The organism is Leisingera sp. G5_S3_59_S7 (assembly GCF_054968485.1).
In genome coordinates this window covers 168,954-272,823 of sequence record NZ_JBQKUH010000001.1, presented here as the reverse complement: position 1 = coordinate 272,823, position 103,870 = coordinate 168,954, and the positions used below count along the sequence as shown (strand labels likewise).

Annotated in this window: 95 protein-coding genes and 2 tRNA genes (1 of these 97 running past the window's edge); 42 read left to right on the top strand and 55 right to left on the bottom strand. The window is 63.6% G+C overall.

The window, feature by feature from the left end; all coding sequences use genetic code 11:
* Nucleotides 1–44 precede the first annotated feature (44 nt).
* The gene (locus ACTRWG_RS01275; RefSeq protein ID WP_027237747.1) at nucleotides 45–506 is read right to left on the bottom strand and encodes a peroxiredoxin; all 462 of its coding nucleotides are present in this window, start codon (nucleotides 504–506) and stop codon (nucleotides 45–47) included.
* Between the two features lie 50 nt (nucleotides 507–556).
* On the opposite strand from ACTRWG_RS01275, the gene ACTRWG_RS01270 reads away from it, so the two are divergent.
* The 4 genes from ACTRWG_RS01270 to ACTRWG_RS01255 all read left to right on the top strand — a co-directional run bounded on the left by ACTRWG_RS01270 (nucleotide 557) and on the right by ACTRWG_RS01255 (nucleotide 7,329).
* Complete coding sequence (locus ACTRWG_RS01270) at nucleotides 557–4,024, top strand: YhdP family protein (protein ID WP_027237746.1); 3,468 nt, start codon at nucleotides 557–559, stop codon at nucleotides 4,022–4,024.
* A gap of 60 nt (nucleotides 4,025–4,084) precedes the next feature.
* Nucleotides 4,085–5,149, top strand: coding sequence for a tRNA preQ1(34) S-adenosylmethionine ribosyltransferase-isomerase QueA (gene queA, locus ACTRWG_RS01265; RefSeq protein WP_027237745.1), 1,065 nt, complete (start codon nucleotides 4,085–4,087; stop codon nucleotides 5,147–5,149).
* A gap of 188 nt (nucleotides 5,150–5,337) precedes the next feature.
* Entirely contained in the window at nucleotides 5,338–6,612 is a 1,275-nt protein-coding gene (locus ACTRWG_RS01260; RefSeq protein ID WP_027237744.1) for an MFS transporter, read from the top strand.
* A 138-nt stretch (nucleotides 6,613–6,750) separates the two neighbouring features.
* Nucleotides 6,751–7,329: a DUF924 family protein gene (locus tag ACTRWG_RS01255; protein ID WP_027237743.1), complete on the top strand. Its 579-nt coding sequence runs from the start codon at nucleotides 6,751–6,753 to the stop codon at nucleotides 7,327–7,329.
* Between the two features lie 40 nt (nucleotides 7,330–7,369).
* On the opposite strand, the gene ACTRWG_RS01250 is transcribed toward ACTRWG_RS01255, so the two are convergent.
* Nucleotides 7,370–7,783 (bottom strand): hypothetical protein, encoded by a 414-nt coding sequence (locus ACTRWG_RS01250; protein ID WP_027237742.1) that lies wholly within the window; start codon nucleotides 7,781–7,783, stop codon nucleotides 7,370–7,372.
* Between the two features lie 194 nt (nucleotides 7,784–7,977).
* Between ACTRWG_RS01250 and lpdA the strand changes: the two genes are divergently transcribed.
* The 3 genes from lpdA to uvrA all read left to right on the top strand — a co-directional run bounded on the left by lpdA (nucleotide 7,978) and on the right by uvrA (nucleotide 13,744).
* Entirely contained in the window at nucleotides 7,978–9,372 is a 1,395-nt protein-coding gene (gene lpdA / locus ACTRWG_RS01245; protein WP_027237741.1) for a dihydrolipoyl dehydrogenase, read from the top strand.
* 105 nt (nucleotides 9,373–9,477) lie between these two features.
* A complete protein-coding gene (locus tag ACTRWG_RS01240; protein ID WP_036797566.1) occupies nucleotides 9,478–10,647 on the top strand; it encodes an MFS transporter in 1,170 nt (389 codons plus the stop codon).
* A 238-nt stretch (nucleotides 10,648–10,885) separates the two neighbouring features.
* Entirely contained in the window at nucleotides 10,886–13,744 is a 2,859-nt protein-coding gene (gene uvrA / locus ACTRWG_RS01235; protein WP_027237739.1) for an excinuclease ABC subunit UvrA, read from the top strand.
* Nucleotides 13,745–13,834: 90 nt separating this feature from the next.
* On the opposite strand, the gene ACTRWG_RS01230 is transcribed toward uvrA, so the two are convergent.
* On the bottom strand, nucleotides 13,835–14,269 hold the full coding sequence (locus ACTRWG_RS01230; protein ID WP_027237738.1) for a hypothetical protein: 435 nt from the start codon (nucleotides 14,267–14,269) through the stop codon (nucleotides 13,835–13,837).
* Between the two features lie 122 nt (nucleotides 14,270–14,391).
* Between ACTRWG_RS01230 and ACTRWG_RS01225 the strand changes: the two genes are divergently transcribed.
* Nucleotides 14,392–15,186, top strand: coding sequence for a helix-turn-helix domain-containing protein (locus ACTRWG_RS01225; RefSeq protein ID WP_027237737.1), 795 nt, complete (start codon nucleotides 14,392–14,394; stop codon nucleotides 15,184–15,186).
* Here ACTRWG_RS01225 and ACTRWG_RS01220 read toward each other — a convergent pair.
* The 5 genes from ACTRWG_RS01220 to ACTRWG_RS01200 all read right to left on the bottom strand — a co-directional run bounded on the left by ACTRWG_RS01220 (nucleotide 15,183) and on the right by ACTRWG_RS01200 (nucleotide 20,541).
* Entirely contained in the window at nucleotides 15,183–15,530 is a 348-nt protein-coding gene (locus tag ACTRWG_RS01220) for an excinuclease ABC subunit A (RefSeq protein WP_245597401.1), read from the bottom strand. The genes ACTRWG_RS01225 and ACTRWG_RS01220 overlap by 4 nt on opposite strands.
* A gap of 98 nt (nucleotides 15,531–15,628) precedes the next feature.
* Nucleotides 15,629–17,203 carry a choice-of-anchor L domain-containing protein gene (locus ACTRWG_RS01215; RefSeq protein ID WP_462828849.1) on the bottom strand — a complete coding sequence of 525 codons (1,575 nt, stop codon included), beginning with the start codon at nucleotides 17,201–17,203 and terminating at the stop codon, nucleotides 15,629–15,631.
* Nucleotides 17,204–17,431: 228 nt separating this feature from the next.
* Nucleotides 17,432–18,307 (bottom strand): 3-hydroxyisobutyrate dehydrogenase, encoded by an 876-nt coding sequence (gene mmsB / locus ACTRWG_RS01210; RefSeq protein ID WP_027237735.1) that lies wholly within the window; start codon nucleotides 18,305–18,307, stop codon nucleotides 17,432–17,434.
* Nucleotides 18,304–19,350: an enoyl-CoA hydratase/isomerase family protein gene (locus tag ACTRWG_RS01205; protein ID WP_462828848.1), complete on the bottom strand. Its 1,047-nt coding sequence runs from the start codon at nucleotides 19,348–19,350 to the stop codon at nucleotides 18,304–18,306. The genes mmsB and ACTRWG_RS01205 overlap by 4 nt, the downstream gene beginning before the upstream one ends.
* Before the next feature lie 51 nt (nucleotides 19,351–19,401).
* Nucleotides 19,402–20,541 (bottom strand): acyl-CoA dehydrogenase family protein, encoded by a 1,140-nt coding sequence (locus ACTRWG_RS01200; protein WP_027237733.1) that lies wholly within the window; start codon nucleotides 20,539–20,541, stop codon nucleotides 19,402–19,404.
* A gap of 232 nt (nucleotides 20,542–20,773) precedes the next feature.
* On the opposite strand from ACTRWG_RS01200, the gene ACTRWG_RS01195 reads away from it, so the two are divergent.
* The gene (locus ACTRWG_RS01195) at nucleotides 20,774–22,603 is read left to right on the top strand and encodes an O-linked N-acetylglucosamine transferase, SPINDLY family protein (RefSeq protein ID WP_027237732.1); all 1,830 of its coding nucleotides are present in this window, start codon (nucleotides 20,774–20,776) and stop codon (nucleotides 22,601–22,603) included.
* 87 nt (nucleotides 22,604–22,690) lie between these two features.
* On the opposite strand, the gene ACTRWG_RS01190 is transcribed toward ACTRWG_RS01195, so the two are convergent.
* The 3 genes from ACTRWG_RS01190 to ACTRWG_RS01180 all read right to left on the bottom strand — a co-directional run bounded on the left by ACTRWG_RS01190 (nucleotide 22,691) and on the right by ACTRWG_RS01180 (nucleotide 25,062).
* Nucleotides 22,691–23,293 (bottom strand): L,D-transpeptidase, encoded by a 603-nt coding sequence (locus ACTRWG_RS01190; protein WP_027237731.1) that lies wholly within the window; start codon nucleotides 23,291–23,293, stop codon nucleotides 22,691–22,693.
* Between the two features lie 148 nt (nucleotides 23,294–23,441).
* A complete protein-coding gene (locus ACTRWG_RS01185) occupies nucleotides 23,442–24,476 on the bottom strand; it encodes a fatty acid desaturase (protein WP_027237730.1) in 1,035 nt (344 codons plus the stop codon).
* 169 nt (nucleotides 24,477–24,645) lie between these two features.
* A complete protein-coding gene (locus ACTRWG_RS01180; RefSeq protein WP_154667827.1) occupies nucleotides 24,646–25,062 on the bottom strand; it encodes a hypothetical protein in 417 nt (138 codons plus the stop codon).
* A 149-nt stretch (nucleotides 25,063–25,211) separates the two neighbouring features.
* On the opposite strand from ACTRWG_RS01180, the gene ACTRWG_RS01175 reads away from it, so the two are divergent.
* A complete protein-coding gene (locus ACTRWG_RS01175) occupies nucleotides 25,212–26,849 on the top strand; it encodes a winged helix-turn-helix domain-containing protein (RefSeq protein WP_027237728.1) in 1,638 nt (545 codons plus the stop codon).
* 64 nt (nucleotides 26,850–26,913) lie between these two features.
* Here ACTRWG_RS01175 and ACTRWG_RS01170 read toward each other — a convergent pair whose 3' ends face one another.
* A complete protein-coding gene (locus tag ACTRWG_RS01170; RefSeq protein ID WP_027237727.1) occupies nucleotides 26,914–28,413 on the bottom strand; it encodes a CoA-acylating methylmalonate-semialdehyde dehydrogenase in 1,500 nt (499 codons plus the stop codon).
* Between the two features lie 137 nt (nucleotides 28,414–28,550).
* Between ACTRWG_RS01170 and ACTRWG_RS01165 the strand changes: the two genes are divergently transcribed.
* From ACTRWG_RS01165 to coaD, 3 genes are all read left to right on the top strand, one after another.
* Nucleotides 28,551–29,447 carry a LysR family transcriptional regulator gene (locus ACTRWG_RS01165; protein ID WP_027237726.1) on the top strand — a complete coding sequence of 299 codons (897 nt, stop codon included), beginning with the start codon at nucleotides 28,551–28,553 and terminating at the stop codon, nucleotides 29,445–29,447.
* Nucleotides 29,448–29,502: 55 nt separating this feature from the next.
* Entirely contained in the window at nucleotides 29,503–29,937 is a 435-nt protein-coding gene (locus ACTRWG_RS01160) for a CBS domain-containing protein (protein WP_027237725.1), read from the top strand.
* Nucleotides 29,938–30,057: 120 nt separating this feature from the next.
* Nucleotides 30,058–30,558, top strand: a complete 501-nt coding sequence (coaD, locus tag ACTRWG_RS01155) for a pantetheine-phosphate adenylyltransferase (protein ID WP_462828847.1) — start codon at nucleotides 30,058–30,060, stop codon at nucleotides 30,556–30,558.
* A gap of 142 nt (nucleotides 30,559–30,700) precedes the next feature.
* Here the strand turns inward: coaD and ACTRWG_RS01150 are convergent, their stop codons facing one another.
* The gene (locus tag ACTRWG_RS01150) at nucleotides 30,701–30,844 is read right to left on the bottom strand and encodes a hypothetical protein (protein WP_027237723.1); all 144 of its coding nucleotides are present in this window, start codon (nucleotides 30,842–30,844) and stop codon (nucleotides 30,701–30,703) included.
* 75 nt (nucleotides 30,845–30,919) lie between these two features.
* Complete coding sequence (gap, locus tag ACTRWG_RS01145; protein WP_027237722.1) at nucleotides 30,920–31,921, bottom strand: type I glyceraldehyde-3-phosphate dehydrogenase; 1,002 nt, start codon at nucleotides 31,919–31,921, stop codon at nucleotides 30,920–30,922.
* A gap of 246 nt (nucleotides 31,922–32,167) precedes the next feature.
* On the opposite strand from gap, the gene ACTRWG_RS01140 reads away from it, so the two are divergent.
* On the top strand, nucleotides 32,168–33,142 hold the full coding sequence (locus tag ACTRWG_RS01140) for a DUF808 domain-containing protein (RefSeq protein WP_027237721.1): 975 nt from the start codon (nucleotides 32,168–32,170) through the stop codon (nucleotides 33,140–33,142).
* Between the two features lie 13 nt (nucleotides 33,143–33,155).
* Nucleotides 33,156–33,788, top strand: a complete 633-nt coding sequence (locus tag ACTRWG_RS01135) for a DUF3885 domain-containing protein (protein ID WP_161631103.1) — start codon at nucleotides 33,156–33,158, stop codon at nucleotides 33,786–33,788.
* Nucleotides 33,789–33,873: 85 nt separating this feature from the next.
* Here the strand turns inward: ACTRWG_RS01135 and tkt are convergent, their stop codons facing one another.
* Nucleotides 33,874–35,895 (bottom strand): transketolase, encoded by a 2,022-nt coding sequence (tkt, locus tag ACTRWG_RS01130; RefSeq protein ID WP_027237718.1) that lies wholly within the window; start codon nucleotides 35,893–35,895, stop codon nucleotides 33,874–33,876.
* Nucleotides 35,896–36,139: 244 nt separating this feature from the next.
* On the opposite strand from tkt, the gene ACTRWG_RS01125 reads away from it, so the two are divergent.
* The gene (locus ACTRWG_RS01125; RefSeq protein WP_027237717.1) at nucleotides 36,140–36,976 is read left to right on the top strand and encodes a coiled-coil domain-containing protein; all 837 of its coding nucleotides are present in this window, start codon (nucleotides 36,140–36,142) and stop codon (nucleotides 36,974–36,976) included.
* Entirely contained in the window at nucleotides 36,976–37,371 is a 396-nt protein-coding gene (locus ACTRWG_RS01120) for a cell division protein ZapA (RefSeq protein WP_027237716.1), read from the top strand. The genes ACTRWG_RS01125 and ACTRWG_RS01120 overlap by 1 nt, the downstream gene beginning before the upstream one ends.
* Nucleotides 37,372–37,452: 81 nt before the next feature.
* Here the strand turns inward: ACTRWG_RS01120 and grxD are convergent, their stop codons facing one another.
* The 6 genes from grxD to ACTRWG_RS01090 all read right to left on the bottom strand — a co-directional run bounded on the left by grxD (nucleotide 37,453) and on the right by ACTRWG_RS01090 (nucleotide 42,786).
* Nucleotides 37,453–37,815 carry a Grx4 family monothiol glutaredoxin gene (gene grxD / locus ACTRWG_RS01115; protein ID WP_027237715.1) on the bottom strand — a complete coding sequence of 121 codons (363 nt, stop codon included), beginning with the start codon at nucleotides 37,813–37,815 and terminating at the stop codon, nucleotides 37,453–37,455.
* Nucleotides 37,816–37,922: 107 nt separating this feature from the next.
* Nucleotides 37,923–38,156 carry a hypothetical protein gene (locus ACTRWG_RS01110; protein ID WP_027237714.1) on the bottom strand — a complete coding sequence of 78 codons (234 nt, stop codon included), beginning with the start codon at nucleotides 38,154–38,156 and terminating at the stop codon, nucleotides 37,923–37,925.
* A gap of 5 nt (nucleotides 38,157–38,161) precedes the next feature.
* Entirely contained in the window at nucleotides 38,162–38,398 is a 237-nt protein-coding gene (locus ACTRWG_RS01105) for a BolA family protein (protein ID WP_027237713.1), read from the bottom strand.
* Between the two features lie 65 nt (nucleotides 38,399–38,463).
* Nucleotides 38,464–38,982, bottom strand: a complete 519-nt coding sequence (locus tag ACTRWG_RS01100) for a hypothetical protein (protein ID WP_036797562.1) — start codon at nucleotides 38,980–38,982, stop codon at nucleotides 38,464–38,466.
* Between the two features lie 91 nt (nucleotides 38,983–39,073).
* On the bottom strand, nucleotides 39,074–41,239 hold the full coding sequence (gene purL / locus ACTRWG_RS01095; RefSeq protein ID WP_462828844.1) for a phosphoribosylformylglycinamidine synthase subunit PurL: 2,166 nt from the start codon (nucleotides 41,237–41,239) through the stop codon (nucleotides 39,074–39,076).
* A 641-nt stretch (nucleotides 41,240–41,880) separates the two neighbouring features.
* On the bottom strand, nucleotides 41,881–42,786 hold the full coding sequence (locus ACTRWG_RS01090; RefSeq protein WP_027237711.1) for a LysR family transcriptional regulator: 906 nt from the start codon (nucleotides 42,784–42,786) through the stop codon (nucleotides 41,881–41,883).
* Nucleotides 42,787–42,955: 169 nt separating this feature from the next.
* On the opposite strand from ACTRWG_RS01090, the gene ACTRWG_RS01085 reads away from it, so the two are divergent.
* The 10 genes from ACTRWG_RS01085 to ACTRWG_RS01040 all read left to right on the top strand — a co-directional run bounded on the left by ACTRWG_RS01085 (nucleotide 42,956) and on the right by ACTRWG_RS01040 (nucleotide 54,772).
* Nucleotides 42,956–46,375: an indolepyruvate ferredoxin oxidoreductase family protein gene (locus ACTRWG_RS01085; protein ID WP_462828843.1), complete on the top strand. Its 3,420-nt coding sequence runs from the start codon at nucleotides 42,956–42,958 to the stop codon at nucleotides 46,373–46,375.
* Nucleotides 46,376–46,658: 283 nt separating this feature from the next.
* Nucleotides 46,659–47,537: a lysophospholipid acyltransferase family protein gene (locus ACTRWG_RS01080; RefSeq protein WP_027237709.1), complete on the top strand. Its 879-nt coding sequence runs from the start codon at nucleotides 46,659–46,661 to the stop codon at nucleotides 47,535–47,537.
* Between the two features lie 9 nt (nucleotides 47,538–47,546).
* A complete protein-coding gene (murI, locus tag ACTRWG_RS01075) occupies nucleotides 47,547–48,356 on the top strand; it encodes a glutamate racemase (protein WP_027237708.1) in 810 nt (269 codons plus the stop codon).
* Between the two features lie 113 nt (nucleotides 48,357–48,469).
* Nucleotides 48,470–49,498, top strand: a complete 1,029-nt coding sequence (argC, locus tag ACTRWG_RS01070) for an N-acetyl-gamma-glutamyl-phosphate reductase (RefSeq protein WP_027237707.1) — start codon at nucleotides 48,470–48,472, stop codon at nucleotides 49,496–49,498.
* Between the two features lie 38 nt (nucleotides 49,499–49,536).
* Nucleotides 49,537–49,980 carry a cytochrome c maturation protein CcmE gene (ccmE, locus tag ACTRWG_RS01065; RefSeq protein WP_259959187.1) on the top strand — a complete coding sequence of 148 codons (444 nt, stop codon included), beginning with the start codon at nucleotides 49,537–49,539 and terminating at the stop codon, nucleotides 49,978–49,980.
* Nucleotides 49,981–50,160: 180 nt separating this feature from the next.
* The gene (locus tag ACTRWG_RS01060) at nucleotides 50,161–50,772 is read left to right on the top strand and encodes a holin-associated N-acetylmuramidase (protein ID WP_462828840.1); all 612 of its coding nucleotides are present in this window, start codon (nucleotides 50,161–50,163) and stop codon (nucleotides 50,770–50,772) included.
* Complete coding sequence (locus tag ACTRWG_RS01055; protein WP_462828839.1) at nucleotides 50,763–51,338, top strand: holin family protein; 576 nt, start codon at nucleotides 50,763–50,765, stop codon at nucleotides 51,336–51,338. Before ACTRWG_RS01060 ends, ACTRWG_RS01055 begins: the two co-directional genes overlap by 10 nt.
* Before the next feature lie 110 nt (nucleotides 51,339–51,448).
* Complete coding sequence (locus ACTRWG_RS01050; RefSeq protein ID WP_259972467.1) at nucleotides 51,449–53,413, top strand: heme lyase CcmF/NrfE family subunit; 1,965 nt, start codon at nucleotides 51,449–51,451, stop codon at nucleotides 53,411–53,413.
* A complete protein-coding gene (locus ACTRWG_RS01045) occupies nucleotides 53,410–53,892 on the top strand; it encodes a cytochrome c-type biogenesis protein (protein WP_027237702.1) in 483 nt (160 codons plus the stop codon). Before ACTRWG_RS01050 ends, ACTRWG_RS01045 begins: the two co-directional genes overlap by 4 nt.
* Nucleotides 53,893–53,995: 103 nt before the next feature.
* Nucleotides 53,996–54,772 (top strand): enoyl-CoA hydratase-related protein, encoded by a 777-nt coding sequence (locus tag ACTRWG_RS01040; RefSeq protein ID WP_027237701.1) that lies wholly within the window; start codon nucleotides 53,996–53,998, stop codon nucleotides 54,770–54,772.
* Nucleotides 54,773–54,801: 29 nt separating this feature from the next.
* Here the strand turns inward: ACTRWG_RS01040 and ACTRWG_RS01035 are convergent, their stop codons facing one another.
* The 3 genes from ACTRWG_RS01035 to gltX form a co-directional block, all read right to left on the bottom strand.
* Nucleotides 54,802–55,677: a calcium-binding protein gene (locus tag ACTRWG_RS01035; RefSeq protein WP_462828838.1), complete on the bottom strand. Its 876-nt coding sequence runs from the start codon at nucleotides 55,675–55,677 to the stop codon at nucleotides 54,802–54,804.
* 306 nt (nucleotides 55,678–55,983) lie between these two features.
* Nucleotides 55,984–57,279 (bottom strand): citrate synthase, encoded by a 1,296-nt coding sequence (locus ACTRWG_RS01030; protein ID WP_027237699.1) that lies wholly within the window; start codon nucleotides 57,277–57,279, stop codon nucleotides 55,984–55,986.
* 126 nt (nucleotides 57,280–57,405) lie between these two features.
* Complete coding sequence (gene gltX, locus ACTRWG_RS01025) at nucleotides 57,406–58,806, bottom strand: glutamate--tRNA ligase (RefSeq protein WP_462828837.1); 1,401 nt, start codon at nucleotides 58,804–58,806, stop codon at nucleotides 57,406–57,408.
* 79 nt (nucleotides 58,807–58,885) lie between these two features.
* Here gltX and ACTRWG_RS01020 point away from each other — a divergent pair, with 79 nt between their 5' ends.
* Nucleotides 58,886–60,958 carry a ComEC/Rec2 family competence protein gene (locus tag ACTRWG_RS01020; RefSeq protein WP_462828836.1) on the top strand — a complete coding sequence of 691 codons (2,073 nt, stop codon included), beginning with the start codon at nucleotides 58,886–58,888 and terminating at the stop codon, nucleotides 60,956–60,958.
* On the opposite strand, the gene lexA is transcribed toward ACTRWG_RS01020, so the two are convergent.
* The 7 genes from lexA to ACTRWG_RS00985 all read right to left on the bottom strand — a co-directional run bounded on the left by lexA (nucleotide 60,952) and on the right by ACTRWG_RS00985 (nucleotide 66,540).
* Nucleotides 60,952–61,656 (bottom strand): transcriptional repressor LexA, encoded by a 705-nt coding sequence (lexA, locus tag ACTRWG_RS01015; RefSeq protein WP_259969449.1) that lies wholly within the window; start codon nucleotides 61,654–61,656, stop codon nucleotides 60,952–60,954. The two genes, ACTRWG_RS01020 and lexA, sit on opposite strands and share 7 nt — an antisense overlap.
* A 153-nt stretch (nucleotides 61,657–61,809) precedes the next feature.
* Nucleotides 61,810–62,982 (bottom strand): molybdopterin molybdotransferase MoeA, encoded by a 1,173-nt coding sequence (locus tag ACTRWG_RS01010; RefSeq protein WP_462828835.1) that lies wholly within the window; start codon nucleotides 62,980–62,982, stop codon nucleotides 61,810–61,812.
* Entirely contained in the window at nucleotides 62,983–63,453 is a 471-nt protein-coding gene (gene moaC / locus ACTRWG_RS01005) for a cyclic pyranopterin monophosphate synthase MoaC (RefSeq protein WP_027237694.1), read from the bottom strand. It lies immediately after the preceding gene.
* 12 nt (nucleotides 63,454–63,465) lie between these two features.
* Entirely contained in the window at nucleotides 63,466–64,278 is an 813-nt protein-coding gene (trpC, locus tag ACTRWG_RS01000; protein WP_027237693.1) for an indole-3-glycerol phosphate synthase TrpC, read from the bottom strand.
* A gap of 14 nt (nucleotides 64,279–64,292) precedes the next feature.
* Nucleotides 64,293–64,946, bottom strand: a complete 654-nt coding sequence (locus ACTRWG_RS00995) for a uracil-DNA glycosylase (RefSeq protein ID WP_027237692.1) — start codon at nucleotides 64,944–64,946, stop codon at nucleotides 64,293–64,295.
* Complete coding sequence (gene trpD, locus ACTRWG_RS00990) at nucleotides 64,943–65,962, bottom strand: anthranilate phosphoribosyltransferase (protein ID WP_027237691.1); 1,020 nt, start codon at nucleotides 65,960–65,962, stop codon at nucleotides 64,943–64,945. Before trpD ends, ACTRWG_RS00995 begins: the two co-directional genes overlap by 4 nt.
* Nucleotides 65,959–66,540 (bottom strand): anthranilate synthase component II, encoded by a 582-nt coding sequence (locus ACTRWG_RS00985; RefSeq protein WP_027237690.1) that lies wholly within the window; start codon nucleotides 66,538–66,540, stop codon nucleotides 65,959–65,961. The genes trpD and ACTRWG_RS00985 overlap by 4 nt, the downstream gene beginning before the upstream one ends.
* A gap of 191 nt (nucleotides 66,541–66,731) precedes the next feature.
* Here ACTRWG_RS00985 and ACTRWG_RS00980 point away from each other — a divergent pair, with 191 nt between their 5' ends.
* A complete protein-coding gene (locus tag ACTRWG_RS00980) occupies nucleotides 66,732–68,324 on the top strand; it encodes a divergent polysaccharide deacteylase family protein (RefSeq protein ID WP_027237689.1) in 1,593 nt (530 codons plus the stop codon).
* 70 nt (nucleotides 68,325–68,394) lie between these two features.
* Here the strand turns inward: ACTRWG_RS00980 and trpE are convergent, their stop codons facing one another.
* The 5 genes from trpE to fabI form a co-directional block, all read right to left on the bottom strand.
* Entirely contained in the window at nucleotides 68,395–69,906 is a 1,512-nt protein-coding gene (gene trpE, locus ACTRWG_RS00975; protein ID WP_027237688.1) for an anthranilate synthase component I, read from the bottom strand.
* Between the two features lie 15 nt (nucleotides 69,907–69,921).
* Nucleotides 69,922–71,763: a peptidyl-prolyl cis-trans isomerase gene (locus tag ACTRWG_RS00970; protein WP_027237687.1), complete on the bottom strand. Its 1,842-nt coding sequence runs from the start codon at nucleotides 71,761–71,763 to the stop codon at nucleotides 69,922–69,924.
* Nucleotides 71,764–71,881: 118 nt separating this feature from the next.
* Complete coding sequence (locus tag ACTRWG_RS00965) at nucleotides 71,882–73,057, bottom strand: aminotransferase (protein ID WP_027237686.1); 1,176 nt, start codon at nucleotides 73,055–73,057, stop codon at nucleotides 71,882–71,884.
* A gap of 167 nt (nucleotides 73,058–73,224) precedes the next feature.
* Nucleotides 73,225–73,728 carry a xanthine phosphoribosyltransferase gene (gene gpt / locus ACTRWG_RS00960; protein WP_027237685.1) on the bottom strand — a complete coding sequence of 168 codons (504 nt, stop codon included), beginning with the start codon at nucleotides 73,726–73,728 and terminating at the stop codon, nucleotides 73,225–73,227.
* A 70-nt stretch (nucleotides 73,729–73,798) separates the two neighbouring features.
* Nucleotides 73,799–74,602, bottom strand: a complete 804-nt coding sequence (gene fabI, locus ACTRWG_RS00955) for an enoyl-ACP reductase FabI (protein WP_027237684.1) — start codon at nucleotides 74,600–74,602, stop codon at nucleotides 73,799–73,801.
* 134 nt (nucleotides 74,603–74,736) lie between these two features.
* Here fabI and pdxH point away from each other — a divergent pair, with 134 nt between their 5' ends.
* From pdxH to ACTRWG_RS00930, 5 genes are all read left to right on the top strand, one after another.
* Entirely contained in the window at nucleotides 74,737–75,342 is a 606-nt protein-coding gene (pdxH, locus tag ACTRWG_RS00950) for a pyridoxamine 5'-phosphate oxidase (protein ID WP_027237683.1), read from the top strand.
* A 133-nt stretch (nucleotides 75,343–75,475) separates the two neighbouring features.
* Nucleotides 75,476–76,015 carry a cold-shock protein gene (locus ACTRWG_RS00945; protein WP_462828834.1) on the top strand — a complete coding sequence of 180 codons (540 nt, stop codon included), beginning with the start codon at nucleotides 75,476–75,478 and terminating at the stop codon, nucleotides 76,013–76,015.
* Between the two features lie 4 nt (nucleotides 76,016–76,019).
* The gene (locus ACTRWG_RS00940) at nucleotides 76,020–76,496 is read left to right on the top strand and encodes a DUF192 domain-containing protein (protein ID WP_036797559.1); all 477 of its coding nucleotides are present in this window, start codon (nucleotides 76,020–76,022) and stop codon (nucleotides 76,494–76,496) included.
* A 43-nt stretch (nucleotides 76,497–76,539) separates the two neighbouring features.
* A tRNA-Pro gene (locus ACTRWG_RS00935) sits at nucleotides 76,540–76,616 on the top strand.
* Nucleotides 76,617–77,340: 724 nt separating this feature from the next.
* The gene (locus ACTRWG_RS00930; protein WP_027237680.1) at nucleotides 77,341–80,985 is read left to right on the top strand and encodes a vitamin B12-dependent ribonucleotide reductase; all 3,645 of its coding nucleotides are present in this window, start codon (nucleotides 77,341–77,343) and stop codon (nucleotides 80,983–80,985) included.
* Nucleotides 80,986–81,314: 329 nt separating this feature from the next.
* Here ACTRWG_RS00930 and ACTRWG_RS00925 read toward each other — a convergent pair whose 3' ends face one another.
* Both ACTRWG_RS00925 and ACTRWG_RS00920 read right to left on the bottom strand, forming a co-directional pair.
* On the bottom strand, nucleotides 81,315–82,178 hold the full coding sequence (locus tag ACTRWG_RS00925; protein WP_027237679.1) for an acyl-CoA thioesterase: 864 nt from the start codon (nucleotides 82,176–82,178) through the stop codon (nucleotides 81,315–81,317).
* 69 nt (nucleotides 82,179–82,247) lie between these two features.
* Nucleotides 82,248–83,459, bottom strand: a complete 1,212-nt coding sequence (locus ACTRWG_RS00920; RefSeq protein WP_027237678.1) for a serine hydrolase domain-containing protein — start codon at nucleotides 83,457–83,459, stop codon at nucleotides 82,248–82,250.
* Between the two features lie 274 nt (nucleotides 83,460–83,733).
* Between ACTRWG_RS00920 and aroQ the strand changes: the two genes are divergently transcribed.
* Entirely contained in the window at nucleotides 83,734–84,183 is a 450-nt protein-coding gene (gene aroQ / locus ACTRWG_RS00915; protein ID WP_027237677.1) for a type II 3-dehydroquinate dehydratase, read from the top strand.
* On the top strand, nucleotides 84,180–84,935 hold the full coding sequence (locus tag ACTRWG_RS00910; protein WP_027237676.1) for an autoinducer binding domain-containing protein: 756 nt from the start codon (nucleotides 84,180–84,182) through the stop codon (nucleotides 84,933–84,935). Before aroQ ends, ACTRWG_RS00910 begins: the two co-directional genes overlap by 4 nt.
* A 469-nt stretch (nucleotides 84,936–85,404) precedes the next feature.
* Here ACTRWG_RS00910 and tsf read toward each other — a convergent pair whose 3' ends face one another.
* From tsf to ACTRWG_RS00885, 5 genes are all read right to left on the bottom strand, one after another.
* Nucleotides 85,405–86,280, bottom strand: coding sequence for a translation elongation factor Ts (gene tsf / locus ACTRWG_RS00905; protein ID WP_027237675.1), 876 nt, complete (start codon nucleotides 86,278–86,280; stop codon nucleotides 85,405–85,407).
* Between the two features lie 78 nt (nucleotides 86,281–86,358).
* Nucleotides 86,359–87,132 carry a 30S ribosomal protein S2 gene (gene rpsB / locus ACTRWG_RS00900; RefSeq protein WP_027237674.1) on the bottom strand — a complete coding sequence of 258 codons (774 nt, stop codon included), beginning with the start codon at nucleotides 87,130–87,132 and terminating at the stop codon, nucleotides 86,359–86,361.
* A gap of 187 nt (nucleotides 87,133–87,319) precedes the next feature.
* A complete protein-coding gene (olsA, locus tag ACTRWG_RS00895) occupies nucleotides 87,320–88,150 on the bottom strand; it encodes a lyso-ornithine lipid O-acyltransferase (RefSeq protein WP_027237673.1) in 831 nt (276 codons plus the stop codon).
* Nucleotides 88,147–88,908, bottom strand: a complete 762-nt coding sequence (gene olsB, locus ACTRWG_RS00890) for an L-ornithine N(alpha)-acyltransferase (protein ID WP_027237672.1) — start codon at nucleotides 88,906–88,908, stop codon at nucleotides 88,147–88,149. Before olsB ends, olsA begins: the two co-directional genes overlap by 4 nt.
* Before the next feature lie 106 nt (nucleotides 88,909–89,014).
* Nucleotides 89,015–89,197, bottom strand: coding sequence for a DUF3553 domain-containing protein (locus ACTRWG_RS00885; protein ID WP_027237671.1), 183 nt, complete (start codon nucleotides 89,195–89,197; stop codon nucleotides 89,015–89,017).
* A gap of 34 nt (nucleotides 89,198–89,231) precedes the next feature.
* On the opposite strand from ACTRWG_RS00885, the gene ACTRWG_RS00880 reads away from it, so the two are divergent.
* Nucleotides 89,232–89,828: a histidine phosphotransferase family protein gene (locus ACTRWG_RS00880; RefSeq protein ID WP_027237670.1), complete on the top strand. Its 597-nt coding sequence runs from the start codon at nucleotides 89,232–89,234 to the stop codon at nucleotides 89,826–89,828.
* 62 nt (nucleotides 89,829–89,890) lie between these two features.
* Here the strand turns inward: ACTRWG_RS00880 and ACTRWG_RS00875 are convergent, their stop codons facing one another.
* From ACTRWG_RS00875 to ACTRWG_RS00845, 7 genes are all read right to left on the bottom strand, one after another.
* Nucleotides 89,891–91,156 (bottom strand): glutamate-5-semialdehyde dehydrogenase, encoded by a 1,266-nt coding sequence (locus ACTRWG_RS00875; protein ID WP_027237669.1) that lies wholly within the window; start codon nucleotides 91,154–91,156, stop codon nucleotides 89,891–89,893.
* Nucleotides 91,157–91,231: 75 nt separating this feature from the next.
* Nucleotides 91,232–92,338, bottom strand: coding sequence for a glutamate 5-kinase (gene proB, locus ACTRWG_RS00870; RefSeq protein WP_027237668.1), 1,107 nt, complete (start codon nucleotides 92,336–92,338; stop codon nucleotides 91,232–91,234).
* Complete coding sequence (obgE, locus tag ACTRWG_RS00865) at nucleotides 92,326–93,360, bottom strand: GTPase ObgE (RefSeq protein WP_027237667.1); 1,035 nt, start codon at nucleotides 93,358–93,360, stop codon at nucleotides 92,326–92,328. Before obgE ends, proB begins: the two co-directional genes overlap by 13 nt.
* A gap of 121 nt (nucleotides 93,361–93,481) precedes the next feature.
* Nucleotides 93,482–94,018 (bottom strand): GNAT family N-acetyltransferase, encoded by a 537-nt coding sequence (locus ACTRWG_RS00860; RefSeq protein WP_027237666.1) that lies wholly within the window; start codon nucleotides 94,016–94,018, stop codon nucleotides 93,482–93,484.
* A gap of 284 nt (nucleotides 94,019–94,302) precedes the next feature.
* Complete coding sequence (gene rpmA, locus ACTRWG_RS00855) at nucleotides 94,303–94,572, bottom strand: 50S ribosomal protein L27 (RefSeq protein WP_027237665.1); 270 nt, start codon at nucleotides 94,570–94,572, stop codon at nucleotides 94,303–94,305.
* An 11-nt stretch (nucleotides 94,573–94,583) separates the two neighbouring features.
* A complete protein-coding gene (gene rplU, locus ACTRWG_RS00850) occupies nucleotides 94,584–95,138 on the bottom strand; it encodes a 50S ribosomal protein L21 (RefSeq protein ID WP_027237664.1) in 555 nt (184 codons plus the stop codon).
* Between the two features lie 202 nt (nucleotides 95,139–95,340).
* Complete coding sequence (locus ACTRWG_RS00845; protein ID WP_027237663.1) at nucleotides 95,341–96,192, bottom strand: DUF2059 domain-containing protein; 852 nt, start codon at nucleotides 96,190–96,192, stop codon at nucleotides 95,341–95,343.
* A gap of 119 nt (nucleotides 96,193–96,311) precedes the next feature.
* Between ACTRWG_RS00845 and ACTRWG_RS00840 the strand changes: the two genes are divergently transcribed.
* A tRNA-Ser gene (locus ACTRWG_RS00840) sits at nucleotides 96,312–96,401 on the top strand.
* A 205-nt stretch (nucleotides 96,402–96,606) separates the two neighbouring features.
* Here ACTRWG_RS00840 and ACTRWG_RS00835 read toward each other — a convergent pair.
* Genes ACTRWG_RS00835 through ACTRWG_RS00825 form a run of 3 tightly spaced genes read right to left on the bottom strand, consistent with a single transcriptional unit; the run spans nucleotide 96,607 to nucleotide 98,928 of the window.
* Nucleotides 96,607–97,668, bottom strand: coding sequence for a methyltetrahydrofolate cobalamin methyltransferase (locus tag ACTRWG_RS00835; protein WP_027237662.1), 1,062 nt, complete (start codon nucleotides 97,666–97,668; stop codon nucleotides 96,607–96,609).
* Between the two features lie 9 nt (nucleotides 97,669–97,677).
* Entirely contained in the window at nucleotides 97,678–98,604 is a 927-nt protein-coding gene (locus tag ACTRWG_RS00830; protein WP_027237661.1) for a methylenetetrahydrofolate reductase, read from the bottom strand.
* A gap of 27 nt (nucleotides 98,605–98,631) precedes the next feature.
* Entirely contained in the window at nucleotides 98,632–98,928 is a 297-nt protein-coding gene (locus tag ACTRWG_RS00825) for a virulence factor (RefSeq protein WP_027237660.1), read from the bottom strand.
* Nucleotides 98,929–99,212: 284 nt separating this feature from the next.
* Here ACTRWG_RS00825 and ACTRWG_RS00820 point away from each other — a divergent pair, with 284 nt between their 5' ends.
* Genes ACTRWG_RS00820 through ACTRWG_RS00810 form a run of 3 tightly spaced genes read left to right on the top strand, consistent with a single transcriptional unit; the run spans nucleotide 99,213 to nucleotide 101,504 of the window.
* Complete coding sequence (locus tag ACTRWG_RS00820; protein ID WP_027237659.1) at nucleotides 99,213–100,325, top strand: Ppx/GppA phosphatase family protein; 1,113 nt, start codon at nucleotides 99,213–99,215, stop codon at nucleotides 100,323–100,325.
* 29 nt (nucleotides 100,326–100,354) lie between these two features.
* Nucleotides 100,355–100,735 (top strand): hypothetical protein, encoded by a 381-nt coding sequence (locus ACTRWG_RS00815; RefSeq protein WP_027237658.1) that lies wholly within the window; start codon nucleotides 100,355–100,357, stop codon nucleotides 100,733–100,735.
* Nucleotides 100,736–100,787: 52 nt separating this feature from the next.
* Nucleotides 100,788–101,504 (top strand): RlmE family RNA methyltransferase, encoded by a 717-nt coding sequence (locus ACTRWG_RS00810; RefSeq protein WP_027237657.1) that lies wholly within the window; start codon nucleotides 100,788–100,790, stop codon nucleotides 101,502–101,504.
* A gap of 6 nt (nucleotides 101,505–101,510) precedes the next feature.
* Here the strand turns inward: ACTRWG_RS00810 and ACTRWG_RS00805 are convergent, their stop codons facing one another.
* Nucleotides 101,511–101,699, bottom strand: coding sequence for a hypothetical protein (locus ACTRWG_RS00805; RefSeq protein ID WP_027237656.1), 189 nt, complete (start codon nucleotides 101,697–101,699; stop codon nucleotides 101,511–101,513).
* Nucleotides 101,700–101,828: 129 nt separating this feature from the next.
* Nucleotides 101,829–102,695, bottom strand: a complete 867-nt coding sequence (locus ACTRWG_RS00800) for a YihY/virulence factor BrkB family protein (RefSeq protein WP_027237655.1) — start codon at nucleotides 102,693–102,695, stop codon at nucleotides 101,829–101,831.
* 146 nt (nucleotides 102,696–102,841) lie between these two features.
* Here ACTRWG_RS00800 and cls point away from each other — a divergent pair, with 146 nt between their 5' ends.
* Nucleotides 102,842–103,870 carry the 5' portion of a cardiolipin synthase gene (gene cls, locus ACTRWG_RS00795; RefSeq protein WP_027237654.1) on the top strand. 387 nt of this gene lie beyond the right edge of the window, so 1,029 of the gene's 1,416 nt are visible here — the first part of the coding sequence; it begins with the start codon at nucleotides 102,842–102,844; the stop codon falls past the right edge of the window.

The following is a 103,870-nucleotide window of genomic DNA, read 5'->3' as shown; positions in this document are numbered from 1 at the left end:
AACTGGCGGGAGCCCCCCCGCCGTGCCTTCAGCGCCGCCACGCCTCAAAGCGCGCGGACGGCTTCCAGCACCTCGGCGGCGTGGCCGTCGACCTTGACCTTGCGCCAGACCCGCGCGATGCGGCCTTCGGCGTCGATCAGGAAGGTTGAGCGTTCGATCCCCCAGAACTTCTTGCCGTACATGCTCTTTTCTTTCCAGACGCCGTAATCTTCGCACACCGTGCCCTCCGCATCGGACAGAAGCGGCGTTGTCAGCCCGTGTTTGTCGGTGAATTTGTCGTGCTTGGCGACGGTATCCTTGGAGATCCCGAAAACCTGCGCCCCGGCGTCGGCAAAGGCCTGCAAAGCCTCTGAAAAGGCGATGGATTCTTTGGTGCAGCCGGGAGTATCATCACGGGGATAGAAGAACAGCACCACGGGCGCGCCCTTGAGGCTGGACAAAGTGACCTCTCCGCCGCCGCTGCGGGGCAGGGTAAAGGAAGGGGCGGGATCTGAAACGTCGGGCATCGGCCTGTCTCCGGTAATTTGCGCAACTTATTGCGCGGCAACCATAACCCATGAGCAGCAAAGGGAAAGCTGAGATCAAACAAGCCGGCGAGAATAACGGCGCTGCGGCCGAGGCCGTGCCTGTGCGCGGGCCCGTGCCCGGCCCGGAGGCCAGCGTTGCGGCACCGGTGCGGCGGCGCTGGCGCTGGCGGCTGCTGCGCGGTGCTGTCTGGCTGCTTGCATTGCTGAGCTTCCTGGGTGCTGGCGCGATCTATTTCGGCCTTGGCACCCGGCTGGATGCGCCGGAGTGGCTGCGCCAGCGGGTGGAGACCCGGATCGAGCGGCACCTGAACGGGTTGCAGATCGACTTCGGCGCCATCCATGTGGTTGTGAACAAGGGCTGGCGGCCGCGGGTCAGCCTCAAGGACGTGGTGCTGCGCCACCCGGACGGCGCGGTGTTTGCCCAGCTGGCAGATGCCCAAGCGAGCCTGGCGATGCGGCCGCTGCTGCGCGGCCAGGTCCAGCCCAAGCAAATCTCGCTCAGCGGTCTGTTCGCAGTCTTGCGGCGCAATCAGGATGGAACGCTGGCGCTGAGTTTTGCCAGCGGCGGACTGCCAACCCGGCAGGCGGGCAATTTGGTGGAGCTGATCAAGCAATGGGACAGCCAGCTGGACAAGCCCGTTCTGGCGGCACTGCGGGGGGTCGAGACCAGCGAGCTGACGCTGTCTTATACCGATGACCGCCTGGGCCGCGCCTGGACCCTGGACGGCGGCCGGGTCCGGCTGCAGAAGAGCGGCAGCGCGGTGTCGGCCTCGGCGGTGTTTTCCGTGCTGAGCGGACGCGGCGACGTGGGCTCGGTCGAGGCCAGTTATACCTCGGAGATCGGCAGCCCGGAGGCGGAATTCGGGGTTCTTGTCTCGGAGATCGCTAGTGAGGACATCGCCCTGCAAAGCCCGGCGCTTGGCTGGCTGGGGGTCCTGCGGGCGCCGATTTCCGGCTCCCTGCGCGGCGGTGTGCGCCGCGACGGCACGCTGGAGCCGGTGCAGGCCAGCCTGCGGATCGGCGAGGGGGTGATCCAGCCGGAGGCGCAGACCCGGCCGGTGCCGATCACCGGGGCGCGCAGCTATTTCACCTATGACCCGGCGGCGCAGAAGCTGGAATTCGCCGAGCTGAGTGTGCAGAGCGGCTGGGGCTCCGGGGTGATGCAGGGGCAGGCCAGCCTGGCGGGGATCCAGAACGGGCAGCTGACCGGGCTGACCGGCCAGCTGCGCTTTGCCGATCTGGAGCTGAACCCGCGCCGCCTGTTCGAGACGCCGGTGAAATTCCCGGCGGTGGATGCGGATTTCGATCTGCGGCTGAAACCCTTCCGTCTGCGGCTGGGCGAGATGCTGGTGCGCGACGGCGGCAGCCGGATCCATTTCGACGGTGTGATCGGGGCCGGGCCCGAAGGCTGGGATTATGACTTGAACGGGCGGGTCGATCAGGTCGGGGTCGAGCGGGTCAAGCAGCTGTGGCCGGAGGCGCTGGCGTCCAAGCCGCGCGCCTGGGTGCGGGAGAACCTGCATGCGGGGCTGGTGCGCGATGTGGGCTTCCACATGCGCGGGCGCGGCAGCGGCAAGCCGTTCGTCAGCCTGGATCTGGCCTTTGAACAGGCCGAGGTGCTGTTTCAGAAGTTCATGCCGCCGGTGCGGCAGGCGGCGGGCCAGCTTAGCCTTTACGGCAACCGCTTTGTGGTCACCGCGTCCCAGGGGGTGGTCACGGCGGACCAGGGCGGTGACGTGGATGTTACAGGAACCTCCTTCATCATCCCGGACACCACAGTGCGCGACGGCACCCCCGGCATTGCCCGGATTGCTGCGCGCGGTTCGGTGACTGCGGCGCTGTCGCTGCTGAACCGCGAGCCGCTTGAGATCATGGACAAGGCGTCGCTGCCGGTCGATCTGGCCGAGGGGCAGGTGGAGGCCGCGGGCACGCTGTCGCTGCCGCTGCGCAAAGGCGTGCAGCCGGAAGAGATCCTCTATCACTACAGCGGTGAGGCGCGGGCGGTGGAGACCAGCAAGCTGGTGCCGGGTCATACCGCTGTGGCGCCGCTGCTGAAGATCGAAGGCAACCAGGGTGAGGTGCGCATCAGCGGCAGCGGCAGCCTGTCGGGTGTGCCGCTGACCGTCAGCTGGGGGCAGAAGATCGGCAAGGACGCCCCCCGCGACAGCCGGGCCGAGGGCACCATCGAACTGTCGGCAGAGGCCGTGTCCGCCTTTAACCTGGGCCTGCCGCGCGGGTCCGTCTTCGGCCAAGGGCAGGGCCGTTACACGGTGGATCTGCAGCCCGGCGCGCCGCCGCGGCTGCAGCTGGACTCGGACCTTGCCGGGGTCGGCCTGAGGATTGCGGAGATCGGCTGGCGCAAGAGCATGGCGGCGGCAGGCAAGCTGTCGCTGTCGGCAGAGCTGGCGCAGACCGCGACGGTGGAGCGGCTGGAACTGCAGGCGCCCGGGCTGGCGGCCACCGGCCGGGTCACAACGCGCGAGGGCGGCGGGCTGGATCAGGCGGTGTTTTCCTCTGCGCGGGTGGGCAATTGGTTTCAGGGCGCGGTGACCTTCCGCGGGCGCGGCAGCGCACCGCCAGCGATTGAGGTCACCGGCGGCAGGCTGGACCTGAACCGCTCGCCGTTCTCGGAAAGCTCCGGCAGCGGCGGCGGCGGCAGCAGCGGCGGAGGGTCGGTTCCGATCTCCTTGCGTTTGCAGAATTTGCAGGTCACGGACAGCATCGGGCTGCAAAGCTTTCAGGGCCGGTTTTCGACCCAGGGCGGCATGAATGGGGAGTTCACCGCCCGCCTGAACGGGCAGACGCCCGTGGCAGGCACCGTGGTGCCGCAGAACAACGGCACCGCGGCGCGCATCCGCGCCAATGATGCCGGCGGCGTGTTCCGGTCTGCCGGGGTGTTCGAGCATGGCCGCGGCGGCAGTTTCGACATGACGCTGGTCCCGGCAGAGAGGCCGGGCGAATACGACGGGCGGGTCAGCGTGCGCAACATCCGGGTGCGCAATGCGCCGTCGATGGCGGCGATTCTGAACGCGATCAGCCTGGTCGGGCTGCTGGACGAGATGACCGGCCAGGGCATCCTGTTCACCAGCATGGACGGGCGGTTCCGGCTGGGCGGTTCGCATCTGATTCTGCACCAGAGCAGCGCGGTCGGGCCGTCGATGGGGCTGTCGCTGGACGGCAACTTTGATCTGAACAGCAGCCGCCTGAACATGCGCGGGGTGATCTCGCCGGTGTATCTGCTTAACGCTATCGGGCGGGTGCTGTCGCCCCGGGACGGCGAGGGGCTGTTCGGCTTCACCTTCACCCTGCGCGGCACCGCGGATGATCCCTCGGTGTCGGTCAACCCGCTGGCCGGGCTGGCGCCGGGGTTCCTGCGTGAGATCTTCCGCGGTCCTCCGCCGAAGGTGCCGGGGGACGACAGGGCCTTCTCCGTTGACGGGGAGCTTCTGGAGGAAGGTGAAGAGCAAGTCCAAACCCCGCTTGGGGCCAACAAGTAAACTGGCTGGGGGCGAAAATCGCCATAGATTTTCCCTGCAGCACATCCTATAGCGCGCGCCATGAAACTCAGCGATTTCGACTTTGACCTGCCCGACGATCTGATTGCCACCCGGCCTGCCAGTCCGCGCAGCTCTGCCCGGCTGCTGGTGGCTGAGGGCGGAACCCTGCATGACGGGCGGGTGACCGACCTGGTCAATTGGCTGCAGCCCGGCGACCGGCTGGTGCTGAACGACACCAGGGTGATCCCGGCACGCCTCAGCGGGCAGCGCCACCGCGACAGCGCGCAGGGGCCGGTATCGGCGAAAATCGAGGCCACCCTGCTGGAGCCGCGCGCCGACGGCAGCTGGGCGGCGCTGCTGAGGCCACTGAAAAAGATCCGTGAAGGCGAGGAGATCGTCTTCTCTGAGGATCTGAGCGCGACGCTGGAAGCCATCGAGGACGGCCAGGGGCAGTTGCGCTTTAACCTCAGCGGCACTGATTTCGACGCGGCACTGGCAGAGGCCGGCGCGATGCCGCTGCCGCCCTATATCGCGGCCAAGCGGGCCGCGGATGAGCAGGACAAGACCGACTATCAGACCGTGTGGGCCAGGAATTCGGGCGCGGTTGCGGCGCCGACAGCCTCCTTGCATTTCGATGAACCGCTGCTGGCGGCGCTGCAGGCGCGCGGGGTGGATATATCCTATGTCACCCTGCATGTGGGCGCGGGCACCTTCCTGCCGGTCAAGGTGGAGGATGTGACCACCCACCGGATGCACGCGGAATGGGGCAAGGTGGGCGCAGAGGTTGCGGCGGACATTGCTGCGACCAAGGCGGCGGGCGGCCGGGTGATTCCGGTCGGCACCACGGCACTGCGGCTGATCGAAAGCGCCGCCAAGGACGGGCAGATCCACCCTTGGGAAGGCGACACCGACATCTTTATCTACCCCGGGTTCGAGTTCCAGGTGGCGGATGCGCTGATGACCAATTTCCACCTGCCGAAATCGACCCTGCTGATGCTGGTTTCCGCCCTGATGGGGCAGGAGGAGATCCGGCGCATCTACGATCATGCGGTCAGCAGCGGCTACCGGTTCTTTTCTTATGGCGATGCGTCGCTTTTGATCCCGGCGAAGACGGATACACCTTAGAAAAGCGGCGCGAATCCAGAGACAAGCGCCGCAACCATGGCCCCTGATCGCGAAAGCCCGGTCATGAAACTGAAATCAGAATCAGCGACACCGGCCACGCGAGCCTTGATCGCCCGGACATAACAATCAAATGTGATGGCAGCCCGTCCCCTGTGGAGGGCTGCTTTGCTTTCAAAGGAGGCATGGAAATGCTGCAGGTGCTGTCGAGCGCGTGGGCGCTGCTGTTGGGGGTTTGCTTGCTGATGGTGGGCAACGGCCTGCAGGGCACCATGCTGGGGGTGCGGGGCGATCTGGAGGGGTTCTCCTCCTTCGAGATGTCCCTGGTGATGGCGGCCTATTTCGTCGGCTTCCTGGGCGGCTCGCGGCTGGCGCCGGAGATGATCCGCCGGGTTGGCCACGTGCGCGTCTTTGCTGCGCTGGCGTCGTTCATCTCGGCGGTGATGATCCTGTACCCGCTGCTGCCCAACACCATCGCCTGGGCGCTGGGGCGAATGATCATCGGCTTCTGCTTCTCCGGCGTGTATGTGACCGCGGAAAGCTGGCTGAACAACGCCGCCGACAACACCAACCGCGGCAAGGCGCTGTCGCTGTACATGATCGTGCAGATGATCGGCATCATCACCGCGCAGGGCCTGATCCAGATCGGTGACCCGGGCGGTTATGAGGCGTTCATCATCGCCTCGATCCTGGTTTCGATTTCCTTTGCGCCGATTCTGCTGTCGATCCAGCCGACCCCGGCCTTTGACACCACCAAGCCAATGACGCTGAAAGAGCTGATGAAGATCTCGCCGCTGGGCTGCGTGGGCATGTTCCTGCTGGGCGGTGTCTTCTCGGCGCAGTTCGGGATGAGCGCGGTGTACGGCTCTGCCGCAGGCATGAGCCTGACCCAGCTGTCGGTCTTTATCGCGACTTTCTATGTCGGCGCGACGGTGCTGCAGTATCCGCTGGGCTGGATTTCCGACCGGATGGACCGCCGGGTGCTGATCCTGTTTGTCTCGCTGATTGGCGGCGCCGCGGCTGTGGCGGGCTTCCTGCTGGGCGGCGATTTCAAGATGCTGCTGGTGGCGGCCTTCTTTATCGGCGGCCTTTCGAACCCGCTTTACTCGCTGCTGATCGCCTATACCAACGACTACCTGGAGCATGACGACATGGCGGCAGCGTCGGGCGGGCTGGTGTTCATCAACGGGCTGGGCGCAATTGCCGGCCCGGTGATCACCGGCTGGCTGATGGGGGACGCGGTGTTCGGGCCTCCGGGCTTTTTCACCTTCATCGCTGCGCTGATGTTCGTGATGGCGGCCTATGCGCTCTACCGCGCGACCCAGCGCGCCTCGATCCCGGTCGAGGAGACCGGTAGCTACGCCGCGATGTCGCCGACCGCAACGCCGGTGGCGGTGGAGTTTGCCCAGGAATACGCCATTGATACCGAGCTTGAGGAGCAGGAAACCGCCGCTGCGGAGAACTGATTGCGCTAACCAGCCGTTTTCGTGAGGATTATTTCACTCGCAGGTCTTGCCTGTCGCAATTTGTGACCCAAGGTTACTTGTAATGGCAACGTAAAATGGCCTGAAATCAGGGTCAGGAAAAACTTGGAGTTAAGACCGATGGCTGGTCCCGAAGAGATACTTGAATTCTGGCTCGACGAGGTCGGGGAGAAGGGATGGTATCTGCAGGATGATGCGCTGGATCAAGAGATCCGCACGAAGTTCCAGAAAACCTGGCAGGAGGCTTGCGAGGGCAGGTTCTCCTTCTGGCTGACCTACCCCAGCGGGACGCTGGCGTACATCATCCTGATGGACCAGTTCCCGCGCAACATGTTCCGCGGCGAGGGCAAGGCGTTTGCCTCCGACCAGGCGGCGCTGTCGGCGGCCAAGGTCGCGATCAACAAGAAGTGGGACATGAAGATCGACGAGCCGGCGCGGCAGTTCTTCTATCTGCCGCTGATGCATTCAGAGAACCTGTGCGACCAGGAACGCTGCATCCGGCTGATGATGGAGCGGATGCCGCAGACCGGCACCAGCAACCTGCTGCACGCCCGCGCCCATCGCGAAGTGATCCGCCAGTTCGGCCGCTTCCCCTACCGCAATGAGGCGCTGCACCGCGCCAGCACCGGGCCGGAGCTCGACTATGTTATGGCGGGCGGCTACGGCGAGACCGTGCGGCAGGTGCAAGCGGCCGGCTGAGCCGCTACGCTAGGCAAGCTTACTCAGATGCGCTGCGCTTCTAACCCGGAGGCGCAGCGTTTTTCTGTCCGCTGCAGCGGAGCAGGCCGGTCAAGCGGGCGGCAAACTCCGCCGCCCCTGCGCGGGCTGCCCCTGCCGCGGCCTGCTGGGGCAGATCCCGCATTTCGGATAGGCTCGCCTGCAGCTGGTCCAGGCGTTCCTCCAAAGGGGCAAGGCGGGTTGGAGACACGGTGGCTGTCCCGTTCTGAACGGCAGCGCGAAGACTGGCAATCTCCCCCTGCAGCCCGGTTACGGCGGTGTGCAGCGGTTCAACGCGGCTGGTGATCTCTGCCGCATTGGCGGTGACGGCAGAGGCAGCCGCCATCAGCTTCCACCCCAGGAACAGGCAGAGCGCCAGCAGGATCAGGGTGGCGTTCAGAAGGGCCTTGGCAAGATCCGCGACAGTTCGTGTCATATTCTTCCGCTCCCGGCTGTGGATTGCAGCGCCTGTTTCAGCTTATGCTGGCCCGGAACCAGCCTCGCTGCCAAGCGGAAACCTGCCGCAGTTCGCAGGGCCGCAATGCCGCAGCAGAGGATGATTGCAGTGCAGAAAGAAATAGTTTAACGGTAAACTAGTTTTATTGATCCTGTTCAAGGCGAGGGGACAGCATGGCCGCACAATCCTATGACGTGATCGTAATCGGCGCCGGGCCGGGGGGCTATGTTGCCGCCATCCGCGCAGCGCAGCTGGGGCTGAAGACCTGCGTGGTCGAGCGCGAGCATCTGGGCGGTATCTGCCTGAACTGGGGCTGCATCCCGACCAAGGCGCTGCTGCGCTCCTCCGAGGTGTTCCACCTGATGGAGCGGGCCAAGGATTTCGGCCTGAAGGCTGAAAACATCGGCTATGACCTGGATGCGGTGGTGAAACGCTCACGCGGGGTGGCAAAACAGCTGTCGTCTGGAATTGGCCACCTGATGAAGAAGAACAAGATTGACGTGGTGATGGGCGAGGCGTCCATTCCGGCCAAGGGCAAGGTCTCGGTGAAAACCGAAAAGGGCACGCAGGATCTGACCGCCAAGCACATCGTGCTGGCCACCGGCGCCCGCGCCCGTGAACTGCCGGGGCTGGAGGCGGACGGCGATCTGGTCTGGACCTATAAGCACGCGCTGGATCCGGTGCGGATGCCGAAGAAGCTGCTGGTCATCGGCTCCGGCGCGATCGGCATCGAATTTGCCAGCTTCTACAACACCCTGGGCGCTGAAACCACGGTGGTTGAGGTGATGGACCGGGTGCTGCCGGTGGAAGACGCGGAAATCTCTGCCTTTGCCAAGAAGTCCTTTGTCAAACAGGGCATGAAGATCATGGAAAAAGCCATGGTCAAGAAGCTGGACAAGGGCAAGGGCAAGGTGACCGCCCATATCGAGGTTGGCGGCAAGGTAGAGAAGCATGACTTTGACACCGTGATTTCTGCCGTGGGCATCGTAGGCAATGTCGAAGGCCTGGGGCTGGAAGAACTGGGCGTCAAGGTGGACCGGACCCATGTGGTGACCGACGAGTACTGCCGCACCGGTGTTGATGGCCTTTACGCCATTGGCGATATCGCCGGCGCGCCCTGGCTAGCGCATAAGGCATCGCACGAGGGCGTCATGGTGGCGGAGCTGATCGCGGGCAAGCACGCGCATCCGGTCAAGCCGGAAAGCATCGCGGGCTGCACCTACTGCCAGCCGCAGGTCGCCTCTGTCGGGTATACCGAGGCGAAGGCGAAGGAGCTGGGCTATGACATCAAGGTCGGCCGCTTCCCCTTCATCGGCAATGGCAAGGCGATTGCGCTGGGAGAGGCCGAGGGCATGGTGAAGACCATCTTTGACGCCAAGACCGGCGAGCTGCTGGGCGCGCATATGGTCGGCGCTGAGGTGACCGAACTGATCCAGGGCTATGTGGTCGGCCGCCAGCTGGAGACCACCGAGGAAGACCTGATGAACACCGTCTTCCCGCATCCGACGCTGAGCGAGATGATGCATGAATCGGTGCTCGACGCCTTTGACCGGGTGATCCACATCTGACGCAGCATTCCCGCGCCGCAGCTCTTGCCGCGGCCGGGATTAGCGGGCAGGACAGGGAAAGCAGGCACTGCGCGTGCCTGCTTTTGCTATTTGAGGGCAGATAATTTGACGGATGGCGGAGATTCCCGCTGGGGGCTGATCCTGGCGGTTTGGGCCGCGGGGCTGGGGGCCGCCGCGCAATACGGCAAGATTTCGGTGATCTTCGGCCGCATGGGCGAACTGTATCCGCAGGCGGGCACCGCGCTGAGCTTTTCGGTGTCGCTGGTGGGCACGCTGGGCATCCTGCTGGGGGCGGTGGCAGGCCTGTATGCGGCCGCCTTTGGCTACCGGCGCACGCTGGTCTGGGCGCTGTGGGCCGGGGCGGCGGTGTCTGCGCTGCAGGCGCTGCATCTGCCGTTCGGGCTGTTCCTGGCCACAAGGGTGGCTGAGGGGCTGTCGCATCTGGGCATTGTGGTCGCGGGCCCGGTTCTGATTGCGCAGCTGAGCTCTGACCGCGGCCGGGGGCTGGCGATGACCCTGTGGAGCACTTTTTTTGCCGTGGCCTTTACCCTGCTGGCCTGGGGCGGCCTGCCGCTGGTGCGGGCCTGGGGGCTGCTGGCGCTGTTTGGCGCCCATGCGGCGGTGATGGCGGGGCTGGCGGTGCTGCTGGGTTTTGCCTTGCGCGCTGTTCCGGTGCCTGAGCGGGCGCCTTTGCCGCGGCTGGCGGACCTGCCGGGGCAGCATCTGCCCATCTACCGCTCCCCTTGGATATCGGCGCCGGCTGCGGGCTGGCTGTTTTACACCTGCTGCTTTGTGGCGGTGCTGACGGTGATCCCGCCCTACATCGCGGAAGAGGCGCGCGGGTTTGTCCTGGGAATGATGCCGCTGGCCAGCATCGCGGTGTCGATGACCCTGGGCGTTTACCTGCTGCGGTTTTTGCCGGCGGTGCGGCTGGCGCAGCTGGGGTTCCTGGCCTGCGCCGCAGCGGCGCTGTGGCTGTGGGCCGTGCCCGGCGCGCCGCTGGCCTGTATCGCCATGGCCGGGGCGATGGGGCTGGTGCAGGGCGGCTCATTCGCGGCGGTGCCGCAGCTGAACGCCACCGCCGCGTCGCGGGCGCAGGCCAGCGGGGCAATGGCGCAGACGGGCAATCTGGGCAACACCATCGGCACGCCGCTGATGGTGGTGTCGCTGTCGGCGGCGGGGTTCAGCGGCATGATGGCGGCGCTGCTGGTGCTGTTTCTGGGCGGTGCCGCGGTGCATCTGCTGCTGGCGGCCCGGCGCCGCGTTATGGCCTGACAGCAAGGGCTCCGGCCCGCCGCCGGCCCCCTGCGGGGTCCGCCGCCCGTTGGGCGTGCCGGATTCCGGGAAATCCGGAGCGGGAAACGCGGTTGGCCCGGCTGCTGCCAGCTGCTGTCAGCAAACTTCCACCTGTTCGTGATATGTTCTTTATGGGGGCTTGGCGTTTCCAATCGCATTCCCTATCTGTAGGGCTGGCGTCCGCCAAGGGTTCGGCGGACGCGTCTACGGGGGCATTATGGCTGAGCTGAAATCCATCGAAGTGCGCGGCGCGCGCGAGCATAATCTGAAGAGCATCGACGTGGATATCCCGCGCGATGAGCTGGTGGTGATCACCGGCCTTTCGGGCTCGGGCAAGTCCAGCCTCGCGTTTGACACCATCTATGCCGAGGGCCAGCGCCGGTACGTCGAGTCGCTGAGTGCTTATGCGCGCCAGTTCCTCGACATGATGGAAAAGCCGGATGTGGACCACATCAGCGGCCTGAGCCCGGCGATTTCGATTGAGCAGAAGACGACGTCTAAAAACCCGCGCTCCACCGTGGGCACGGTGACGGAAATCTATGACTACCTGCGTCTGCTGTTTGCCCGCGCGGGCACGCCCTATTCGCCGGCCACCGGGCTGCCGATCGAGGCGCAGCAGGTGCAGGACATGGTCGACCGGATCATGGAGATGGAGGAGGGCACCCGCGGCTATCTGCTGGCGCCGATCGTCCGTGACCGCAAGGGTGAGTACAGGAAGGAATTCCTGGAGCTGCGCAAGCAGGGCTTCCAGCGGGTGAAGGTCGACGGGGAGTTCTATGAACTGGACGAGCCGCCAACGCTGGACAAGAAGTTCCGCCATGACATCGACGTGGTGGTGGACCGGCTGGTGGTGCGCGAAGGCATGGAGACGCGTCTGGCGGACTCCCTTCGCACCGCGCTGGACCTGGCCGACGGCATCGCCATTCTGGAGACCGCGCCCAAGGAGGGCGATCCGGAGCGGATCACCTTCAGCGAAAATTTTGCCTGCCCGGTCAGCGGCTTCACCATCCCGGAGATCGAGCCGCGGCTGTTCTCCTTTAACGCGCCGTTTGGCGCCTGTCCGAAATGCGACGGCCTTGGCGTCGAGCTGTTCTTTGACGAGCGTCTTGTGGTGCCTGACCAGTCCCTGAAGGTCTATGACGGCGCGCTGGCGCCCTGGCGCAAGGGAAAATCGCCGTATTTCCTGCAGACCATCGAGGCGATTGCCCGGCATTTCCAGTTCGACAAGAACACCGCGTGGAAGGACCTGCCCGAGAAGGTGCAGAAGGTGTTCCTGTACGGCTCCGGCGAGGAGGAAATCCTGTTCCGCTATGATGAGGGCGGCCGGGTTTACCAGGTGGAGCGGACGTTCGAGGGCGTGATTCCGAATATGGAGCGCCGCTACCGCGAGACCGACTCCAACTGGATCCGCGAAGAGTTCGAGCGCTATCAGAACAACCGGCCCTGCCACCACTGCGACGGCTACCGGCTGCGGGATGAGGCGCTGGCGGTGAAGATCGCCGGTGTCCATGTGGGGCAGGTGGTGCAGAAGTCTATCCGCGAGGCGCTGGCCTGGATCGAGGATGTGCCGAACCATCTGAGCCAGCAGAAGCAGGAAATTGCGCGGGCCATTGTCAAGGAGATCCGCGAGCGGCTGGGATTCCTGAACAATGTCGGGCTGGAGTACCTGACCCTGAGCCGTAATTCCGGCACGCTGTCCGGCGGTGAGAGCCAGCGGATCCGGCTGGCGTCGCAGATCGGCTCCGGCCTGACGGGCGTCTTGTACGTGCTGGATGAGCCCTCCATCGGCCTGCACCAGCGCGACAATGACCGGCTGATCGGCACGCTGAAGAATCTGCGCGACCAGGGCAACACGGTGATCGTGGTGGAGCATGACGAGGACATGATCAGGCAATCGGATTACGTGTTCGACATCGGCCCCGGCGCCGGGGTGCATGGCGGCGAGGTGGTGAGCCACGGCACGCCGCAGCAGATTGCCTCCGACGCGGGTTCGGTCACCGGTCAGTATCTGGCAGGCACGCGGGAGATCGCGGTGCCGGGCAAGCGGCGCAAGGGCAACAAGAAGAAGGTCAAGGTGGTGAAGGCCACCGGCAACAACCTGAAAGAGGTGACGGCGGAGTTCCCGCTGGGCAAGTTCGTGTGCGTCACCGGCGTGTCGGGCGGCGGCAAGTCGACGCTGACCATTGAGACGCTGTTCAAGACCGCCTCCATGCGCCTCAATGGCGCGCGCCAGACGCCTGCACCCTGCGAGAGCATTAAGGGGCTGGAGCATCTGGACAAGGTGATCGACATTGACCAGCGCCCGATTGGCCGGACGCCCCGGTCGAACCCGGCCACCTATACCGGTGCCTTCACCCCGATCCGCGACTGGTTCGCGGGTTTGCCGGAGGCCAAGACGCGCGGATACAAACCGGGTCGGTTCTCCTTCAATGTGAAGGGCGGGCGCTGCGAGGCGTGTCAGGGCGATGGTGTGATCAAGATCGAGATGCACTTTCTGCCGGACGTCTATGTCACCTGCGAGACCTGCAAGGGCGCGCGCTATAACCGTGAGACGCTGGAGATCAAGTTCAAGGGCAAGAGCATTGCCGACGTGCTGGATATGACGGTAGAGGACGCGCAGGAGTTCTTCCAGGCGGTGCCGGCGATCCGCGACAAGATGGACGCGCTGATGCGGGTGGGCCTTGGCTATATCAAGGTTGGCCAGCAGGCGACGACGCTGTCAGGCGGCGAGGCGCAGCGGGTGAAGCTGTCAAAGGAGTTGTCGAAACGCTCGACGGGCCGGACGCTGTATATTCTGGATGAGCCGACCACCGGCCTGCATTTCGAGGATGTGAAGAAGCTCCTGGAAGTGCTGCACGAGCTGGTGGAGCAGGGCAATTCGGTGGTGGTGATTGAGCACAATCTGGATGTGATCAAGACCGCCGACTGGATCATCGACATCGGTCCTGAGGGAGGCGACGGCGGCGGCGAGATCGTTGCAGCCGGAACGCCGGAGGCTGTGGCGGATGAGCCGCGCAGCCACACCGGGCGCTATCTGAAAGACATACTGGCGGCGCGGAAAGTGGCGGCGGAGTAGGGTGAGGGGCGCTGCCCCTCTTGGCCTTTGGCCAATTCACCCCGGAGTATTTCTGCAAAGGTGAACAGGGGGCGTTGGCGCCCCCTTTTCTTATGCCGTTCGGGCGGCGGCGGGGCGGGTCAGCAGCAGCGGCACCAGAAACAGGGCCAGGAAGGCTGAGTTCATCACAACGTTGAACCAGGCGCCTGCGGCAAGGGAGCCGAGACTGTCAGGCACGTACCAGGCCAGCAGCGCAGGGATCAGCAGGCCGCGGCCCAGAACGGGATCGGTGCTGTAGACATGCTTTGTCACCAGATAGATCAGGACGCAGAAACCGCACAGCAGGCCGCCGCTGATGGCGGTCATCAGGGAGGCCGGGCCGGGTTGCAGCCGCTGTCCGCCGTCCAGCGGCAGGAAGGCCAGATCCAGAAAGAATCCGAGGGCTTGTGAAAGCGGTGTGGCCAGCGCCAGCACCATGGCGAGGCCGAAGGCGGCAGAGAGCACCGAAACGGTCTTGAGCATGCGGATTGCGGCGGCGTGTGTCATGGGATGCTCCTGTATTGTGTCCGCTGCAGGATGCCGCGCGAACCGGACGCAAAACAATTACCTGGGAGGTAAGTGTTATCCGGCGCGGAGGCGTCTATGCTGCGCAAAAACGGAGGCAGACGATGGCGGAAGGCTTTGGCGCGGTTCTGAAGAAGTGGCGCGGGCTGCGGCGGATGAGTCAGATGGAGCTGGCGCTGCAGGCCGGCGTCTCGGCGCGGCATTTGTCATTTCTGGAAAGCGGCCGTTCACGTCCCAGCCGCGGCATGGTGCTGCGCCTCAGCGATGAGTTGCAGATGCCGGGCGGGGCGCGCAACCAGCTGCTGACGGCAGCCGGGCTGGCGCCGGCCCATGTGAGCCGGGACCTGAACGATGCGGAACTGGCGCCGCTGTGGCAGGCGGCGGAGCAGATGCTGGCGGCGCACGCGCCCTATCCGGCGATGATGATCGACCGGCACTGGCGGCTGCTGGATCTGAACCGGGCAGCCGCGGCGATGCTGGGCAGTGCCGGGATCAGCAAAGGCAGCAGCCTGCTCGACGCGCTGCTGGGCAATGCGGCGCTGCGGGCGGCGCTGGACAATCTGGAAGAGGTTGAGCGGCACAGCCTGGCGCGGCTGCGGACCGAACTGGCGCATTTCGGCGCTGATCCGGTGCTGGAACAGGCGGTGGCGCGGCTGCAGGCCAATGTTGCAGCTTCGGAGGCTTTGCGGCAGGGGCTGCTGCCCGCGGTGATTCCGGCGCGTTACCGGATGGGCGGGCAGGTGCTGTCGTTCTTTTCCACCATCACGCAATTCGGCGGCACCGGGGATCTGGCGATGTCTGAACTGCGCATTGAAATGCTGTTCCCCGCCGACGGGGCCACCCGGGAGGTGCTGGAGGCGATGGCCGGGCAGGGTGCTGCAGACAGCGCCGGCGGCTAGTTGTCCAGCACAGCCTCAGCGCCGATCAGGCGCAGCACCTTGTGGGTTTCCCGGTTGACCTGATACACATAGCCGCCCGCCTGAACATAGCTGCCATAGGGATCCGGCGCCCAGCCGCCGGGCTGGCCGATCCAGATATAGTCTTCCAGAATATGATCGCCGCGGCGGTAGAACTTCTTGGCCTGGGACGGAGGAACGCAATGCGCGGCTTTCCTGTCCAGCCCGGGCGGGCATTGGAATCCGGCCTGGTCCGGTTCGTCGTATCCACTGCCGGCCGCCAGCGGTATCGCCAGCGCGCAGGCCGCGGCAAGAACGGTGAAGGGAACAATGTGACGGCGTACCATTTACAGCGGGTCCTTTCTTCGCTGCCCCTCACATAACCGCCTGTCCGGCAAATCCAAGGGAGCGGAGAAAGGGGCGGCGGCAGGCCGCCAGTTGCCGGTTACGCAGCGGCAATAACCCGCGCTTCGTAGCTGCGCAGGGACAGCCGGGCGGCATTTCCGCAGCCGCGGCCGGTTTCTGCGCAAAGGTCCGGGAACAAGTCGCGGATTTCCGCTTGCGTTCCGGCGTCGAAGCCGACCGCGGTTTCCGGGCCGGGCTGATAGCTTTCGCTGAGAGCACCGTTGGCCCAGAGAATCTGGTGGCTGCCGAACAGCAGGTGGTAGTACTCCGCCTCTTCCAGCTCAAGCGCCGGGCGGACGGTCCTGTCGTTGACCAGGTCCTTGGCCTTGACCAGCACTTCGGTTTCCCCGAACAGCAGTTCTGCCATCGCGCCGGACACCACCATCCGGTGCTGCGGCGAGACATAGAGGTCGCGGTCATTGCCGCAGCTGTCCGGGGCAAAGCGGATCGGGGCCGTGTCCGGTGTGCAGGCGGTGCGGCGGCTGCCGGTCCATAGCAGCACCTGGGGGCCGTTGTCGCAGGTCAGGACCTCCATGCCGGGGCGCAGGTCCTCAACCGCGATTTCGCCGCCCGGCACCCGGATAATGGTGCCGCGCAGGAAGCATGGCACGGTCTGATTGATCTCCACCAGGCCGGTGTCGGAATTGCCCTCGCCGTTATCGGCGGTGTAGTTGAAATAGACGGTTTCCAGGTCGCCGTCGGTGACCACGGTAAGGGTGCCATCGGCGTTCAGGGTGATCTGCTGCCCGGTGGTCAGCGTGACGGTGTCGCCGGCAGCGACCTGCTGGTCGTTGATATGGGTGATGCTCAGCGTGCCGCCGGCGGCGGTGCTGTCGTTTTCCAGGACATCAATCACCCTGGTTTTGCCGATGGCGATGTCTTCCTGATCATCTTGGGCAACAACGGCTGTCTGCACCGAACCGCCTGCAATCAGCAGGTTGGTGTCATAGGCAACGTCGGAGGTGTCCGCGACGCCGATTTTCAAGGTGTTGACTTCACCCGCATTCACCGGTGCGACAAACGTCAGCGTGATGGTGAAGCCGTCCATCTCGGTGTTGAAATTGTCGCCGGTGTTGTCGACGTAGATGTTTTCGGTGCCATCGTTGATATTGCCGATCGAGGCGGTGCCGTCTCCGATGGAGACCTGTGCCTCGACCCCGTTCACCCAGACGCCGACCACGTCGTTGTACTGGGAGTTCACGAACTCCGGGTATTCCTCGGAGGACAGCACAAAGTCGATGGTCAGCGTGTCGCCGTCGGGAACGAATTCGAACTCGAGTATGGAGGCGTCATAGGTCTGAGTGCCTGCCAGCGTGTTGAAGTCCGCATCCCCGTCCACACCGCTGGTGTTGGTGGTGGTATCGGCCCGCTGGTTGGTGTTGGTGGTGCCGTCGCTGTTTGTGAAGTCGCGGGCGTAGCCGGTTGACAGGATCACACCGGAATCCGCAGGGGCCACGCCCGGGGTTGTGGTATCGGCGCCGGAATAGATGCCCGAGGACAGCGCATCGCCGCTGTAAGTGGCGGTGGTCACTGTGACGCCGTCGCCAAAGATTTCCTCTGCCATCTGCTGAGCGGTGGCGTTTGTGTCGACGTTCAGTTCCGTTGCGGTGGCCATGTCGTGCAGCCTGCCTCCGGGTGTGCAAGGTTTTACGGTTGCTTACCGGAATGGTGGAGAAGTTGGACAGAACTGTGGCAGCGCGGCGTCTAAAACCGGATGTTTAATAAAACTTTACGTGTGATTGCTGGCGGGGGCAGTCGGATGAATAGCAAAGGCCGGCCCTGTGCGGGGCCGGCCTTTGGCGGTGCTGACGCTGCCGGATCCGAAAAGAACCGGCCGGGCGTGTCAGCCCTCGCGGCCGCGCTTTTCAAAACGGGGCAGCATGGCGGAGAAATCCATGCCTTTTCCATCTTCCTCCTCGACGAACTTCTTGTAGAGCGCCATCGCCAGTTCGCCCATCGGCGTGTCGGCATCAGCGCTTTCGGCGGCCTGCTGGCTGAGGCCCAGATCCTTGAGCATCAGTTCCGCTGCAAAGCCCGGCTGGTAGTTGTTGTCGGCGGGCGACTGCGGGCCAACGCCGGGGGCCGGGCAATAGGCGTTCATGGTCCAGCTGTAGCCGGAGGAGGTGGAGACCACATCGAACATCTTCTGCCGGTCGAGACCCAGCTTGTCAGCCAGGGCAAAGGCCTCGCAGGTGGCGATCATGGTGACGCCCAGGATCATGTTGTTGCAGATCTTGGCGGCCTGGCCCGCGCCGGCCTCGCCGCAATGCACGGCCTTCTGGCCCATGATGTCAAAGAGAGGTTCCGCCGCCGCAAACGCCTCAGCCGAGCCGCCGGCCATGAAGGTCAGCGTGCCGCCTGCGGCGCCGCCGATGCCGCCGGAGACCGGCGCGTCGACGAACATCAGGCCCGCATCCGCAGCCTGTTCCGCCACGGCGCGGGCGGAGTCCACATCGACGGTGGAGCAGTCGATGAAAGCCGCACCCTTGGTCATGGCCGGGATCACCTCAGCCGCGACCAGGCGCAGGATGGCGCCGTTGGGCAGCATGGTAATGACGGCATCGGCGCCTGCCGCGGCCTCGGGGCCGGAGGCCGCCATGGTCACGCCCTCGATGCTGACATCGGCCATGTCAAATCCGGTGACCTCATGGCCCGCCTTGGCCAGGTTGGCGGCCATCGGGCCGCCCATGTTGCCAAGTCCGATAAATCCGATCTTCATGCGAGTTCCTCCTCAAATGTCAGCGCATCCGCGCCGAGCGGCGCCAGCATGTCCTCGACCGCAGACGCGGGGACCGCCTGGCCGGCAAATTGCCACTGCGGATTGCGGTCCTTGTCAATGATCTGGGCCCGGATGCCCTCGAGGAAATCGCCTTTTTCCATCGCGCGGTAGGTAAAGCGGTATTCCAGGTCCAGCGCGCGGCGGATCGCGGGGCCATCGGCGCGCAAGCGGCGCAGCATCTCCAGCGTGCAGGCCATTGACAGCGGCGAGTTGCGGTTCAGCGACTTCAGCGCAGCGACGGAAAAATCGCTTTCCTCCGCCTGCAGGCTTTGCAGGATGGCCTCAAGGCTGTCCTTGCCGAAGTGTCTGGCAGTGTCCTCGCGGACCGCGCGCAGCTTGCCTTCGGGGGCGGGCTGGGCGGCATCCTCGACCAGCTTGGCACTGCCGGTTTCTTCCAGCGCGGCAATCAGCGCGGGCCATTGGTCCTGCGGAATGAAACAGTCGGCAAAACCTGCGAGGATGGCGTCATCCGCGCCCATCCGCGCCGCCGTCATGCCGAGGTATTCACCCAGGTGATCCGGTGCCAGCGTCAGCATCAGCGAGCCGCCCACGTCCGGCACCAGACCGATGCCGACCTCTGGCATGGCGATCTGGCTGCTTTCGCCGACCACCCGGTGGGTGCCGTGGCAGCCGATGCCAACGCCGCCGCCCATGGTGAAGCCCTGCATGAAGCTGATCACCGGCTTCTTGTATTCAAAGATCCGCGCGTTCAGGCGGTACTCATCCCGCCAGAAGGTGCGGCCATAGCTGTAGTCGCCCTTGGTGCCGGTGTCATAGAGCTCGGCAATATCGCCGCCGGCGCAGAAGGCCTTGTCGCCCTCGGCGTCGATCACCACCAGTTTGACGCTGTCATCATTGGCCCAGTCGCGCATGGCGGCGTCGATTGCCATGCACATGTCATAGCTCATCGCATTCAGCGCCTTGGGGCGGGTGAAGGTGATGCGGCCGGCGTGGCCGGACTTGCGGATATGGATATCACTCATCGGGCGTGCTCCGTCAGTATGTCTTGCCGCGGGCAATGTGCTGATTGCAGGTTACTCTGCAATCAGCTGGCGCGCGACGATCAGGCGCATGATTTCGTTGGTGCCTTCCAGAATCTGGTGGACACGCAGGTCGCGCACGATCTTCTCCACCCCGTAGTCGGCAAGATAGCCGTAACCGCCGTGCAACTGCAGGCAGCCGTTGGCGACGTCAAACGCAGTGTCGGTGACCATCAGCTTGGCCATGGCGCAGAACTTGGTGGCGTCATGGGCGCCGTTGTCCAGTTTCCACGCCGCCTGGCGCAGGAAGGTGCGGGCGGCCTGCAGGCGGGTTTCATATTCCGCCAGCCGGAACTGCAGCGCCTGGAACTGGTTGATGGATTTGCCAAAGGCCTTGCGCTCGGACATGTACTGCACGGTTTGATCCAGCGCCGCCTGGGCACCGCCCAGAGCGCCGGCTGAAATGTTCAGACGGCCGCCGTCGAGGCCGGCCATGGCATAGGAGAAGCCTTTGCCTTCCTCGCCGATCAGGTTGTCCGCGGGGATCGCGCAATCGTCGAACTGCACCTGCGAGGTGGGCTGCGCCTTCCAGCCCATCTTGTCCTCCAGCGCGCCGAAAGACAGGCCCGGGTTGCCGTCCTCGACCACCACGGTGGAAATGCCCTTGGGGCCGTCCTCGCCGGTGCGGCACATCACGACATAGGCGTCGGAGTAGGAGCCGCCGGAGATGAACGCCTTGGTCCCGTTCAGCGTGTAGCCTTCATTGGTGCGCTCGGCGCGGGTTTTCAGCGCCGCCGCATCGGAGCCGGAGCCCGGTTCGGTCAGGCAGTAGGAGAAGATCTTCTCCATCGAGCACAGGCTGGGCAGCCATTTCTGCTTGGTCTCTTCCGAGCCGAACTTGTCGATCATGCCACCGCACATGTTGTGGATCGACAGGAAGGAGCCGACGGCAGGGTCGGCCATCGCCAGCGCTTCGAACACCAGGGTGGCGTCAAGCCGGCTGAGGCCGGAGCCGCCGTATTCCTCGGAGACATAGAGCCCGCCAAAGCCCAATTCCGCCAGCTGCGGCCACAGCGATTTGGGGATGGTGCCGTCTTTTTCCCACTGGCGGGCGTGCGGCGCGATGTTTTCCTGGCCAAAGGCTTGGGCCATGTCGAAGATGGCTTGCTGTTCCTCTGTGAGTGCGAAATCCATGTTCGGCTCCTCCCGTGGCGCAATGAATTGAACAGTTGTTTATTTAATAACGGGCGGCGGACGCTGAGGCAAGCTGCGCAAATGCAAAGCCGCCGTGCAGCAATGCCGCAGGGCGGCGCGGGCACGGAGCCTGCCCGGTGAGGAAAAAATTAACAAACTTCGCGGAAACTCTGTCCCAAACAGATCACTCGCAGGTGAATCCTGCAGAGGCATTCCAAAAGGAGCAAACGCAGTGGCGAACTCTCAGGCGCAGCATTTTCTGGCATCCTCGGGACCCGAAAATCCGGACCGCTCGAAACAGGAATTTGCCGGCGCGGTCAGCAGCAACGGCCGCGCCGATTTTGCGATGGCGATGCGGCACGGGATGATCAAGCAATCTAACGGCACGCCGCAGGAGCAGGCCGTGGCGTTGCACGCAAAGGCCCGCAAGCTGGCGTTGAAACGTCAATTCAGCGATGCCGAATACCTTTTGCGCCAAGCGCTGAAGCTGGATGACAAGAACCGGATGATTTATGCCTCGCTCGGCGAAGTGCTGGAAATGATGAACCGCCCTGAAAAGGCGATCCTGGCCCATATTGATGCGCTGCGGCTGGATCCCTCTAACTCCAAATGCCTGTCTTACATCGGAACTTACCTGATGCGGCTGAACCAGGATGAAGAGGCGATCAACTATTTCGATGCTGCGGTGAAATTCGATCCGAACAATGCGACGGCGCTGGCCAGGCTTGTCTACCTGCGCCGCCGGATCTGCGATTGGACAGATCTGGGGAACCGGGAGAAGCGGGTTCAGGTGTTCCGCAAGACGGATGTCGGCATTGACCCGTTTGCCTTCTTGTCGATGGTTGATGATCCAGGACTGCAAATGAAGTTCTCGGTCAAGGCTGCGGAACTTGCCAAAGTAGATACTTCCGGGATCGAATTCGAACGTCCGCGGGCGGAAGGCCGCAAGATCCGGCTGGGGTATTTCTCAAACGACTTCTTCGACCACGCCACCATGTACCTGATCGGGCGGCAGCTGGAACTGCATGACCGCGACCGGTTTGAAATCTATATCTACGACTACGGCGAGGTGAATAACCATGAAGGCCGCCTGCGGGCGGAAAATGCCGCGGATGTCTATAAGCAAGTGGCAAGTCTGGAAAACGACGAAATCGCTGCCGTCGCGCGTGAGGATGGCCTGGATATTGCCATTGACCTCAAGGGCTATACCAAGGGCAACCGGGTGAACATCTTCAACGACCGTCTGGCGCCGGTGCATGTGACATATCTGGGGTATCCGGGGACGACCGGGGTGGACCAAATGGACTACATGATCGCCGATCCCGTCACTATCCCCGGAAAGCTGCGCAAGTACTACACGGAAAAAATTCTTTACATGCCGGACTGCTATCAGCCCAACGATGATCAGCGCGCTGCCGCGGACACTGTTCCGTCGCGGGCTGAAGTGGGGCTGCCCGAGGACGCCTTTGTTTTCTGTTCCTTCAACAGCCCTTACAAGGTGTCCCCGGACGAATTCGACGTCTGGATGAAATTGCTGGACCGCGTTCCGGACAGCGTGCTGTGGTTCTATGCACCCCGGGACAAGACCTGCGAGTACATCCTGAAGGAAGCTAAGAAACGCGGCATCGGGCCGGAGCGCATCGTTTTTGCGGGATTTGCGGGTCAGAAAGAGCATCTTGCCCGCCTGCAGCTGGCGGATGTATTCCTTGATACCTTTGCGGTGAATGCGCACACCACCGCCAGTGACGCGCTTTGGGCGGGAGTGCCGGTTGTCACCAAGACCGGCAAGCAATTCGCCGCGCGGGTGGCGACCAGCCTGGTGCATTGCGCCGGGGTGCCTGAACTTGCGGCCGCTACACCGCAGCAATACCAGGCGCTGGCGCTTAAACTGGCGCGCGATCCGGAGTATCTGGCCGCCATCAAGGCGCGCATTAAAGAGGGGATCGCCCAAGGCCCGCTGTATGACACGGAAAAATTCACCCGCAACTTCGAGGCGCTGATGGAGAAAGCGGTGCAGCGTTACAACGCGGGCCTGAAACCCGACCACCTTAGTCTCGCCTGAAGCCGCTGCTGCCGGGAAATGCAAAGGGAGCGCCGTAAGGACGGCGCTCCCTCTTTCTTTTTCGGCTTTGTCGGGTTGCGGCCTGGATTACAGCAGCCGGACCTGCGTGCCGACCTGCACCAGCTCGTACAGTTCCTCAACGTGCTGGTTATAGAGACCGATGCAGCCGGAGGAGCTTTGGCGGCCGATCTTGCGGGTGTCGTGGGTGCCGTGCACCAGGTAGGCAGGCCAGTCCAGATACATCGCACGGGTGCCCAGCGGGTTGCCCGGGGCGCCGCCTTCGACGCGCGCCGGCAGCGTGGGGTCACGCTCGCGCATCGACTGGGTCGGGGTCCAGCTGGGGTTTTCCGCCTTGCGCACAATCTTGGAGTAACCGCGCTTGGTCAGCTCTTCGGTCATCGGCACAGAGGAGGGGAACAGGCGGTAGGTTTCGCCGTCCGGGCCCCAGTAATGCAGCGCCCGGGAGCTGATGTCGGCCAGCAGGCAGCCCTTGCCCAGCGTGTCGAAATGATCCTGCCAGTTCTGCTGCGAGAAGGCGGAGACATTGCGCTGCACCGGAACCTCTTCACGGATGGCCGGCTCGTTCTGCGGGAAGGCGTCGGTCGATTGCGCGCGCAGGATGGCGGGGGTGGCCAGGGTGACGCCCAGGCCCATCAGGGTGGCGCGGCGGGTGATACGGGGTTTTGTCATTGTTTCCTCTACCGTGCTGCTCAAAAACTCCGGCGAAGATAATCACCGGCACGGGAATTTCCAGAGGTGTCAAAGCGCTGCGGCAGCGCCTCACGGGTTTGTGTAGCCCCGGGCGGCAATTTTCTGCCGCCCGCAGCGGGTCAGGGCGTCAGGCGTAAAGCCGGCGGGCCTGGGCAAAGGACAGCAGCCGGCAGCTGTCTTCGTCCCACAGGTGCAGCCGGGCGTTGGCCAGGCTTTCGCGGATGGTCATCCGGTTGCCCTCGGCGAGTTCAGCGTGGTCGCGCAGAACCTCGGTCAGGCGGTAGAACGGGATCCGGCTGTAGAGATGGTGCACGTGGTGGATGCCGATATTGGCGCTGAGCCATTGCAGCACCGGCGGCAGCACATAATGCGAGCTGCCGTGCAGGGCGGCATCATGCAGCTGCCAGTCCTCGTCGTGGGTCCATTGCGTGGTTTCGAACTGATGCTGCACATAGAACAGCCACAGGCCGGCTGTTGCCGCAATCAGAGTGGCGGGCAGGAAGATCAGCAAGAGCGGCATCAGCCCGCCGAAATACCAGATCAGCCCCAGCGCCGCGAGGATCGCTGCATTGGTGCCCATGGCGCTGATCCAGTAGCGGGCCTGGCCGGTCAGGCCGTAGGGGATGCGGTTCTGCAGGAAGAACAGGTATCCGGGGCCGATGCCGAACAGGGTCACCGGGTGGCGGTAGAGCCGGTAGACCAGCCGCTCCCAGCGGCTTGCGGCGCGGTATTCCGCCACGGTCATCGTGTGAATGTCGCCCATACCGCGTTTGCCCAGGTTGCCGTGGGTGCTGTGGTGGATCGAATGGGTGCGGCGCCAGACGTCATAGGGCGTCAGGGTCAGCACCCCGATGACACGGCCCACCCAGTCGCTCAGATGGCGGTTGGTGAAAAAGGAGCCGTGGCCGCAGTCGTGCTGGATAGTGAACAGGCGCAGCAGGAAGGCGGCGATACAGACGGACAGAACAAGCGTCAGCCAGTAGCTGACCGACAGCGACCACCAGGCCAGGGCCCAGAGCAGCAGGAACGGCACAACCGTCACCGCCAGTTCGAAGGCGCTGCGCAGGTGGTCCGGTTCGCGGTATTGGGCCAGGATCTTAACCCAGTCGCGGGCGGTTCTTGCAGCCGCCTGCGGCTGGATGGGGTCGGGTGTCTTGCTCATGCGCCTGCCGTCTGTTTGTCCGTTGCTGACCGGATAGACGACTTACGTCGCGGAACAAGCAAAAACGGGCCGGAACCCCTATTTTCACGGCATTTTGTGGCGTCAGGGCCGGATTGCCGTCATTTTGAGGCGCCGCGCAACAGTCTCCCGCGCGATCAGGCCTGCCGGTTCACAGCCCCCGCGCGTCCTCTGCCGCCAGGATTTCGAAGGAGGCCTTGCCCTCGGCGCTGTATTTACGGACCGTGCCGCCGGTGCGGACCAAGGTCAGGCAGCGGTAGCGCCCGCCGTCCTTGGGCATCGAGACGCAGATCTGGTTGCCATCGGTGATGGCATAGGCGCCGGCCCCGGACCAGCCGCCGCCCTGCAGCTCCCCGAACAGCTGGTTGCCGGCGTCATAGTAGAAGCGGAAGGTCTTGCTGCCGGCCCTTGCGGTGACAGCCTTGCCGACCAACAGCTCTGCGATCTCGTCACTGCTTAGCGCGCTGCCGCCGCTGTTCAGTGCTGCCTGAAGCTCGGTTTCGGCCGTGGCGGCGCCGGCCAGGGCTGCGGCTGCGGCGGCTGCAATCATCAAAGTTCGGGCTGTCATAGTGTCCTCCCCCCGTTGGGATCTGGTGTCTGAGACGGTGCGTGTCTGCCGTTCCAGCCTGGAGGGGCGCTGCTGTATAAGCTTGATAACCGGATGACTTTTTCTGATTTTTAGATGACAATCGCGGTCTGGAGGGGCTTTGGACCGCGATGTACAGGTTTAATGAGTTCGAGTTCGACCCAGCCGGTGCCGGACTGCGCAAGCGGGGAAGGCCGATTGCGCTGGAGCCGCAGGCGCTGCAGCTGCTGGAGGTCTTGATCCGCAACCGGGCGCGGGTTGTCAGCAAGGATGAACTGATCGCAGACGTCTGGCAGGGGCGGGCGATCACCGATGCCGCGCTCAACACCCGGATCCGCTCGGTGCGGCGCGCATTGGGGGATGACGGCGCCCGGCAGCGCTATGTCAAAACATTTCCCAAACGCGGCTACCGCTTTGTTGCCGATGTGAAGAGTTGTATGCCGCCTGCCGCCGCCAGGGGCCGTAAGCGCCCGGGGCTGGCGGCTGCGTTTGCGGCCATGGCTGTTCTGCTGGTTGCGGCCTTGTTCTGGCTGTGGCCAGCGCAGAATTCCGCTATCGATTCAAGGCCTTCGCTCGCGGTTCTTCGGTTTGAAATCCTGGACGGGCAGGGCGTGGAGCCGTATTTCGCCGACGGTCTGACCGAGGATCTGACAACCCATCTTGCCCGGTTCAGGGAATTGTTCGTGATTTCAGCGGCGACAATGCGGTCTTACCCGGATGATCCGGCGGCCCAGCTGCGGGCCGCGCGCGATCTGGGGGTTTCTCATGCGCTGCGCGGCAGTGTCCGCCGGGACGAGGGACGGATACGGATCACGGCAGAGCTGGCCAGCCTGCCGGAGGGGCGCACTGTCTGGTCCGAACAATTCGAGCGGGAGCCGGCCGGGGTATTTGCCATCCAGGATGAGATCACCCGCGCCATCGCAGGCCGGCTGTTGCCGGAGATCGTGCTGTCGCAGGCAGCGGCGCTGACCGCCCGGCCGACGGATGATCCGGGGGCCTGGGATCTGTTCCTGCGGGGCCGGTTTCAGCAGGGCATCCTGACTGCCGAGGCGCAAACGGAGGCGGTGCGGCTGGCGCGGCTGGCTGCAGCCGAGGATCCGGGCTTTGCCGCTGCCCGCAGCCTCGAAGCGCGGGCGCTGGGAACGCTGTTCTTCCACGGCTGGGCGGCGGAGGGGCGCGCGGTGCTGGATCAGGCGATTGCTGCCGCGCAGGCCGCGATCCGCCTGGACGGCAGCGACCCGCAGGCCCATGCAGCGCTTGGCTATATCTACCGGTTCACAGGCGAGGCTGAGCCCGCAATCGCCAATCTGGAGCGCGCGGCGGAGCTTAACCCCAATGACGCCCGTATCCGGCTGGAGCTGGCTCACACGCTGGACTGGTTCCGCCTGCAAGAGCGCGCGCTGCCTGAGATCGAAATGGCAATCCGGCTCAGCCCGCGCGATCCGCTGCTGCATGCGATGTATTTCTATAAGGGCCATATCCTGTTCCACCTCGGGCGCTACGAAGAAGCGCTGGAGGCCGCGCGGCAGATGCGGGCGGTGGCAAAAGGCCCGGTGTGGCAGGTCTATGCCCAGCTGCTGCGGGCGGCCAATCTCGCGCGTTTGGAGCGCAGCCAAGAGGCGCAGGCGGCGGTCGAGGCGGCACTGGCGATCAATCCGAAGCTGTCGGTCGCAGCGATGCGCAAGCAATTCGAGGGCAGCAAGAACCATCCGGAGAACCGCCGGATCTGGCTGGAAAGCTTGCAGACGGCGGGACTGCCGGTGGAGTGAACGGTGGCGGAAGACGAAAAAGGCCCCGGGATTTCCGGGGCCTTTACTGTTCAGGGGCAGGAGGTTAGTCCATTGCCTTGAAGTTGAACTCGCCGCCTTCCTTGATGCCCGAGGGCCAGCGGGAGGTCACGGTTTTGGTGCGGGTGTAGAACTTGAAGCTGTCCGGGCCGTGCTGGTTCAGGTCGCCGAACATCGACTTCTTCCAGCCGCCGAAGGTGTGGTAGGCCAGCGGCACCGGGATCGGCACGTTGATGCCCACCATGCCGATGTTCACACGAGAGGCAAAGTCGCGCGCGGTGTCACCGTCGCGGGTGAAGATCGCAGTGCCGTTGCCGTACTCGTGATCCATCGCCAGCTTCAACGCTTCCTCGTAAGTGCTCGCACGCACAGTGGAAAGCACCGGGCCGAAGATTTCCTGCTTGTAGATGTCCATGTCGGGGGTGACGTGGTCGAACAGGTGGGCGCCGACAAAGAAGCCGTCTTCGTAGCCCTGCAGTTTGAAGTCGCGGTTGTCGACCACCAGCTTGGCGCCCTGATCGACACCGGACTGGATCAGGCCCAGGATGCGGTCCTTGGCAGCCGCGGTCACGACCGGGCCCAGGTCAACATCGTCGCCTGCAGTGTAGGGGCCGACTTTCAGCTTTTCGATGCGCGGGATCAGCTTCTCGATCAGCTTGTCGGCGGTTTCCTCGCCGACCGGAACCGCAACCGAGATTGCCATGCAGCGTTCGCCTGCCGCGCCGAAGCCTGCGCCGACCAGCGCGTCAGCGGCCTGGTCCAGATCGGCGTCGGGCATCACGATCATGTGGTTCTTGGCGCCGCCGAAGCACTGGGCGCGCTTGCCGTTGGCGGTGGCGCGGGAATAGATGTACTGCGCAATCGGGGTGGACCCCACAAAGGACACGCCCTGGATGATTTCGCTGTCCAGAATGGTGTCAACCGCCTCGCGGTCGCCGTTCACCACCTGGAACACGCCTTCGGGCAGACCGGCCTCGACGAACAGTTCCGCCAGCATCAGCGGCACGGAGGGGTCGCGTTCGGAGGGTTTCAGCACCACGGCGTTGCCGCAGGCCAGCGCCGGGCCGACGTGCCACAGCGGCATCATGGCCGGGAAGTTGAACGGCATGATCGAGCCGACAACGCCCAGCGGCTGGCGCATGGAGTACATGTCGATGCCGGGGCCTGCGCTGTCGGTGAATTCACCCTTCAGCATCTGCGGCGCGCCGACGCAGTATTCGATCACTTCCAGGCCGCGCTGCAGGTCGCCCTTGGCGTCCGGAATGGTCTTGCCGTGCTCGCGGCTCAGCGCCTCGGCCAGCTTGTCCATGTCGCGGTTCATCAGGCCAACCATCGCCATCATCACGCGGGCGCGCTTCTGCGGGTTGGTGGCGCCCCAGGCGGGCTGCGCCGCCGCGGCTTTTTCGATGGCATCGGTGGTTTCGTCAGCGCTTGCCATCGGGCATTTGTACTGCACTTCACCGGTTGCCGGGTTGAAGACATCGTCAAAGCGGCCCGAGGTGCCGGAGACGATCTTGCCGTTGATAAAGTGGCCGAGTTCTTGCATCGGATCCTCCTCTGTTCATGTTGCCCTCATCGTAGGCTTGCAAAAAACATCGGAAAAGGGGAAACATTTCAAAGAGGCTTTGCAGGAACGCAAAAGGTTAACGCAGCGTTAACAGGAGAACGGAGGACCCGGGGCCAATGGATCCGCAGTGGGATGATATGAAAGTGTTTTTGGCAGTGGCACGGGAGGCAAGCCTGTCGGGCGCCGGCCGTATCCTCAAGATGGACCCTGCCACCGTCGGCCGACGCATCGCCCGGTTCGAGGCCGCCTTGGAGACCCCGCTGTTCGTGAAATCGCCGCAGGGCTATGCGCTCAGCGCCGCCGGCGACCGGCTGCTGGTCCATGCGGAAGCGGCCGAGCAGGCGATGCGGGCCGGCACCGAGGCGCTGAGCGGGCCGAGCGACACAATGTCCGGCCAGATCCGCATCGGCGCGCCTGATGGCGCCGCCAATTACCTTCTGCCGCAGGTCTGCGCGCAGATATCAGAGGAAAATCCGGACCTGGACATTCAGATCGTGGCCCTGCCGCGGGTCATCAACCTCAGCCGCCGCGAGGCGGATATGGCGGTGACTGTCAGCGCCCCGACCGCGGGCAAGCTGCTGGTGCAGAAGATCTGCGACTACCGGCTGCATCTGGTGGCCTCGCGCCATTACCTGAAGGAGCATACGCCGATCGAAAAGCTGGAGGACCTGAAGGGCCACAAGATGATCGGCTATATTCCGGACATGATCTTCGACAAGGAACTGGATTACCTGAACGACATCGGGGTGGAGCGGGTGGCGCTGGCCTCCAATTCGGTTTCCGTGCAGATCAAGATGGCGGCGCAGGGAACGGCGGTCTGCGTGGCGCATGACTTCAGCCTGCCAGCCCACCGGATGCTGCGCAAAATCCTGACCGACAAGGTGAGCCTGACCCGCAGCTTCCATTTGGTGCGCCACCAGGGCGACCAGCGCAGCGAGCGGCTGAACCGGTTTGCCCAGGCCTTGTCCAAGGGCATCCGCGACGAGGTGGCCCGGCTGGAATCCTTGACTTGAAGCTGCGTTGCGGCAAACCTTGCTGTAACGCAATAATATTTCGGAGGTTTGCCGTATGCTTGTTCAGGTCATTTTGAAATCCAAAGCCAGCACCGGCGTCGTGACAGTGAAGCCGGACGCAAGCGTGGCCGAGGCGGCAAAAGTGATGTCGGACAACCGGTTCGGCACCGTGGTGGTTTCCGCGGATGGCGAAACGCCGGAGGGCATCCTGTCAGAGCGCGACATTGTGCGGGAGCTGTCGAAAGAAGGCGCCAGCTGCCTGGATCAGCCGGTCAGCGGCTATATGACGCGCGAGCTGGTGACCTGCACCACCCAGTCCAATGTGGGCGAGCTGCTGCAGCAGATGACAGAGGGGCGGTTCCGCCACATGCCGGTGGTCGAGGACGGAAAACTTGTGGGAATCGTGACTCTTGGCGATGCGGTGAAGGCGCAGCTGGCGCAGGTGGCGATGGAGAAGGACGCGCTGCAGGACATGATCATGGGGCACTGAGCCGCAGGCGGGCATTGGGGGCCTTGCCGCGGGCGGGGTGTCCGTATTTCTGCCCCCTTGCATTGCCAGCCGCAAATGTGTTTGCGTGCGCAGAAATTCTGACAAGGCAGGAGGCCGCCCATGCGTGTAGGTCTGTATCCCGGCACCTTCGACCCGATCACCATCGGGCACATCGACATCATCCGACGCGCCAGCGCCCTGGTGGACAAGCTGGTCATCGGCGTGGCGATCAACCGCGACAAAGGCCCGCTATTCGGTCTGGAGGAGCGGGTTGGCATGATCGAAGCGGAATGCGCCAAGCTCAGCGAAGAGACCGGCACCGAGATCGTCGCGCATCCGTTTGAGAACCTCCTGATCGACTGCGCCCGCGACGTCGGCGCCCAGATCATCGTGCGCGGCCTGCGGGCGGTGGCCGATTTCGAGTATGAATTCCAGATGGTCGGCATGAACCGGGCGCTCGACAGCTCGATCGAGACGGTGTTCTTGATGGCCGAGGCACGGCATCAGGCGATTGCCTCCAAGCTGGTCAAGGAAATCGCCCGGCTGGACGGCGACGTGTCCAAGTTCGTCAGCCCGCTGGTCAACGAAAAGCTGCTGGAGCGTCTGGGCAAGACCGCCTGACCCCGGTCCCAGTATAAGATACAGGCAAAGCCGGGCTGACGCCCGGCTTTGTGCGTTCGGCGGCGCGCTGCGCGCGGGCAGCGGCTGGCGCCGCCGCCAAGTGAAAACAAGGGGTCTGAAGCTGCGGCGGCGGTAAGGCGGCTCAGCGCCAGAAGGCGACCCAGTCGATCAGGGCAAACAGTTTCTTGCCCAGGAAGATCATGTGCTGATCCCCGAACAGGGCGATATCAATAACGGCGGCGGCGATCAGGATCAGCCCCAGGGAAATGGCAATCCGGTTGGTCATGAAAGCTCCGCCGCAAAGGAAAACGCCCGCCCAGATAACCTGAGCGGGCGTGAATTCTCAAGGGTCCAGGGACGTTTAGCCCAGTTTGCCCATCGCGACGGCGACGTCGGCCATGCGCACCGAGAAGCCCCACTCGTTGTCATACCAGGCCAGGACGCGCACCATGCGGTCCTCGACCACGCGGGTCTGGTCCGGCGCGAAGATCGAGCTTTCCGGGGTGTGGTTGAAGTCGGTGGAGACCAGCGGCGCCGGCTCAAAGCCCAGAACGCCCTTCATCGGGCCCTCAGCCGCTTCCTTGACTGCGGCGTTGATCTGCTCTGCGGTCACGTCGCGGCCGGCGCGGAAGGTCAGGTCCACGGCGGAGACATTCGGGGTCGGCACGCGGATGGCGGAGCCGTCCAGACGGCCTTTCAGGTTCGGCAGCACTTCACCCAGCGCTTTTGCGGCGCCGGTCGAGGTCGGGATCATCGACATGGCGGCAGCGCGGGCGCGGTACAGGTCCTTGTGGCGGCGGTCCAGGGTCGGCTGGTCGCCGGTGTAGGCGTGGATGGTGGTCATGATGCCATGCTCGATGCCGAACGCCTCGTCCAGGACCTTGGCCAGCGGCGCCAGGCAGTTGGTGGTGCAGGAGCCGTTGGAGATCATTTTGTCGCCGGCTTCCAGCTGGTCGTCGTTGACGCCGAACACGATGGTTTTGTCGACGTTCTTGCCGGGGGCGGACAGCAGCACTTTCTTTGCCCCGCGCTCCAGGTGCGCCTTGGCCTTTTCGCCGTCGTTGAACTTGCCGGTGCACTCCAGAACGACGTCGCAGCCGTCCCAGTCCAGCTCACCCATGTCGTAGGTGGAGAACATCTGCATGTCGCCGCGGCCCAGGTTCATGGTGCCGTCGCCGATGGTCACTTCACCCGGGAAACGTCCATGCACGGAGTCGTATTTGATCAGATGCGCTGCGGTTTCCAGCGGGCCGGTGGCGTTCACCTTGATCACTTCGATGTCGTCGCGGCCCGAAGCGGCGATGTGCGACAGGGTGCAGCGGCCGATGCGGCCAAAACCGTTGATCCCGACTTTGATGGTCATGAGTTACGTCTCCAAGCGAGCAAAAACCTTTGGCCGCCATATAGACCGGGGCGGATGTGGTCTAAAGGGGTAAAAGCGTCATTAAATGAAACTGTTAGCGCAAAATCATGATGGTGGCGGTAACGGTTTGAGCCGGTGGCGTTAACGGAAAATTGCTGCGCGATGGCGGTGGCGCTAACGCTTGTGCCGCGCGGCGGAAGCAGGCAGATTGCCTGTCAAAGACGGATAGGATTTGAGGGATTTGGCATGAGCGGTTTGCTGGCACTTTTGGATGACGTGGCGGGGATCGCCAAGGTGGCGGCGGCCTCGGTCGATGATGTGGCGGCGGCGGCTGGCAAGGCCGGCGCCAAGACCGCGGGGGTGATCATCGACGACGCGGCGGTGACGCCCAAGTACCTGCAGGGGTTTGCGCCTGCGCGCGAGCTGCCGATCATCTGGCGCATCACACGCGGCTCTTTGTTCAACAAGCTGATCCTGCTGCTGCCGGTGGCGATGCTGCTGGCGAATTTCGCACCCTGGGCAATCACGCCCCTGCTGATGCTCGGGGGCTCCTATTTGTGTTTCGAGGGGGCAGAGAAGATCTTTCACGTGCTGTTCCCCCATGCCAGCCATGCCATCGACGAGGACATGAGCATCAAGGATCCCGGCCACCTGGAAGAGCAGAAGATCAAGGGCGCGATCAAGACAGATTTCATCCTATCGGCGGAGATCATGACCATCGCGCTGGCCGCGATCGAGGCGCCGACGGTCTGGATGCAGGCGGCGACGCTGGCAGTGGTGGCAATCGGCGTGACGCTGGCGGTCTACGGCTCTGTCGCGCTGATCGTGAAGATGGATGACGTGGGGCTGTTCCTGGCGCAGAACGCGCTGACCACACCGGGCCGGGGCCTGGGGCGCGGGCTGGTGAAATTCATGCCGGTGCTGATGAAGATCCTGTCGGTGGTCGGCACCGCGGCGATGCTGTGGGTGGGCGGCTCCATCATCATCCACGGGCTGGAAGTGCTGGGCTTTGGCTGGCTGGGCCATCTGATCCACGACTGGGCCTATGCCGTGGGCCATGCGGTGCCGGAGGGCTGGACCGGCGCTGTGGAATGGGCTGCCAAGGCGGCGATGGACGGGGTGTTCGGCCTGGCGTGGGGGCTCGTGCTGATCCCGCTGGCGACCAAGGTGATCGGGCCGCTTTTGGGGATTTTGAAGAAGAAACAATCGGGACATCAATAAGGAGATGCGTCTCTTGACTGACGTTTTAGATCCCGTCGAACATTCGTTTAACTGTCCTGAATTCCCGCATGATGTATTCTATCAGTTCGAGTATGCGCTGAGATTTGAACTTGGCGGTGAAGGCGTTTCCACGGCGCGTCCGGTCAAACGGTTTATTCAGGCTTTTGACCGTGGGAAATCTGTCGCTGCGGAGCTGTTCGATGGAAGCCAAGCCGTATGGATGCTTACGTCGGATTATTGCGGCGCGGAACCACGCAGGAAACGGTTGAAACCGTACAAGTGTTGCGGTCTGAAACGCAAAGATTTCCAGTATCTCGGCGCGATTTCGCAAAGGGAAAACCCGCATGTTGATGATGAGGATGGGGAAGTTTTCAGGCATTGGGATGCGGTGGAACTTGCAGATCAAGCGCAGTTGAACGAATTACTGTGGCTTTCTCTTGGGGCGGAACTGGGAATTCAACCTGCAAGCTCCTCAAACATTTACTTCGTCGATTTTTCGAGGGGGCTTGTCCTTCATCCATATGACGATCGCGGTATGGATGTGGCTGCAGTGTGTAAAGAAGATCTGTCTTCCTTGTATTACGCTCGCAGGGACTGGTTGCTTGAATACAATATGGAAAGGATGCAGGCCCTATTCGAGGTCTGATATTCTGAACGGTCGGCGGCTTTGTGCCCCGTAAAAAAGGGGCACCCGCTTGGGTGCCCCTTTGTTGTTCTTCTGCCAGCTGTGCTCAGCCCAGCAGCTCTTTCACTTTCGCCACCGTGCCCTCAGCGGTGATGCCGAAGCGCTCGAACAGCTCGCCTGCCGGTGCGGAGGCACCGAAGCGGTCCATGCCGACGAAACCGGCTTTCTTCTCTTGGCCGCGCTCGCCCAGCAGCCAGCGGTCCCAGCCGCCGGCGCGGACAGCGGCCTCGATGCCGACGCGGACCGGGCCTGCAGGCAGGACCTTGCGGCGGTAGGCTTCGTCCTGCTCGGCAAACAGCTCCATGCAGGGCATGGAGACGACGCGGGTGCCGATGCCCTCGGCTTCCAGCTTGGCCTTTGCTTCCATCGCGACGGCAACCTCGGAGCCGGTGGCGATCAGGATCACCTGGCGCTTGTTCTCGGCCTCAGCCAAAACGTAGGCGCCTTTTTCCACCATGTTGGTCAGCTTGTGCTCAGTCCGCACGGTGGGCAGGTTCTGACGGGTCAGGGCCAGCACCGAAGGAGTTTCCTTGGCAGTGATGGCGATTTCCCAGGCTTCAGCGGTCTCAACAGTGTCGGCCGGGCGGAACACATAGGTGTTCGGCGTCGCGCGGCAGATTGCCAGGTGTTCCACCGGCTGGTGGGTCGGGCCGTCCTCGCCGACGCCGATCGAGTCGTGGGTCATTACGAACACGGTCGGGATCTTCGACAGCGCGGCCAGGCGCATCGCCGGGCGGGCATAGTCGGTGAAACAGAAGAAGGTGCCGCCGTAGGGGCGCATGCCGCCGTGCAGGGCCATGCCGTTCATCGCCGCGGCCATGCCGTGCTCGCGGATGCCCCAGTAGACGTAGCGGCCCTTGCGGTTGTCGGTGTCGAACACACCCAGGTCGCCGGTCTTGGTGTTGTTGGAGCCGGTGAGGTCAGCGGAGCCGCCCACGGTTTCCGGCATCAAGGGGTTGATCACGGCCAACGCCATTTCCGAGGATTTGCGGGTGGCAACCTTGGGCTGCTCTTCGCTCACCTGCTTTTTCAGCGCCTTGATGGCGGCGGACAGCTTCTTGGGCGCGTCCAGCGCATAGGCGCGGTTGAACCGGTCCTGCTTCTGCTGCGACAGCTCGGCAAAGCGGGCTTCCCAGGCTTCGCGCTCAGTCTTGCCGCGGGCGCCGATTTCCTCCCACTGGGACTTGATGTCAGCGGGAACCTCGAACGGGCCGCCGGTCCAGCCATAGGCGTCCTTGGCCGCTTGCAGCTGCTCGGGATCGGTCAGTGCGCCGTGGCCTTTGGAGGTGTCCTGCGCGGCGTGGCCCAGGGCGATGTGGGTCTTGCAGGCGATCATCGACGGTTTCTTGGACTTCTTGGCCGCCTCGATCGCTTCGTCGATGGCCTTGGGGTCGTGGCCGTCGATTTCCAGCACCTGCCAGCCCGACGCCTTGAAGCGCTGCACCTGGTTGGTGCGGTCGGACAGTTCGACGGTGCCGTCGATGGTGATGTTGTTGTTGTCCCAGAACACGATCAGCTTGCCCAGGGAATGGCGGCCGGCCAGGCCGATGGCCTCCTGGCTGATGCCTTCCATCAGGCAGCCGTCGCCGGCGATCACATAGGTGTGGTGATCCACGACCTTCTTGCCGTAGTGGGCGCGCTGCATTTCCTCTGCCATGGCAAAGCCGACAGCGTTGGAGATGCCCTGGCCCAGCGGGCCGGTGGTCACTTCGACGGCATCAACCAGAAAGTTCTCCGGGTGGCCCGCGGTGATCGCGCCCATCTGGCGGAAGTTCTTGATCTGATCCAAGGTGACCTGCTTGTCGCCGGCCAGATATAGCAGCGCATAGATCAGCATCGAGCCGTGGCCCGCCGACAGGATGAACCGGTCGCGGTCCGGCCAGGACGGGTTGGATGCATCAAATTTGAGGTGCTTTTCGAACAGCACGGTCGCCACATCGGCCATGCCGATAGGCATACCGGTGTGGCCGGAGTTGGCGGCGGCGACGGCGTCCAGAGCCAGCGCGCGGATCGCGGCGGCCTTGTTCCAATGCTCGGGATTGGCGGTGCGCAGGGCTGTCAGGTCCACTGGGATTGTTCCTTTGGCGTTACAGGCAATTGCTGCGCTCAATAACAGCGATGCCGCAAAGATCAAGCACGGTTGCGCGCATGTCTGCTGGCCTGCGCGAAGTTGGCGCGGCAAGTGGTTGAAAGACAAGGGGGGGTGTTTTATCCCTGATAGGGAATAACTGGCCCCATGTCAGCGGCACCTGCGCGATTCGCGCATGCGCCGGAAAAAAGATTGGACTGATGTGGACGGGTGAGGGACAGGCATGAACCAGATTGAAGAATTGCAAGGCCGCATCCAGGCCGCGCTGGAGCGCATCAGTGCAGGCACCGCAGCGCTGCAGGAGGCCCGGGCGGCGGATCAGGTGAAGGCAGCGGAAGCCGCGGCCGCAGCTGCCCAGGCAGCCGAAGAGGCCGCCGCGAGTGCCGCAAATGCGGCGCTGGAGCAGGCTCTTGACGAAGAGAAAACCGCCAACGCCCAGCTGGAAGAGCGGGTGAAGGTGCTGCACGCCCGTTTGCAGGAGGCTGAAAGCAAGGCGCCTTCAGACGGCGGTGATATGGCGGCCATGCAGGCGGAACTGCAGCTGCTGCGCAACGAGGCGGGCGACCCGGCCGAGAAAGAAGCGCTGCGGGCAGAGGTTGCGCGCCTCAAAAGCCAGTTGGAGGCTGCGGCCAACACGGCCGCCAGCGAGAAGGAAACGCTGGAGGACCAGCTGGCCGAAGCCCAGGCCGCCAACGACAGCCTGAAGGCCCGCCTGGAAGAGACTGGCGCCTCTGCCGGGCAGGCAGCGGCGGAGCCGTCCGCGGCGCCGGACATGAGCGCGGAAATCGACCGCCAGAACGAGGCCCTGCTGCGGCTGGATGCCGAGCTGCAGCAGCTGCGGCGGGCGAATGAGGAGCTGCGCGCGTCGAACGCGGCGCTGCGCGAGGCCAACGCCCAGGGCCTGGGCGATGCCGGGCTGATCAACGCCTCGATGGAGGCTGAAATCGAAGGCCTGCGCGCGGCCCAGGCCAGCGACCAGGCCCAGGTCAACGCGGTGCTGGCCAAGCTGGAACCGCTGCTGGCCACGGCCCGCAACCTGCCCGAAGGAGAGGAAGTCTGATGCCTGAAGTGACCATTCATATCGGCGGCCGCGGCTTTGAGGTCTCCTGCCAGGAGGGCGAGGAAAGCTATCTGCACTCTGCCGCCAAGATGCTGGACGACGAGGCTCAGGTGCTGTCCGACCAGATCGGCCGGATGCCCGAGGCGCGGATGCTGTTGATGGCCGGTCTGATGCTGGCCGACAAAACCGCCGCGGTCGAGGACCGGATCAAGGAGGTTGAGGCGGAGCTGGCTGAGCGCACGCAAGAGCTGGAAGCGCTGAAAAACGCCCCCGCGCCGGAGCCCGAGCGGGTCGAGATCCCGGTGGTGCCGCCGCAGGTGAACGAAAGCCTGGCCGAACTGGCCGCCCGCACCGAGGCGCTGGCCCAGCAGATCGAAGAACAGGCGGCAGGCTGAGGGCTTTGCTTCAACCCGTTGCAGGATAAGGAAAAGGCGCCGCGTGGGCGCCTTTTTTAATGCCGCGGATTGTGCCTGTAATCAGGCGTTGGCTTCGCGGATCTTGTCGGCGGCTTCCTTGTTGAAGGAAATGCCGTTGTCCTCAAACAGGGTGTCCAGCTCCGACGACAGGGCCATCTCGGTGATGATGTCGCAGCCGCCGACGAACTCACCCTTCACGTACAGCTGCGGGATGGTCGGCCAGTCGGAATATTCCTTGATGCCCGAGCGGATGTCCTCATCCGCCAGCACGTTCACGTCGGTGTAGTCCACGCCGATGTAGTTCAGCACCGCCGCCACGCGCGAGGAGAAGCCGCACTGCGGCATTTCCTTGGTGCCTTTCATGAACAGTACAACGTCGCTGGCTTTGACGGTTTCGTCGATGCGGGTTTTTACGTCGGTCATTTAGTGATTTCCTTTCGGCTGCTGCGCCGTTTGCGTTGGCCGTCATATAGGCAGTTTCGCGGGTTTTGCCAATCCGCCCGGTGAAGCGCGCCCCGAGCGGGTCAACGCTATTTCAACTTGTTCTTGGGAACGAAAAAGCGGGCGTATTCCTGCGGGTCTTTCGGGACCTTCCAAGTGCGAACGGACCCGCCGCCCATGCCCGACTGATAATCGGATCGCAGGGTGTGATAGTCCGGGTCTGTATCGTCCTCCTCCAGCGGGCGGCGGCGCTGGGAGACGACCGCAACAACGGCGGTCATCACCACAATGCCGAGCACCAGGATGGAGGCGAACAGCGACATGGAGCTTACTCCGGTGCCTTGGTGGTCAGCGCCAGGGCGTGCAGCTCGCCGTCGGGGCCGTCCATCTTGCCTTTCAGCGCGGCATAAACGGCGCGCTGCTGCTGCACGCGGTTCTTGCCGCGGAAGCTTTCGTCGACGACCATCGCCGACATGTGAACGCCATCGGTGCCGCCAACCTGGATTTCGGCATCCGGGAAAGCTTCGCGCAGCAGTTCTTCGATTTCGTGGGCTTGCATGGGCATCCGGAGAAGTCCTTTGTCTTGTTTGGTAAAAATGTAGGGGCGCGCCGGGGGCTGTGCAAGCAGGATTAGCAGCCGTCCCGGGCAAAGGGGGCGACGCTTTCGACAAAGTCCGGCAGGCTGGCCAGCGCCTCCTGAACGCTGTCCTCCTCGAAGTCCCAGACCGACGCGGGGTTTTCCGGGCACAGCGCCTGGGTCAAAGCGGCGCAGCGGGCGCTGAGGTCCTCCGGCAGCGGCAGCGCGGCGGCCTCCTGCAGCACCAGAAGCGCCTCATGGATCGGGCGCAGCACCCGTAGGGCGCGGGTCATATGCGGCAGCAGGTCGGGGTCATCCCGCCAGGTTTCGCCATCAAACAGGCCTTGTGTCACCCGCTGGCCCGCGCCGGCGCAGGAATAGGCGACGCAGCCGCCAAATCCGCATTTTTCCAGATCGGCGTGAATTTTGCAGCGGAAATCGGGGGCGAGGTTGGGACAGGGCGTGTCCGCGTCCTTCAGAAGGCCAAAATCCTCATGCGCCTCAAACGGATAGGCCACGCAGCACAGGCCCGCGCAGCGGCTGCAATCCTCTGTCAGCTCAGGAAGGGTCATGGAACGGGTCCCGGGGTCAAAGGAAAAGGCGGGACGGCTGTGCCATCCCGCCTTTTGTATTTTAGCGCGCGCCGCCCGGCGGGGCGAGCGATCAGGCGACAGCAGCGGCAAAGCTGGAGCGGAAGACCTCCGTCAGCTCGGCCAGCGGCGCCTCGGAACCGCCGATCCGCACCAAGTCGCCGCCGAACTTGCCAACGGTGGTGACGGTGACACCGGCCTGGCCCGCCGCCAGCATCAGCGCCTCGGCCTGGTCGAAGTTGCAGGCGATCAGATAGCGCGCCTGGTCCTCGCCGAACACGGTCTGGGTGTCGCCTGCGTCGATCTGCACGCCGACTCCGGCCTCTTGGGCCATCTCGAACGCCGCCAGTGCCAGGCCGCCGTCGCCGAGGTCGGTGCAGGCCTTGATCAGCTCGCGGTTGGCGCGGATGAACTCACCGTTGCGCTTCTCCGCCTCCAGATCCACCGCCGGGGCATCGCCGTCCTCGCGGTTGAAGACTTCGGCCAGCAGCGCCGACTGGCCCAGATGGCCCACGGTTTCACCCACCAGCAGGGCAACATGGCCTTCGCGGGCCTCGCCGGTGATCGGCTCTTCGCCGGCCGCAATCAGGCCCACGGCGCCAATGGTCGGGGTCGGCAGGATGCCCTTGCCGTCGGTTTCGTTATACAGCGACACGTTGCCGGACACGATCGGCATGTCGAGCGCTGCAACCGCTTCGCCGATGCCCTTGATGGCGCCGACGAACTGGCCCATGATCTCCGGCTTTTCGGGGTTGCCGAAGTTCAGGTTGTCGGTGGTTGCCAGCGGCTTGGCGCCCACAGCGGTCAGATTGCGGTAGGCCTCGGCCACTGCCTGCTTGCCGCCCTCGAACGGGTTTGCCTTGACGTAGCGCGGGGTCACGTCGGAGGTGAAGGCCAGTTTCTTGTCCGTGCCATGCACCCGGACGATGCCGGAGCCAGCGCCCGGACGGCGCTGGGTGTCGCCCATCACGGTGGTGTCGTACTGCTCATAGACCCACTGCTTGCCCGCATAGTTCGGCGAGGACAGCAGCGCCTTGAGGCCGTCGATCGGGTCGATGGTCGGCACATCCGCGTCGGTCAGCGGTTCGGCTGCCGGGGTTTCCTGCCACGGGCGGTCGTATTCCGGCGCGGTGGAGGACAGCTTGGACAGCACCAGATCGGCTTTCACTTCTCCGTTGTGCATGATCAGGAAGCGGTCTTCGGCAATGGTCTCGCCGACGATGGCAAAGTCCAGATCCCATTTCTCGAACACCGCGCGCGCCTCGGCTTCCAGCTCCGGCTTCAGCACCATCAGCATCCGCTCCTGGGATTCCGACAGCATCATCTCGTAGGCGGTCATGTTCTCTTCGCGCTGCGGGACCTTTTCCAGGTCCAGGCGCACGCCCAGCTTGCCCTTGTCGCCCATTTCCACGGCAGAGCAGGTGAGGCCCGCGGCACCCATGTCCTGAATCGAAATCACTGCGCCGGTCTGCATCAGCTCCAGCGTGGCTTCCATCAGGCGTTTTTCGGTGAAGGGGTCGCCGACCTGAACGGTGGGGCGCTTTTCCTCGATGGTGTCGTCAAACTCTGCCGACGCCATGGTAGCGCCGCCAACGCCGTCGCGGCCGGTTTTGGCGCCCAAGTACACAACCGGCATGCCAACGCCCGAGGCGGCGGAATAGAAGATCGAGTCGGTGCGCGCCAGGCCTGCGGCAAAGGCATTCACCAGGCAGTTGCCGTTATAGGCGGGGTGAAACCGGACCTCGCCGCCAACGCAAGGCACGCCAAAGCAGTTGCCGTAGCCGCCGATGCCCTCAACCACGCCGTTGACCAGCTGGCGGGTCTTGTGGTGGGACGGCTCGCCAAACGACAGCGAGTTCATCGAGGCAATGGGGCGGGCGCCCATGGTGAAGACGTCACGCAAAATGCCGCCAACCCCGGTTGCCGCGCCCTGGTAGGGCTCGATGTAGGAGGGGTGGTTGTGGCTTTCCATTTTGAAAACAACGGCATCGCCGTCGCCGATGTCCACGATGCCCGCGTTTTCGCCGGGGCCGCAGATCACCTGCGGGCCGTCGGTCGGCAGGGTGCGCAGCCATTTCTTGGAGGATTTATAGGAGCAGTGCTCGTTCCACATCGCCGAGAAAATGCCCAGCTCGGTGAAGGTCGGCTCCCGCCCGATGATTTCGAGGATCAGATCGTATTCCTCGGGCTTCAGCCCGTGATTGGCAATCAATTCAGGCGTGATGGCGGGTTCCTGCATCCGTAAACGTCCCCAATGGCTGCGATTGCGCGCCTTTTAGGGCAAGGAGGGGCGCGGGGGAAGTGGAATTAAGCGAATCCCCGCCAGATGCCGCAGGAGGCGTCTTTGCGCCGCAGCGGGCCCGCTGCCGCACCTGGCCGCCGCTGGCGGCGGTGCGGGCTTTTGCAAGCGGCGGAAATTGCGGCTGAGGGCAGGCAAACTGCTGAAAATACAAGCATTGCGAAAGCAGGCGGTACAAAAGAATATTTTACACAGGCGTCTTTTCCCGCTCCGGTGCTAAGCAGCAGAGGCAGGCCGCGGCCCGTGCCGGACAGGCGCAGCTGCAGTCAAAAGCCGAAGGGGTGGCGTTTGCAGCGGCTGAAGAGTGCTTGAATGTCAGTGGCTTGCACGCAAAAAAAAGGCCGAGCACTAAGCTCGGCCGAAGTCCAACAGGGAGGTATGAAGGAGGGCGTTGCCGCCGCCTTCATGAGGATCATTTAGGGCTCCGGGCCTGCCCCTTCAAGGGGATTAACAACAATTGGGTGTCAATGCTGCTATGCGGTTTTTGCATGGCTGAGGCGGCGGTGCTTGGACCGTCAATCCGGAAACCGGTCAGCCGGCCGTCAAGCAGCCAGAACGCCCTGCTCCGGTGGCGGCCAGGATTACAGCTTGCCCAGCGCTTTCATGTGTTTGCGGTGTTCCATGATCTCGGACTGCACAAAGTCGCGGAAGGCGCCAACCCGCTGCGAATGGCGCAGTTCTTCGGGGTAGGCGAGGTAGACCGGAACCTCGTTCTGGTCCTCGTCCGGCAGCACCTCGACCAGCCGCGGGAATTCTTCTGTCACATAGTCGGGCAGAATGCCGATGCCCAGATTGTGCAGCACCCCCTGCAACACGCCGAAATAGTTGTTGACGGTCAGCAGGGATGCCGGATCCAGCGCCATCAGCTTCTTGCCCAGAACAGCGGCTGAGCCCACCTGGGCCGAGCGCTGGTTCTGGCAGATCAGCCGGTGCTGGGAAATGTCGGCGGATGTTTCCAGGTTGCCGTGCTTATCCAGATACTCCGGCGTCGCATACAGCCCCATGCGCACGGTCATCAGCCGTTTGCGCACCAGATCAGCCTGGCTGGGCTCCTTCATGCGGATTGCCACATCGGCCTCGCGCATGGGCAGGTCCAGCACCCGTTCCTCCAGCATCAGGTCGACCTTGAGGTTGGGGTACTGCTCATACAGCTTGGTCAGACGCGGCGCCAGCCACAGGGTCCCGAACCCCACGGTGGTGGTGACGCGCAATTCGCCGAACACCTCCTCCTCGCTGTCGCGGATGCGGGCAGAGGCAGCCTCAAGCCGCGCCGACATGGATTGGGTGGCGTCAAACAGCAGCTCACCCTGTTCGGTGAGAATCAGCCCGCGCGCATGCCGGTGAAACAGAGTGGCGTTCAGGCTCTCTTCCAGCGCGCGGATCTGGCGGCTGACCGCCGATTGCGACAGGTTCAGCTTGTCGCCGGCATGGGTCAGGCTGCCCGCATCCGCCACCGCGTGAAATATTCTGAGCTTGTCCCAATCCATATCTGTTACTTTCTGTGCGTATGGGGCCGACTGTATGAAATCTTAGTTATGTATCAGTTTCCATGACGCAAGCGAGCGAAATGTAAAAAAAAGCGGCTATTCAGGTCAGCAATTATGACCTATTCTGCGCGTCAGAATGTGCAAGCTAATCCCGGTTGAGGAGGCCACGATGAGCACGCAAAAGATCTCACTCAATGATAAATACGATCTGACCAAATCGCCGGTTCTGCTGAACGGCACTCAGGCGCTGGTGCGGCTGATGCTGATGCAGAAGCAGCGCGACACGGCGGCCGGCCTGAACACGGCCGGTCTGGTCACCGGCTACCGCGGCTCGCCGCTGGGCGCGGTGGACCTTCAGATGAGCCGCGCGGAAAAGCACCTGAAGGCGGCGGATGTCACCTTTCAATACGGCCTGAACGAGGACCTGGCGGTGACCGCCCTGTGGGGCGCGCAGCAGGCCGAGGTGCGCGGCGAAGGCAAGTACGACGGCGTCTTCGGCCTGTGGTACGGCAAGGGCCCGGGCGTTGACCGCTCCGGCGACGCGCTGCGCCATGCCAATATGGCGGGCACCTCCAAACACGGCGGCGTGCTGCTGGCGATGGGCGATGACCATACCGGCGAAAGCTCCACCGTGCTGCACCAGTCGGAATGGTCTCTGCTCGATTGCTACCTGCCGATCGTCAGCCCCGCGGGCGTGCAGGAGATCCTGGACTACGGCATCTACGGTTATGCGCTCAGCCGCTTCTCGGGCCTGTGGGTTGGTCTCAAGACCATGAAGGACACCATCGAGGTGACCTCGGTCGTCGACGCCCGCCCCGACCGGATGCAGCTGGTGACGCCGAAGTTCGACATGCCCGCCGACGGGCTGAACATCCGCCTGGACGACGACCGGTTCCGGCAGGAAAACCGCATCATCGACTACAAACGCTTTGCGGCAGAGGCGTTCAGCCATGCCAACAAGATGGACAAGCGCGTCTGGGGCAAGCCGGGCGCCAAGATCGGTTTTGTCGCGGCAGGCAAGAACTGGCTCGACCTGGTGCATGCGCTGAAGCTCTTGAACATCGACGAAAACATGGCCGACCGTCTGGGCATCACCACCTACAAGGTGGGCCAGACCTGGCCGATGGACATGAAGGGCTTCAACGACTGGGCCGAAGGGCTGGACCTGATCGTTGTGGTCGAGGAAAAGCGCAAGCTGATCGAGATCCAGATCAAGGAAGCGATCTTTGACAACCGCCAGGGCCGCCGCGTCTATGGCTGGTACAAGGGCGGCGCCGGCACCATGCACCGGGACGAGCTGTTCCCGACCCGCTATGCGCTGGACCCGATCATGATCGCCGAAAAGCTGGGCAACATCCTGATCGAAGAGGGCCGCGACACCGAGGCGCTCCGTGCCGGGCTGGACAGCCTGGCTGAGGCCCGCCGCGCCGACAACGCCGAGGAAATCGCAACCCGTCTGCCTTATTTCTGCTCCGGCTGCCCGCACAACAGCTCCACCAAGCTGCCCGACGGCTCCCGCGCCTATGCGGGCATCGGCTGCCACTTCATGGTGCAGTGGATGGACCGCGAGACCACCGGTTTCACCCATATGGGCGGCGAGGGCGTCAACTGGGTCGGCGAGGCGCCCTTCTCCAAGCGCAAGCATGTGTTCCAGAACCTGGGCGACGGCACCTATAACCACTCCGGCGTGCAGGCGATCCGTGCCGCGCTCGCCGAGGGCACCAACATCACCTACAAGATCCTCTACAACGACGCGGTAGCGATGACCGGCGGCCAGCAGGCCGAGGGCGGCCTCACCGCACAGCAGATCGCGCATGAGCTGAAGGCGATGGGCGTCAAGACCATTGCGGTGGTCTATGACGAGAAGGAGGATGTGGACGCCTCCCTGTTCCCGGCCGGGATGCGGATGCACGAACGCGCCGAGATGATGAAGATCCAGCGCGAGTTCGAGCAGATCGAGGGCGTGTCCGCCATCATCTACATCCAGACCTGCGCCGCCGAGAAGCGCCGCCGCCGCAAGCGGGGCCAGTTCCCGGATCCGGACCAGCGGGTGTTCATCAACTCCGACGTCTGCGAAGGCTGCGGCGATTGCGGCGTGCAGTCCAACTGCGTCTCCATCGTGCCCAAGGACACCGAACTGGGCCGCAAACGCGCCATCGACCAATCGTCGTGCAACAAGGATTTCTCCTGCGTCAACGGCTTCTGCCCGTCCTTCGTAACCGTCGAAGGTGCCAAGATCCGGAAGGAGGCCACCGCCGACATCGACCTGCCGCATCTGCCCAAGCCCGAACTGCCGGCAATCGACGGTACCCATAACGTGGTGATCACCGGCGTCGGCGGCACCGGCGTGGTGACCATCGGCGCGGTGCTGGCGCAGGCGGCCCAGATCGACGGCAAGGGCGCCGGGCTGATGGAAATGGCCGGTCTCGCCCAGAAGGGCGGCGCGGTGCATATCCACTGCCGGATTGCCAACAACCCCGAAGATATCTCTGCCATCCGCGTCGCCACCGGCGAAGCCCATGCGCTGATCGGCGGCGACCTGGTGGTGAGTGCCGGCGCCAAGACCCTGGGCCTGACCACCTCCGGTCAGACCGGCGCGGTGGTGAACAGCCACGAGATCATCACCGGTGATTTCACCCGCAACACTGAGTTCGCCATACCAACCGACCGGCTGGAGGTGGCGCTGCAGGCGCGCCTGCGCGAGCGGCTGGACCTGTTCGACGCCTCCGAGCTGGCGCGCGTAACCATGGGCGACTCGATCTTCTCCAACATGATGGTGTTCGGCGGCGCCTGGCAGAAGGGGCTGGTGCCCGTCAGCCATGAGGCAATCGAACAGGCGATCGAGATGAACGGCGCCGCGGTGGAGCGCAACAAGCGCGCCTTCGACATCGGCCGCTGGGCGGTGCTGCACCCGGAAGACGCCGCACGGCTGATCCAGCCCAAGGTGGTGAAAAAGCCCAAGACGCTGGACGTGAAAATCGCCTTCCGTGCCGATCACCTGGTGGCCTATCAGGGCAAGGGCCTGGCCAAGCGCTATGCCAAGCTCTTGGACGGCATCAGTGACCCCGCGCTCAAGGAGGCGGTGGCAAAGGGCTATCACAAGCTGTTGTCCTACAAGGACGAATACGAAGTGGCCCGCCTGCTGCTGGACAGCCGCGCCAAGGCGGAGGCGGAGTTCGAGGGCGACCTTAAGCTGTCCTACCACCTGGCGCCGCCGATGCTGGGCGGCACCGACCCGAACGGCCGCCCGCAAAAGCGCAAGTTCGGCGCGGGCATGGAGCGCGGGTTCCGCATTCTGGCGAAGCTCAAATCCTTGCGCGGCACACCGCTCGACATCTTCGGCTATACCGAAGAGCGCAAGATGGAGCGGGCGCTGATCAAGCAGTATGAGGCCGACATGCAGGAGTGGCTGCCAAAAGCCGCGCCTGAGATCCTGGAGCCGCTGATCGCGCTGGCCGAGCTTCCGCTGCAGATCCGCGGCTTCGGCCCGGTGAAACTGGCGAACGAGCAAAAGGCTGCCAAACGCCGCGAGGAACTGCTGGCCGCTCTGCGCCAGGGAGGCACGACCGTCAAACAGGCGGCTGAGTAACGCCGGACACCACGGGGCAGGGCGGGGCGCTCCCGCCCGCTCCGGACCATCCTCGGGATGGCCCCTCCCGGTTGGGCCCGGCGCCGCGCTGACGCGCGGCGCTGTCGCGCAGGCCCCGAATCCGGGCGCCAGGCAGCCTGATCCTGGTTGGAAATCCCTTACGGTCCGCGGCAGCGCCCCTGATGCGGGCTGCTGCGAACCGTCACAGCGCTGTTACGCTCCCATTGCATACTGCGCTCCCGGCCATATCTGACCGGTGATACCTGACGGAGAGCCAAAAACGATGCACGCGCGCCGCCATACCGCCCGCGATATTTCCTATGCCCATTCCGCTGCCACCCGCCCGGGCCGGGCGGTGATCCGACTGCTGGAGAATTCGACCGGACGGCTGGCATTGATCCGCCGGGCCGCGGGGTACGAACAGGAGGTGGCGGCGGGCCGCAGCTTCTGGTCGGTGATGGCTGAACGCTATGGGCTGTCGCTGGACGTGGCGGGCGGATCGCTGGCGGACATCCCCAAGGACAAGCCAGTCATCCTGATCGCGAACCACCCTTACGGCATCCTCGACGGGCTGATGATGGGGCATATTCTGGCGGAAACCCGCGGCGATTTCCGCATCCTCGCCAACCACGTGTTCCGCAAGGCCGAAGACCTGAACAAGGTGATATTGCCGGTGGATTTTGCCGGGACCAAAGACGCCCTGCGCACCAATCTGGCGACCCGCAAGGCGGCGCTGGACTATCTGGGGCAGGGCGGCGCCATCGGCATCTTTCCTGGCGGAACGGTCTCCACCGCGGCACACCCCCTGGGGCACCCGATGGACCCCGGCTGGCGCGGCTTTACCGCCCGGATGATTGCCAAATCCGACGCTGTGGTCGTGCCGGTGTTTTTCGACGGCCGCACCTCGCGCCTGTTCCAGATTGCCAGCCACCTGCACGCCACCCTGCGCATGGGGCTCTTGATCCAGGAGTTCCGCAAGCGGGTCGATACCCCGGTCCGGGTGGTGATCGGCGAGCCCATCGGCCGCGGCACGTTGGCGCCGCTGGCCAAAGACGCAAAAGCAATGATGGATTTCCTGCGCAAAGCGACGTATGACCTGTCTCCGGTACCGCTCAAATCCTATGCGCATGGGTTTGAGTTCGAGGAGAAACACCGCGCGTGAGAAAACGGAATGGCTGTAGGCATCTTTGATTCGGGCCTGGGCGGGCTGACTGTCCTGAACGCTGCGCAGCAACGGCTGCCGGACGTGAATTTCCTCTATTACGGCGACAATGCCCGCGCCCCCTATGGTGTGCGCGATGCCGAGGATGTCTATCAGCTGACCAAATCCGCGGTGCAGGACATGTGGGACAAGGGCTGTGACCTGGTGATCCTGGCCTGCAACACCGCCTCTGCCGCCGCGCTGCGCCGGATGCAGGAGGGCGGGTTGCCCAAGGGCAAGCGGGTGCTGGGCGTCTTTGTGCCGCTGATCGAAGCGCTGACTGAGCGGCAATGGGGCGACAATTCTCCGCCGCGCGAGGTTGCGGTGCAGCATGTGGCGCTGTTCGCGACCCCGGCGACCGTTGCCAGCCGCGCCTTTCAGCGTGAACTGGCGTTCCGCGCCATCGGCGTCGACGTGGAGGCGCAGGCCTGCGGCGGCGTCGTGGACGCGATCGAGGACGGCGACATGATCCTCGCCGAAGCCCTGGTGCGCAGCCATGTGGACGCGCTGAAGCGCAAGATGCCGCACCCGCAGGCCGCGATCCTCGGCTGCACGCATTATCCGCTGATGGAAAAAACCTTTCAGGATGCGCTGGGACCGGAGGTTAAGGTGTTCAGCCAGGGCAGCCTGGTGGCGGACAGCCTGGCGGATTACCTGCAGCGGCATCCCGACATGTACGGCAACGGCGCAGGCGGCTTTTTCACCACCGGAAACCCGGGCCGCGTCAGCGACCGCGCGACCCAGTTTCTCCGACGGGAAATCACCTTTCAGGCGGCCTGAGCGCATCCGCCCGGAACCTTGTTCCAGGTCAAAGAGCGCGGGCGCAAATCCTCCTATTTCTCTCCGCAGATGGCTGCGGAACCGGCATATCACATTGAAAGACGAGGTCTGACATGACCCACAAAGTGGCTATCCTTGGCGCGTCCGGCTATACCGGCGCCGAACTGGTGCGGTTGATCGCCCAGCACCCGAACATCGAGATCGCGGCCCTGTCCGCCGACCGCAAGGCCGGCATGACCATGGCGGAAGTGTTCCCGCACCTGCGCCATATGGAACTGCCGGTGCTGTGCAAGATTGGCGAGATTGATTTCTCCGGCATCGACCTCTGCTTCTGCGCGCTGCCGCATAAGACCAGCCAGGAAGTGATCGCAGCCCTGCCCAAGACCCTGAAAATCGTCGATCTGTCGGCGGATTTCCGGCTGCGCGACCCGGCGGAATACGAGAAGTGGTACGGCAACCCCCACGCCGCGCTGGAGCAGCAGGAAGAGGCGGTTTACGGCCTCACCGAGTTCTACCGGGACGAGATCAAATCCGCGCGTCTGGTGGCCGGCACGGGCTGTAACGCCGCCACCGGCCAGTTTGCCCTGCGGCCCCTGATCGAGGCAGGCGTCATCGATCTGGACGAGATCATCCTGGACCTGAAATGCGCGGTCTCCGGCGCCGGCCGGTCGCTCAAGGAAAACCTTCTGCATGCAGAGCTGAGCGAGGGCTACCACGCCTATGCCATCGGCGGCACCCACCGGCACCTGGGCGAGTTCGACCAGGAGTTCAGCAAGATCGCAGGCCGCCCGGTGAAAGTGCAGTTCACCCCGCATCTGCTGCCGGTGAACCGCGGCATCCTCGCGACCGTCTATGTGAAGGGCGACGCGCAGGCGATTCATGATACCTTTGCCAAGGCTTACGCCGGTGAGCCTTTCATCGAGCTGCTGCCGTTTGGCGAGGCGCCCTCGACCCATCACGTGCGCGGCTCCAACTTCTGCCATATCGGCGTTGCGCAGGACCGGATCGGCGGCCGCGCCATCGTCTTTGCGGCACTGGATAACCTGACAAAAGGAAGCAGCGGCCAGGCCTTGCAGAACGCAAACCTGATGTTAGGTGAGAACGAGACCGAAGGGCTGATGATGGCGCCGCTGTTCCCCTGAACCGGGGCGGCGCTGTTCGGGCCTGAATAGAGGACACCATGAAGAACCTGAAGAAACAGCGCCGGATCCAGGTCATCGCGGTTGCCGCGGTGGCCCTGATCGTGGCAACCGCCCTGATCGGCTATGCCATGCGGGACGGCATCAACTATTTCCGCTCGCCCAGCCAGGTGATGGAGGAGCCGCCGAAGCCGACCGAAGTATTCCGCATCGGCGGGCTGGTGGCGGAAGGCTCGCTGCAGCGCGGCCAGGGCGAAACCGTGCGCTTTGCGGTGACCGATGGCGGTGCGACCGTGAACGTCGCCTACACCGGCGTTCTGCCCGACCTGTTTGAAGAGAACCAGGGCATGGTCGGCACCGGACGTTACGTGAACGGCGTCTTTGAAGCCTCTGAAATCCTGGCAAAACATGACGAGACTTACATGCCCAAGGAAGTCATGGACGCGCTGAAGGAGCAGGGCGTCTATCAGGAACCCGGAACCTGATCCTCAATCGGTTTTGACAAAATGGCCCCGCAGGACTGCCGTCCTGCGGGGCTTTTTGCTTCAGGGCTCACCAGCAAACAGAACCTCTTCCCATGGGTGTTGCGCAGCCGGCGCGCGGTGGTGTCAGAAGGTTTTAGCGCCTTTGCGGCATCCTGACCCGGTTGGAAGTGGTGAGGTGACATGCAGAGCGTTCAGGAAATAGCACAACAGATCGTGGCGCGCGAAGGCGGGTTTGTGAATGATCCGGATGATCCCGGCGGCGCCACCAAACACGGCGTGACCATCGGCACGCTGCGGCGGCTGGGGCTGGATCTGACCGGAGATGGCGCCGTGAGTGTTCAGGACGTGAAGGCCGTGAGCCAGGCGCAGGCGGTGGAGATCTTCATCCGCCATTATTTCGAGGCACCGCGGATCGCCAGCCTGCCGCCCTGTCTGCAGGCGTCGGTGTTTGACATGTATGTGAACGCGGGCAGCAACGCGGTGCGCATTCTGCAGCGGCTGCTGCGCGACATGGGCTATGCCGTGGCGGTTGATGGCACCATCGGCCCGCAGACCGCAGGCGCGGCGGCGCAGGCGGCGGAGGTCGGTGCGGAAACCTTGCGCGACGCCTACGGGGTGGCGCGCCGCAACTATTACTTCCGCCTGGCGGACCGGCGTCCGGCCAGCCGCAAATACGCGCGCACCCGTTCTGGCGGCAAGGGCGGCTGGATCACCCGGGCTGAGGAGTTCATCTCGCCCGCCTACCGCCTCAGCCAGCAGGAGTTTCAGCGGAGGACGGCGGCATGGGGCTGATCGCGGATGTGTTTGGATTGGTTTTTGGACGGCAGAGCAATGCCTTGCGGGAAACGCTTGAAGTCTTTCGCGAAAACGCTGAGGCCGGCGCCGCCCGCGCGCACGATATGCAAAGCGCTGCACTCAGCCAGCTGGCGGCGGAGTTTCAGTATGGCGGCAAAAGCCGGTTTGACCGGTTCATGGACGGGGTGAACCGTCTGCCGCGCCCCTTGCTGGCGCTTGGGACTCTTGCACTGATAGGCGCATCTCTTAGCGATCCGGTCTGGTTTGCTGCAAGAATGCAAGGGCTGGCGCTGGTGCCGGAGCCGCTGTGGTGGCTTTTGGGGGTCATTGTCTCTTTCTATTTCGGCGCCCGCCATCAGGTGAAAAGCCAGGAATTCCAGCAGGGGCTGGCCGCCAGCATGACGCGGGTGCCCGAGGTGGCGGAAAACATCGCCGCGCTGGAGCGGCTCAGGGCGGATGCCCCTGCCGCCGCCGCCACAAGCACCGATGTCGTGGCGCGGCTGGACGCCACCGCGGCAGAGAACAATCCCGCGCTGGAAGCCTGGAAAGCGCGCCGCGGCTGATCACATTTTGCTTTCTGCGGCGGCATGGCGCGGCGTTTGCCATTGGCCCTGCCGGCAGAGAAGCGTATAGGGAACCCATCCCTACAGAGCATGCATGGACACACCGGCACATGATCACAGAACTCGGACATTTCGCCCTAATTCTCGCCTTCATGATAGCCATCGTGCAGGCCGTTATCCCCTTGATCGGCGCCCACAAACGCTGGCCCGGCTGGATGGCCGTCGCGGAACCGGCGGCGCAGGCGCAGTTCCTGTTCACCGCGTTTTCCTTTGGCGCGCTGATGTGGGCCTTCATCACCTCAGACTTCTCGCTGAAGCTGGTGACGCTGAACAGCCATTCGGCCAAACCGATGCTGTACAAGATCTCCGGCACCTGGGGGAACCACGAGGGCTCGATGCTGTTGTGGGTGCTGATCGTCAGCCTGTTCGGGGCGCTGGCCTCAGTCTTTGGCGGCGGGCTGCCGCCGACCTTGAAGGCCCGTGTGCTGTCCGTGCAGGCCGCGATCGGCGTGGCGTTTTTCGCTTTCATCCTGTTCACCTCGAACCCGTTCCTGCGCCTGACGGTGCCGCCATTTGACGGGCAGGACCTCAATCCGCTGCTGCAGGACCCGGGCCTCGCTTTCCATCCGCCGTTCCTCTACCTCGGCTATGTGGGCCTCAGCATGGCGTTTTCCTTTGCCGTTGCGGCCCTGATCGAAGGCCGGGTGGATGCCGCCTGGGGCCGCTGGGTGCGGCCTTGGACGCTGGCTGCCTGGATCTTCCTGACCATCGGCATCGCGCTGGGGTCCTGGTGGGCCTATTACGAGCTTGGCTGGGGCGGCTTCTGGTTCTGGGACCCGGTGGAAAACGCCTCCTTCATGCCCTGGCTGCTGGCCGCTGCGCTGCTGCATTCCGCCATCGTGGTGGAAAAGCGCGAGGCGTTGAAAAGCTGGACCATCCTGCTGGCGATCCTTGCCTTCGGCTTCTCGCTGATCGGCACTTTCATTGTGCGCTCGGGCGTGATCACCAGCGTGCATGCCTTTGCCAACGACCCGGAGCGGGGCGTCTTCATCCTGTTCATCCTCGCCTTCTTCACCGGCGGCGCGCTGACCCTGTTTGCTGCGCGCGCGCAGGCGATGGAGGCCAAGGGCGTCTTTGGCATGATCAGCCGCGAAAGCGCGCTGGTGGCCAATAACATCCTGCTGGCGGTCAGCTGTTTCGTGGTGTTCTTCGGCACCATCTGGCCGATCGTGGCCGAGATGCTGCTGGACCGGAAGCTGAGCGTCGGGCCGCCGTTCTTCAACTCGGCCTTCACCCCCTTCATGGTGGTACTGGGTCTGCTGCTTCCCGTCGGCGCGATGCTGCCGTGGAAGCGCGGCCGGATCGGGCGCACCGCCTGGCAGCTGCGTTATGTGTTCCTGCTGGCGGTGTCGCTGGGCGTGCTGGCCTGGTCGATGCAGACCGGGCGCTCGGCGCTGGGGCCGGTGGGGCTGTTCCTGGGGTCCTGGGTGGTGTTCGGTGCGCTGGCGGATCTGTGGATGCGCAGCGGAAAATCCGGCCGCCTGCAGCGGATGCTGCGGCTGCCGCGGGCGGATTGGGGCAAGGCCACGGCCCATGCGGGCCTTGGCGTCACTATCTTTGCCATAGCGGGCCTGACCGCCTGGGAGCAGGAGGACATCCGCGTGGCGCGTATCGGCGAGCCGTTTGAGGTCGGCGCCTTCACGCTGGTGCTGCAGGAGGTGACCCGTGAGCAGGGGCCGAACTATTTCACCACCAAGGGCCGCGTCGAGGTCACCCGCAACGGGCGGCCCGAGGCGGTGATGTTCCCGGAGAAACGCGACTATCCGGTGGCCAAGATGCCGACCACCGAAGCTGCGATTGACTACCGGGTGACACGCGACCTGTATGTCGTGCTGGGCGATCAGCAGGCCGACGGCAGCTGGACCATGCGCACCTATATCAAGCCCTTTGCCAACTGGATCTGGGCGGGTTCCATCCTGATGGCGCTTGGCGGGCTCTTGAGCCTGAGCGACCGGCGTTTCCGTGTGGCCGCGGGCGCGCGCAAGACACCGGCAGCGGGAGTGCCTGCGGAATGAAACGGATGCGTTTTCTGATCGTCGCCCTGGCGGCCCTGATGACCGCCGCCCTGTTCACACCGGCGCCCGCGCTGGCGGTGGAGCCGGATGAAATCCTGGAGGACCCGGCCCTGGAAGCGCGCGCGCGCGAGCTCTCCAAGGACCTGCGCTGTCTGGTCTGCCGCAATGAGAGCATCGACGAGTCCAACGCCGAACTGGCCCGCGACCTGCGGGTGCTGCTGCGCGAGCGGCTGGTGGCGGGCGACAGCGACCGGGAGGCGATGGATTTTATCGTTGCCCGCTATGGCGAGTACGTGCTGCTGCGCCCCACCACCAGCGGGGCCAATTGGCTGCTGTGGGCGGCGGGGCCGCTGATGCTGCTGGCGGCGCTGGTGATGGCGCTTTTCTATCTGCGCGGACGCGCCCGGGCGCCCCGGGCGGCGGAGCAGGGGCTGAGCGCGGAAGAGCAGGAACGGCTGCGCAAAATCCTGGAGGATTGACGCCGGGTCTGTCTTTCCGGCGGCTAAGCTTTGCGTCACCATAGCGTCAAACGGTCCCGCCGGCGCTGCGCCGTGCGGGACGCAATCTGCATGAGGCACCCCTATGGACTACAAGGAAATCCTGTTCACGCTGGAGGACGGGCTGGCGGTCATCACGCTGAACCGCGCAAACCGCAAGAACGCGCTGACCAGCCGGATGCGCTCGGAAATCACCCATGCGGTGCGAATGGCCTCGGCAGAGGCGCGCGCGGTTGTGCTGACGGGTGCAGGTGATGCGTTCTGCTCCGGCCAGGACCTGAGCGATGCCTCCAGCGCGGGCGACCTGGATCTGGAGCGCACGCTGCGCGACGAATACCTGCCGATGGTGGAAGCGATCTATAATTGCCCGGTGCCGGTTGTGGCCGCGGTGAACGGCGCCGCAGCGGGAGCCGGTGCCAGCCTGGCCCTGGCGGCGGATGTGGTGATTGCCAGCGAAAGCGCGTTTTTCATGCAGGCCTTTAGCAAGATTGGGCTGATGCCTGATGCCGGCGGCACCTGGTTCCTGCCGCGTCAGGTCGGCATGGCCAAGGCGATGGGTGCGGCGCTGTTTGCCGATCGCATCAGCGCGCAGCAGGCCAGCGATTGGGGCATGATCTGGGAAGCGGTGCCCGACGCGGAGTTCAGCACCCGCTGGCGCGCGCGCGCCGAATATTTGGCCCAAGGCCCCAGCAAGGCCTTTGCCGCCACCAAGTCCGCCCTGCGCGAAAGCACCGGCCGCAGCCTGATGGAGCAGCTGTCGGAAGAGGCGCATCTGCAAGGGGAATGCGGCAAGACCCGGGATTTCCTGGAAGGGGTGACAGCCTTCATGGAAAAACGCCCCGCGAAGTTCGAGGGGCGCTGAGAGGTTTTCAGTCGTGCGGAACCGCTGGATCAGGAAAACAGCGATCCGTCCTCCGAGCGGTCAACGATGGAGACATCGCTGACCGTGAGCAACCCTCCTGCGCCGTGGATCCGCGCGACGAACACATCGTCGGCAAAGAGCAGCGCCGAGCCCTGTCCCTCGTCGCCGGTGCCGTCGCCGACCGTCTGAACCGACAATCTGGGCGGCAGCCCATCGCCGTCGTAAGAATAGATCAGCAGGTCGTCGGCGGGATCGAAATCCGTCACGATAACGGGGTCATCGTCGGACGCGATCCAATCTCCGACCACCAAGGTGTCGCTTCCTTCGCCAAGGGAGACGGTATCTCCATCCCCTGCGATTACTGTATCATCGCCGTATCCGGCTGACACGCTGTCGGCGTCGCCGTCAAGATCCGTATCGGGGTTAATAAATTCGGCCAGACCGCTGAGGACGGTGACGGACCCGTCAGCCAGCCCGCGCGAGAGGCCGACAATTCCTTCGCCGTCAATGCCGCTGGTTGTGATAATCCTGTCATCGCCGGTGTCCCCGTGCAGAGTGTCCGATCCTTCATTGTCGATCAGATAGTCATCGCCTGCTCCGCCGCGCATAAAGTCGTCGCCGGTGCCGCCGACCAGAATGTCGGCCCCGTCCATTCCGAACAGGCGGTCATCACCACCGCGGCCTTCAAGGATATCGTTGCCGCCCCTGGCGTAAGCGGTTTCGTCTTGGCCGGTGCCAATCAAGTCATCTGCAGCGTCCGACCCGGTGGTTGTACTGCCGGGTTCGACGGTCTGCGGCGGCTCCGAAGTGTCCGGCTCGCTCGCGCCACCGTCATCATCGTCGTCCATCGCCAAGGCCACACCGCCAATGGTCAGGCCAATCCCAAGCAAGATGAAAAGTTCCATGTCATCAATCCCGTTGCCGCCTGGCAGCTGGCGTTCTGCAATGACGTGCGCGTGGGGAGCGCTCTGCCAGAACCAAGTAAACTCATGAGGTGAGTACGGGGCTGAGCGAATTTAGTCAAATACTCGTAAATATTGAACTTTCGGAAGAAACAGTGCGCGAAACATGGTGGAATTGTTGCCTGGCTGGGCCGGGTGGAACGGCCGCGGGTCTGGAACAGAGCCTGCCGCACACCGGAGACCAGACTGCCGACAAACGAAAAACGCCCCGCGCAGTGCGGGGCGTTTGTCTTACCGTCCGAGCAGCGCTCAGCGCTTTTCGATGTCGACGTAGTCGCGCAGGGTCTCGCCCAGGTACAGCTGGCGCGGGCGGCCGATCTTGTTCTGCGGATCGGCGATCATTTCTTTCCACTGCGAGATCCAGCCGACGGTGCGCGACAGCGCGAAGATCGGGGTGAACATCGAGGTCGGGAAGCCCATCGCCTCCAGGATGATGCCGGAGTAGAAGTCGACGTTCGGGAACAGCTTCTTCTCGATGAAGTAGTCGTCGTGCAGCGCGGTGCGCTCCAGCTCCTTGGCGACCTGCAGCAGCGGGTTGTCTTCGACGCCCAGCAGCTCCAGCACTTCGTCCGCGGATTGCTTCAGCACCTTGGCGCGCGGGTCGGTGTTCTTGTACACGCGGTGGCCAAAGCCCATCAGGCGGAACGGGTCGTTCTTGTCCTTGGCGCGTTCGATGAACTCAGGGATGCGGTCAACCGAGCCGATTTCCTTTAGCATTTCCAGGCAAGCCTGGTTGGCGCCGCCGTGGGCCGGGCCCCAGAGGCAGGCGATACCGGCCGCGATACAGGCAAACGGGTTGGCACCGGAGGAAGACGCCAGCCGCACGGTCGAGGTGGAGGCGTTCTGCTCGTGGTCGGCGTGCAGGATGAAGATCCGGTCCATCGCGCGGCTCAGGATCGGGTTCACGTGGTATTCCTCGGCCGGAACCGAGAAGCACATGTGCAGGAAGTTGGCCGAATAATCCAAGTCGTTCTTCGGGTACACGAAGGGCTGGCCGATCGAGTACTTATAGGCCATCGCGGCGATGGTCGGCAGTTTGGCGATCAGCCGGATCGCTGCAACCTCGCGCTGCCAGGGATCGGTCACGTCCAGCGAGTCGTGGTAGAAGGCCGACATCGCGCCGACCACGCCCACCAGGGTCGCCATCGGGTGCGCGTCGCGGCGGAAGCCGCGGAAGAAGTTGTGCATCTGCTCATGCACCATGGTGTGACGGGTCACACGGGTCTCGAAATCCTCCAGCTGCGCGGCAGTCGGCAGTTCGCCGTAGAGCAGCAGGTAGCAGACCTCCAGGTAATGCGATTTCGACGCCAGCTGGTCGATCGGATAGCCGCGGTGCAGCAGCTCGCCCTTGCCGCCATCAATATAGGTGATGGTGCTGTCGCAGCTGGCGGTGGAGGTGAAGCCCGGATCATAGGTGAACACGCCTGCCTGCGCATAAAGCTTGCGGATGTCGAGAACATCGGGCCCGGCCGTTGGCGAGAAAATGGGCAGCTCGTAGTTTTCGCCATTCAGGCTGAGCGTGGCAGATTTCTGTGTCTCGGTCATGGATGTCCCTTCCTGTTACAGGCACGAAAGCTGCCGTTCAGGCGTCTTCATGCGGGGCAGCGCCTGCGCGGTTTCGCGCAGGGGTTGTCGTATCAAAGCAGGCTTACCCCGGCGTAAAGACCGGAGTCAGCCCGTTGCGTCTTTGAGCCGGGCGATGGTTTCATCGCGGCCCAGAATCAGCATCATATCGAACACCGAAGGCGTTACCGCCCGGCCCGCAAGCGCAGCCCGCAACGGGCCTGCCAGTTTGCCGAACTTGGTATCATGTGCTTCTGCAAATGCGTTCAGAAGCGCCTCCAGATCGTCACGGACCCAGCTAGCATTTTGCAGCTGCGGCGTCAATTCTTCCAGTATACCATCGGATACAGACGACAGCGCTTTTTCTGCCTTCGCGTCCCGTTCAACAGGCCGTGATGCAAGGATAAAATGCGCCTTTTCAAGAAGTTCCGGGAAGGTACGGGCCCGGTCCTTGAGGCAATACATCGCAGCTTCCAGCCCTTGTGACTGCGCGTCAGTCAGGGCGGGTTTCCCGGCAGCCGCCAGGTAATCACAGATTTCTTGCCGCAGTGCGGCGTCGTCGCTAACGGCAATATGCTGGCCGCAGAGGTTTTCCAGCTTTTTGGTGTCGAACCGGGCCGGGCTTTTGCCGATACCGTCGAAATTAAACCACTCTTTGGCCTGGCTGTCCGTAAAAAATTCGTCATCGCCGTGCGACCAGCCGAGACGCGCCAGATAATTGCGCATGCCGGCCGCGGGATAACCCATCGCCTGGTATTCCTGCGCACCCAAGGCGCCGTGGCGTTTGCTGAGTTTCTTGCCGTCCGGCCCGTGGATTAGCGGGATATGGGCCCAGACCGGCACGTCCCAGCCCATCGCCTCATAGATCATCATCTGGCGGGCTGCGTTGTTCAGGTGGTCATCGCCACGGATCACATGGGTGACGCCCATGTCATGGTCATCGACCACAACCGCCAGCATATAGACCGGGGTGCCGTCGGAGCGCAGCAGGATCATGTCGTCCAGCTGATCGTTGCGGATTGTCACATCACCCTGCACCTCGTCCTTGATAACGGTAACGCCGCTTTGCGGCGCTTTGATGCGGATCACATAAGGCGCGTCCGGATGGGTGGCTTCATCCGCGTCGCGCCACGGGGAGCGGTAGAGGGTTGATTTGCCCTCGGCCTTGGCCTGGTCGCGGAAGGCGGCGATTTCCTCCTGGGTGGCAAAACACTTATAGGCCTTGCCCTCGGACAGCAGCTGTCGGGCGACTTCGGCGTGGCGGTCCGCGCGCGCGAACTGGCTGATCACCTCGCCGTCGTGGTCCAGGCCCAGCCAAGCCATGCCTTGCAGGATTGCGGCGGTGGCCTCCGGCGTGGAGCGTTCGCGGTCGGTGTCCTCGATCCGCAACAGGAATTTGCCGCCGCGGCCGCGGGCATACAGCCAGTTGAACAGTGCGGTGCGGGCGCCGCCGATGTGCAGAAAGCCGGTGGGCGAAGGCGCGAAACGGGTGACAACCGGTTGGGTCATGTGCGGGATTTACCTTTTGGAAACCATGGGAGGCATAGAGTTTCCGCCTGTCTACCGGGCCAGAAGGCGGGGGGCAAGCATGCGGCTGAGCGCAGCCATCGCAGACCTGCTGCAGGCGCAGCGGGGGGATCTGTTCCCCTGGGTTCCAGTTTTCCTGGGCACCGGGATCGGGGCCTATTTCAGTTTGAAAAGCGAACCCGGATGGGCGGTCTATGCCTGTCTTGCCGCGGTTTCACTGCTGCTGGCATGGGGCGCTGTGCAGCGGCGGCCGCTGGCGTTCCTGTTCTGGGCGCCGGCCTTTGCGGCGGCGGGCCTGTGCCTGGCGGGCGCCCGCGCCCACTGGGTTGCGGCGCCGGTTCTTGATTTCCGCTATTACGGCCCGGTTGAGGGCCGGGTGGTATCGGTGGACCGTTCCCCGACCGATGCGCTGCGGCTGACCTTGGACCAGGTGCGGCTGGACCGCGTTCCGGCTGTGAAAACCCCGGCCCGGGTGCGGATTTCCCTGAAAGGCCCGGAGCAGGTGCCGCCGCCGGGCGCCTTGGTGATGACAACCGCGCATCTGCTGCCGCCGCAGGGGCCGGCGGAGCCGGGAGGGTTCGACTTCCGCCGCCATGCCTGGTTCAAGCAGCTGGGCGGGCTTGGCTATACCAGGGCGCCGGTCCTGCTGGCCGGAGCGCCGGGGGATGGCGTTCCGGTGGAGCGCTTGCGCCGCGCCATGGCGGGCTATCTCCAGCAGCGGATTCCGGGCGAGACCGGCGGATTTGCCGCGGCCATCACTGCCGGCGACCGCAGCGGTGTCGGGGAGCAGACGCTGACGGCCCTGCGGAAAAGCAACCTGGCGCATCTGCTGGCCATCTCCGGCCTTCATATGGGCCTGCTCACCGGCTTTGTCTTTGCTGCGGTGCGGGTGCTGTTCTGCCTGGTGCCGCCGGTTGCCCTGCGCTGGCCTGTCAAGAAACTGGCGGCGCTGGCCGCATTGGCGGCCGGGGCGGGCTATCTGCTGTTGTCAGGTGGCAATGTGGCGACGGAACGGGCCTTTGTCATGGTCGCCGTGATGCTGGGGGCGGTGCTGCTGAACCGGCGCGCGATCACACTGCGCGCGGTGGCGGCGGCGGCGCTGATCGTGCTGCTGCGGCGGCCCGAAAGCCTGCTCAGCCCCGGTTTTCAGATGAGTTTCGCCGCGACGGCGGCGCTGGTCGCGGTCTTTGCCGCGCTGCGGGACAGGGAGGTGCCGCCGGGTCCGCGCTGGTTGCGGCCGGTTGCGGCTCTGGTGATCTCCTCTGCTGTGGCAGGCGCCGCAACCGCGCCCTTTGCAGCTGCGCATTTCAACACCGTTCCGCATTACGGGCTCTTTGCAAATCTGCTGGCAGTGCCGGTCATGGGCTCCGTGGTGATCCCGGCAGCAGTGCTGGCGCTGTGCCTGGCGCCCGTTGGATTGGAAGGGGTTGCGCTTTCGGTTATGCGGTGGGGGATGGACTGGATTCTGGTGGTTGCGCAGACCGTGGCGGGGTTTGAGGGCGCCGTGTCCCAGGTGGCGGCGCCCGGCGTTGCGGTGCTGCCGCTGTTTGCGTCCGGTGCGGTGTTTGCCGTGATCTGTCACGGGCGGCTGCGGCTGGCGGGGCTGGTGCCGGCAGCTGCAGCGCTGTGGCTCTGGAGCGGAGCAGAGCGGCCGCCGGTGATCATCGCCAGCTCCGGCGGTCTGATCGGCGTGATGGAGTCGGAGGGGCGCGCCCTGTCGCGGCCAAAGGGGCAGGGGTTCACGGCAGGGATCTGGCTGGAGAATGATGGCGATGCCGCCACCCAGCCAGAGGCCGCGGCCCGCTGGCAGGCCTGGGACGGCGAGCTGCCTGTCTGGCAAGGCCAAGGTTACCGGCTGGTTCATGCACCGGGAAAACGTAAGCTTATGCAGGCAAGCGCTTGTAAAGAGGGGGATATCATCGTGTCCACGGAGGCTGAGCCGGAGCCCGGCACCTGCTTGCTGCTGACGCCTGGGATTCTGCGGCAGACCGGCAGCATCGCGGTCCGGCCCGATGGCGGCCTGCTGACAGCCCGCGCCGCAACCGGCGCGCGCCTGTGGAGCGGATGGTATCCGGAAGGGGCTGAAATCCGGCGCCTGCGCCGCCTGCTGGCCGCGCCGGCGCAGCTTCAGTAAGTGCGGATCAGCCCGACGAGGCGGCCCTGGACCTGCACCTGATCCTCGGGGTAGTGCCGGGTTTCATAAACCGGGTTCGCGGCTTCCAGCGCAATCGTCCGTCCCTGGCGGTGGTAATATTTCAGGGTGGCTTCCTGGCCTTCGACCAGCGCCACCACAATGTCGCCGTTGTCGGCGGTGTCGGCTTCGCGGATCACCACGATGTCGCCGTCATTGATGCCGGCCTCGATCATCGAGTCGCCCTTGACCTCCAGCGCATAATGCTGGCCGTTGGGGGCAATCATGCCGCCCGGCACCGCGACCTGGTGCGAGACCTGGCTGATCGCCTCAATCGGCACGCCGGCCGCGATACGGCCCATGACCGGAAGCTCAACTGCCGCCTGACGCATCGGATCCGCGGCAGCAGCGGCGGCGCGAGGGCTGGTCTGGCCGCCGTCGATCACCGTGGGGGCGAACCCCTGCGGTTCGGAGGTGCCGCCCAGGCTTTCGGGCAGGCGCAGGATTTCAATAGCGCGGGCGCGGTGGGCGAGGCGGCGGATGAATCCGCGCTCTTCCAGCGCGGTGATCAACCGGTGGATGCCGGATTTGGAGCGCAGATCCAGCGCCTCCTTCATCTCATCAAAACTGGGCGGAACGCCGTCCCGCTGCAGGCGTTTGTGAATGAATTCCAGCAAATCCAGCTGTTTTTTCGTGAGCATCGCCGCTCCCTCCGCGCCTCGTGTAGATGTTTTCTTTTGTTCTACGCATGTTCACGTTTTGTGTCAACATGGCCGCTTTCGGTCGTGTCAGATAATGAACGCACCGGCGGCGCGCCCGACACGCGGGGGCGTTTTTGCAAAGATAGAGCTGTTTCAGATTGGCAGATATTGCACGGGTTCGCCTGCGTCGCGAGCGCCATCGCCGGGCGGGCGGATCAGCAGGGCATTGGCACCCGCCAGCACCGTAAGAAGCGAACTGTCCTGATCTGGGAAGGCGCGGATCTTGCCGTCCTCAACGCGGGCCCGCATGTAGTGTTCACGCGGACCGTTAGCAGTAAGGGGCTCTGCCAGCGGAGCGCTTAGCAGCGGCTGGCCGGTGTCCGGCAGGCCGAGCATCGCGCGGATCACCGGCGCGAGGAAGACGTGGCCGCACACCATGGCCGACACCGGGTTGCCGGGCAGGCCCACCATCGCGGCAGAATTCATCCGGCCCGCCATCAGCGGTTTGCCGGGCCGCATAGCCACCTTGTAGAAGCTGCGCTCCATGCCGGCGTCCTGGGCCACTTTGCCGACCAGATCGTGATCACCGACCGAAGCGCCGCCGATGGTCACCACAAGATCGGCGCCCTCAGCCAGCTCAAAAGCAGTGCGCAGCGAGTTTTCGGTGTCGCGGGCAATCGGCAGAATGCGGGCGCGGGCGCCGAAACCCTCCAGCATCGCCTTGAGACCGAAGGTGTTGGAGGCGATGATCTGGTCCGGGCCGGGCGTGCCGCCCGGCATCATCAGCTCATCCCCTGTGGAGATCAGCGCAACCTCGGGCCGGCGGGTGACCGGCACTCTGGGGATGTTCATTGCGGCCAGCAGGGCGACGTCGGCAGCTGTCAGCAGGCGGGGCGCAGAGACGGTCTCGCCATCGGTGAAATCGCCGCCGCGGGGGCGGATGTTGTGGTTGCTGCCAGGCTCACCGGTAATGGTGATGAGGTTGCCGGTACGGGTGACATCCTCTTGAATCACAACAAAACTTGCGCCTTCGGGCACCGGGGCGCCGGTAAAGATGCGCACCGCCTGGCCCGCGCCAACGCGGCCATCAAAGGCGTGGCCGGCAGCGGCCTCGCCAATGACTTTGAACATGGCGTGCATCTCAACCTCAGCCGCGTTGACGGCATAGCCGTCCATGGCGGAGGCGGAGAACGGCGGCTGGTCGCGGCGCGCCTGCATGTCTTCTGCCAGCACCCGGCCTGCGGCCTCAGCCAGGGGAACCTCTTCGGTCTCAAGCTTGGAAACAAGCGCCAGAAGATGCGCGCGGGCCTCGCTGACAGAGATCATTTATGCCTCGTACCTGCCTGATTTTCCGCCATCTTTCAGCGTGACGCGAATGCCGCCGATCTGCATCGCCTTGTCTGCCGCCTTGGCCATGTCATAGACGGTGAGCGCGGCGGTGGAGACGGCGGTGAGCGCCTCCATCTCGACCCCGGTCTGGCCGGTTGTCTTGACGGTGGCTTCGATCCGGACGCCAGGAAGGTCCGGGTCCAGCGTCAGTTCCACCGCGACCTTGGTCACCGGCAGCGGATGGCAAAGCGGGATCAGGTCCGGCGTTTTCTTGGCACTCATGATGCCGGCCAGACGGGCCACCGACAGAACATCGCCCTTTTTGGCGCGGCCTTCGGAAATGATTTCAAAGGTTTCCGGCGCCATGGTGATGTGGCCCTCGGCGGTGGCGATGCGCGAAGTCACTGCCTTGTCCGAGACGTCGACCATATGGGCGTCGCCCTTGGTGTCGAAATGGGTGAGGCTCATCGGCTGCCTCCTTTACATCATGCCGGGGGTCAGCGGATTGGCGAGCAGCGCGCGGGTCGCCGCGGCGACGTCGTCCTGGCGCATCAGGCTTTCGCCGATCAGGAATGTCCGGGCGCCATAGCGGGCCATGTCGGCCAGATCCTCGGGCGTGGACAGGCCGCTCTCGCAGACGATGGTGCGGTCAGCCGGAACCATACGCGACAGTTCGCGGGTGGTGTCCAGCGTGGTCTCAAACGTTTTGAGATTGCGGTTGTTGATGCCCATCAGCGGCGATTTCAGGTTGCAGGCGCGCTCCAGCTCTTCGGCGTCATGCACCTCCAAGAGCACATCCATGCCCCAGTCAAAGGCGCATTCCTCCAGCTCCTGCGCCTGGTCGTCGGAGACGGAGGCCAGGATGATCAGGATGCAGTCAGCCCCCAGAGCACGCGCCTCGGCCACCTGGTAGGTGTCGTACATGAAATCCTTGCGCAGCGCGGGCAGGGAGCAGGCGTTACGGGCCTGGGTCAGGAATTCCTTGGCGCCCTGAAAACTGGGTGTGTCGGTTAGCACCGACAGGCAGGCGGCGCCGCCGTCCTGGTAAGCCTTGGCCAGTTCCGCGGGTTCAAAATCGGGGCGGATCAGGCCCTTGGAGGGGCTGGCTTTCTTGATCTCTGCGATCAGCCCGTAGCCTTCGCGGTTGGCCTGCATCAGGCTTTGGGCAAAGCCGCGCACCGCGGAGGCTTCGCGCGCTTCGGCCTCGACCGCTTCCAGCGGTTTGGCGGCCTTGTCGGCGGCCACTTCCTCGAGCTTGTAGGCCTTGATCTTGTCCAGCACGTTTTGGGTCATACCAGCGCCTCCGTTCATGCGTTCCAGTCTATGCCGGCTTCACCGCGGGCGGCGAGCCAATTGTTCACTTTTGAGAAGGGCCGGGACCCAAAGAAGCCGCGCCGCGCCGACAGGGGCGAAGGATGGGCGGTTTTCAAGATCAGGTGATCGCCCGGTTTAATATGTTTTTCAAGCTTTTGCGCCGCATTGCCCCAGAGAATGTATGCGGTGGGGCGTTCAGACGTCAGCTCCAGCACCTGATGGACCAGATGGTGCCAGCCGAGGTGTTTGTGGCCGTTTGCCTCGCCCGCAGGAACAGACAGGGCGGTGTTCAGCAAGAGCACCCCCTGGCGGGCCCAGCCGCGCAGGTCGCCGTTCGGGCGAGAGACACCAAGATCCGCCTCCAGCTCCTTGTAAATATTGGATAAGGAGCGGGGAAGCGGGCGCACGTCCGGTTCTGCCGAGAAGGCGAGACCATGGGCATGGCCGGGCGTCGGATAGGGGTCCTGGCCCAGGATCACCACGCGGGTGGCCTCCGGCTGGGTCAGCTCCAGCGCGGCAAACCGCTGAGGGGCCGGCGGCTGGATGTCGCGCGGGTCCTCTTTCAGCGCGGCGGCGATCCCGGGCCAGTGATCCGTGAAAAACGGCAGGCCGGCCCAGCGGCCCAGCCCTGGAGGCAGATCTGTCATGCGGCTGAGGTGATGCGGGCCAGGGCCTCGACCTTGGCTTTGGCGGCACCGCTGTCGATGGATTCGGCGGCACGTGCGACACCTTCCCTGAGATCAGCAGCCTTGCCGGCCACAACCAGCGCCGCTGCCGCGTTCAAAAGCACCGCGTCCCGGTAGGCCGAGGGCGTGCCCTGAAGCAGCACGCGGAAGGCCATTGCGTTTTCCTCGGGGGTGCCGCCGACGATCTTGTCGAAGGAATGCACCGGCAGCCCCGCGTCCTCGGGGTGGAGTTCCACGTCGCGGATGCTGCCGTCTTCCTCAAGCGCGGAAACCCAGCTGATGCCTGTAATGGTCAGCTCATCCGTGCCGTCGGAGCCGTGCACCAGCCAGGCGCGCTCAGAGCCCAAGGTTTTAAGCGTTTCCGCCATCGGGCGGATCATCTCGCGGCGGAAGGCGCCGGTCAGCTGGCGTTTGACGCCGGCCGGGTTGGTAAGCGGGCCGAGAATATTGAAGATGGTGCGGGTGCCCAGCTCAGCCCGGGTGGGCATCACATGCGCCACTGCCGGGTGATGCATGGGCGCCATCATGAAACCGATCCCGGCCTCATTGATCGCCTTTTCAACCACTTGCGGGCCGACCATCACGTTAATTCCCATCTGGGACTGCATGTCGGCGGTGCCGGATTTGGAGCTGAGGTTGCGGTTGCCGTGCTTCGCCACCACAACGCCTGCGCCTGCAACCACAAAGGCAGTCGCGGTGGAGATGTTGAGGGTGTTCTTGCCATCGCCGCCGGTGCCGACGATGTCCATCGCGCCTGCCGGCGCCTTCACCGGGTTGCACTTGGCGCGCATTACCGCGGCGGCGGCAGCGTATTCATCGACGCTTTCGCCGCGGGTGCGCATCGCCATCAGCAGGCCGCCCATCTGGCTGGGCGTTGCCTCGCCCTCGAACAGCAGGGTAAAGGCGGTCTCGGCCTCCTCGCGGGTCAGGGCGCGCTCGGCAGCAGCCCCGATGAGCGGTTTCAGGCGGTCACTCATGCGGGCACCTTCATGACATCGAGGAAGTTCTTCAGCAGCGCGTGGCCGTGCTCGGAGGCGATGGATTCGGGGTGGAATTGCACCCCGTGAATCGGCAGTTCCTTGTGCTGCAGGCCCATGATGGTGCCGTCTTCCAGCTCTGCGGTGATCTCCAGGCAATCCGGCAGGCTGTCGCGCTCCACCACCAGGGAGTGATAGCGCGTCGCTTCAAAAGGCGACGGCAAGCCTTTGAAAACACCGGTGTCCTTGTGGTGCATCTTGCCCATCTTGCCGTGCACGATTTCGTGGCAGCGCACCACCTTGCCGCCGAAGGCCTGACCGATGGTCTGGTGGCCGAGGCAAACACCCAGCAGCGGTGTGCCGGTTTCGGCCGCCGCTTCGGTCAGTGCCAGGCAGATGCCCGCCTGATCCGGGTCGCAAGGGCCCGGCGACAGCAGGATGCCTGCGGGCCTCATCGCCATCGCTTCCTGCACATTGATGGCGTCGTTGCGGTGCACTTCCATTTCCGCGCCCAGCTCGCCCAGATAATGGACGAGGTTGTAGGTAAAGGAATCGTAGTTGTCGATCAGCAGCAGCATCGTAGCGGGCTCTTTTAAGGGTGGCGGGCCGGGGGCGCGCCGCAGTATAGTGGTCGGAACATACATGTTCAGGGATACGGGGCAGCGTCAAGGGCAGGAAAGGCGAATGCGGGTGAGGGCCGGTAACAGGTTCCCTCCAGGCAGGCCGGAATGGCGCAGCACGGAAATACGGATTGAGAGGCGAAACAGGCATGCGTGGATTTCTGGGCGGCGTGAGTGTGGGAGCTTTGCTGGCCGCAGGCGGGCTGGCGATGTTGTCTTTGTCGGTGCCGCTGCCGGTCAGCGGGCCGGAAGACCAGCCGGGCGAAGATCCGGTCGCGGCTGTGCCGCAGCCTGCGGAACAGCCGCCTGCGGAAGATACCGCCGGTGCCGTGCCGGATCCGGTTCTGCACGAGCCTGGCGATGCACCGCAAATGCCGGATGGCGGCAGTGAGACTGCCGAAGTCCCCGGCAACGGCCAGGGGCGCGACGCCGATCTGGTTGAAGCGCAGCCCGCGGGACCGGCCGCAACCGGCGCCAGCGACGACCTGAGCGCCTTGGCCGGAGCGGACACCGCGCCCGCAGGCAAACCCGAGGTCGGCCTTGCTGCCTCTGCGGTGGAGGGCAGCAGCCCTGCACCTGCGGCGGCACCGGGACTGGAACACGCCGGCCCTGAAGGCCAGCCGCAGGCGGCCCAGCCGGCGGCACCGCCGCCGCCCGGCAGCGAGGCCGCTGTGATAGCGGCAACGGACCCGGCGCCGGAGCCCGAACAGCCGGCAGAAAGGGAAGAGACGGCTGCCGCCGCTGCGCCTCAGGAAACTGCACCTCTGCCGCCGGTTCAGCAGTCTCCCGGCACTCAGGCAACGGCATCGGTATCGGCACCGGATATCGGCGCGGCGCCGCAGGCGACCACGCTGCCGGTGATCGGTGCGGCGCCGCCCGTGCCAGACGCCAGCGCCGATGATGACGCTGTGCCGGCAGAGGAAGCGCCAGACACAGAAGCGCCGCAGCAGGAGGCACTGGCGCCGCGGATCGGCACGCCGGTGGTTCCGCTGACCGAGCGGGACGAGGCGCAGGAGATTGCGCTGGCCGGATCGCAGCCGCTGGACACGCAGCCGTTTGTGGCGTTCTCCGAACCTTTCTATAACCCGGAAGACCGGCCGCTGATGTCGATCGTGCTGATTGATGACGCCGGTGCCGTGGGCGCCGAGGCACTGGCGGAGTTCCCCTATCCCTTGAGCTTTGCCATCGACCCTGACGATCCGGATGCCGCGGCGAAGATGGCGGCGCGCCGGGCGGCCGGGTTTGAGGTGCTGATGCTGGCGGACCTGCCGCGCGCTGCCACGCCGCAGGACGCGGAGACGGCGCTGGAAGTCTGGCGCAGCAGGCTGCCGGAGGCGGTTGCCATTCTCGAAGGAGTGGAAACCGGGGTGCAGGGCAACCGGCCGCTGGCGGACCAGGTGGCGGCAATGGCGGCCTCGGCCGGCTATGGCCTGGTGACGCAGAACAGCGGCCTGAACACGGTGCAGAAACTGGCGCTGCGCGATGGCGTGCCCGCCGGCGTGGTGTTCCGCGATTTTGACGGCGCTGGCCAAAACCCCAGAGCGATCCGGCGGTTTCTGGATCAGGCCGCGTTCCGGGCCGGGCAGGAGGGCGCGGTGATCATGCTGGGCCGGCTGCGGCCTGACACGATCTCGGCGCTGCTGATCTGGGGCCTGCAGGACCGGGCTGCCCGGGTGGCGCTGGCGCCTGTCTCGGCGAGCCTGGAGGCACAGCTGCCTTCAAAAGGAAACGGCGCCCCCTGAGCGGGCGCCGTCGGCTCCAAGAGGAGTATTTCCGGAAAGATGAAGCGGCGCGAGGGCCTTTGGGGCGGCGTTACCGGTTGCCGCTGCCGGTGAAGCGGGCGGCATCAGCCGCGGCGCGGCGGATGGCGTTGGATTTATGGACCGTCTCCATATATTCCGCCTCCGGGTCGCTGTCATAGACCACACCGCCGCCGGCCTGGATATAGAGGTTCTGATCCTTGACGATGGCGGTGCGCAGCGCAATGCACATGTCCATGTCGCCGCCTGCGGAGAAATAGCCGACGCCGCCGCCGTAGATGCCGCGTTTTTCCGGTTCCAGCTCGTCGATGATTTCCATCGCGCGCACTTTGGGCGCGCCGGAGACGGTGCCTGCGGGCATGCCGGCAAAGAAGGCATCCAGCGCGTCCTTGTCCTCTGCCAGCTCGCCCACGACGTTGGAGACGATGTGCATCACGTGGCTGTAGCGTTCGATGATGAACTTTTCAGTCGGACGCACGGTGCCGATCTTGGACACCCGGCCGGTGTCGTTGCGGCCCAGGTCCAAGAGCATCAGGTGCTCCGCCAGTTCTTTCTTATCGGCCAGCAGATCGGCCTCGAGCGCCTTGTCCTCTTCAGGCGTGGCGCCGCGCGGGCGTGTGCCTGCGATGGGGCGGATGGTGACCTCCTGCCCGAAGACGCGGACCAGAATTTCAGGAGAGGCGCCCACCACCTGGAAGCCGCCGAAGTTGAAGTAGAACATGAAGGGTGACGGGTTGGTGCGCCGCAGCGAGCGGTAGAGCGCGAAGGGCGGCTGGCGGAAGTCCTGGGTCCAGCGCTGCGCCGGCACCACCTGGAAGATATCGCCTGCGCGGATGTAGTCCTTGGCCTTCTCCACCGCAGCCATATAGCCTTCCTTGGTGAAGTTCGACACCGGCGGCGCGGCCTCGTGCGCGTCACCCAGGTCACGGCTTTCGGCGGGCATGGCGCGTTCCAGATCGCGCACCGCGTCCATCACCCGTTCCGCCGCCTGGGCATAGGCCGCCTTGGCGGTCTGACCGTCGCTGGACCAGACCGGAGAGACCACGGTGACCTCGCCCTTGACCCCGTCCAGCACGGCGATGACCGAGGGACGCAGCATCAGCGCGTCGGGCAGGCCCAGCGGATCCGGGTTCACGTCCGGCAGATGCTCCACCAGCCGGATCATGTCATAGCCGAGGTAGCCGAAGAGGCCGGCCGCGGCCTGGGGCAGATCGTCGGGCAGGTCAATTTTGCTTTCGGCAATCAGCGCCCGCAGGTTGTCCATCGGGTTGCCGTCCTGCGGGGTGAAGTCATCCGCATCAAACCGCGCCGAGCGGTTCAGGGCCGACTGCTCCCCATGGCAGCGCCAGACCAGATCCGGTTTCATGCCGATGATCGAGTATCGCCCGCGCACCTCGCCGCCGGTCACCGATTCCAGCATGAAGGCGTCCTTCTGGGCGCCGGTCAGCTTGAGCATCAGCGACACCGGCGTGTCGAGGTCGGCGGCAAGGCGGGTGTAGACGACCTGGTTTTCGCCGCGCTCATAGGCCTTGGCGAAAGTGTCGAAATCGGGGGTCAGGGCCATGGGTGCTTGCCTTGGTTACTGGAAGTTCGCTTGCGCTGCATTCAGCGCCTGCTGGTCGACACGGGGTTCGGCGCGGGCCTGGGCGTCCTGCACATAGGCCTGGAACAGCTCCTCGGCCAGGGATTGGTCCAGCTGCGCCTGCAGCGCCTGGGTGAGCAGGGTCATGTCGTCGCTCTGCTCCGGCGGCAGAATGGCATCTAGACGCACCACAACAGCCGAGTCCGCGTCCTGCACCAGGCGGAAATCGCCGACCTCCATGCCGAATACACTGGTGACCAGCTCGGCCGGCACGGTGTCGATATAGGCGGTGCGGGTGAGGCCGGTTTCGGTTTTGACCTCGGCGTCTTCCGCAAAGCTGCCTGCCTGTTCAGCCTGCGCCAGCAAGTCCTCGCCCTGATCCTTCAGCGCCTTGGCCAGACGGTCCTGCTGCCAGGCGGCCAGGACCTTCTCCTTGGCCCCAGCAAAGGGTTCCGGGCGTTCCGGCAGAACCTCATCCAGCCGCAGGGCAAACAGGCTGCCGTCGGTCAGGAAGTCCACGGCCGGAAAATCCTCAGCCGTGACAGCGGCGGCGGCAGCGCGGAAGCCTTCATAGGCGGCAATGCCGTCGCTGGCCTCTTCGGTCCACTTGATCTGGACAAGCTCCAGGCCGTTCTCGGTGGCCAGCTCCTCAAGGGTGGCGCCGCCTGCCAGCATGTCGTCAATGTCTTCGGCCTGCGACTCGACAAGGCGGCGGGCGCGGCCGGCGGCGAGCTCTTCGCGCAGTTCCGGCTCAGCTTGTTCAAAGGTGGTGATCTGTGCTTCGAGGCGGCCATTCACGCGGTAGAGCGCCGGGCCGAGATCGGAGGGCAGGGGGCCGGCCACGGTGCCGACCTCAGCAGCGAAAACATCAGTGCCGGCTGCGCCGAGATCACCCATGGTGACGTCACCCATATCGACATCCGGCAGCGTCAGGCCGCGGGACTCGACCAGGCTTTCAAAGGTGGCACCGCCGGTTTCCAGCTGTGCCTTGGCGCTGGCGGCGGCTTCCTTATCGGCAAAAACCAGGCGCTCCACCAAGCGGCGTTCGGGCACCTGGTACTGGTCGGCGCGGTCCTCGAACAGCTGCTGCAGCGCGGTTTCGTCTACCTCGACCTCATCCAGCAGCATGGCGGGGCGCAGCGCTGCATATGTGATGACCTTGGTTTCCGGCAGCATGAACTGGTCCTGGCGGGCCTCGTAAAAGGCTTTCAGTTCCTCATCAGAAGGAACCTCGGCCGTCAGGGCGATGCCGGCCGCATCGAGCTGCACGTAAGAGAAGCTGCGGCGCGCGCCGATGAAATCAGTCAAGGTCCGGGTCAGGGTTTCGGGCATTTTGGTACCGGACAGAATAGCGTTCTGCACCATCGTGCGGGCAGCCTCGCGGCGCAGGTCCTCTTCGAATTCCTTCTCGGTCAGGCCGGCGTTGCGCAGGGCAAAGCGGTAGGCGTCACGGTCGAAGCCGCCATCCACTCCCTGAAACGCATCAATGGCCGACAGTTCCTTGATCAGGTTCTCATCGCCGATCGACAGGCCCAGCTGTCTGGATTCGTGGTCCAGCGCCGCCAGGGAGATCAGCCGCCCCAGAACCATCCGGTCCATGCCAAAGGCGGTCATCTGCGCCATGGTCACCGCCTGCCCGGTCTGTGCCTGCAGGGCGCGCTGTTCGCGCTGCAGCTCGCGCACATAGTTGCCGATGCTGACCTCTTCGTCGCCGACCTGGGCAACGGAGGAGGAGGAGCTGGTGAAATTCACCGCGCCAAATCCGGCAAGGCCGACGATCAGCATCCCCATCAGGATCCAGACAAAGGTTTTGGATAGCTTTTTCATGCCTGCGGCCATGATGCCCTCTTTATTGTTCTGCTGCGCAAGGGATTGCCTGGCAGCGGGAAATGCCGCTGACTGAATACGCGGCTGCCCGCAGAGGGGCAAGACGGTTGCGGATCAAACTGCCGGATGATCAGGGTTCAAAACGCGCAAGGCGGTCAAACAGCGTTCGGATGCCCGCCCGGTCGGCATTGGCAAAGGCGATGCGGAACTGGCGGGCGCCGTCCGGGTCGCCTGCGGGCATGAACATGGACCCCGGCAGCATCAGGATTGAAGCTTCGGCCACCAGCCGTTTAGCGATCTCCTCTGACGGGGCGTCGAAGGGGTGCTCGGCATAGGCGAAATAGGCGCCGCATCCGAGCAGTTTCCAGCCCTTGTCTGCCAGCACCGGGAAGCCGTCTTCGATCGCGGCGCGGCGGCTCAGGATCTCCTCGCGTTCACCCGCGAGCCAGTCCTGCAGGTGTTCGATCCCCCAAAGCGCGCCGGCCTGGCCCAGCTGCGAGGGGCAGATTGTGACGGTGTCGAGAAACTTCTCCATTTCGAACATCCGGTCCTCAGACGCCGCGATGGCGCCGACCCGGTGGCCGGTCAGCCGGTAGGCCTTGGAGAAGGAGTAAAGATGGATCAGCGTGCGGTCCCAGTCCGGCACCTGGAACAGCCCGTGCGGCGCGCCCTCGCGGCTGTCGAAATCGCGGTAGGTTTCATCCACGATCAGCGCCAGGCCGCGGTCGCGGGCCAGGCGGAAGAAGGCCTGCACCAGGCCATCGGGGTATTCGACGCCGCAGGGGTTGTTGGGGGTCACCAGCACGATAGCGCGGGTGCGGTCCGTGATCAGCGCTTCGGCCGCCGCGAGGTCCGGCAGCATGCCTTCGCCAACATGCAGCGGCACCGCGGTGACGCCCGCCATGTCCAGCCACATTTTATGGTTGAAGTACCAAGGGACCGGAAGGATCACCTCATCCCCTTCACCGCAAAGCGCGGCGATGGCGGCGGCAAAAGCCTGGTTGCAGCCGGAGGTGATGGCGACCTGCTCCGGGCGCACATCCGCCTGGTAGTGGCCTGAGATCTGCCGCGCCAGCGCCCGGCGCAGCGGCTCATTGCCCAGCACCGGGCCGTAAAGATGGGCAGAAACGTCGTTCAGCGCGGCATCGGCCAGCGCCTGGCGCAGCCCCTCGGGCGGGGCCTCGGCCGGGGCGGCCTGGCTCACGTTCAAGAGCGGGCGGTCCGGCGGAAACGCGGCCCCCGCCACCCAGCGGCGCGATTCGACGATGGGCGAGACAAAGGTGGCTTGGGTACGGGGCAGGGGCATGAGCGGCTCCGGGCTGCGGCTGAGGTGGCGGGCGCACCGGACCGGGCGCCGGCCTATGTCTGGCACGGCGGCATAGACAGCTCAAGCGGTAACGGGCGGCCCGGGTCCGGCCAAAGAAAAAGGCGCGCTGTCACGCGCGCCTTTCCGATCTTGCTGCCGGGTCCGGGTCAGTCCTTGCCGCGGTAGGGCTCCACATATTGCAGGGCCATGTCCCAGGGGAAGAAAATCCAGGTGTCCTGGCTCACCTCGGTGATGAAGGTGTCCACCATCGGCCGGCCTTTGGGCTTGGCATAGACGGTGGCGAAATGCGCCTTGGGATACATTTCGCGCACTAGTTCCAGGGTTTTACCGCTGTCGACCAGGTCGTCAATGATCAGCACGCCCTCGCCGTCGCCCATCAGATCGGCATCGGGCGCTTTCAGCACCTCGGCCTCGCCCTGGGCCTGGTGGTGGTAGGACCGGACGGAGATGGTGTCGACGGTGCGGATATCCAGCTCGCGGCTGACGATCATGGCCGGCGCCATGCCGCCGCGGGTGATCGCCACCACAGCACGCCAGGTGCCGTTGCCGGGGCCTTGCCCGTCCAGGCGCCAGGCCAGCGCGCGGCTGTCGCGGTGGATCTGGTCCCAGCTGATGTGAAAGCCTTTTTCGTGCGGCAAACGGTCAGTCATATTTCTTGCTCCCCGCGAGATCGCGTCAGCTTGCCGGCGCCCGGCAGCAGCCCGGGCCCGGTATACGTTTTTACTTCGAAATGTCCGGTGCATCCACCGCCTTCATGCCCACCACGTGGTAGCCGGCATCGACATGCAGGTTCTCGCCGGTCACGCCGGAGCTGAGGTCGGAGAGCAGGTAAAGCGCCGAGTTGCCGACATCGCCGATGGTCACATTGCGGCGCAGCGGCGAGTTGTATTCGTTCCACTTCATGATGTAGCGGAAATCGCCGATGCCGGAAGCGGCCAGCGTCTTGATCGGCCCGGCGGAGATCGCGTTGACGCGGATGCCGTCCTTGCCCAGATCCTCGGCCAGGTATTTGACGGAGGCCTCCAGCGCGGCCTTGGCGACACCCATCACGTTATAATGGGGCATCACCTGCTCAGCGCCGTAATAGGTGAGGGTCAGCAGCGAGCCGCCTTCGCCCATCAGTTTTTCGGCGCGTTTTGCAACCGCCGTGAAGGAAAAGACCGAGATGTCCATGGTCATCTGGAAATTGCTGCGGCTGGTATCGACATAGCGGCCGCGCAGTTCGTTCTTGTCGGAAAAGCCGATGGCGTGAACAACAAAGTCCAGCTTGCCCCATTTGGCCTCCAGCTCGGCGAACAAACCGTCGATCGAGGCCTCGTCCGAGACGTCGCACGGCAGGACGATATCGCTGCCCAGCTGTTCGGCCAGCGGGCCGACCCGCTTTTTCAGCGCCTCGCCCTGATAGGAAAAGGCAAGCTCGGCGCCGGCATCGGCGCAGGCCTTGGCAATCCCCCAAGCAATGGATTTGTCGTTGGCCAGGCCCATGATGAGGCCGCGCTTACCGGCCATCAGTTGACTAGACATGCAGGTTCTCCGCCTGTGATCTGTGAATTAGACGGTGTTTAGTATGCCGCGCGGGCCGCTTCAAGAGTGCACGCCCTTGCCGATGGCCGGGAAGCTGCATAGGTTGCAGTGAAACCCCATGATGAGGTGCATGAATGTCCGACCGTTCCGGTATTTTCGCGGGCGAGGATCCGTTTGCCATTGCCCGCGCCTGGCTGGCTGAGGCGGAGCAAGCCGAACCGAATGATCCCAATGCCATCGCGCTGGCAACTGTGGATGAAACGGGGCTGCCGAACAGCCGGATGGTGCTGCTGAAGGAAATTGAGGACAGCGCGTTTGTGTTCTATACCAATTACGAAAGCGCAAAGGCGCAAGAACTGGATCAGGCCGGCAAGGCTGCATTTGTGATGCACTGGAAATCCTTGCGCCGCCAGATCCGCGTGCGCGGCAGCATCACCCGCGAAGACGGGCCGCAGGCCGACGAATATTACAGGTCCCGCTCGCTCAAAAGCCGGCTGGGTGCCTGGGCCTCGAAGCAGTCGCAGCCGCTGGAAAGCCGCGGCGCGCTGATGGCGGAGGTGGCGAAAGTGACGGCCGCAAAAGGCCCGAACCCGCCGCGGCCGCCGTTTTGGGGCGGTTACCGGCTGACGCCGGTGGAGATCGAATTCTGGGCTGACGGCGCATTCCGGCTGCATGACCGGTTCCGCTGGCGCCGCAAAGAGGGCACCGCAGAATGGGAAATTCTGCGGCTGAACCCGTGACGGAAATGGTTAAGGTTTACCTAGGGTCAATAGCAGTTTCATGACAATTTCCAGACTTTTTAGCTTGAAATCCAAGGTCAGAATCGCGCATCAGAGCTTCATCAAAAATAAGAAAACGCGGTGGGTGATTTAAGTGGCAGAAGATCTCAGCAGCTTGCAGCAGGTCCAGGGGCTGGTGAAGTGGTTCGACCCGGCCAAAGGGTACGGCTTTGTCGTATCTGACGAGGGCGGCCCGGACATTCTTCTCCACGTTAATGTGCTGCGTAATTTCGGCCAAAGCTCTGTTGCGGACGGGGCCCGGATCGAGATTGTGACGCATCAGACCGACCGCGGTGTGCAGGCGGTGGAAGTGCTGTCGATCATGCCGCCGGAACGCGACGACACCCCGGTGCTGAGCGATTTTGCCGAGCTGGACATGGACAGCCTGCAGAGCGAGCCGCTGGAGCCGGCGCGGGTCAAATGGTTCGACAAGGGCAAGGGGTTCGGCTTTGTCAATGTCTTTGGCCGCGGCGAGGATGTTTTCCTGCACGTAGAGGTTCTGCGCCAGTCCGGGCTTGCCGACCTGCAGCCCGGCGAAGCGCTGGCGATGCGGGTGATCGACGGCAAACGCGGCCGCATGGCGGTGGAAGTGCTGGCCTGGGAAGCCGCGCTGATGTCCGGCGGCACGGACTGATACAATGGAACGGCGCCTGGTTCCGCTGAGCTGGTGCGCCGCCTTGACCTTTTGGGCCGCCCCGGCCCTGGCAGCGGACTGCGCGCCGGACCGGGTCGACCTGCGCGGTGCCTGGGGGCAGGCCGCATTTGAGGTGGAAATCGCCGACAGCGAAGCAGAACGGGCGCAGGGCCTTATGTTCCGCGAGGAGCTGCCGCGCGGGGCAGGGATGCTGTTTGTGTACGATCAGCCCCAGCCGGCCGCCTTCTGGATGAAAAACACACTTATCCCCTTGGACATCATATTCCTGGATGAGCTGGGCCGGGTGACATCGGTTCACGAAAACGCTGTGCCTGGGGATCTGACCCCGATCCCCGGCGGCAACCGGGTGTTTGCGGTGCTGGAAATAAACGGCGGGCTGGCCCGCCGTTACGGCATTTCGGCGGGCACTCAGATGCGGCACCAAATTTTTTCGCGCAGTGGCGCAGTTTGGCCCTGTTAGGGGTTTTCAAATCCATCCGCCGGAGATAGGAAGGCGCACGGTCCGGGGCGTGGCGCAGTCTGGTAGCGCACCTGTTTTGGGTACAGGGGGTCGTGAGTTCGAATCTCGCCGCCCCGACCACTCCACTCTCATAACTCGCGGTGGCTCTTTGCTGATCAGGCACTGCTGCGAGAATCGTTTCTCGCATTGCGCGAGCGATTTTCCATTGATGCAATCTATGGTGTTAATGCTTTCTTAACACTCTGTTAAGGCTTCTTTAATGACTTGTCGCGGAGGCGCATCAAAAGGTTAATTGCGGCGCAGGTGCCGCTGGGGTAGCGGCGTTACCGCACGGTAATCCAACCGTTAACGCCCTTCGGCGTTTCCATCCCCGCATATGTTGACGGAATCCTGTCACAGCCCGGCATTCCCGGGTGCCAGGTTTCGCTTTCAAGTCGGCAAGTCACTCGCCTGACAATAGAAATTCGGGGTCCTCCAAAGACCGCCTGACGCAGCAGAAACAGAGACGGCCTGTGGATGAATCGAAGCGGTTCGCCGGACCCTGCAAACCGCAGAAAGCGTCAACAGCAAAGATCCTTTCCAAGACGTAAATTTTACGTTGACCCCTTGTGTCAGAATACGCCAAATTGTGTTCACCGGTTGTGGTGGCACTAAATCTGGTGGGTTTCAGAGCCGCAGCAACAACGCTGAAAAACAGCACACAGTCCTGGGAGAATGGCCGGCGAGGGCCTCGGGTGCGCCAAATGCGGCGGACGCAGGATTGTTCGTGTGTTCTGCAGCCGGGGCTGGATGGTGCGGGGGCACCGCGACACATGAACGACGAGTGCTTGAGAAGGGGCAAAGCATGAAGATCGAACGGAAATTCACCAAACCCGGACAGGATGCCTATGCCGATCTGGCCTTTGTCTCGGCCACGTCGGAAATCCGCAACCCGGACGGGACCATCGTTTTCCGTCTCGACAACATCGAAATCCCCGCGTCCTGGAGCCAGGTGGCCAGCGACGTCATCGCGCAAAAGTACTTCCGCAAGGCCGGCGTGCCGTCCCGCCTGAAGAAGGTCCGCGAAAAGGGCGTGCCGGAATTCCTGTGGCGTTCGGTCCCGGAAAAGGGCGCGGAGCTGGGCGGTGAATCCTCCTCCAAGCAGGTGTTCGACCGTTTGGCGGGCGCCTGGGCCTATTGGGGCTGGAAGGGCGGCTATTTCTCCTCCGAGGAGGACGCGCGCGCCTATTACGACGAGATGCGCTATATGCTGGCGACCCAGCGCTCGGCGCCGAACTCGCCCCAGTGGTTCAACACCGGCCTGCACTGGGCCTATGGCATCGACGGCCCGGCGCAGGGCCATCACTATGTCGATTACAAGACCGGCAAGCTGACCAAATCGGACAGCGCTTATGAGCACCCGCAGCCGCATGCCTGCTTCATCCAGTCTGTCTCGGACGATCTGGTCAAGGACGGCGGCATCATGGATCTGTGGGTGCGCGAGGCGCGGCTGTTCAAATACGGCTCCGGCACCGGCACCAATTTCTCCCATCTGCGCGCCGAAGGCGAGCCGCTGTCGGGCGGCGGCAAATCCTCGGGCCTGATGGGTTTCCTCAAAATCGGCGACCGCGCGGCGGGCGCCATCAAATCAGGCGGCACAACCCGTCGGGCAGCAAAAATGGTGATCGTCGACGCCGATCACCCGGATATCGAAGACTTCATCCAGTGGAAGGTGATCGAAGAGCAGAAGGTTGCCTCGATCGTGGCCGGCTCCAAGATGCACGAAAAGATGCTGAACGGTCTTTTTGAGGCAATCCGCAGCTGGGACGGGGCAGAGGCTGACGCCTATGACCCGGCGGTCAACGGCGGGCTGAAATCGGCCATCCGCCAAGCCAAGAAGGTGGCGATCCCGGAAACCTACATCAAGCGGGTGCTGGATTACGCCAAGCAGGGCCACACCTCGATCGAGTTCCCGACCTATGACACCGACTGGGACTCTGAGGCCTACAGCTCTGTCTCCGGGCAGAACTCCAACAACTCGATCCGGGTGACCAACGCCTTCCTGCACGCGGTGGAAAAGGACGCCGACTGGCAGCTGATCAACCGCACCGACGGCAAGGTCGCCAAAACCGTCAAGGCCCGCGACCTGTGGGAGAAGGTCGGCCATGCGGCTTGGGCCTGCGCCGATCCGGGTATCCAGTTCCACGACACCGTAAACGAGTGGCATACCTGCCCGGAAGACGGTGAAATCCGCGGTTCAAACCCTTGTTCAGAATACATGTTCCTGGACGACACCGCCTGCAACCTGGCGTCGCTGAACCTGTTGAGCTTCCTGAAAGACGGGCTGTTCCAGGCGGATGATTTCATGCATTCCTGCCGCCTGTGGACGCTGACGCTGGAAATCTCGGTGATGATGGCGCAGTTCCCGTCCAAGGAAATCGCGCAGCGGTCCTATGACTTCCGCACCTTGGGCCTGGGCTACGCCAACATTGGCGGGCTGCTGATGAACATGGGCTACGGTTACGACTCGGATGAGGGCAGGGCGCTTTGCGGTGCGCTGACCGCGCTGATGACCGGTGTTGCCTATGCCACCTCGGCTGAGATTGCCTCGGAACTGGGTGCCTTCCCGGGCTATGCGAAAAACGCAGACCATATGCTGCGGGTGATCCGCAACCATCGCAACGCTGCAAAGGGCAACACCGAGGGTTATGAAGCACTGTCGGTCACGCCGGTGCCGCTGGACATCGCAAACTGCCCGGATGCGCTGCTGACCGATCTGGCCGCAAGCGCCTGGGACGAGGCGCTGGAGCTGGGTCAGAAGCACGGTTACCGCAACGCCCAGACCACGGTGATTGCACCGACCGGCACCATCGGCCTGGTGATGGACTGCGACACCACCGGGATCGAGCCGGACTTTGCCCTGGTGAAGTTCAAGAAGCTGGCGGGTGGCGGTTACTTCAAGATCATCAACCGCTCTGTGCCGTCGGCGCTGGAGGGGCTTGGCTACAGCTCTGCCCAGATTGAGGAGATTGTCTCCTATGCAGTGGGCCACGGCTCCATCGGCAATGCCCCGGGCATCAACCACACGTCGCTGGCCGGTCACGGCTTTGGCCCCAATGAGCTCGCCAAGGTGGACGCGGCGCTGGAATCGGCCTTTGACATCCGCTTTGTCTTCAACCAGTGGACCCTGGGCGAAGATTTCTGCACCGGCGTGCTGGGCATCCCGGCGCCCAAGCTGAACGATCCGACCTTCGACCTGCTGCGCCATCTGGGATTCACCAAGGCGGACATCGACGCGGCCAATGACCATGTCTGCGGCACCATGACCCTGGAAGGCGCGCCGCATCTGAAGGAAGAGCATTACGCCATCTTTGACTGCGCCAACCCGTGCGGCAAAAAAGGTAAGCGTTTCCTGAGTGTTGATAGCCACATTTACATGATGGCGGCAGCCCAGAGCTTTATCTCCGGTGCGATTTCCAAGACCATCAATATGCCGAATTCGGCCACCATCGAGGACTGCCAGAAGGCTTATGAGCTGAGCTGGAGCCTGGGGGTGAAGGCCAACGCACTGTACCGCGACGGCTCCAAGCTGAGCCAGCCGCTGGCGGCGGCACTGGTCGAGGATGACGACGACGCGGCGGAAATTCTTGAAAGCGGTTCGACCCAGGAAAAGGCCGCGGTTCTGGCGGAGAAGATCGTCGAGAAAGTTGTGGTCAAGGAGCTGGTCCGCAGCCACCGCGAGAAGATGCCGCAGCGCCGCAAGGGTTATACCCAGAAGGCGGTTGTCGGCGGCCACAAGGTGTACCTGCGCACCGGCGAGTATTCCGACGGCACCCTGGGCGAAATCTTCATCGACATGCACAAGGAAGGCGCGGGCTTCCGGGCAATGATGAACAACTTTGCCATCGCGGTGTCGGTCGGCCTGCAGTACGGCGTGCCGCTGGAGGAGTTTGTCGACGCCTTCACCTTCACCAAGTTCGAACCCGCAGGCATGGTCCAGGGCAACGACTCGATCAAGAACGCGACTTCAATCCTCGACTATGTGTTCCGCGAGCTGGCGGTATCGTATCTTGATCGCACAGACCTGGCGCATGTGAAGCCGGAAGGCGCGACCTTCGACGATCTGGGCCGCGGCGAAGAGGAAGGCGTCTCCAACGTCACGGAGCTGAGCGAAAGCGCCGCATCGCGGTCGCTGGAAGTGCTGAAGCAGATCTCCTCGACCGGCTATCTGCGCAAGCGGCTGCCGCAGGAACTGGTGGTGCTGCAGGGCGGCCAGACCGAGACCGGCACCGTGGGCACGGGAGCTGATCCGGTTGCCGCGCTGCAGTCACTGGTACCGGAGACCACGGACGCACCGGCGCAAACCACTGGCGGCATGGACGCACGCACCAAGGCAAAAATGCAAGGCTACGAGGGCGAAGCCTGCGGCGAATGCGGCAACTACACGCTGGTGCGCAACGGCACCTGTATGAAATGCAACACCTGCGGGGGCACCTCCGGCTGCAGCTGAGGACCTCTGCCTGCGGCGCCGGCATACCCCCGACGGCGCCGCAAACAAGTAACCGCAAGCAGGACGAACCTGCTGTGCACAGGATCAGGAACGGGTGCGCCCGTTCTGAACACCGGGATGGCCCAGGTAAGAAAATACTTTCGGGCAGTCAATGAAGGAGCCTGACCGGTGATAACTGGCTTCCTCTGTCGCAGAGGAAGCCATTTTCTTTGCCTGATGCAGAAGGCGGATTTGAGCCGTATCCGTGTCTTATAATCAGAATTATGTTAATTACGGATATGTCACGGGCAGCCAAGCGGCTTAATATATCACCCTAAGCCGTTGCAAGATCACTGTTTTAGCGGTCGAAGCAAGCCTTCCTGCGCAACGCTGGCAACGAGTTGGCCGTCCTCTGTATAAATGGCACCCCGGTTGAAACCGCGGCCGTTGCCGGTGAATGGCGCGTCCATGGTGTAAAGATGCCAGTTCTCAAAATGCACCGGCGCGTGGAACCACATGGCGTGGTCCAGGCTGGCGGTCATGGCGCCGGGCTTGTGAAATGTCAGCCCGTGCGGCCGCATCGACGACCCCAGCAGACCAAAGTCCGACGCATAGGCCATCAGGATATGCTGCAGTTCCGGTCCGGCGTCTTTGGCGGCCTCCATTCGGATCCACATATGGTTGACGTCACTGGTTTCTTCGGGCGCCAGCGGATCGCGCGGCGCAACCTCGCGGATCTCGAACGGCCGCGGCCGCGTGAACTCGCCGCGCTTGGCCGGATCTACCCGGAACGCATTGCGCAGCAGGATCTCGTGGCGCGGCTCCAAGCCCTCGGGCCCGGTAACCTCCGGCATCGGATGCTGGTGCTGCCAGCCGTCTTCCTGGGCATGGAATGACGCCGCCAGGTTCAGGATCTGCTTGCCGTTCTGCATCGCGACAACCCGGCGTGTCGTGAAGCTGCGGCCATCGCGGGCCGGATCGACCTCGTAAATGACCGGCCTGGATGGATCGCCCGGGCGGATGAAATACGCATGAAGCGAATGGCACAACCGCCCGGAAACAGACGCATAAGCCGCCGCCAGCGCCTGCGCGATCACCTGACCGCCGTAGATGCGCAACGGGGTTTCACCGCCGGACCCGGAGCCGCGGTAAAGATTGGTGTCCAATGTCTCCAGATCCAGCAGATCGAGAAGCACCTTGGCGGTATCGGTCATATGAAGCGCTTTCTATGGTCAGGTCTTTTACAGGCTCATCATCATACCCGGAAACGCAGCGCGGGGAAGTCACGCTGTCAGCGTGCCATGCACAAGCGCCTTAAGCTCCGGCCGCGACGGATACGAACTGGATGGCGCCAGTTGGGTCAGGAAGACCACTGACAGATCCTGTTTCCGGTCGATCCAGAAGAATGTCGAGGCAATGCCGCCCCAGCTGAAATCGCCGACCGATCCCGGGCAGCGCGCGCGGGCTGGATCCAGCACCACGGCACCACCGAGCCCGAAGCCCATGCCCTCCATCGGCTGTTCCGCAAAGCTTTGCGGACCCATCGAGGCAATCTCACCCGGAAGGTGGTTTTGCATCATGAAATCAGCGGTTTGCGGGCTGATAATAAAGCCGTCACCGCAGCGCCCGCGGCGCCGCAGCATCTCGGCGAACTTCATGTAGTCATCAAGCGTTCCGACCAGGCCGCCACCGCCGGACTGCAGTTCCGCCCGCTGAAACGGCGAGGACTGCCAGCTGTCGGTCAAACGCAAGCTTTCTGCGCCTGTTTCGGCTGAATTCAGCGCCATGGCATCGCCCGCCAGCGGTGTGTAGAGAGAGGCAAAGCGGTTCCCTGCCCCGGCCGGCACTTGAAATCCGGTTTCGTGCATGCCGAGCGGTGCAAAGATTTCCTCGGCAAAGAAGTCGCCCAGGGTCTTGCCGGAGACAGCTTCAATGACACGGCCCAGCACATCGGTGGCCACCGAGTATTCCCACCGGGTTCCGGGCTGGAACGCCAGCGGCAGCTTAGCCAGACGCGACACCATCGGGGCCAGGTTGCCCTGATCGGGTTTGAACAGCAGATCCGCGGCCTCCATCGCCTGCGGCAGAAGGCCGGGATTGAAGGAGTAACTCAGCCCGCTGGTATGGGTCAGAAGCTGTTGCAGCGTTGGAGCCGGGCATGGTTCTGTCTGGCTGATCGCGGAAGCTCCTTCAATCAAAGCCTGCATGTTGCTGAATTCCGGAAGAAAATCACTGACGGGCGCGTCCAGGTGAAACAGGCCCCGCTCCAGCAGGATCATCATCGCCAGCGATGTGACCGGCTTGGTCATCGAATAGAGCCGCACCAGCGTATCGCGGCTGAACGGCAGCTGTTCCTCTATGTTGCGCAGCCCGGCCGCGTGAAAGAACACCTCATCGCCGCCGCGGTTTATCAGCAGCGCGCTTCCGGGATATTTCCGTTCCTCCACATAGCGTTGCTGCCAGGTTTTGATCCTGCCGAGCCGGTCAGATTGCATTGCAGCTCTCCTAATTTGTGCTAGTTGCCGTCAGATCGCGCGCGACCGTTGGGCCCTTGTGGCCGCCCGGCCGGGTGAAAGTCGCGCAAGGAGGCATGCCTTGGCAAGAGGTGAAATGAAACAGCTCTATTGCCAGTAATCCGCGCAATCCTGACCGGGATCCGGGCAATTGTCCGGCGCGATGTTTTTCATATTCGCATCCTTTTGTGTATTCGCATTCCAAAGGAAATTGTCTTAGAAGTTCAAGAAGAAGGACAGCAAGGAATTACATCTGATGAAGAGTATTCTGGTTTTGAACGGCCCCAATTTGAACCTGCTCGGCACCCGGCAGCCTGAGGTCTACGGCTCTGTCACTTTGGCGATGGTGGAGCAGGACTGCAAAGCGCATGGCACAACGCTGGGCTTTGATGTTGAATGCCTGCAGTCCAACCACGAGGGCGCGCTGATTGACGCCATTCACGCCGCCAAGGGCAAGCACCAGGGGATCATCCTGAATGCCGGGGCCTACACCCATACCTCCATCGCGCTGATGGACGCCTTGATTTCCGTGGAAATCCCGGCAGTTGAGGTGCATCTTTCAAACATCCACGCCCGCGAGCCTTTCCGCCACACGTCCTATATCGCCAAGGCTGCGCTGGGTCAGATCTGCGGCTTCGGCGCCAAGGGGTACCTGCTGGCGCTGGATGCCTTGGCGGCACATCTGGCTGAGGCTGCACCATCATGAATTTAAAGGACTATCTCAATTTCCTGTGCGGCGCCCAAAGCACTGAGGAGCTGTGGTGCGAACATGTGAAGCAAATGTCCTCTTTCGGATTTGATCGGCTGATCTACGGGCACACCCGCTTCAGGACGGAGACGTCGCTGGGCGATCCCGAAGATTTTGTCATCCTGTCCAACCATCCGAACGAATACCTGAACGGGTTTCTGAAGGAGGGCCTGTACCTGTCGGCACCGATGCTTCGCTGGGCGCTGGAGAACGAAGGCGCCGGCAGCTGGCGCATTGTCGAGGACATGGCCGCCACCGGCTCGCTGACGCCAGAGGCCAGAAAGGTGCAGGAATTCAACCAGAAGCTGGACATGACGGCCGGGTATACGATCAGCTTTCATTCGGTGTCCAACAGGTACAAGGGCGCGATCTCCTTGGCGGCCAAACCGGGCATGTCCCAGGATGACGTGGACGCGCTCTGGGCGGAGTGCGGCGAGGACATCATTCTGATGAACAATGTGGCGCACTTGAAGATCCTCAGCCTGCCCTATGCCGCGCCAAACCGAAGCCTCACCAAGCGGCAGCGGGAAGTTCTGCAATGGGTCGGCGACGGCAAAACCACGCAGGATATTGCCCTGCTGATGGGGCTCACTCCCGCTACGATTGAAAAACACCTGCGGCTTGCACGGGAGTCCCTGGCGGTTGAGACCACGGCACAGGCCGTTCTGAAGGCCGCGCTGCACAATCAGATGTATGTCATTGACGCCTGAGAGGGCCGCCCAGACGTCTGAAATATTTTGGTTTTCCAGATCCACGCGGCCTGCCGCGCGGATTGGGGAATTGTCCGCTGCGCAAAGGCCAGACGCCCATTAGCGACCAAAAGTATGGAATTCAGTACTACCGTTATAGGGTAATTCACTGCATGTTGCACGTGTTCCGTGAGTGGTGGCTTTGGCCAAGGAACTTTGGGTAACGACCCCTTGCGATTTCAAGGCTCTCCTACCTGGTCGGGTATAGGCGCGTATTGGTCCGCGTCTATCCCGGATACCAGAGGGGCTCCATCCATCCCCATCAGTGGGGCCCCTCAACCTTCCCCCGCAATGTTCCCAGACTTTCAAGACCGCCTGCCCGGCCGCGTTCTGCGTGTGCCGCAGGCCGTGGACGTGTGACGGCACAAAAAAAACCGGCGGGTGGAAGTTTCCACCCGCCGGTCAATTCACAAACTGTCAGCGGTGCTGATCAGCCCTGAGCGGCCTTTGCCACTTCTGCTGCGAAGTCTTCTTTCTCGACTTCGATGCCTTCGCCGACTTCCACGCGGACAAAGCCGGTGATGGTGGCGCCAGCTTCCTTGGCAGCGGCTTCCACGGTCAGGTCCGGGTTCACCACGAACTGCTGGTTCAGCAGGGTCGATTCAGCCACGAATTTCTTCATGCGGCCTTCGATCATCTTCTCGATCACCTGCTCCGGCTTGCCGGATTCGCGGGCGATGTCCATCTGGACCTGCTTTTCCTTCTCGACCACGGACGCATCCAGCTCAGCTTCGGACAGCGCGGCCGGGTTCACGGCTGCGATGTGCATCGCAACCTGCTTGCCGATCGCTTCGTCGCCGCCGTTCATGGCAACCAGAACGCCGATCTTGCCCATGCCGGCGGTGGCCGCGTTGTGGACGTAGGAGACGACGGTCTCGCCTTCCAGCTTCTCCATGCGGCGCAGCGACATGTTCTCGCCGATGGTGGCGATTTTGTCGGTCAGGGTCGCTTCGACGGTCTTGCCGCCCAGGTCGGCTGCTTTCAGCTCTTCGACGCCGTCGGCGGTCAGAGCGGCCTTGGCGATGCCAGCGACCATTTCCTGGAATTCGCCGTTCTTGGCAACGAAGTCGGTTTCGGAGTTCACTTCAACCGCAACGCCTTTGCCGCCATCGACGACCACAGCGACCAGGCCTTCAGCAGCGGTACGGCCGGATTTCTTGGCGGCTTTCGCCAGGCCCTTGGTGCGCAGCCAGTCGACAGCGGCTTCCATGTCGCCGTTGTTTTCGACCAGTGCTTTCTTCGCGTCCATCATGCCTGCGCCGGTGGATTCGCGCAGTTCTTTCACCATTGCTGCAGTGATTGCCATGTTAGGCTCCCTCAATTCAAAAACGGATTTGGGGCAGGAGATACCCTGCCCCGCATGTCAATTCCGTGACAGGACGGATCAGGCTTCGGCGGCGGCTTCTTCAGCCACGGCTTCTTCAGCCGGTGCCTCTTCCAGCGCGCCCAGGTCAACGCCTGCTGCGCCCAGCTGAGCGGACATGCCGTCCAGCGCCGCGCGGGCAACCAGGTCGCAGTACAGCGAGATGGCGCGCGATGCGTCGTCGTTGCCCGGGATGATGAAGTCCACGCCGTCGGGCGAGCAGTTGGTGTCGACAACAGCCACAACCGGGATGCCCAGTTTCTTGGCTTCGGCGATGGCCAGCGCTTCTTTTTTCACGTCGATGACGAACAGCAGGTCCGGCACGCCGCCCATTTCGCGGATGCCGCCCAGGGAGGCCTGCAGCTTCTCCTGGTCGCGTTCCATGCCCAGACGCTCTTTCTTGGTCAGGCCTTCGGCGCCGGAGGACATCTTCTCGTCGATTTCCTTCAGGCGGTTGATCGACTGGGAAACGGTTTTCCAGTTGGTCAGGGTGCCGCCCAGCCAGCGGTGGTTCATGTAGTACTGAGCGGACTTCTCGGCTGCTTCGGCGATCGGGCCGGCTGCCTGGCGCTTGGTGCCGACAAACAGCACGCGGCCGCCTTTGGCGACGGTGTCACGGACAACCTGCAGCGCCTGGTCCAGCATCGGAACAGTCTGGGTCAGGTCCATGATGTGGATGCCGTTGCGCGCGCCGTAGATGAAGGGCGACATGCGCGGGTTCCAGCGCTGAGTCTGGTGACCGAAGTGAACGCCAGCTTCCAGCAGCTGACGCATGGTGAACTCGGGAAGAGCCATGCTATTCTTTCCTTTCCGGTTTCTATCCTCGGCGGGGGTTCAGAGCAGATGCTCCAACCGGGGGTCCGTCAGGGATGTCTCCCCTGACCAGGCCAAACCCCGCCTGCGGGTTCGTAGCCGCGCCTATAGATCAGATATTGTCAGCTGGCAATAGCTGTCCCGCAGAAATCAGCGCCCTGCCCCCAATTCATGCCTTCAAGGCGGTTTGATGGCCGCTGCGCACCATCTCCTCTGCCCGGGCGGCCAGTGCCTTACGGTCCGGGAAGTCGGCCACCTTTAACGGCGGATGATAGATCAGCTCTACCGCGCCTTGGCGCGGGGCGGCCAAAACCTTCAGCAAATGCGGCCCAAAGTCCATGTCTCCCCACCAGCCGTAAAATCGGTCGGGCGCCCCCTTGGGCGCATGATACACCACCGAAACCGGCTGAACGTGCAGGCCGTTGCGCAGATGCTCATTGAAAAACGCGGCAAAGAGGGTTGTTTTGAAACGCAAAACCCGCAATCCATCGGTTGAGGTGCCTTCCGGGAAAAACAGCAGTTTTTGCCCGGCGCGCAACCGCTGCTCGAACAGATCTGCCTGCTCCCTGGCCTTCTTGGGATTGCGCTCGATGAACACGGTGCCGGTGGCGCGCGCCAGCCAGCCGATGCCTGGCCATTTTGCAACCTCTGCCTTGGAAACGAAATAGATCCGCTTGCGCGCGTTCAGGGCAAAGATGTCCAGCCAGGAGGAATGGTTGGCAACAACCGGGCCGCGCTGCCGCATCAGCGAGCCGCGGGTTTTGTACCGGATCCCCATAAGCCGGAACGCATTGCGGCAGACAAACTGGGTGATGAACGGCGTGACCGGCCGCTGCAGCCCGAACAGCGGCCGCTCCGCCAGGCGGACGGTCAACAGAACCAGCAACCCGCCAAACACCAGCAGCGCCAGCGGCACGCCCCGCAGCACCGCCAGACACCAGCCCAATGCATTGATCCGGACCGGATCGGGGGCGTCCTCACTTTGCCAGCTGATGCTCATGCGTGACCGCGGCCTCCTGCATAAATCTTGCGCTGGCGTTCATTCATCCGGGCGGTGTCCAGGATCAGGCAGACATCGGTGGTGTTGAATGCATGGTCGATATAGGCACCCTCGCCAACAAATCCGCCAAGCCGCAGGTAGGCCTTGATCAGCGCGGGGGTTTCCAGCATCGCGCGTTTGCGGTCCAGGTCAGCTTTGGCCACCAAGTCCATGGGTTGAAGAGATTTTGACCGGACGCGAAGTTCAGGCGGTGCCAAATGGTTGTGGTGCAGCATCGCCAGGGGGCTGGCCAGCTGCTGCGGATCGGTCCCATGAAAGCTGGCCACCCCGAACAGCACCTCTATGCCGTGCTTCTCGACATACTGCGCCAGCCCCGACCAAAGGTGGAACATCGCCATCCCGCCGCGGTAGTCGGGGTGCAGGCAGGACCGCCCCAGCTCCAGCAGCCTGCGGCCGGAGGCTTTGAGAACACTAAGATCGTATTCATCCTCGGAATAGAATTGCCCGGCCTTGGCCGCCTGATCGTCGCGCAGCAGCCGGTAGACGCCCACGACCATGCCCTTGGCGGTATCGGTCACCAGCATGTGGTCGAAAAACGGGTCGAACCGGTCCTGCTCCAGTCCGGCGTCATGGTCGACCATGGCCCCGCCGCCGCCCAATTCCCGGACGAACACGTCATACCGCAAGGCCTGCGCGGCCCGCAGCTCTTCCTCGGTGGCGGCGATTTTCACGGAAAACTCCGGAACGCTGTCCTGCATTCGGTTTCCTTGCATGTTTCGGGCTTGAGCGCCGCCTGCCATTGAGGCAAAGAGTGCGCATCATTTCAGGCTAATTTGAGGGAGTTCATTAACCCTTCATAAACCGTTATGGCTCAAAGACGGGGATAAGGGAGACGCGCGCTCCGTCAATCACGAGCTTTCCTTGATCGGGAAAATTCACGGTGATCTTGCCGCCGGCGTTCGACTGCACTTGACCGACCCCCCATTCGGGGTGATCCGGGTGCCGGACGAACATGCCGGGGGCTAAAATAGCGTTGAGGTCATTCATTTGCAGGTGGCCCAGTTCGGAGGAAGTAGAAGTTATGGGTGTAGATAACGCCAATCTGGCAGCATTGGTAGGGTCCCGGATCTGCCATGATCTGATCAGCCCGGTCGGCGCCATCAATAACGGTCTGGAGCTGCTGGGCATGGCCGGCAGCATGTCGGGCCCGGAGCTGGAGCTGATCTCCGACAGCGTTGCCAACGCCAATGCCCGCATCCGGTTCTTCCGGATCGCGTTCGGAGCGGCCGGCGACCAGCAAATTGGCCGCGCCGAGGTGGTCTCGGTGCTGGAAGACATCAGCAAATCCGGCCGGATCAAGTACCAGTGGTCGCCGCTGGAGGGATGCACCCGCAGCGAGGCACGCCTGGCGCTGCTGGCGGCGCTGTGCCTTGAATCCGCGCTGCCCTATGGCGGCACGGTCAAGATTTTCTGCGCCGACGGCAAGTGGACCGTGATGGGCGAAGGCAGCAAGCTGAATGTGGATGACGAGTTGTGGGCCCGTGTCAGCGGCGGCACATCCAACGCTGAAATCACCCCCGCGCTGGTCCAGTTCGCGCTGCTGCCCGAGGCGGCCAAGGAAGCAAACCGCACCGTCCGCCTGGAGCAGAACCTGGAAAAGATCACGCTGCAGTTCTGATCTAGCAGCACTTGCACAAAGAAACGCCGGGCGATGCGCCCGGCGTTTTGCGTTTGTGAGGGTTAGGCGCGGGTGGTGCCGTCGCCACGCACCAGGTATTTGAAGCTGGTGAGCTGCGTGGCACCGACCGGTCCGCGGGCATGCATCTTGCCGGTGGCAATACCGATCTCCGCCCCCATCCCGAATTCACCGCCATCGGCGAACTGGGTCGAGGCATTGTGCATCAGGATGGCACTGTCAAGCTCGGCAAAGAACGTCTTCACCGCGTCCTCATCCTCAGTGATGATGCAATCGGTGTGCTGGGAATGGTGCGCGCGGATGTGCTGGATTGCTTCATCTATGTCCGCTACTTGCTTGGCGGCAATGATGGAATCCAGATACTCCTTGCCCCAGTCCTCGTCCTGCGCTGCGGTCATGCCGTCCGGTCCGGGCAGCCCTGCTTCGGCGCGGATTTCAACGCCGGCTGCGGCCAGAGCTTCCAAAACCGCCTTGCCCAGCGACGGCGCAATGTCCTGGTGAATCAGCAGGCATTCCGCGGCGCCGCAGATCCCGGTGCGGCGGGTCTTGGCGTTCAGCACCACGTCCAGCGCCTTTTGCGGATCGGCGGATTTGTCGAGGTAGATGTGCACGATGCCTTCGAGGTGGGCAAAGACTGGCACCCGCGCCTCGCGCTGGACCAAGCCGACCAGGCCCTTGCCGCCGCGGGGCACGATGACATCGACATATTCTGTCATGGTCAGCAGTTCCTGCACCGCCGCCCGGTCGCGGGTCGGCACCAGCTGCACGGCGTCCTCGGGCAGGCCGGCGGTTTCAAGGCCCTCCGCCAGACAGGTGTGGATGGCCTGCGACGAATGAAAGCTTTCGGAGCCGCCGCGCAGAATGACCGCATTGCCCGATTTCAGGCACAGCGCGCCGGCATCGGCGGTCACATTGGGGCGGCTTTCATAGATCACGCCGATCACCCCCAGCGGGGTGCGCACGCGCTGGATTTTCAGGCCGGTGGGCTGCTCCCACTCCTCCATCACCTCGCCAACGGGATCGCGCTGGCCGGCCACAGCACGCAGGCCGTCAACGATGCCTTGGATGCGGGCCTCGTCCAGCATCAGCCGGTCCATCATCGCGTCCGACAGGCCCTTGTTGCGGCCGAACTCCAAGTCCTTGGCATTGGCTGCAATGATCTCGGCCCGGCGGCTCCAAACGGCGTTTGCGGCAGCGATCAGGGCCGCCTCTTTGCGCTCCGCGCTGGCTGTTGCCAGGATTTGTGCCGCTTGCTTTGCACGTTTGCCAAGCTCCGCCATCACTGCGGGAATGTTCTCATTGTCTTTCATGTGTCTCGCGCCCTTGCCGGTCCCTGTCTGGCACTTCCGTGCTTGCCGGCTGGAATAAACTATCAGGTGGTCTGATCAAAGCGCCATATCATCGCGGTGAATCAGCGCGGCGCGGGCGGGATAGCCCAGCGTGGCCTCGATATCATGCGAGCGGCGCCCCTGGATGGCACGGGCCTCATCGGCAGTATAGCGCGACAACCCCTGCCCCAGCTTGCGCCCGTCTGGGCCGAGGATGGCCAGCGGATCGCCGCGGCCAAAGTCACCCTCCACATGACGGACGCCTGCGGGCAGCAGGCTTTTGCCGGACATCAGCGCGCGCGCCGCGCCGTCATCAATTGTCAGGACACCGCGCGTCTTCATGGCGCCGATCCAGCGTTTGCGGGCGGTTTGCGGATCACCCTGCCCAGTGAACCAAGTGCAAGCCGCGCCTTCTTGGAGTGCTTTCAAGGGGTTGAGAGGCGATCCTTCGGTGATCGCCATGGCGCAGCCGGCTGCGGTGGCCATCTTGGCGGCCAGCAGCTTGGTGATCATGCCGCCTTTGGACAGGCCGGAGACACCGTCGCCCGCCATTGCCTCGATCTCGGGCGTGATCTCATCAATCCGGTCATAGCGCCGGGCGTCCGGGTCCAGCGCCGGGTTGGCGCTGTAGAACCCGTCGACATCGGACAGCAGGATCAGGCAATCAGCCCCCACCGTCACCGCCACCTGCGCGGCCAGGCGGTCATTATCGCCGTAACGGATCTCATCGGTGGCAATGGTGTCGTTTTCATTGACGATGGGCACCGCGCCCATGCTCAGCAGCGTTTCCAGCGTCGCGCGGGAGTTCAGGTAACGGCGGCGGTTCTCGCTGTCTTCCAGCGTCACCAGCACCTGCGCAGTGGTGATCCGGTGCGGCGCCAGCGCCTCCTCATAGGCGCGGGCCAGACGGATCTGGCCGACGGCGGCCGCGGCTTGGGATTTTTCCAGCGGCAGATCAGCGCGCGGCAGGCCCAGCACGCCGCGGCCCAGGGCGATGGAGCCGGAGGACACCAGAACCACATCGGTGCCGCGGGACTTCAGCCAGGCGACGTCATTGGCCAGCGAATGCAGCCAGCCGGCCCGCAGCTCGCCAGTGTCCCGGTCGACCAGCAGCGCCGAGCCGATCTTGACGACAATCCGTTTGGCTGAGCTTAGGGCTGCCAAGGATCTTCCTCCTCAGCGGGTTTCATCCGCACGCGGTCATCGTCGATTTCAGCCCGCACAGCGCGCAGCACCTCGTTCAGGCCTTCGCGGCTGACGCCGGACATCATCATCACCGGCCCGCCAACCGCGGCTTCCAGCGCCGCGCGCTTCTCGTCCCGTTCTTCGGGGTCGAGGGCGTCAACCTTATTCAGCGCGGTGATGCGGGGCTTGGTGGCCAGCTCGCCGCCATAGGCCTCAAGCTCGCTGATGATGGTCTCGTAGTCCTCGACCACCGTTTCGGAGGTGCCGTCGACCAGGTGCAGCAGCACCGCGCAGCGTTCAACATGGCCCAGGAAGCGGTCGCCAATGCCGCGGCCTTCATGCGCGCCTTCGATCAGGCCGGGAATATCGGCCACCACAAATTCGGTATTGTCGATACCTACGACGCCAAGGTTCGGGTGCAGGGTGGTAAAGGGGTAATCGGCAATCTTAGGGCGCGCGTTGGAGGTCGCCGCCAGAAAGGTCGACTTGCCCGCGTTCGGCAGCCCCAGAAGGCCCGCATCTGCAATCAGCTTGAGCCGCAGCCAGATGGTGCGGTCAACGCCCTCCTGCCCCGGGTTGGCGCGGCGCGGCGCCTGGTTGGTGGCGGACTTAAAATGCAGGTTGCCAAAGCCGCCGTTGCCGCCCTTGGCCAGCAGCACCCGCTGGCCCGGTTCGGTCAGGTCAGCCAAAACGGTTTCCTGATCCTCGTCCAGGATCTCGGTTCCCACCGGAACCCGCAGAACGATGTCGTCGCCGTCCTTGCCGGTGCGCTGCCGGCCCATGCCGGACTGGCCGTTCTTGGCAAAGAAATGCTGCTGATAGCGGAAGTCGATCAGGGTGTTCAGCCCCTCGGTGACCTCGGCCCATACCGAACCGCCCTTGCCGCCGTCACCGCCATCAGGGCCGCCATATTCGATGTACTTCTCACGCCGGAAGCTGACGCAGCCGTTCCCGCCGGCGCCCGAGCGGATGTAGACCTTTGCCAGATCGAGGAATTTCATGACAGCTCCTTAATGCGGCAGGATCTTGCGGCCTGCCCGCGCAGTACAAGTGTCCCGCCAAGGCCCTGGGCTGTGGCAGGAATGTTTGGTTTGCCTTACCGCAAAGCGCGCGCCGCGCCAATCACAGTTTTCGGCTGTAGGTCCAAGTTGGAACGGTGGCGTCGCGCGCGACCGAAAAGCTCTCGGCGTCGCCCAGATAATCAAAGCCGCAATGGATCAGCACCCGCGCAGAGGCCGGGTTATCCTGGAACACGCAGGCAAACATCGCCGCGTTGTTTTGCGGGTTTGCGTCCACCAGCGCCTTGAGCGCCGCAGAGGCAAGCCCGGTATTCCAGAACGGCGGCGCGGTCCAGTAAGACACTTCCGACTGGTTGCGGTCCATTCGTTTCAGGCCGATCACACCCTTCAGCTCGGCATCGCCATCAGCAGTGCCGTCAATCACCCAGACATCCTCGTCGCGTTCGTCCGCCATGGCGCGCGCCACAAAAGCCTCAGCCGCGCCGGGCGGCAGCGGGTGCGGGATCGACCGGGTCATGCGCGCAACGCGCTCGTCGCTGACATAATGCTCAATCAGCCCGGCATCAGATTTTCGCACCGGGCGCAGAATGAAACGCTCGGTTTCAATGACCTGCTGGCACACGATTTGATCCAGATTCATGGATGTGCTCCTCCTCTGCCGTCTTTCTCCGGGCGGACAGGGCCCTGTTTATTGTGGCGGCCAAATTCAGATGTGCACGTCCTGCCCCAACGGCAAGATACGCGCTGTTCAAATTGCGCAAAACTTCCCGTAGGCCGGGCGTGAAAACCCGGGAGCGGCGGCGCTGCACTGGGGGGCTTGGCCTGTGCTGGGAAAATCATCATTCACTCGCATACTCAAAAACAGAAAGAGGGACCGGCCTTATAGCCGATCCCCCTAAAGATTTCTTTACCCTTCGGGTCGGCTTACTCAGCGGCCTCCGCCACTGGGAGAACCGATACAAAGGTGCGGCCTTTCAGGCCTTTGCGGAAGGTCACAGCACCGTTAGCAGTGGCAAACAGAGTGTGGTCCTTGCCAATGCCCACGCCTTCGCCCGGCCAAAACTTGGTGCCGCGCTGACGCACGATGATGTTGCCTGCGATGGCCGCCTGGCCACCGTAGAGTTTCACGCCAAGGCGGCGACCGGCAGAGTCGCGGCCGTTACGGGAGGAACCGCCAGCTTTTTTATGTGCCATTCTCTCTCTCCTTAGCCTTTAGCCAGCTCTTTGGCCTGCTCAACCCACTCGGGCTTCACTTTGATTGCTTCGATACCAGCAATGTCGTCTTCGGACAAGGCTGCGATCTGGGCAAAGCTGGTGAGGCCTGCTTCTGCCAGTTTCTTGGCAGCTGCGGGGCCGACGCCGGTCAGCTGGGTCAGGTCGTCCGAAGAAGCAGCGTCAGCGGCCGGGGCAGCTTTGGCAGCAGCTTTCGGAGCGGATTTGGTTGCACCCGATGCCAGGATCTCGGTGATCCGGACCAGGGTCAGTTTCTGACGGTGGCCTTTGGTGCGCTTGGAGGAGTGCTTCCGGCGGCGCTTCACAAAGTTGATCAGCTTTTCGCCTTTGATCTGGTCGATCACTTCTGCCTTCACGGCAGCGCCTTCCACCAGCGGAGCGCCCACAACGGGTGCGTCGCCGCCAAGCATCAGAACTTCGTCGAACTGGATGGTATCGCCAGCATCTGCAGCAAGTTTTTCAACGCGGAGCACGTCGCCCGCCTGAACCTTGTACTGCTTGCCGCCAGTCTTGAGGACCGCAAACATATGCGTCTTTCCTTTTCTTACCGCGTCCTACGGCCCCCTTGCGGGTGTTCCGGCTGATGCCGCCTCGGACAGCGCGCCCATTCAAAGGGCGGATTACAGGTGAATCCCGGCACGCGGATTCCGGGCCGGGATGCGGGCTTATGGTTCGGAATGCCAGGGCTGTCAACCGTTTTCCACAGGCCGCGCCAAACGGTTGGCGGGCTCAGATGTCCTGCCCCGGTGTCAGGTCAGCCATGCGGTGCGCCAGTTCCTCAAAACGGTTGGCGGTGATTTCATACTGCACCGCATTCAACAGCTCGTAAACCCGCTGCATCGGCGCTTCCTCCAGCGCCTCGACATAGGTCTGGACCTCGGCGTCGGTGAACTCCTGATAGGTATAGGCAGAGGCCGCCAGGCTGGACGCCTGCAGGCTGAGGCGCAAGTCGCTCTCCTGCTCCTTCATCAGCGCCCGCAAGCCCTCGGCGTCCAGCTCCAGTTCAATCACGCCCGCGGCGGCAGCGGCCATCAGAAAGCGGAACTGGATTTGCTGCAGCGCCCGCACGCCGGTGCCGGCCGCATCAATGGCAGACCCCATCCGCTGGTACATGGCGACGCGCTCACTGCCCTCCTTGACCAGATCGGAAATGATCCGGTTGCCGGCCAGTTGCTTTACCTCATCATCCTCGACCATATGAGAGGCGTTTTCCGCCCGCACCAGCCGCTTGCCCAGATCGCTGGCATAAAAGGCTGCGGCGTGATCCAGCGCCTCGTCATCCAGTGTGTTTTCCAGAATCTCCACGGCAAGCCCGCGCATTTCGCGGGTGTCGAAAACGTCCTCCGACAATTCGGTCCACTGGCTGCCGAAGGCGCCGGTGTCGACGCCCAGCATTTCCGGCGCGCTTGAGGCGGACAGCGCGATGCTGTCGAGCGCCACATCAAATCCGGTCACTTCCAGAAACGCCTCCACCCGCTCCCGGTCGGCCGCCAGGGCCGGCAGCGGCCAGGCGGCGAAGGCGAGACACAGCACCGAAAGAAAACGCACAAGCACAGCGGGGATTGGGGTGATCATCTGCATAGGGCAAATCTAGGCAAAAACCTTTGGCTGGCAACGGATTTCCGGCTTTTTTTGTCAAAGCCGCATTTCGCCCCTTGCGCCGGTCCGGAATCAACATTAAACCGCGCCTCACCCCCCGCGGAGAGGTGCCGGAGTGGTCGAACGGGGCGGTCTCGAAAACCGTTGTGGGTGCAAGCCCACCCAGGGTTCGAATCCCTGTCTCTCCGCCATTTTCCCTTACAGACCGCTTCCCGGACAAGCCGCCCAGCCTGCGCCACAGCAACGAGGCAATCTTCGGATTGGCTGCTTCGCTGTGTTTTGATCTGTCTGAACGCCCTCCAGCCATTCACTCAAAGAAAACGCTGCAACAGCCTGTCATACAACAAAAAAGGCCGGACATTTCTGCCCGGCCTCTTGTGTTCTGGACTGCGCGGATCAGGCGCGGCGGCGGCGCCCGCCGGCGCGGCCGCCACGGCCGCGGCCTTCTTCGCCTTCGGCTGCCGGTGCCTTGTTGAACTTGATCCAGTCGCCGCCATGCGGGTCGTTGTTGGTCAGGAAGTTGGCGGCGCGGATGGCTTCCATCTCCTTGCCTGCGCGCGGCTTTGTGGAGCCGAGGCCGAACATGGTGACAAACGCTTCGTCGTCCATGCCTTCCGGCAGAATGATGCCAGCGGCTTCGACCGCGGCCTTCTTCTCGGCAATCGCCTTCTGGGTCACCGGCAGCGCCACCGGGTTCATGATCGCAGAGGTCATGCCCGCGCCCATTGCCATCGGCAGGAAGGCGTTGTTGATGCCGTGACGGTTCGGCAGGCCAAAGGAGATGTTGGAGGCGCCGCACGTGGTGTTCACGCCCAGTTCTTCGCGCAGGCGGCGGACCAGGGCAAACACCTGCAGGCCGGCAGTTGCCATGGCGCCAACCGGCATCACCAGCGGGTCAACCACGATGTCATGCGCCGGGATGCCGAAATCGGCAGCGCGCTCAACGATTTTCTTGGCCACGGCAAAACGCACATCGGGGTCTTCAGAGATGCCGGTGTCGTCGTTGGAGATCGCCACAACCGGCACGTTGTACTTTTTGACCAGCGGCAGGATCTGCTCCAGGCGCTCTTCTTCGCCGGTGACAGAGTTCAGCAGCGGGCGGCCTTCGCAGACTTCCAGACCGGCTTCGAGCGCGCCGGGAACCGAAGAGTCGATGCACAGCGGCACATCGACCAGGCCCTGCACCAGCTCGACGATCTTCCGCATCAGCGGCGGCTCGGTCTCGTTGGGGTTCGGGTTGGAGTTGTACACCACGCCCGCGTTGATATCGAGCACGGTTGCACCGGCCAGAACCTGGGCCACAGCGTCTTTCTCAACGGTGGAGAAATCGCCGGCTTCCAGCTCGGCCGCCAGTTTCTTGCGGCCGGTCGGGTTGATCCGCTCACCAATCACGCAGAACGGCTCATCAAAGCCCAGGACCGCGGTTTTTGTTTTTGATTCTACGACTGTACGGGTCATTGTTGATCCTTAGGAGTTGACCGGCTTCGCCGAGGCGCCGCCGTTGTTGATGGCCCAGGTGGCATTGGTCTTGATGCCGCCCAGCGGGAAGAAGTGGACATTGGTGATGTTGAAGTCCGGGTTCTCCGCCTTGTAGGCGGCCAGTTCAGCCACAACATCGGTCGGCTCATAGGGCAGCAACAGCTTGGACACGTCCATCGCGCGCTTTTGCAGAACCTTCAGCGACGGGCCAACCCCGCAGGCGATGGCGAATTTGATCAGGGTCTGCAGTTTGGCCGGGCCGGCGATGCCGATGTGGATCGGCAGGTCGACACCCGCAGCTTTGAGGCCGTTGGCCCATTCGATGATCGGCTTGGCCTCAAAGGCGAACTGGGTGGCCAGCGCCATTTTGGCGTCGGTGCGCTCGGAGAACTTCTGCTTCCACTGAAGCGCTTCGGAGACATTCTTGGTGGAGCCGTCCGGGTCGATGTCCTTGTTGCCTTCCGGGTGGCCGGCAACGTGCAGGCTGGTGAAGCCCGCCTTGTCGAACAGGCCGGTTTCCAACAGCTGCATGGAGCTGTGGAAGTCGCCATGCGGCTTGGCAACACCGCCCGCCAGCATCAGCGCCTGCTTGACGTCCGCTTCGCCCTGGTAGCGGGCGATCCAGTCAGCCAGCGTGGCCTCGTCCTTGATGATCCGCGCCGGGAAGTGCGGCATCACCGGGAAGCCTTCGGCGTTCAGGCGTTTGGCAGTGGCGACCATATCTTCGATCGGGGTGCCTTCGATGTGCGCGATATAAACGCGGGTGCCCGCGGGCAGCAGGTCGCGGAAGTCGGCGACCTTTTCGGCGGTGCGCGGCATGACCTCGATCGAGTAGTCCTGCAAGAAGGCCTCGACCTGCGGGTTGACGGTCTGAGCGGCGCCAGTGTCACGTTTTTTAAAGTTCAGCAAAGCCATCACGGCCTCCCAAGAATGGTCTACGGGTCATGCCCATCCGTCATTTGCAATCAGGGCCTTCAGGCGGTCCTGATCATACTCAGCTTCCAGGCGTTTGGCCTCGGCTTCGGCAACATCGGCTGCTTCGCCCTCAGCGGAAAACGGTGCCGCCTTGCGCCACTCGGCAAGATAGGCGTCCGCGTCCTTTGCGTTCACCTTCATGGCCGCGCGGTCGATGGCCTGCTCGAACCGTTCCTCGAGCTGGCGCTTGGCGCCGCGGCGGCCTTTGCCAACGATGACCTGCGCGGGGATATCGCGCCAGTAAACGATCGTAACGTCGGGCATGCCCTGTTTTCCTCCTAGCCTGGATAGACCACGTTCTAGAGCGGTGGCGCTCGGCAAGTTGGTCGAATTTCGACAACACGATGGGATTGAGCGACGTTTTGCTGCCGCGACACTAGCTTTGTGCACATTCGAATGCCACAGGGGTTTTCCGCCAAAATATTCATGTGGATTATGAGGAGCCCGCTAGGCAGCGGAAATTGCTCCGCTTCTGGCGGCCAGAGCTTGCGCCGCCGCAGCTGCGCACCTATTGTCAATGTTAACACGATAATCGGAGGGCGTGAATCATGGCGCCCAGGCGCTCGAAAGGTGCGGGCGCGTTTCCCAAAGCGGTTGAGACCCCTGCACCGGCCCGTCCCGATCCAGATGCGCTCTATGCCGCTTTGGATTTGGGAACAAATAGCTGCCGTATGCTGATTGCCCAGCCCAAGGGCAGCGGCATTCATGTGGTGGACAGTTTCTCCAAGTCGGTGCAGTTGGGCGCCGGGCTGGAGCGGACCGGACGGCTGTCGCGGTCCTCGATGGCGCGCACCATTCAGGCGCTGCGGATCTGTCAGCAGAAACTCAAGCGCAACCGCGTGCGCCGGATGCGGCTGGTCGCGACTGAGGCTTGCCGCCGCGCCAAAAACGCCCGCGACTTCATCCGCCAGGTCAAGCGCGAGACAGGCCTGACGCTGGAAATCATCCAGCCGGAGGAAGAGGCGCGTCTGGCGGTCATTTCCTGCGCACCTTTGGTTTCGACCAAGACGGAACAGCTTCTGGTGGTTGATATCGGCGGCGGCTCGACAGAGCTGGTGTGGATCGACATTTCCTCCGTGCCGCGGCGCGACCGCCCATCCGCCATCATGCGGCTGCACAACGGGTTCCACTCGACCGAAAGCCCCTTCCCCGCTGCTAAGGTGGTGGATTGGATTTCCGTGCCGCTGGGGGTCGCCACTTTGCGCGATCAGTTCAACGATGTGGAGGATGATGCCGCCCGCTTTGCGCTGATGAGCTGGTTCTTTGAGGAGAACCTGGCGGATTTTGCCCCCTACAAAGATGAGCAGGCGCGCGCAGGCTTCCAGATCGTTGGCACCTCCGGCACCGTGACAACCGTTGCCGCGTCGCACCTCGGGCTCAAGCGCTATGACCGGACCAAAGTGGACGGGCTGCGGATGACCAGCGATCAGATTGACAAAGTGATCCGGGGTTATCTGGAACTCGGGCCCCAGGGCCGCCGCCGCGACCCCCGCATCGGCGAGGACCGGCAGGCGCTGATCATGTCCGGATCCGCAATCCTGCAGGCGCTGCTGCGCTGCTGGCCGACCGACCGGCTGTCGGTTGCCGACCGCGGGCTGCGCGAGGGCCTGCTCTATGCGCAGATGAGTGCGGATGGCGTTCTGGAGGACGGCCCCTACTAACAGCTCAGCATCGTCTGAAGGTCCTGTTCATGTATACGACCATTGCCATAGCTTACCGGCTAAGCACCGTTTCAGTAACGGTTTCCGCGTTGGAGGCAGCGGGGTTCAAGGTATTTTGCCCGTGGATCAACACCATGACGCTGCTGCCCCATTACAGCCTGGCATTTGGCGGCGTTCCGATCGCTGTTCCGCCCAAAACTGCAGCCGAGGCCTCTGAGTTTCTCAAAGCAGTTCACAGCGGGACTATCAGCCCTCTGGAAACAGAAGGGTGCGAAGCTGATACCCTTCCCGCGCCGCTAGAGAAAAAGCGCCTTCGGGACAAGGCTGCAAACATTCTAGGATATGTCCTTTGCAGCGTATCCGCTCCCTGGCCCGAGCTAGCATTGTCCGGGGAGAAAGCATCGCCTTGATCCGGCTGGAGCAAGAGGTTATCTGCAGCCCTTACTTTCGGAGAATACGCTTATGGCAAAGACCCCCACTGGGAAAAACACTTCCGGGCGCGGGCAGCGCGACCTGAAGGTCAAGGTGAAATCGGCGCGCGGCCGCAAGCTGAGCTCGACCCGCTGGCTGCAGCGGCAACTGAACGACCCTTATGTGAAACGCGCCCAGGCTGAGGGGTATCGCGGCCGAGCCGCCTATAAGATCATGGAGCTGGACGACAAATTCCGGTTCCTGGTCAACGGTGCCCGGGTTGTCGACTTGGGCTGCGCGCCGGGCGGCTGGGCGCAGGTTGCAGTGAAGCGCATCAATGCCCTGGGGGAGAAACCAGGCAAGGCCGTGGGCCGCATCATCGGCATTGACTTGCAGGAAGTGGAGCCGCTGGCGGGCGCCGAGTTCCACCAGCTCGACTTCATGGATGACGGGGCCGACGACAAGGTCAAGGAATGGCTGGGCGGCAAGGCAGATGTTGTGATGTCCGACATGGCGGCGGCCAGTTCCGGCCACAAGCAGACTGACCACTTGCGGATTATCTCGCTGTGCGAAACCGCGGCCTATTTCGCCTTTGACGTATTGGAAGAGGGCGGCACCTTTGTGGCCAAGGTTCTGGCCGGCGGCGCCGAGGGAGAGCTTCAGAAACTGCTGAAACAGAAGTTCACCAAGGTGATGAACATGAAGCCGCCCTCCTCGCGGTCGGACAGCTCCGAAAAATTTGTCGTTGCCACGGGGTTCCGCGGCTGAGCGGGATCAGACCGGCCGGTTATGCGGGGTTGTCAGCGACCGGCTTGCTAGGGTGCGCAGCAGGATCGCCTCCTCACCATCGTCATCGGTCAGCCGGGACACCCGCAGCTTGCGGCTGACATGGCTGGCCATATCGCGCTGGCGCATCAGTTCGAACAGCCGCATGTGGCGCAGTTTGTTTTGCAGTTTTGTCATGATGGCCCCTTCTGGTTCCGCTGCTTTGTTGCAGGCTTAGATGGGGATTAGGCCGCAAGCGGGGCTCAATTGTGGCAGGGCTGCCTTATTGTTGCAAAAACGGAAACAGTTGCACGAAAGCCGCAGCCGTCACGTCCGCCCCATCCCGTCTGCCATGTCGCTTAAGGCGCCGTTGAATTCCGCACCAAGGATCAGGATCGCGGAATTCAGATAGAGGAAGATCATAGCCGCCATCGCCCCGGCAAGACCGGCATATGTGGCGGAGTACCGGGCGAATGAGCCGACGTAGACCGCAAACCCGCTGCCGCAGGCCAGCCAAAGGAGCAGGGTCAGCACTGCCCCCGGCAAAATCCGTCGGAACCGGTGGATCCGCCCCGGCAGCAGGATGTGAAAGGCCAGCACCGCTCCGATGGGCAGCGCCAGTGCCAGAAGGCCGCTGAGCCCCTGCTCCCAGCCCTGCGGAACGCTGGCAAACGGCAGAAGCTTGGTGATGTGGCGCACGTAGAGCGGCAGAAACACCTCAAAAAAGGCGACCGCCAGAATGCCCGCTCCGCCCATGATGACGAGCCCGATGCACAGCGCGCGGGCGCGCCAGAACGGTCTGGTGTCGGTATCGTGGTAGGCCTGCACCATCGCCACCCGCACCGCATCAACCCCGTTGGACGCGAAATACAGCGCAAACAGCCCGCCCAGGGTCACGAGCTGGGTGTTCGACGTCTGCAGCACTGCCTTCATCTCAGTCAGAATCGGCCGCGCCACGGCGTCCGGCCAGACGCTGAAAACCTGCTCGGTCATCAGGTCCATTTCCACCTCTTGCGACAGCAGGCTGGCCACGGTGCCGGCTAGCGCAACCGTGAACAGAACAAACGGGAACAGCGCCAGCATCATCGACATCGCGATGTGGCTGCTCATGACCCAGCCGTTCTTCCGGTTGAACCGGCGGGCGGCGGTCAGAAGGGCTGCGGGCCAGCGGCTCAGAGGGGGCAGGATCGGCATGCAGGCAAGGTTCCACAGGCGCCCGCAAATATCCAGTAGCAATGGCCCTTTATGCGGTTTTAGCGTTGCCTGTAGCATAACCGCCTATGGTGTGCGGGCGATGCGCATATTAGGTAAGTGCAAAGGTTCAAATTCGGGACTGCGGAATGTTCTGGTTAATTATCAGCACGGGCGCGATCGCCGCAACCTGGGCGGCTGCCGGGCTGGCTGCCCTAAGTGCGGCCCGCACAGCCCGGACCCCCCAAGGGGCGATCGGCTGGGTGGTGTTCCTGCTGTCGGCGCCGGTGATTGCCCTGCCCGCCTATATGATCTTCGGGCATCACAGATTCAGAGGCTACTGGAAGGCCCGCCGTGGCGCGGAACAGGCAGTGATCGCCACCCGTAATTATACCAGTGCCCAATCCGAGGACGCGCAGGAATTGCCGGTCAACCCCAGCCCGTTTGAAGCGATTGCCGGCATGAATGTGTGCCGCGGGAACGGCATGACGCTTCTGATCAATGGTCAGGATACCTTCAATGCCATCTTCGAGGCTTTTGAAAATGCGCAGGAATACATCCTTGTGCAGTATTACATTCTGCATGCGGACGACCTCGGGCACGCGCTTCAGAAACGGCTGATCGCTGCGGCTGAGCGCGGGGTAACCATCTGGTTCATGACCGACAGCATCGGAAGCCGCAAACTGCCCCGTGCGTACACCAGCGCGCTGGAAGCCGCCGGTGTCAACCTAATTGACCCGGCGGTTCAGAGGGCGCCCTGGCACCGGCTGCGGATCAACTTCCGCAATCACCGCAAGACAGTTGTTGTGGACGGCCGCGTCGGATTCACCGGCGGCCTGAACGTCGGGGATGAGTACATGGGGCTGGACCCGGCATTCGGGCCGTGGCGCGACACGCATGTGCGTCTCACCGGCCCGGTTGTTCAGCAGCTTCAGCTGTCCTTCGCGGAAGACTGGCATTGGCGAACCCAGGAACCTGTTCTGGACCTGCTGAACTGGGAAGCTGAGGCTTCGCCGCAGGACCGCCCGGCGCTGATTGCCTCCACCGGACCCGGCGACACCACTGGCAACGGCTCGATGCTGTATTTCTCTGCTATTTCCGCGGCGCAGGAGAGAGTGTGGCTGGCCTCCCCCTATTTCGTGCCGGACCAGGATGTGTTTGCAGTGCTTAAGCACGCA

Excerpts from the sequence above, each read along its gene's own strand:
- ACTRWG_RS01275 (WP_027237747.1), bottom strand. The coding sequence starts at position 506 with ATGCCCGACGTTTCAGATCCCGCCCCTTCCTTTACCCTGCCCCGCAGC.
- ACTRWG_RS01270 (WP_027237746.1), top strand. The coding sequence starts at position 557 with ATGAGCAGCAAAGGGAAAGCTGAGATCAAACAAGCCGGCGAGAATAAC.
- queA (WP_027237745.1), top strand. The coding sequence starts at position 4,085 with ATGAAACTCAGCGATTTCGACTTTGACCTGCCCGACGATCTGATTGCC.
- ACTRWG_RS01260 (WP_027237744.1), top strand. The coding sequence starts at position 5,338 with ATGCTGCAGGTGCTGTCGAGCGCGTGGGCGCTGCTGTTGGGGGTTTGC.
- ACTRWG_RS01255 (WP_027237743.1), top strand. The coding sequence starts at position 6,751 with ATGGCTGGTCCCGAAGAGATACTTGAATTCTGGCTCGACGAGGTCGGG.
- ACTRWG_RS01250 (WP_027237742.1), bottom strand. The coding sequence starts at position 7,783 with ATGACACGAACTGTCGCGGATCTTGCCAAGGCCCTTCTGAACGCCACC.
- lpdA (WP_027237741.1), top strand. The coding sequence starts at position 7,978 with ATGGCCGCACAATCCTATGACGTGATCGTAATCGGCGCCGGGCCGGGG.
- uvrA (WP_027237739.1), top strand. The coding sequence starts at position 10,886 with ATGGCTGAGCTGAAATCCATCGAAGTGCGCGGCGCGCGCGAGCATAAT.
- ACTRWG_RS01230 (WP_027237738.1), bottom strand. The coding sequence starts at position 14,269 with ATGACACACGCCGCCGCAATCCGCATGCTCAAGACCGTTTCGGTGCTC.
- ACTRWG_RS01225 (WP_027237737.1), top strand. The coding sequence starts at position 14,392 with ATGGCGGAAGGCTTTGGCGCGGTTCTGAAGAAGTGGCGCGGGCTGCGG.
- ACTRWG_RS01220 (WP_245597401.1), bottom strand. The coding sequence starts at position 15,530 with ATGGTACGCCGTCACATTGTTCCCTTCACCGTTCTTGCCGCGGCCTGC.
- ACTRWG_RS01215 (WP_462828849.1), bottom strand. The coding sequence starts at position 17,203 with ATGGCCACCGCAACGGAACTGAACGTCGACACAAACGCCACCGCTCAG.
- mmsB (WP_027237735.1), bottom strand. The coding sequence starts at position 18,307 with ATGAAGATCGGATTTATCGGACTTGGCAACATGGGCGGCCCGATGGCC.
- ACTRWG_RS01205 (WP_462828848.1), bottom strand. The coding sequence starts at position 19,350 with ATGAGTGATATCCATATCCGCAAGTCCGGCCACGCCGGCCGCATCACC.
- ACTRWG_RS01200 (WP_027237733.1), bottom strand. The coding sequence starts at position 20,541 with ATGGATTTCGCACTCACAGAGGAACAGCAAGCCATCTTCGACATGGCC.
- ACTRWG_RS01190 (WP_027237731.1), bottom strand. The coding sequence starts at position 23,293 with ATGACAAAACCCCGTATCACCCGCCGCGCCACCCTGATGGGCCTGGGC.
- ACTRWG_RS01185 (WP_027237730.1), bottom strand. The coding sequence starts at position 24,476 with ATGAGCAAGACACCCGACCCCATCCAGCCGCAGGCGGCTGCAAGAACC.
- ACTRWG_RS01180 (WP_154667827.1), bottom strand. The coding sequence starts at position 25,062 with ATGACAGCCCGAACTTTGATGATTGCAGCCGCCGCAGCCGCAGCCCTG.
- ACTRWG_RS01175 (WP_027237728.1), top strand. The coding sequence starts at position 25,212 with ATGTACAGGTTTAATGAGTTCGAGTTCGACCCAGCCGGTGCCGGACTG.
- ACTRWG_RS01170 (WP_027237727.1), bottom strand. The coding sequence starts at position 28,413 with ATGCAAGAACTCGGCCACTTTATCAACGGCAAGATCGTCTCCGGCACC.
- ACTRWG_RS01165 (WP_027237726.1), top strand. The coding sequence starts at position 28,551 with ATGGATCCGCAGTGGGATGATATGAAAGTGTTTTTGGCAGTGGCACGG.
- ACTRWG_RS01160 (WP_027237725.1), top strand. The coding sequence starts at position 29,503 with ATGCTTGTTCAGGTCATTTTGAAATCCAAAGCCAGCACCGGCGTCGTG.
- coaD (WP_462828847.1), top strand. The coding sequence starts at position 30,058 with ATGCGTGTAGGTCTGTATCCCGGCACCTTCGACCCGATCACCATCGGG.
- ACTRWG_RS01150 (WP_027237723.1), bottom strand. The coding sequence starts at position 30,844 with ATGACCAACCGGATTGCCATTTCCCTGGGGCTGATCCTGATCGCCGCC.
- gap (WP_027237722.1), bottom strand. The coding sequence starts at position 31,921 with ATGACCATCAAAGTCGGGATCAACGGTTTTGGCCGCATCGGCCGCTGC.
- ACTRWG_RS01140 (WP_027237721.1), top strand. The coding sequence starts at position 32,168 with ATGAGCGGTTTGCTGGCACTTTTGGATGACGTGGCGGGGATCGCCAAG.
- ACTRWG_RS01125 (WP_027237717.1), top strand. The coding sequence starts at position 36,140 with ATGAACCAGATTGAAGAATTGCAAGGCCGCATCCAGGCCGCGCTGGAG.
- ACTRWG_RS01120 (WP_027237716.1), top strand. The coding sequence starts at position 36,976 with ATGCCTGAAGTGACCATTCATATCGGCGGCCGCGGCTTTGAGGTCTCC.
- grxD (WP_027237715.1), bottom strand. The coding sequence starts at position 37,815 with ATGACCGACGTAAAAACCCGCATCGACGAAACCGTCAAAGCCAGCGAC.
- ACTRWG_RS01110 (WP_027237714.1), bottom strand. The coding sequence starts at position 38,156 with ATGTCGCTGTTCGCCTCCATCCTGGTGCTCGGCATTGTGGTGATGACC.
- ACTRWG_RS01105 (WP_027237713.1), bottom strand. The coding sequence starts at position 38,398 with ATGCCCATGCAAGCCCACGAAATCGAAGAACTGCTGCGCGAAGCTTTC.
- ACTRWG_RS01100 (WP_036797562.1), bottom strand. The coding sequence starts at position 38,982 with ATGACCCTTCCTGAGCTGACAGAGGATTGCAGCCGCTGCGCGGGCCTG.
- purL (WP_462828844.1), bottom strand. The coding sequence starts at position 41,239 with ATGCAGGAACCCGCCATCACGCCTGAATTGATTGCCAATCACGGGCTG.
- ACTRWG_RS01090 (WP_027237711.1), bottom strand. The coding sequence starts at position 42,786 with ATGGATTGGGACAAGCTCAGAATATTTCACGCGGTGGCGGATGCGGGC.
- ACTRWG_RS01085 (WP_462828843.1), top strand. The coding sequence starts at position 42,956 with ATGAGCACGCAAAAGATCTCACTCAATGATAAATACGATCTGACCAAA.
- ACTRWG_RS01080 (WP_027237709.1), top strand. The coding sequence starts at position 46,659 with ATGCACGCGCGCCGCCATACCGCCCGCGATATTTCCTATGCCCATTCC.
- murI (WP_027237708.1), top strand. The coding sequence starts at position 47,547 with ATGGCTGTAGGCATCTTTGATTCGGGCCTGGGCGGGCTGACTGTCCTG.
- argC (WP_027237707.1), top strand. The coding sequence starts at position 48,470 with ATGACCCACAAAGTGGCTATCCTTGGCGCGTCCGGCTATACCGGCGCC.
- ccmE (WP_259959187.1), top strand. The coding sequence starts at position 49,537 with ATGAAGAACCTGAAGAAACAGCGCCGGATCCAGGTCATCGCGGTTGCC.
- ACTRWG_RS01060 (WP_462828840.1), top strand. The coding sequence starts at position 50,161 with ATGCAGAGCGTTCAGGAAATAGCACAACAGATCGTGGCGCGCGAAGGC.
- ACTRWG_RS01055 (WP_462828839.1), top strand. The coding sequence starts at position 50,763 with ATGGGGCTGATCGCGGATGTGTTTGGATTGGTTTTTGGACGGCAGAGC.
- ACTRWG_RS01050 (WP_259972467.1), top strand. The coding sequence starts at position 51,449 with ATGATCACAGAACTCGGACATTTCGCCCTAATTCTCGCCTTCATGATA.
- ACTRWG_RS01045 (WP_027237702.1), top strand. The coding sequence starts at position 53,410 with ATGAAACGGATGCGTTTTCTGATCGTCGCCCTGGCGGCCCTGATGACC.
- ACTRWG_RS01040 (WP_027237701.1), top strand. The coding sequence starts at position 53,996 with ATGGACTACAAGGAAATCCTGTTCACGCTGGAGGACGGGCTGGCGGTC.
- ACTRWG_RS01035 (WP_462828838.1), bottom strand. The coding sequence starts at position 55,677 with ATGGAACTTTTCATCTTGCTTGGGATTGGCCTGACCATTGGCGGTGTG.
- ACTRWG_RS01030 (WP_027237699.1), bottom strand. The coding sequence starts at position 57,279 with ATGACCGAGACACAGAAATCTGCCACGCTCAGCCTGAATGGCGAAAAC.
- gltX (WP_462828837.1), bottom strand. The coding sequence starts at position 58,806 with ATGACCCAACCGGTTGTCACCCGTTTCGCGCCTTCGCCCACCGGCTTT.
- ACTRWG_RS01020 (WP_462828836.1), top strand. The coding sequence starts at position 58,886 with ATGCGGCTGAGCGCAGCCATCGCAGACCTGCTGCAGGCGCAGCGGGGG.
- lexA (WP_259969449.1), bottom strand. The coding sequence starts at position 61,656 with ATGCTCACGAAAAAACAGCTGGATTTGCTGGAATTCATTCACAAACGC.
- ACTRWG_RS01010 (WP_462828835.1), bottom strand. The coding sequence starts at position 62,982 with ATGATCTCTGTCAGCGAGGCCCGCGCGCATCTTCTGGCGCTTGTTTCC.
- moaC (WP_027237694.1), bottom strand. The coding sequence starts at position 63,453 with ATGAGCCTCACCCATTTCGACACCAAGGGCGACGCCCATATGGTCGAC.
- trpC (WP_027237693.1), bottom strand. The coding sequence starts at position 64,278 with ATGACCCAAAACGTGCTGGACAAGATCAAGGCCTACAAGCTCGAGGAA.
- ACTRWG_RS00995 (WP_027237692.1), bottom strand. The coding sequence starts at position 64,946 with ATGACAGATCTGCCTCCAGGGCTGGGCCGCTGGGCCGGCCTGCCGTTT.
- trpD (WP_027237691.1), bottom strand. The coding sequence starts at position 65,962 with ATGAGTGACCGCCTGAAACCGCTCATCGGGGCTGCTGCCGAGCGCGCC.
- ACTRWG_RS00985 (WP_027237690.1), bottom strand. The coding sequence starts at position 66,540 with ATGCTGCTGCTGATCGACAACTACGATTCCTTTACCTACAACCTCGTC.
- ACTRWG_RS00980 (WP_027237689.1), top strand. The coding sequence starts at position 66,732 with ATGCGTGGATTTCTGGGCGGCGTGAGTGTGGGAGCTTTGCTGGCCGCA.
- trpE (WP_027237688.1), bottom strand. The coding sequence starts at position 69,906 with ATGGCCCTGACCCCCGATTTCGACACTTTCGCCAAGGCCTATGAGCGC.
- ACTRWG_RS00970 (WP_027237687.1), bottom strand. The coding sequence starts at position 71,763 with ATGGCCGCAGGCATGAAAAAGCTATCCAAAACCTTTGTCTGGATCCTG.
- ACTRWG_RS00965 (WP_027237686.1), bottom strand. The coding sequence starts at position 73,057 with ATGCCCCTGCCCCGTACCCAAGCCACCTTTGTCTCGCCCATCGTCGAA.
- gpt (WP_027237685.1), bottom strand. The coding sequence starts at position 73,728 with ATGACTGACCGTTTGCCGCACGAAAAAGGCTTTCACATCAGCTGGGAC.
- fabI (WP_027237684.1), bottom strand. The coding sequence starts at position 74,602 with ATGTCTAGTCAACTGATGGCCGGTAAGCGCGGCCTCATCATGGGCCTG.
- pdxH (WP_027237683.1), top strand. The coding sequence starts at position 74,737 with ATGTCCGACCGTTCCGGTATTTTCGCGGGCGAGGATCCGTTTGCCATT.
- ACTRWG_RS00940 (WP_036797559.1), top strand. The coding sequence starts at position 76,020 with ATGGAACGGCGCCTGGTTCCGCTGAGCTGGTGCGCCGCCTTGACCTTT.
- ACTRWG_RS00930 (WP_027237680.1), top strand. The coding sequence starts at position 77,341 with ATGAAGATCGAACGGAAATTCACCAAACCCGGACAGGATGCCTATGCC.
- ACTRWG_RS00925 (WP_027237679.1), bottom strand. The coding sequence starts at position 82,178 with ATGACCGATACCGCCAAGGTGCTTCTCGATCTGCTGGATCTGGAGACA.
- ACTRWG_RS00920 (WP_027237678.1), bottom strand. The coding sequence starts at position 83,459 with ATGCAATCTGACCGGCTCGGCAGGATCAAAACCTGGCAGCAACGCTAT.
- aroQ (WP_027237677.1), top strand. The coding sequence starts at position 83,734 with ATGAAGAGTATTCTGGTTTTGAACGGCCCCAATTTGAACCTGCTCGGC.
- ACTRWG_RS00910 (WP_027237676.1), top strand. The coding sequence starts at position 84,180 with ATGAATTTAAAGGACTATCTCAATTTCCTGTGCGGCGCCCAAAGCACT.
- tsf (WP_027237675.1), bottom strand. The coding sequence starts at position 86,280 with ATGGCAATCACTGCAGCAATGGTGAAAGAACTGCGCGAATCCACCGGC.
- rpsB (WP_027237674.1), bottom strand. The coding sequence starts at position 87,132 with ATGGCTCTTCCCGAGTTCACCATGCGTCAGCTGCTGGAAGCTGGCGTT.
- olsA (WP_027237673.1), bottom strand. The coding sequence starts at position 88,150 with ATGAGCATCAGCTGGCAAAGTGAGGACGCCCCCGATCCGGTCCGGATC.
- olsB (WP_027237672.1), bottom strand. The coding sequence starts at position 88,908 with ATGCAGGACAGCGTTCCGGAGTTTTCCGTGAAAATCGCCGCCACCGAG.
- ACTRWG_RS00885 (WP_027237671.1), bottom strand. The coding sequence starts at position 89,197 with ATGAATGACCTCAACGCTATTTTAGCCCCCGGCATGTTCGTCCGGCAC.
- ACTRWG_RS00880 (WP_027237670.1), top strand. The coding sequence starts at position 89,232 with ATGGGTGTAGATAACGCCAATCTGGCAGCATTGGTAGGGTCCCGGATC.
- ACTRWG_RS00875 (WP_027237669.1), bottom strand. The coding sequence starts at position 91,156 with ATGAAAGACAATGAGAACATTCCCGCAGTGATGGCGGAGCTTGGCAAA.
- obgE (WP_027237667.1), bottom strand. The coding sequence starts at position 93,360 with ATGAAATTCCTCGATCTGGCAAAGGTCTACATCCGCTCGGGCGCCGGC.
- ACTRWG_RS00860 (WP_027237666.1), bottom strand. The coding sequence starts at position 94,018 with ATGAATCTGGATCAAATCGTGTGCCAGCAGGTCATTGAAACCGAGCGT.
- rpmA (WP_027237665.1), bottom strand. The coding sequence starts at position 94,572 with ATGGCACATAAAAAAGCTGGCGGTTCCTCCCGTAACGGCCGCGACTCT.
- rplU (WP_027237664.1), bottom strand. The coding sequence starts at position 95,138 with ATGTTTGCGGTCCTCAAGACTGGCGGCAAGCAGTACAAGGTTCAGGCG.
- ACTRWG_RS00845 (WP_027237663.1), bottom strand. The coding sequence starts at position 96,192 with ATGCAGATGATCACCCCAATCCCCGCTGTGCTTGTGCGTTTTCTTTCG.
- ACTRWG_RS00835 (WP_027237662.1), bottom strand. The coding sequence starts at position 97,668 with ATGACCCGTACAGTCGTAGAATCAAAAACAAAAACCGCGGTCCTGGGC.
- ACTRWG_RS00830 (WP_027237661.1), bottom strand. The coding sequence starts at position 98,604 with ATGGCTTTGCTGAACTTTAAAAAACGTGACACTGGCGCCGCTCAGACC.
- ACTRWG_RS00825 (WP_027237660.1), bottom strand. The coding sequence starts at position 98,928 with ATGCCCGACGTTACGATCGTTTACTGGCGCGATATCCCCGCGCAGGTC.
- ACTRWG_RS00820 (WP_027237659.1), top strand. The coding sequence starts at position 99,213 with ATGGCGCCCAGGCGCTCGAAAGGTGCGGGCGCGTTTCCCAAAGCGGTT.
- ACTRWG_RS00815 (WP_027237658.1), top strand. The coding sequence starts at position 100,355 with ATGTATACGACCATTGCCATAGCTTACCGGCTAAGCACCGTTTCAGTA.
- ACTRWG_RS00810 (WP_027237657.1), top strand. The coding sequence starts at position 100,788 with ATGGCAAAGACCCCCACTGGGAAAAACACTTCCGGGCGCGGGCAGCGC.
- ACTRWG_RS00805 (WP_027237656.1), bottom strand. The coding sequence starts at position 101,699 with ATGACAAAACTGCAAAACAAACTGCGCCACATGCGGCTGTTCGAACTG.
- ACTRWG_RS00800 (WP_027237655.1), bottom strand. The coding sequence starts at position 102,695 with ATGCCGATCCTGCCCCCTCTGAGCCGCTGGCCCGCAGCCCTTCTGACC.